Below are 109,669 nucleotides of genomic sequence, written 5' to 3'. Positions count from 1 at the left end.
ATCCTGCTGGCGGAAATCCAGCGCGACAAGCTGCTGCGCAAATACAACGCGATCATCATCGACGAGGCCCACGAACGCAGCCTCAACATCGACTTCATCCTCGGCTACCTGAAGCGGATCCTGCCGCAGCGGCCGGACCTGAAGGTCATCATCACCTCGGCCACCATCGATCCGGAGCGGTTCGCGAAGCACTTCGGCAGCGAGGAGGAGCCCGCCCCGATCATCGAGGTCTCCGGCCGCACCTACCCCGTCGAGATCCGGTACCGGCCGCTGTCGGCTCCCGCCGGCGGCGGCGCCGAAGGCGACGATGCCGACGCGTCCGAAGACGAACTCGAAGAGGACCGGGATCCGCTCGATGCGGTGTGCGACGCCGTCGACGAACTCGCCCTCGAAGCGCCCGGGGACATCCTGGTCTTCTTCTCCGGCGAGCGCGAGATCCGGGATGCCGCCGAAGCCCTCAATGCGCGGATCCAGGCGAACCGGCGGCTGGCCGGCACCGAGGTGCTCCCCCTCTTCGCCCGGCTGAGCCTGCAGGAACAGCACAAGGTCTTCCATCCCGGGAGCAAGCGCCGGATCGTTCTGGCCACCAACGTCGCCGAGACCTCGCTGACGGTTCCCGGCATCAAGTACGTGATCGACACCGGCACCGCCCGCATCTCGCGCTACTCACACCGCACCAAGGTCCAGCGCCTGCCGATCGAGCGGGTCTCCCAGGCCTCGGCCAACCAGCGCTCCGGCCGCTGCGGCCGCGTCTCCGACGGCATTGCCATCCGGCTGTACTCGGCAGAGGACTTCGAGTCGCGCCCGCCGTTCACCGATCCGGAAATCCTGCGCACCAACCTCGCCGCGGTCATCCTCCAGATGACCGCGATGGGCGTCGCGCGGGGGCCGAGGGACGTGGAGAACTTCCCGTTCGTGGAGCCGCCGGACTCGCGCGCCATCAACGACGGCGTCACCCTGCTGCGCGAACTCGGCGCCCTGAGCGCGGCGCGGCAGGAACCGGCCGGCGACGGCGAGCGCGGCGCTGCGTCCGGCGGCCGCCGGGGCGGGCGTCGCCCGGCAGGGGCCGGACGGAACGGCGGCGGGCTCACCGCCGTCGGGCAGCAGCTGGCGCAGCTTCCGGTGGATCCGCGGCTGGGCCGGATGATCGTGGAGTCGGGCAAGCGCGGCTGCGTCCGCGAGGTGATGATTTTGGCCGCGGCGCTGACCATCCAGGATCCGCGCGAGCGTCCGACGGACAAGCAGCAGCTCGCCGCGGAGAAGCACGCCCGGTTCCGGGATGAGAACTCGGACTTCACCGGCTACCTGAACCTGTGGAACTACCTGCAGGAGAAGCAGCAGGAACTCTCCTCGACCGCGTTCCGGCGGCTGTGCCGCAACGAGTTCATCAACTACCTGCGCGTCCGCGAGTGGCAGGATCTGTTCGCGCAGCTGCGGCAGCTGGCCCGCCCGCTCGGAATCAGCCTGGACAACAAACGCCTCACGGATCCGGTGGGCAACCATGATGGCGTCCACATCAGCCTGCTCTCGGGCCTGCTGAGCCACATCGGCATCCTCGACGAACGCAAGCGCGAGTACGCCGGCGCCCGGGGCAGCCGCTTTGCGATTTTCCCCGGCTCCGCGCTGTTCAAGAAGTCCCCCACCTTTGTGATGGCCGCCGAACTGGTCGAAACCAGCCGGCTCTGGGCACGCGTGGCCGCCAAGTTCGATCCGCTCTGGGCCGAACAGGTCGCGCCGGACCTGGTCAAGCGCAGCTACAGCGAACCGCACTGGTCCAAGAAGATGGGCTCGGTGATGGCCCATGAGAAGGTCACGCTCTACGGCGTGCCGATCATCCCCAGCCGGCGGGTCAACTACGGCCGGGTGGACCCGGAGCTGTCCAGGGAGCTCTTCATCCGGCATGCGCTGGTGGAAGGCGACTGGCAGACCCATCACAAGTTCTTCCACCGCAACCGCGCCCTGCTGCAAGAGATCGAAGAGCTTGAGGCCCGCATGCGGCGCCGCGACATCCTGGTGGACGACCAGACACTTTTCGAGTTCTACGACGCCCGGGTGGGGCCGGACGTGGTCTCCGAACGCCACTTCGACAAGTGGTGGAAGGAGGCCCGGCAGCAGGATCCGGCGCTGCTGGACTTCGAGAAGTCGCTGCTGATCAGCGAGGACGCCGAGGCCCTGGACGACTCCGCCTACCCCAAGATGTGGCGGCACAAGGGATTCGACCTGCCTCTGAGCTACGAGTTCCATCCGGTGGCGCCCGGGTCCCCGCCGAACCCCTCCGACGGCGTCACGGCCGAGGTCCCGGTGCTGTTCCTGAACCAGCTCGACGACGCGGCCTTCCGCTGGCTGATCCCGGGCCAGCGGGTCGAACTCGTCACGGCCCTGATCAAGTCCCTGCCCAAGCAGGTACGGAAGAACTTTGTCCCGGCTCCCGACGTCGCACGCCAGGCCGTGGCCGCACTGGAAGCGGACTTCGATCCGGCGACGGACGACCTGGAGCCCTCACTGGAGCTCGTGCTGCGGCGGCTGCGCGGCCAGGTCATCCCGCCCGGGTCCTGGAACTGGGACGCCGTGCCGGCGCACCTGCGGGTAAGCTTCCGCGTGGTCGATCCGCAAGGCAAGGTGCTGGACGAGGGCAAGGACCTGGCGGCGCTGCAGGAGAAACTTGCCCCGGCAACCCGCCGGGCCATCGCTGAGTCGCTCGGTGCCACACCCTCGACGACGGCGCCTAAGGCGAAGGGAACGGCAGCCGGCAAAGCAGCCGGCAAAGCAGCCGGTAAGACCGGCGGCAAGGCGGTCGCCCCGGTCGGCCCGGCCCCCGGCGGGTTCACCGAGCTCTCCGGCCTCAAGGACTGGACCTTCGGCACGGTGCAGCGCCAGGTCCAGGGCGCGGTCGAAGGCCACACCGTCACCGGCTACCCGGCGCTGGTCGATGAGGGCACGTCGGTCGCGCTGCGGCTCTTCCAGACCTCCGCCGAGCAGGAACAGGCCATGCGCGGCGGGGTCATCCGCCTGCTCGCGTTGAAGGTCCCGCCCCCGGACCGGTACGTCCTCGAGCACCTGAACAACACCGAGAAGCTGACGTTCAGCCAGAACCCGCATGGCTCGGTATCGGCCTTGATCGCAGACTGCGCGCTGGCCGCCATGGACAAGCTAACGCCCGCCGGGCTGCCGTGGGACGAGCCTGCCTTCAAGGCGCTGTACGAGCAGGTGCGGGCCGAGCTGATCGACACGGTCTTCACGGTGACCGCCGTCGTCGAGCGCATCCTGGCCAGCACCCGGCGGATCGAGAAGCAGCTCAAGGGCAGCACCAGCCTGGCCCTGATCAGCGCCCTTAATGACGTCAAGAGCCAGCTCGAGCAGCTGGTGTTCCCGGGTTTTGTGGCGCGCACGGGCTACGCCCAGCTGAGCCAGCTGCCGCGCTACCTTGCCGCGATCGAGAAGCGGCTGGAGAAGCTTCCCGGGAACGTCCAGCGGGATGCCCAGCACATGGCGGTCATTCAGGGCCTCGAGGACGACTACGACGACGCCGTTTCCGCCCTGCTTCCCGGCCGGCGTATCGGCCCGGAGTTAACCCAGGTCCGCTGGATGATCGAGGAACTGCGGGTGAGCCTGTTCGCCGTCGAGCTCGGGACCGCGTACTCGGTGTCCGAGAAGCGGATCCGGACCGTGCTTAACAAGGCGCTGGCCCCGGCCTAGGAGGCCGGGGCCAGCGCGCGGGCAGCCTAGGCTTCCGGGACGTGGTTGCCGTGTCCTGCGGCCCGCAGGCCCTCGCGGAGCTTCTCCGCATTGGCGTCCAGCCGGGCCGGGTCCGGGTGCTGGTCCACGGTGCCGAAGTCGAAATCGGCCATCGACGTCGACGGCCAGACGTGCACGTGCAGGTGGTTGATCTCGTAGCCGGCCACGGTCAGGCCGGCCCGGGCGGCGTCGAACACGTCCACCTGCACGGCGCCGATCTTCCGGGCCACCTCCATCACCCGGCCGAGGACCTCCGGGGGCGCGTCGGTCCAGCGGTCCACTTCCTGGGTGGGAACCACCAGGGTGTGCCCATCGGCGAGCGGTCCCACGGTCAGGAATGCGACGACGTCGTCCTCGCGCCAGACGAACCGGCCCGGGATCTCGCCGTTGATGATCTTGGTGAACAGGGTGCTCATGCATCCGCCTTTTCCGCCGGGGACCCCAGGGTGCTGGCGTCCAGAACAAATCGGTACTTCACGTCGCCGGCGACCATCCGGTCGTAGGCCTCGTTGAGCTGGTCGACGCCGACCCCCTCGACGTCGGAGACCACGCCGTGCGCGGCGCAGAAATCCAGCATTTCCTGCGTTTCGGCGATCCCGCCGATCAGCGAGCCGGCATAGGCAATCCGGCGCCGGATCAAGGCCCCGGGGCTGACCGGCGGCATGGCTTCGGAGGGCAGGCCGAGCTGGAAGAGCGCCCCGTCGACGCGGAGGGTCCGGAAGTAGGGGTTGAGGTCGTGGGGCGCGGCCACGGTGTCGATGATGACGTCGAGGCTGCGGTCGGCGGCGTCCATGGCCGACGGGTCGGTGGACAGGACGACATGGTCCGCCCCGAGCTCGCGCGCCGCCGAGAACTTCCGCTCCGACGTCGTGAACACCGTGACCTCCGCACCCATGGCCTTGGCGATTTTGACGGCCATGTGGCCAAGGCCGCCGAGGCCCACGACGCCGACGGCGTCGCCTTCCTCCACCTCGAAGTGGTTCAGCGGTGAGTAGGTCGTGATGCCGGCGCAGAGCAGCGGCGCCGCCGCGGCCGGGTCCATGCCGTCCGGGATCCGCAGGACGTAGTTGCGGTCCACGACGATCGAGGTGGCGTAGCCGCCCTGGGTGGTGGCGCCGCCGTTGCGCTTGTCCTTGGCGCCGTAGGTGCCGGTGTTGCCGTTCTCGCAGTACTGCTCAAGGCCGTCGAGGCAGCTCTCGCACTCGCGGCAGGAGTCGACCATGCAGCCGACGCCGACGCGCTCTCCGACGGCGAAGTCGTCGACCGCGGTGCCGACCCGGGTGACCCGGCCGACGATTTCGTGGCCCGGAACCAGCGGGTAGTCGGGGCTGCCCCACTCCCCGCGGGTTGCATGCACGTCCGAGTGGCAGAGGCCGCAGAACTCGATGGCGATCTCGACGTCGTCGTCCTTGGGCGCGCGCCGGGCCACGGTCAGCGGCACCAGTCCGCTGTCGGGTGAGGTGGCGCCGTACGCGGCGGCGAGGGTGCCGCCTCCGGCGGTGCGGGCGTCGGCGGCGTTGGGGTCTGCGGTGAGGTCGGGCAGCGGCTTGCCGAGGGGCGGCGGTACGGGGCGTCCTGGAGTCATGGTTTGACGCTACCCCCGGGCCCGGTTCCTGTGCCACTTTGGGCCGGCACCGCACCGGCGCACGGGTCGTCCTGTAGCCTCGGGGCAACGAGCATGAGCCTGAGGGGGCAGCGTAATGAATCGTCGGTGGTCAGCCGTGGTTGCAGCGTTGGGTCTTGCCGTTCTGTTGGGAGGCTGCTCCGCTCCCGCCGGACCGGCTGTTTTCCAGCGTGAGGCTTCAGCACAGGACCGGCTGCCGGCCGGCAGCGAACCGCAGGACCCCGCGCTGGAGAACAGCCGGTTCCTGGCAGAGTCCGACGGGGTGCGGTACTTTGCCGCGCAGGCCGAAGGAGGGTCGCTCGCCTGCCTGCTGGTGGTTCCGGCCGGCAGCACGGATTTCGTCGCCGGTTGCGGCAACACGATTACGGCGGGGCCGATCGTGTCCGTTTCCGGGCGGGGCGTCTTTTCGGCGACGCTGGTGGCCGATGGTTTCGACACGACGGAACTCCAGGTCCAGGGCTGGCGGAAACTCCAGGGCAACCTCCTGGTCGGCCCGCGATTGCCCCGGCGTCGTCTCGTCTTATTCTTGGACGGTGACCGTTACCCAGGCTTTGCTGTCTTTTGCCGTCGTTGCCGGATTGTTGACGCTGGTGCCCGGCATCGACACGGCGCTGGTGCTGCGCTCGTCGATCTCCCGGTCCCGCGGCTACGCCTTTGCCACCGCCGTCGGCATCAGCACCGGCGCCATGGTGTGGGGTGTGGCCGCGGCGGTGGGGGTTTCCGCGCTGCTGGCAGCCTCCGAGGTCGCCTACCGGGTCCTCACCCTGGCCGGCGCCGGCTACATGATCTGGCTCGGTTTGTCCCTGATCTGGAAGACGCTGCGCAAGGGCCCTGAAGCGGCCGCGGCGGTTGCGGATCCACCGCCGGCGGTGGATCCGGGGCGGGACCTGGTGCGCGGCTGGCTCACGGGCGCCGGTACCAACCTGCTCAATCCCAAGGTCGGCGTCTTTTACATTGCCACCATCCCGCAGTTCATCCCGGCCGGCACCTCTCCCCTGCTGATGGGCGTGCTGCTGGCCGGAGTCCATTGCCTTTTCAGCATGGCCTGGTTCACGCTGCTGATCTTTGCCACGGGGTACGCATCCCGGTGGCTGAAGAACGCCCGGAGTATCCGGGTGATTGACCGGATCACCGGAACGGTGCTGGTCGGTTTCGGGCTCAAGCTTGCGCTGGAGCCCGGCCACTAGGTGACCGCCCTCCGTATGCCGCGCGAGCTAGGGTGCCGTGTTGCTGACGGACGTTTCAATCGCGGTCCAGGTCGTTGCTGTTCCCGCGGGAAATCCGATTTGGGCTTGGGAGAGGACAGACCGTTCGCCGATCAACAGACCCGTCTTGGGGTCGATGATGAGCTCCTGACGTGTTTGAGCCGGGCCTTCCTCGAGGCGTCCGATGGCCACCCCGGTGCGGCCGTCCAGGTTGGCTTGGCCTTCGGTGACTGTCACCCCGGGGATCATCGCCGCGGCCTTGTAGAGAGCCGCCCGCAGGTCGGCGGGCACCAGCCCGGTCCTGAGGAGGTCCGCTATGAACACGAGCGCTTCACCGTCAACCGACTGGCCTCGCCCCAGGGTTTGTTTGTAGATGCTGTTCAGCAGCCGGTAGGGATCGCGGGGCGGCTTCGATAGGTCCGCAGCCGTCCACGAGCCGGGGCCTCCGTAGAACGCCCCGCTGCGTGCGCGCAGCAGCTCCGGGGAAGGCTTAATGTCCTGCTTCTGGGCGTACGCCTTGGACTTCGCGTCGAAGAAGGTCGTGGGGACTCGCCCTGAGCGCTGCCACACCCACTCCCCGGACCTGTCAGCGGGGATATACATGTCGGATTTTTCGGTATCGAGCCACCGATACTCGGATCCGTCTTGCTCCGAGGTGTACGAAGCCCAAACATTGGTGCTTTTGATCCGCAGGTACTGGCCGGGTAAGACCTTCGGATCAGTCGTTTTGATGGTCATTTGGGCAGCATTGTTGAGAACTTCCGCAGCCTGGGCGGTGGCTCCGCCCCTCCAGCCGGCAAGGCCAATGACATCTCCCGCGATCAACGCAGCGACCACTGCCGCGGCTGCCGCCGACATCAGGATGATCCGTGCACGGCGCGGGCGACGTTCGGAGAGCTTCGTTGGCGCCGGGTACGTGGATGTTTCGCCCGGAACGGCGATACCGTCGGCTTCCGGAAGCACCTCAGTGGCCGGCTGCATTGCCGCCAGGGAGCGATTACGGCTCCGGGCCAATTCGTCGTCGGTGATGTGTGCTGCCGGATCAACAGATGACAGCTGACGCCGGATCCGGTCTGCGGTTGAATTCGTATTCATAGCTCTGCACCCTCTGCCTGTGGCTGTGTCTGAATGAGGTGGCCCAATGCCTTGCGTGCCCTGTGAAGTCGCATCCTGACGGCCGTGGCACTCGTATTGAGCAGGTCGGAGACTTCCCGGGGCGTGAAACCATCCCAGTAGGTCAGGAGCAAAACTTCGCGGTCGTCCGGGCTGAGCCGTTCGAGGGCCTCCTGGACGGCCGAATCCTGGGCGGGCGCTGAGTCCCGGCGTTCGGCCCGGAGAGCACCGAGGAGGTCTGCTGATCGGGACGCGGAGCGGTCGTGGTTCCTGAGGACGTTCTTAGCCACGCCGAAAAGCACCATGACGGACAGTTCGCCGCTACCGGCCAGCTTCTCCCAGGCGATCCTGAAAACCTCGGAACAAAGATCTTCTGCGGTGGCGGCGTCCGCTGTTCTGCGTCGAAAATAGCGGTAGATGCGGTCATGGCTGGCCGTATGCGCCGCCAAAAAACGCTTTTCCCGTTCCAAATTTCCGGGATCTCTCCGGACTGCTTGCAAGCTCATACCCCGTTAATGTCCGGCATCACCGAAAGTGTAACGACAGGGCTCAACAACTTGTTGGCTGGCCGGGCCAATAATGTCGTACCCCGCAGCGACACTTGAACCATGGACGGCAAACAGGGGTCCGAGCTGGATCTCATGGCAGGCGGGACGGTCGCTGGCCTGCGCTTGATCCTGGCCGGGATCCCGGCCCCGGCCAGCGCCGCGGACCTCATCGACGAAACCCGCGCCTTGGAGGACCTCAAAGCCGCCCTGTCCGCACGCCAGGCGCGGAACGCCGTCGCGGTCGACCTGGCGAGGCGCGCGGAGCAGGCTGCCGCCGGGATGCCCGCGGACAAGCTCGGTGCCGGGGTCGGCGCCGAGATCGCCTTGGCCCGGCGGGAATCCCCCGCCAAAGGCTCCCGCCTCCTGGGCCTCGCCAAAGCGCTAGTGACCGAAATGCCGCACACCCTCGCCGCCCTGGAAACCGGGTACCTCAACGAATGGCGCGCCACGCTGCTGGTCCGGGAAACCGCAGGCCTCACCGCCACGGACCGCACCGCCGTGGACGAAGAACTCGCCCCCGACACCGGGACCTTCGACGGCGCCGGTGACCGGACCATCACCGCCGCCGCGAGGGCGGCCGCCTACCGCCGCGACCCCCGCACCGTCACCGAACGCGCCGCCCACGCCGCGACAGAACGGTACGTCAGCGTCCGCCCCGCACCGGACACCATGTGCTACCTCACCGCCCTGCTCCCCGCACCCCAAGCCGTTGCGGTCTACGCCGCCCTCACCAGGCACGCCGACACCGCCCGCTCCGACGGAGACCCACGCTCACGCGGCCAACTGATGGCCGACACCCTCGTCGAACGCACCACCGGAACGCCCGGCGGGATCAGCGGCATCGGCATCCAGCTCGTCTTGACCGACCGCACCCTGTTCCAAGTCGACAGCGAACCCGCCCGCCTCCAGGGCTACGGCGTTGTCCCCGCCGGATGGGCACGGGCCCTCCTCACGAACGAGGGCAACGAAACAGAGATCACAACCTGGATCCGCCGGCTGTACACCGCCCCCGCCCCCGGAGAGCTCACCGCCATGGACTCCCGCGCCCGCATCTTCCCCGCCGGGCTCCGCCGCCTCATCCAGGCCCGGGACGACACGTGTCGCACGCCCTACTGCGACGCCCCCATCCGCCACCTGGACCACATCATCCCCTGGCACACCGGCGGACCCACGAGCCTCGACAACGGCGCCGGGCTCTGCGAGCACTGCAACCACACGAAAGAAGCCCCCGGCTGGAACGCCCAACCCCGACCCGGACCAGGGCGGCACACCCTCCAACTCACCACCCCAACCGGCCACACCTACCACTCCACCGCCCCACCCCTTCCCGGCACCAGCATGGCGGGGCCGGCCGGGCAGCTGCCTTGGGACGCAGGAGTGCCGACACCGCCGCCGGGTCCGCGCCGCAGCCGGAGCCTCAGGCACCGGGCCAGGATCGCGATCAGCGCCCGGGCGGCCGGGCAGCCGGCGGCCTGACCGGCCGCGTGGGGACGGGTGAGCGGGCTCAGCCTGCCAGGGCGCCGTCGCCCTCGGGAGCCGCGCCGGTCACCACGTCGTTGGAAGGATCGGTGGACCACTCCGAAAACGACCCCGGGTACAGCGCCGCGGGGAAGCCGGCGATCTCCAGCGCCGCGATCTCGTGGGCGGCGGTGACCCCGGAGCCGCAATACACGGCCGTGGGCAGGTCCGCCCTGACGCCCAGGGAGGTGAACCGCTCGCGCAGCTCGTCCGCGGGGAGGAAGCGTCCGTCCGGCGCCAGGTTGGCGGTAGTCGGGGCGCTGACGGCACCGGGAATGTGCCCGGCGCGGGGATCGACCGGTTCGATTTCGCCGCGGTACCGTTCGCCGGCGCGCGCGTCGAGCAGGAGGCCCCGCCCGGACCACACGGCCGCCTCGGCCGCCCCGATCGCCGGCATCGCCCCGTCTGAGAGCACCACGTCGCCGGTCTCGACCTCCGGTTCGCCACTTTCGACGTCGAACCCGGCCGCCTGCCAGGCGCCCAGGCCGCCGTCGAGCAGGCACACTTCGGTGAAACCCGCATTCCGCAGCATCCACCAAAGCCGGGCAGCCGCGAGGGTGCCGCTGTCGTCATACGCCACCACCACGTCCCCGTTCCGGATGCCCCAGGAACGCGCCGAGCGCTGGAACTCGTCCACTGCAGGCAGCGGATGGCGGCCGCGGGCGGGATCGGCGGGGCCGGCAAGTTCGGTGGGCAGATCCACGAAGACTGCACCGGGAAGGTGCGCCGCGAGGTAGTGCTCCCGGCCGTGGGGGTCCCCCAGCGCCCAGCGCACATCCAGCAGCACGGTCCGTGCCCCGGCATCCATCCGGTCCTTCAGTTCGGCCACAGTCATCAGGGTCTCCATGCGCCCACTCTAACGGCGGCCCCGCACGCCCGCGGGTAGGCTGGGGCGGTGAGCACAGCGCGCGAGCACGACCGGACCTGGGCCGACGAAGCCATCCGCCGGATCAACGCCGAGAACAACCGATCCGCCGACACCCACCTCTATTCAGTCCCCCTGCCGGAGCACTGGGGTGTCCGGCTGTATCTCAAGGACGAGTCGACCCACCGGACGGGCAGCCTCAAGCACCGGCTGGCCCGCTCGCTGTTTCTCTTCGGCCTGGTCAACGGCTGGATCCGGGAGGGCACCACCATCGTGGAAGCCTCCAGCGGCAGCACCGCCGTCTCCGAGGCCTACTTTGCCCAGCTGCTGGGGCTGCCGTTCATCGCCGTGATGACGCGGACCACCAGCCGCGAGAAGATCGCACTGATCGAGCAGTTCGGCGGCTCCTGCCACCTGGTGGACCACGCCTCCGAGGTCTATGCCGCCGCGGAGGACCTCGCCCGCCGCACCGGCGGCCATTACATGGACCAGTTCACCTACGCGGAACGGGCCACCGACTGGCGCGGGAACAACAACATCGCCGAGTCCATCTTCGGGCAGCTGGCGCTGGAAGAGTTCCCGGTCCCGCGCTGGATCGTCGTCGGCTCAGGCACCGGCGGGACCAGCGCCACGATCGGGCGCTACCTGCGCTACCAGCGGCACGAGACCCGGCTCGCCGTCGTCGACCCGGAGAACTCCGCGTTCTTCCCCGGCTGGCTGGCCAGCCGCGACGGCGGTGCGGCGGCGGAGGCCGCCGGCCTGCCGTCCCGGATCGAGGGCATCGGCCGGCCGCGGCTGGAGCCGAGTTTTGTCCCGGCCGTGATCGACCACATGATCCAGGTGCCCGACGCCGCCTCGGTCGCGGCGATGCGCCACCTGCGCGACCACGCCGGGCTGCACGCCGGCCCGTCCACGGGCACGAATCTGTGGGGTGTCTGGCAGCTCATCGCCGGAATGATCGCCGAGGGCCGCCGCGGCAGCATCGTTTCGCTCATGTGCGACGGCGGGGACCGCTACGCCGGGAACTACTACAGCCCCGAGTGGCTGCGGGCCCAGGGCCTGGACCCGGCACCGCACGAGGCAACGATCCGGAACTTCTTCGCTACCGGCGCCTGGCCCGCCTAGACTGCGGCAACACTAGACGTCGACCGTATCGCCGCTGGAGAGGTGCCGGTACTCGGTGCCGTACTTCGCGCCGATGCGGGTCACGTGCCCTTCCACCAGGCCACGGCCGGCGTCGTTGAGCAGCGCATCATGGATCGGGAACGCCCGCGGGGCACGCACGCCGATGACAAAGTCCACGACTTCGCCGACCTTGTTCCAGGGTGCGTGGATCGGCACCAGCAGGGTCTGCACCCCGATGCCGTCCGGGACCGCGAAGGAATCCCCCGGGTGGTAGACGTTGGAGTCCACCAGGAAGCCGACGTTGGCCACGACCGGAATCTGCGGATGGATCAGTGCGTGCTGGCCGCCAAAGCTGCGGACCGCAAAGCCGGCCGCGTCGAACTGTTCCCCTGCCGCCACGGTGTGAATCCGGTCCGCGGCTCCCGCCGCCTTCTGGCGCAGCTGGGCGGCGACGCCGTCGGGAGCCCAGAGCTGCAACTCCGGCGCCGCGAGCAGGGCGCCGGACACGGCGTCGACGTCGATGTGGTCCGCATGCTCGTGTGTGATCAGGACGGCGTCCGCGCCCGCGAGCGCCTGCTCCGTCTCCGAAAACGTGCCGGGGTCCAGCACCAGTGACCGCCCGTCTTTCTCGAGGCGGACGCAGGCGTGGGTGAATTTGGTCAGCTTCATCGGGCCAGCCTAGGGCGCCCTCCGCCGCAGTGTCCACGATGCCCGGCTGGTAATCTGGAACCCCTCCCACGTCCAGCCAGACCCCAGCGAAGCGAGTTCCCCATGTCCCACGGCGCCACCTCCGACGCCAGCCGGGCGCCGTCCGCCGCCGGCACCAAGGACCAGCCCGCCGGCAAGGAACAGCGCGTTACGAAGCAGCGGCTGGCCGTCAGCGCGGCCCTGGATGAACTGGCCGATTTCGTCAGCACCCAGGAGCTGCACCGGATCCTGCAGGAGCGCGGCACCTCGGTGTCTCTGGCCACGTCCTACCGGATCCTGCAGTCCCTGGCCGACGAGGGCCTGGTCGATGTGCTGCGGAACGCCGACGGCGAGGTCGTCTACCGGCGCTGCGCTGTCACCGGGCACCACCACCATCTGCTCTGCCGCAACTGCGGCAAAGCCGTCGAGGTCGAAGCGCCAGCGGTCGAGGCGTGGGCCGCCAGGATCGCCGCCGAACACGGCTTCACCGCCGTCGAGCACACCGTGGAGATCTTCGGGCTGTGCCCCGAATGCACCGCCCTGCGCGCTGGCAGCTAGCGCACGCCCTTATTAGGGACGCCGCCCCTTAGGATCAGGTCCATGAGCGACCTGGATGGCGAGCGGGCCCGGATCCTGTCGGAGTTGACTGACCGGGTGTGGGCTGAATACCGGCTGCATACGGCGGAAGAGGACCGGCTTGCGGCCGAGCGGTCGGCCGCTTTTACCGAGGAAAGACTCTTGGCCCTCGGAGTGACGGCGGAACGTCGCCGCGAAGCAGCCCGGTTTTCAGCGTGGCTGCGGGAGACGGAGCGCAACCATAGAAGGGCCCAAATAGCGGAGGGGCTAAAGGTTTTCGGCACGTTCTCAACGGAAACCCTGACAGCCTTTGACCGGGACCTGCGGTCCGACGGACCCTTTGCAGCGGCGATGGAAATCAGCCTGCACGACGGCACCCCGCATCCGAGCCGCTGGCATAGGCATGGAAGGACCGGTAGCCTCGTGTGCGGCATTCAGTCCAAGTTCTCGGGCGAGCGCTTCATCCGCGACTTCCTCACGTTTCAGCCCTACAACTACGAAATTATCCTGGACGCGTACCGTGCCCTGGGACTGCCCGGGTCCGTCGGCCTCAAGGAGTTGGCTGCAGAAAAGTACTCGCTGTCCGCGGTCGAGGACCTCCTGCTCATCGGAGAGGCCCTCCGCACGGTCCAGCGCCACCGGCAGCAGGGCCTGGTGATAGACACCGGTTACGGAGCGGGGGACGAGATGCATGAACGATGCAAGCATCTCCAACATCTGACACCCCATTTCGCCCGCTGGATCCTCACCGAGTCGCCCTCGGACGCGGAACTCGTGACGAAGCTCTTCATCGGACGAGGGGGCGTTTTCGGGCTGACCCTCGAAGGGCTGTCCGCCGACGAGTTCCTCCGCGTCCTACAGCACTACCGCGGACTCCGAAGCTGCTAGTTAGTCCTGCCTGAAACGGATCTGGCCGCGCTCGTTGGTGAGCACCAGCCCGGCGGAGTCGAGCCGGTAGACCATCGGCTGTGTGAAGAACGACGTCGCCCAGCGCCGCTGGTCCGACGCCGGGCCGGCGCAGCCGTCGGCCGATTCGACCAGCCGGGACGCGTCGGGAACGACACCGATGTCATCCACGGCGACGGGCACATTCAGCACCCCGCACGGCATCCGGACCACCAGCACCGATGTCCCGTTCCCTTGGTCGAACGCCACATGCAGCGGCGTGGACGTCAGCCAGGACAGGTTCTGGCCGCGCGCGTACCCCGACGTTGAAGTGAAGGAGTGGCAGGCCAGCCCCGCGCCGGAGCATCCGGCGGCCGGCGGCGGGTTCAAGGACGGAGTCATAGACGGCCGGGCCGTGGCGGATGTGCCGGCGGTGGGGTGCGCCCCAGGGCGGAGCGGCTTGGCGGCAGTGCTCGAGCTGCTGCCCGGCCGGTACGTCGATTCCCCCATCACCAGGGTCCAGTGGTCATCGCTCCAGGAGATCAGGTAGCGGACGGCCTCCGCCCCTCCGGCCCGGGTGGCCGTCACGTCGGCGACTTCGGGGAAGTCGTTGCTGATCCCGAGCTGCCAGGAGTCCGGCGCCCAGCCCCGGGCCGTCTCGACCAGCTGCTGGGCCTCGGGCCGCGGGTTGGACATCACCGGGTCCACCAGGGCTTCAACCCGTTCCACGGACCCGGAGGTCGCGGCGGCCATGACGCTGCGGGCGAACTCCTCGCGGGTGGACAGGTCCGGCTGCCGCGGCTCCGCGAGGCAAGCCGAAACGGCCGGTACCAAAAGGATCGCCAGGGCGGCAGCGCCCAGCCACCGTCGCAGCAACGTTCTACAGTCTTCCCCCATGCCAGCACTGTACGGTCCGGCGGTGCCACTGCCTAGGCCGGTGCCTGCTCGGGCTGCATCGTCCGTCCGTTGGAGCCGCGCTTATCCCGGATGCCGCCGATGATCCGGCAGATAACGTAAATCAGGAAGGACAGCGTGGTCACGTAGGGGCTGATCGGCAGCCGGCCGCCGAGCGCCAGCAGGATGCCGCCCACGGTCGCCGTCACCGCGAACACCACGCTCAGGACAACCACCACCCGGGGCGACGAGCTGACCCGCAGGGCGGCGGCAGCCGGCGTGATCAGCAGGGCCAGGACCAGCAGCGCCCCGACAATCTGGATCGACAGGGCCACGCTCACGCCGAGCAGGAGCATGAAGCCCAGGGCCAGGCCCCGGACCGGGACCCCGCGCGCGGCGGCAACCCGGGGGTCGACGCTGGCGAAGGTCAGCGGCCGCCAGATCGCAATCAGGGCAAGCATGACGACGAGGGCGGCGACGGCCAGCACCTGCAGCTGCACGGTGCCGACGGAGACGATCTGGCCGGTCAGCAGGCCGAACTTGTTCGCGGCACGTCCCTCGTAGAGGGAGAGGAAGAGGATGCCAAGGCCGAGTCCGAAGGGCATCAGCACCCCGATGGTGGAGTTCTTGTCCCTGGCCCGGACGCCCATCAGCCCCAACAGCAGGGCGGCCACCACCGAGCCGGCGAGCGAGCCCAGGACGACGTCGGCGCCCACCAGCAGCGCGAAGGCGGCGCCCGCGAAGGACAGCTCGGAGATGCCGTGCACGGCGAAGGCAAGGTCGCGTTTCATCACGAACGTGCCGACCAGGCCGCCGAGCAGTCCCAGTACGGCGCCGGCCCAGATGGAGTTCTGCACCAGGGCGAGCAGCTCGCCGTAGTTTTCGAAGTTGAAGATTGCGTGGAGCAGGCTGTCCAGGTCCATTGTTAGCCCACTTCCCCGGCGACTGCGTGTGCGTCTTCGTGGTGGTGCGTCGTGGCGTCCGGCAGTCCGACGACGATCAGCCGCCCGTTCGCCCGGATGACTTCCACGTGGCTGCCGTAGAGCTCGGACAGCACTTCCGTGGTCATGACTTCCTCGGGCGTGCCCAGCCGGAAGCGGCCGCCGGCGAGGTAGAGCACCCGGTCCACGTAGTCCATGATCGGGTTGATTTCGTGGGTCACGAACACCACGGCGCTGTCCTGTTCGTGGCACTGCTGGTGGATCAGCGCGCTCACCGCCTGCTGGTGGTGCAGGTCAAGGGAGAGCAGAGGCTCATCGCAAAGCAGCACCTTGGGATCGGTGGCGAGGGCCTGGGCGACCCGCAGCCGTTGCTGCTCGCCGCCGGAGAGCTTGCCCACTGGAACCTTGGCGTAATCCTGCGCGCCCACCTCGGCGAGCAGGCCGTCGATCCGGCGGCGCACCGCGCCTCCGCCGAGCCGGATCCCCCAGCGGTGCCCGTCCACGCCCAGGCCCACCAGGTCGCGGGCCCGCAGGGGCGTGTCCGGGTCAAAGGATTCCTGCTGCGGGACGTAGCCGATGCGCCGGCTGCCGCGCGCGATCGGCCGGCCGTCCAGGACGGCGGTCCCGGCGCTCAGTTCCTGCAGGCCGAGCAGGACCTTGAGGAAGGTGGTCTTGCCGCTGCCGTTGGGCCCTAGCACGGCAAGGAACTCCCCCGGATTGATATCCAGGTCCAGGCCCTCCCACAGCGTCCGGTTGCCGAACTTCAGGGCGGCGCCGCGCAGGCTCACTACGGGTGTCAACTGGGTCTTCCTCAATTCCCGGGGGCCGGTGCGGCCACGCCGATGCGATTATCTTAGGCCCGGTCAGCCCAGGGCCTTGGCCAGGTTGTCCACGTTGCCGGTCATCCAGGCCAGGTAGCTCTTGCCCTCGGGCATGGTTTCGCTGAAGTCCACCACGGGGACGCCCGCGGCGACGGCGGCGTCCTTGAGCGCCCGTGTCTGGGGCCCCTCGGTCTGCGGGTTGTAGGCCAGCAACCTGATCTTCCCGGACTTGACGACGTCGACGGCGGAGCGCAGTACCGCCGGCGGCACGTCCGAGCCCGCCTCGATGGCCGAGGTGTATTCGGCCGGGGTCCGGTTCTCCAGTCCGGCCGCCTCGAGCAGGTAGAGCGGCACCGGCTCGGTGACCGCCACGCCGCCGTGGGCGGCCGCCGTTTTCAGCCCGGCGAGCCGGGTTTCCAGGCCGCCGAGCTCCTTCTTCAGGGCGTCGGCATTGGTCCGGAATTGACCGGCCGCGGACGGCTCCAGGGCGCCCAGCCTGGCGGCCAGGACGTCGGCCAGCCGGATCATCGCGGCCGGGCTGTACCAGACATGTTCGTTGAAGCCGGCCGCCACGTGGTCATGGCCGTGGGCGTCCGCGGACGACGGGGCCGCGCCGGAGTCCGCCGGAGCGCTCGCCAGCCCCAACGCGTCGACGGCGTTGACCAGGTTCTTCGCGTCGAGGCCGGTGTCCTCGGCGAGCTTGTGCAGGAAGTCGTCGTAGCCGCCGCCGTTTTCGACCACCAGCTCGGCCTTGGACACGGCCAGCTTGTCCTGGGTGGTGGCCTCGTAGGAGTGCGGGTCCTGGCTGGTGCGGTTGATGATCGAGGTGACCTTGACCTTGTCCCCGCCGATGCTGCTGATGAGGTCGCCGTAGACGCTGGTGGAGGCCACCACCTCAACGGTGCCGTCACCGGCACCGGGGCGTTCGCCGCCGGCCCCTGTGCCGCAGGCGGTCAGGAGCAGGCTGCTGAGCCCGGCCAAAAGGAGGGCGGTGGCGGATCGGCGCACGGGAAACCTCGGATCTGTTATTGAGAAGCGTTAGCAATACAACGAGTCTAACCCTAAATGGGAATCATTCCTATTTAGGGATAGACGCGTCGCGCTTGCTAGTCCTGTCCGAGCCGGCGGTAGCCGGTGGCCTGGGTGGCGTCCCGGATTTCGCCGACCAGTTGCTCGATCACATCCTCCAGGAACAAGACTCCCTGGGTGTGCCCGTCGGGTCCGATCACGCGGGCCAGGTGCGAACCGGTGCGTTGCATGACGGACATGGCCTTCTCGATCTCGTCGTCCATGGCCAGGTTGGCCAGCGAACGGATCCGGCTCTCCGCGATCGGATGCTGGTAGCCGGCGTCGGAGATCGAGAGCACATCCTTGATGTGCAGGTAGCCGGCGAGCATCCCCTCGTCGTCGAGCATCGGGAACCGGGAGAAACCGGTCCGGCTCACCGCCTTCTCGAACTCCTCCGGCGTCGTGGCGGCCTTGAGCATCACGAGCTTGCCCAGTGGAACCATCACCTGCGAGGCGGTGTGTTCGGAGAACTCGAGCGCACCGGTGATGAGTCCGGCGTCGTCGTCCACCAGCCCGTGCCGCGTGGACTCCTGCACGATCGACTGCACTTCCTCAAGCGTGAAGGAGGAGTTGACCTCGTCCTTCGGCTCGATCCGCATCAGTTTCAGGATGTGGTTGGCCGACCAGTTGAGGGCCACAATCGCCGGCCTGACCGCCCGCGCGATCAGCATCAGCGGCGGCGCCAGCAGCAGGGCCGCCTTGTCCGCGACCGACACCGAGATGTTTTTGGGCACCATCTCGCCGAAGGTGACATGCAGGAACGTGACCACCAGCAGCGCGATGGCGAACGCGGCGACGTCGGCCATTTCCACCGGCACGCCGAGCCCCTCCAGCGGCACCGCCAGCAGGTGGTGGATCGCCGGTTCGGCGACCTGGAGGATCAGCAGCGAGCACACCGTGATGCCCAGCTGGGCGCAGGCCAGCATCAGCGAGACGTTCTCCATGGCGCGCAGCGTGGTCTGGGCCCGCTTGGATCCCGCCTCCGCGAGCGGCTCGATCTGGCTGCGGCGGGCGGACATGACGGCGAATTCCGCCGCCACGAAGAAGGCGTTGCCGACCAGCAGGATTGCGAGCCAGAGGATTCCCATCCAGTCGCTCATGCCGCACCGGCCTTTCCGGCGGTGTCGATGCGCCCGTTCGTGCCCGCCGGGGGTTCGTGTTCCGGCGGGGCGGGGTTGAAGCAGATCCGGTCGATCCGGCGCCCGTCCATCCTCGTCACGCTGAGTTGTCCGCCCCCGACGTCGACCGTGTCGCCGACCGCGGCGATGCGCCCGAGCTGACTCATGACGTAGCCGCCGACCGTTTCATAGGCGGCTTCGTCGGGCACGGTCAGCCCCGGGATCTGTTCGGAGAGTTCGTCCGGCCGGAGCAGGCCGGGGAAGTACCAGTCCCCCGAGGCGCTCTGCAGCAGCCCGGGCCGGACCTTGTCGTGTTCGTCCGCGACTTCGCCGACGATTTCCTCCACCAGGTCCTCGAGGGTGGCGATCCCGGCGGTTCCGCCGTACTCATCGAGCACGACGGCGAGCTGCAGGTTTCCCTCGCGCAGTTCGGCCAGCAGCCCGTCCAGGTGGATGGTCTCGGGCACACGGAGCACCTCGGTCATGATCGCCCCGGCTTCCAGGTTGGCGCGGCGGTCGGACGGGACGGCGATGGCTTTCTTGACGTGCACGACGCCGCGGATGTCGTCCGAGGATTCGCCGATCACCGGGAACCGGGAGTATCCGGTGCGCTTGGCGGCTTCGACGATGTCCGAGACCGGCTGGTGGCTGTCGATCGTTTCCACCCGGATCCGGGGCGTCATCACGTCGGCCGCGGTCTGGCCGGAGAACTTCAGGGTCCGGGAGATGAAGTTGGCGGTCCGTTCGTCCAGGGTTCCCATCGCGGCCGAGCGGCGGACCAGCGAGGCGAGCTCGGCCGGGGTGCGGGCCCCGGAGATCTCTTCCTTCGCTTCGAGGCCGAAGACGTTCAGGACCTTGTTGGAAAAGCCGTTGAGCACGATGATCGCCGGCTTGAAGACGGCGGTGAAGACCAGCTGCGGCCTCGCCAGCGCCTTGCCCACCGGGAAGGACAGGGCGATCGCCATGTTCTTCGGGACCAGTTCGCCGATCAGCATCGACAGCAGGGTCGCCAGCGCCATGGCCAGGACCAGCGAGACCGAGGTGGCCGCCGCGTCCGGCAGGCCCAGGGCCGTCAGCGGGCCCTCGAGCAGCCGGCCGACCGAGGGTTCCATGACGTAGCCGGTCAGCAGCGTGGTCAGGGTGATGCCGAGCTGGCAGCTGGAAAGCTGGGTGGAGAGCGACTTGAGGCATTTCAGCAGCGGCGCGGCGGCGGTGTCGCCGTTGTCCACCGCGCGCTGGACGGTGGCCTGGTCAAGGGCGACCAGGGAGAACTCGACGGCGACGAAGAAACCGGTGCCGAGGATAAGGAGCACGCCGGCTCCGAGTAACAGCCATTCCATTTAGCGGCCCGCCTTGCAGTGGCGAAGGGCGCGGCGCTGGAGCGGCTGCCGGGGGAAACGTCCCGGCGGAGGATGGTCAGCAGCGGCCGACCCTGTTTCCTGTCGGGCACTCTGTCCGTGGAACGATGCGTTCCGGGCTACGGAGCGGTGATGGGCGCGTGAACGGGGTTTGCCGGCTCTGCGGGTGGACTGGGCGGGAACTTCCGTTCCGCGCTGACAGCCCCCAGGCCGGCACCTAGATTTACTGTCCATAAGGATTTCAGTCTACAGGCAGAGCCTGCCCGCCACCGCGGCACTCACCAGCTTTGCGGGACCGGCCGGCCCTCCTCATACCCGGCGGCGGACTGGATGCCGGCCACGGCCCGCTCCCGGAACGCGGCCAGGTCCGCGGCCCCGGCGTAGCTCATGGAACTGCGCAGCCCGGCCGTGATCATGTCCAGCAGGTCCTCGACGCCGGGCCGGGCGGCGTCCAGGTACATCCGCGAGGTGGAGATGCCTTCCTCAAAGAGCGCCTTGCGGTCCTTTTCAAACGCCCCCTCGCGCTGGTTGCGGTTCTGCACCGCGCGTGCCGAGGCCATCCCGAAGCTTTCCTTGTACTGCCGTCCGCCGGCGTCCTGCTGCAGGTCGCCGGGGCTCTCGTGCGTCCCGGCGAACCAGGAACCGATCATGACCTGGCTTGCCCCGGCCGCCAGCGCCAGGGCCACGTCGCGCGGGTAGCGGACCCCGCCGTCGGCCCAGACCCGGCCGCCGGCCTCGCGCGCGGCGGCCGAGCATTCCAGCACGGCGGAGAACTGCGGCCGGCCCACCGCGGTCATCATCCGGGTGGTGCACATGGCGCCCGGACCGACGCCGACCTTCACGATGTCCGCCCCGGCCTCGATGAGCTCACGGGTGGCTTCGGCCGTCACCACATTGCCGGCCACCACGGGAACGCCGGGGTCCAGCCTCCGGACCGCTGCCAGGGCATCGAACATCTTCTGCTGGTGGCCGTGCGCGGTGTCCAGCACCAGCACGTTGACGCCGGCGGCCAGGAGTTCCGCGGCCCGGCCGGCGACGTCTCCGTTAATACCGACGGCGGCCGCCACCTTCAGCGCGCCGGCGTCGTCCAGGGAGGGCCGGTACAGGGTGGAGCGCAGGGCCCCCTTGCGGGTCAGGACACCGGCCAGGGCGCCGTCCTGCTGCACCGGGGCGAAATCGGTTCCCGCGGCGTCCATGGCATCGAAGGCCCGGCGCAGGGCGGCTGCCCCGGCCTCCGCGCCGGCGCCGGCGTCGAAGTCGGCGGCGTCCAATACGAGCGGCTGGTGCCGCATCACCGAGGCCAGCGAGGCGAACCGGTCCTGGCCCTCAAAGTCGGCGGCACGGACGACGCCGGCCACGGCGCCGCCGTCGTCGAGCACCACCACAGCGCCGTGCGGCCGCTTGCCCATCAGGTGCAAGGCATCGACCACCGTGTTGGAGGAATGCAGGCTGACCGGCGTCTCGAAAAGCGTGTGGCGGGCCTTGACCCAGGACGTCACCTCGCGCAGGACCTCCAGCGGCACATCCTGCGGCAGGACCGCCAGGCCGCCGCGGCGCGCCATGGTCTCGGCCATCCGCTTTCCGGTCACTGCGGTCATGTTCGCGACCACCAGCGGGATGGTCGAGCCGGTGCCGTCATCCGCCGACAGGTCGACGTCGAGCCGGGAGGTCACCTCGGAGCGGGACGGCACCAGGAAGATGTCCGAATAGGTCAGGTCGGTGGTCGGTTCGCTCAGGAAACGCACGGCTGCTCCTCTTTAAAGGGGTTCTCAAATGCGATTCTAGGGCAGTCCCCGGCCGCGCCGGCGGCGCCTCCCGGAGCCGCGGCAGAGGGCCCGCGCGGCTCCCGGATGATTTGAGTCACGCTTATTGGCGGTTTGGCCGGAATCGTCACTAGACTGGCAAAGGTCTGGGTTCACTGGACGCGGAGAACTGGTTCGATTGACGTGCTGCGGCACCGTGGAAACCAGCGGGATTCAAACTCATGGAAGAGGCGTATTTCAAGTGCCAGAGCAGCCTAGCCACCGTCTACCCGATGAATTTGGCGGAAACGAGTGGCTCGTTGACGAACTGTACGAGCGTTACCAGCAGGACAAGAACACGGTAGACGCCAAGTGGTGGCCGCTCTTCGAATCCTTCGATGCCGGCGACAGTTCTTCCAGCAACGGAGCCTCGGCAACGGCTTCCAACCCGTCCACCCGCGAACTTCCCGTCGTCGCGCCGGCACCCGCCGCCGCTCCGGCAGCTCCCGCAGCCCCGGCACCCGCCGCCGCTGCCCCGGCCGCCGCGCCCGCCCCGGCCGCGCCCGCCGCGCAGCAGAAGGCTCCGGCCACCGTCGCCCGCGACGGTTCCAAGGCCGTCGAGCCCGGCGCCGGCACCCAGCCGATCCCGGCCCAGCTGCCCAAGAACGTCAAGGCCCCCACGGCACCCGAGGAAGACGTCGTCTCCGTACTCCGCGGCCCGGCCAAGGCCATCGCCGCAAACATGGTGACCAGCCTTGAGGTCCCCACCGCGACCAGCGTCCGGGCCATCCCGGCCAAGCTGCTGATCGACAACCGCGTCGTGATCAACTCCAACCTGGCCCGCGCCCGCGGCGGCAAGGTCTCCTTCACCCACCTGATCGGCTACGCCGTCATCCGGGCGCTCGCCCAGTTCCCCTCGATGAACGTCTACTACGACGAGGTCGACGGCAAGCCGGTCGCAGTCCAGCCCGCGCACGTGAACTTCGGCATCGCCATCGACATGCCCAAGCCGGACGGCACCCGCCTGCTCATGGTCCCGAACATCAAGAAGGCGGAGACCCTCAACTTCTCCGAGTTCTGGCACACCTACGAGGACCTGATCAAGCGCGCCCGCAACGGCAAGCTGACCGCGGACGACCACTCGGGCACCACCGTCTCGCTGACCAACCCCGGCGGCATCGGCACCGTCCACTCGGTCCCCCGCCTCTCCAAGGGCCAGGCCGCCATCATCGGCGTCGGCGCGCTGGATTACCCGGCGGAGTTCCAGGGTGCCAGCGAGAAGATCATCGCCCACAACGCCATCAGCAAGGTCCTGACGCTGACCTCCACCTATGACCACCGCGTCATCCAGGGTGCCGGCAGCGGCGAGTTCCTCAAGCTCGTACACCAGCTCCTGCTCGGCGCCCAGAACTTCTACGACGAGATCTTCGAATCCCTGCGCATCCCCTACGAGCCCGTGCGCTGGAGCCCGGACCTGCAGGTGGACCCGGCCGACGAGATCAACAAGGTCGCCCGGATCCAGCAGCTCATCCACTCCTACCGCGTCCGCGGCCACCTCATGGCGGACACCGATCCGCTGGAGTACGTCCAGCGCAAGCACCCGGACCTCGACGTCCTGACCTACGGCCTGACGCTGTGGGACCTGGACCGCGAGTGGCCCACCGGCGGCTTCGGCGGCAAGCCGATGCTGAAGTTCCGCGATATCCTCGGCGTGCTCCGCGACGCGTACTGCCGCACCACCGGCATCGAGTACATGCACATCCAGGATCCGGAGGAGCGCAAGTGGTTCCAGGACCAGCTTGAGCACCCCTACTCCAAGCCCAGCCGCGACGAACAGCTCCGGATCGTCTCCCGGCTCAACGCCGCCGAGGCCTTCGAAACGTTCCTGCAGACCAAGTTCGTCGGCCAGAAGCGCTTCTCGCTCGAGGGCGGCGAATCGCTGATCCCGCTGCTGGACGCCATCATCTCCGACGCCGCCGACGACGGCCTGGACGAGGTCGCGATCGGCATGGCCCACCGCGGCCGCCTGAACGTGCTCACCAACATTGCCGGCAAGACCTACGCCCAGGTCTTCCGCGAATTCGAAGGCACCCAGGACCCCCGCTCCGTGCAGGGCTCCGGCGACGTGAAGTACCACCTCGGCACCGAAGGCACCTTCACCTCGGACAACGGCAAGCAGACCAAGGTCTACCTCGCCGCCAACCCGTCCCACCTGGAAGCCGTGGACTCCGTGCTGGAGGGCATCGTCCGCGCCAAGCAGGACCGCCTGGACCAGGGCGAAACCTTCCCCGTGCTGCCGATCATGGTGCACGGCGACGCGGCCTTCGCCGGCCAGGGCGTGGTGGCGGAGACGCTGAACCTCTCCCAGCTCCGCGGCTACCGCACCGGCGGCACGATCCACGTCGTCGTCAACAACCAGGTCGGTTTCACCACCGCCCCGTCCTCCTCGCGTTCCTCCACGTACTCCACCGACGTCGCCAAGATGATCCAGGCGCCGGTCTTCCACGTGAACGGCGACGACCCGGAGGCCGTGGTCCGGATCGGCCAGCTGGCCTACGAGTTCCGCCAGCGGTTCCACAAGGACGTCGTCATCGACATGGTCTGCTACCGCCGCCGCGGCCACAACGAGGGCGATGACCCCTCGATGACGCAGCCGCTGATGTACAACCTCATCGAGGCCAAGCGCTCGGTCCGCAAGCTCTACACCGAAGCCCTGATCGGCCGCGGCGACATCACCGAGGAAGAAGCCGAGCAGCTGCTCCGCGACTACCAGGAACGCCTCGAACGGGTCTTCGCCGAGACGCACGCCGCCCAGACCTCCCCGATCCCGGTCATCACCGCGGACACCGGCGCGGTCTCCGACCTGGAGCTGCCGTCTGCCCAGCAGTCCGACACCGGCACCGGCGCGCCCGAATCCACCGCGATCTCGGCCGAGACCCTGGCCCGGATCGGCAAGGCGCACGTCGAGTTCCCGGAGGGCTTCACGGTCCACGCCAAGCTCAAGCAGCTGCTGGAGAAGCGTGAAGTGATGTCCCGCGAAGGCGGCATCGACTGGGGCTTCGGCGAACTGGCGGCCTTCGGCTCGCTGACCATGGAGGGCATCCCGGTCCGGCTTGCCGGCCAGGACTCCCGCCGCGGCACCTTCGTGCAGCGCCACGCCGTCTTCCACGACCGCGCCAACGGCGAAGAGTGGATGCCGCTGGCGAACCTCACCGAGGACCAGGCCAAGCTCTGGATCTACGATTCGCTGTTGTCCGAATACGCAGCCATGGGCTTCGAATACGGCTACTCTGTCGAACGCCCGGACGCCCTGGTGCTGTGGGAGGCGCAGTTCGGCGACTTCGTCAACGGCGCGCAGACCATCATCGATGAGTTCATCTCGTCCGCGGAGCAGAAGTGGGGCCAGCGGTCCTCGCTCGTGCTCATGCTGCCGCACGGCTACGAGGGCCAGGGCCCGGACCACTCCTCGGCCCGGATCGAGCGCTTCCTGCAGCTGTGCGCCGAGGAGAACATGATCGTGGCCAACCCCACGACGCCGGCCTCGCACTTCCACCTGCTGCGCCGCCAGGCGTACAGCCGGCCGCGGAAGCCGCTGATCATCTTCACCCCGAAGCAGCTCCTGCGCCTGAAGGCCGCGGCGTCCTCGGTCGAGGACTTCACCACGGGCACCTTCCGGCCGGTCATCCCGGAGCACGAGCAGCTGCAGGCCGACGCCGTCGACCGCGTGCTGCTGCTCTCCGGCCGGCTGTACTACGATCTGCTCTCCACCCGGCAGAAGACCGGCAACACCACGACGGCGATCGTCCGCGTCGAGCAGCTGTACCCGCTGCCCGCCGAGGAAATCGCCGCCGAGCTGGCCAAGTACCCGAACGCCGAGGTCGTCTGGGCGCAGGACGAACCGGCCAACCAGGGACCGTGGCCGTTCATCGGCCTGAACCTGCCGGACGCCCTGGACCGCCGCGTGCGGCTGGTCTCGCGGCCCGCCTCCGCATCCACCGCGGCCGGGTCGATGAAGCGCCACGCCGCCGAGCAGGACGCCCTGCTCAAGCACGCATTCGCACGTAAGTAGGTCAGGCTGCCCGGCCGGAAGTGGAACTCCACGACTCCGGCCGGGCAGCGTTGTTTAAACCGGCCTCCCGCCCCGAAGGCGGAGGCGGACGACCGGTACCGGGAGTGAAGAGGTAGTCGTGGAAGATCGGAAGCTGCGGATCGCGGCCGTTGGGGATGAACTGCTGGCAGGACTGGGAGACCCCCGGGCGCTGGGCTGGCTGGGGCGCGTGCTGGCCCGCACCCCGCAGGACGGCCGGTCCCTGGAGAGCTATCCGCTGCCCTGCCCCGAGGAAGGCACCGAGGGCCTGGCCGAACGCTGGCTGGAAGAAGCCGGCCGGCGCTTCGACCCCCGGCACGACAACCGGCTGGTGATCGGCCTGTCCGGGCGTGACATCGAGTACGGGCTCTCCACCGCCCGCAGCAGGCTCAACCTCGCCAACATCCTGGACTCGGCGTCCCAGCACAAGATCGAGGTGTTCGTCGTCGGGCCGCCGCCAACCCTGGACCCGGCCCAGAACCGGCGGTTGGGCGAGCTGAACACCGCCTTTGCCGACGTCACCACGCGCCGCAAGCACCTCTACGTGGACACCTTTTCGCCGCTGCTGAACCACGAGCAGTGGCGCCAGGACCTCGCCGCCAACGGCGGCACCCCGGGACAGGCCGGCTACGGCCTGATGGCCTGGCTCGTGCTCCACCGGGGCTGGTTCCAGTGGCTTGGCATGGAGGCCCCGGAGTAGTCCACGGGCCGGGCCGGCTAACCGGCCGGCGGGATGGCCCCGTAGGACTTGGGCAGGGCATGCGGGTTCACCGGACGGTCCGCGTCGGAAGCTGCGGGTGCCCGGGTGTCGTAGCTGCGCGGAGTCCGCAGGGGGCGTGACCGCAGGCGGATGCCCACGGCTGCGAGGACCAGCCCGGCAGCCAGCAGGGTCAGACCGAGGCCGAACAGCCCGACGGTGCCCCCGCCTTCCGCGCCGCCGGACACGACGTCGAACAGCGGCGTCGGAAGGACGAAAACTGTAAGCCAGTCGTGAGCCCAGTGACCCCATCCAGGCCGCGGCGGACAGCCCGGCAGCGGCCCAAAATTGACTCGCGATATATCTTGATCTTTGTCCGGCGGCACCTTATCGTGGAACCATAAACGCGATATATCGCAAGCGATGATGCAGCGATTCCGCGTCCCATCCGCAATCCGGAGGAACCATGGAACAGAATGCGTGGACCGTCACCGGTCCCCAGACCATCGACGTCGACGGCGTCCGCTCACTCAAGCTCGGAATCGTCCGCGGCCGCTTCGACATCGTCACCCACGATGAGGCGGTGGCCCGGGTGGAGGTCTCCGAGGTCGACGGCGACCCGCTGGCGGTCAGCCTCACGGACGGCCGGCTGGAGCTGCGGCACCAGCTGCACGGCCCGCAGGGCTGGTTCAAGAACCTGATGGGCACGGTCAACAACAACTCCAGCAACTCCGTGGTGGTCAGCATTGCCCTGCCCGCCGGCGTCGACGTCGAGGCCGGCACGGTCAGCGGCGACGGCATGGTCTCCGGGCTCAGCGGCCACACCAGGCTCAACACCGTCTCGGGCTCCGTCCTGGCCGACGGCACCACCGGCGAACTCGGCGTGGGCACGGTCAGCGGGGACGTCATCGTCCGAAACCACCACGGCGTGCTGACGGCCAAGAGCGTCTCCGGCGAAGTGACCGCCTCGGGCGAGTTCAGCAACATCCGGGCCAACACCGTCAGCGGCGACCTGAACTTCGACCTGCACGGTTTCACCCAGGATTTCGGTGCCAACTCCGTCTCCGGCGACGTCACCATCCGGCTGCCGCACGACGTGGGCGTGGACATCATCGCGAAGTCGGCCAGCGGCGCCGTCGTCATTGACGACCAGCGGTACGCCCAGCCGGCCGGCAACGTCCAGACCATCGCCGGCCCGGATGCCAAGCTGATGCTGGTCAGGACGAATTCGGTCTCGGGCAAGACCTCCATCTTCCACAGCGAGCCGAGCCCGGACGCAGAAGCGGGGCTCTGATGCCCCCGGTCTTCGCCCACGGCGCGCTGCGGCTGTACCTCCTGGCCCTGCTGGAATCCGGCCCCAAACACGGCTACGAACTGATCAAGGCCCTCAGCGACCGCTTCGGCGGCACCTACTCCCCCAGCGCCGGAACCATCTACCCCCGGCTGGCGAAGCTGGAGGAGGAAGGCCTGGTGGCCACCCACACGGAGGGCCGGCGCACGAACTACAGCATCACCCCGGCGGGCCTGGTGGAGCTCGAGGCCCGGCGCGGGGAACTGGCCGATGTGGAGAACGACATCTCCGCGTCGGTCCGGCGGCTCGCGGACAAGCTGCGCCAGGACATCCGGGCCAACATGCAGGGCCTGCGCGCCGACCTGGCCGCCACGGCCGAGGCGGCCCGCGCCACCGCCCGCAGCGCCGCACCGGCGGCCGTGCGCTACTCCAAGGAAGGCGACCGCCGCCTGCGCGAGGCCGAGATGCTGGTGCAGTCCTTCCGGGATGACATCAGGATCGAGCTGCGGCGGCACGCCGGGGCCCGGCCCGTCAGCCCGGTGACCCTGGAAACGGTCCGCACCGTGCTGGACCAGGCCCGGATCTCCATCCGCAACTCGCTGGAGGACTGAGCGGCGGCGGCCGCGTCCCGGTTCGCGGCGGCTCCGACGATGTGGGAGACTTGAGGGCAGCTCTTTTGAGTATCAAGATTAAGGAGGCCAGCTATGAGCAAGCGTGCACGTAAACGTCGTGACCGTAAGCGTGGCGGCGCGAACCACGGTAAGCGCCCCAACACCTAAGCCACGGCTTGGATAGACAGCTTTAAGCGAAAGACCCCGGGAACCGCACGGTTCCCGGGGTCTTTCGTTTGGCCGGCGGCAGCAGCCTGCAGCGCCTAGGCCTCGGCGTCGACCGGGCGGATCGAATGGATCCGGTCGAGGATGGAATTCTTGAGGTTCTCCGGCGCGGCCTCCGTGCAGGAGCGCTTGACCATGACGCGGATGACGCACTCAAGGTCGTACTGCTCGTGGCACTCCGGGCACTCGTCCAGGTGCTGCTTGATCTCGGCGATGTCATCGTGCGTCAGGGCGCCGTCGAGGTATTCGTAGATGCGCTGCATCCGGGTGTCGTCGCAGTCGCCCAGTCCCTGGCAGTCGCTCATTTCCTGTTCTCCTGATTGTTGCCGTCGGCCGCTGCGGCAGTCCCGCCCGCGGCCCTGAATCCCCGCTCGGCCGCGTAGTCGGCCAGCATGTCCCGCAGCATCCTCCGGCCGCGGTGCAGCCGGGACATGACGGTCCCGATGGGGGTGTTCATGATGTCTGAAATTTCCTTGTACGCGAAGCCCTCCACGTCGGCGAAGTAGACCGCCAGGCGGAACTCCTCCGGGATCGACTGCAGGGCCCGCTTCACGTCCGAGTCGGGCAGGTGGTCCAGCGCCTCTGCCTCCGCCGAGCGCAGCCCGGTCGACGTGTGCGACTCGGCCCGCGCCAGCTGCCAGTCCTCAATGGTGTCCGAGTTCGACTGCAGCGGTTCGCGCTGCCGCTTGCGGTACAGGTTGATGTACGTGTTGGTGAGGATCCGGTACAGCCAGGCCTTCAGGTTCGTTCCCGGCTTGTACTGGTGGAACGCGGAGAACGCCTTGGTGTAGGCCTCCTGGACGAGGTCCTCGGCGTCCGCCGGGTTGCGGGCCATCCGCATGGCAGCGGAATACAGCTGGTCCACGTACTGCATCGCGTCGCGTTCGAACCGCAGGCGGCGCTCTTCGGAGCTTTCGGCGGAGGTGTCCAGCGGCTGGCCGGTGCCATCCGCCGCGACGGTTTCTCCGGCGGCCGCCTCCGCGGCGGCGCTGTCGGCGGGCTTGGCGTCGTCGTTTCCGGCTACCTCGTGCGTGGCCGCAACGGCCGGATCCATGGTGCTCATTGCCTTCAAGTCTACTGTCACCTTCCGGCGGGCGTCCGGGACACCCGTGAAGGCATCGGCCCACGGGTTCACGGGGACCGCGTCAAGCAGTCCTGCGTCGTTCACCAGCACCAAAGCTCCGCCTTCCTGTTTGCGTCCAAAGCTGTCATGCACAACCCCCGGGGACGGGCAAATATTCCACAAAAGTGCAAGACTAGAACCGGTTCCCCCGCACAGCGTCCGCGGTTCGTCCATCCAGGAGGAAATTCATGTCGTTTGTCCGCTTTCTTGCCCGCCCCATGCTCGCCTCCAGTTTCGTCCTCGCAGGCATGGACAAGCTCCGGAACGCGGATGACACGGCCACGCAGCTCTCCCCCCTGCTGCGCCGCGCGGCCGAGACGCTGCCGTTCCAGACCAACGAGAAGGTCCTGGCCCGCGTTCTCGGCGGCACCCAGGTCGGCGCCGGCGTCTGCCTGGCGCTCGGCAAGTCCGCCCGCCTCGCCGCCACCGTCCTGGCGGTAATTTCCGCACTCAACGCGTACGTCGAATGGCGCAGCGCCGACATCACGTCCAAGGAAGGCCGTGACGCCCGCCGCAAGCAGCTGCTGAAGAACGTCACGCTCACCGGCGGCGTCCTGCTGGCCTCCGTGGACACCGCCGGAAAGCCCAGCCTGGCCTGGCGCGCCGAACACCTGGCCGCCGATGCCCGCAAGAGCACCGCGCACCTGGCCGCCGACGCGCGCAAGAGCACCGAAAAGAAGCTCAAGAAGGCTGACAAGGCGGTCCGCAAGGCCGTGGACCACGCAGTCGGAGCCTAACCCCGCATGACTGGCAGCACCCCCTCCGCAGCAGCCCCTTCCCTGCCGGCCGCGGGCGGTCCGCACTGGCGCGCGCCGTTTGCGCAGCGCCCGGTCGATGCGACCGTGACCGTTCCCGGATCCAAGTCGCTGACCAACAGGTACCTGGTGCTCGCGGCCCTGGCCGACGGGCCCTCCCGGCTCCGCGCGCCGCTGCACTCCCGCGACTCCGCCCTGATGATCGCTGCGCTGCGTCAGCTCGGCGCGGGCATCACCGAAGTCCCCGGCGACGGCGCCTACGGCCCGGACCTGGAGATCACCCCGATCGCCCCGGACGCCGCCGCGGCGGACGCGGCCATCGACTGCGGCCTGGCCGGAACGGTCATGCGTTTCGTGCCCCCGCTGGCGGCACTGCACCGCGGCACGACGGTGTTCGACGGCGACCCGCATGCCCGCAAACGGCCGATGGGCACCATCATCGAGGCCCTCGCCGGCCTCGGCGTGGCCGTGGGCGCACCCGAGGGTGGGCCCGCCTCGTCGCTGCCGTTCGCGGTGCAGGGAACCGGGGAGGTCCGCGGCGGGCATCTGGTGATCGATGCCGGGGCCTCGTCGCAGTTCGTCTCCGCCCTGCTGCTGGTGGGCGCCCGGTTCCGCGACGGACTCCACCTAGAGCACCGCAGCGCCGAGCACCCCGGCGCCCCGGTCCCCAGCCTGGACCACATCAAAATGACCGTCGCCGTGCTGCGCAGCGTCGGCGTCAACGTTGACGATTCGGTCCCCAACCACTGGAGCGTCGCCCCCGGGCCCATCCGGGCCTTCGACCGGCGGATCGAACAGGACCTCTCCAACGCCGGGCCGTTCCTGGCCGCTGCCCTGGCCACCGGCGGCACCGTCCGCATTCCCAACTGGCCCGTCGGCACCACCCAGGTGGGCGACCTGTGGCGGAGCATCCTGCCGGCCATGGGCGCCACCGTCACGCTGGCCGACGGCACCCTCAAAGTCACCGGCGGCCCCCAGATCACGGGCGGGCGGTTCGCCGACACCAGCGAACTCGCGCCCACCGTCGCGGCCCTGTGCGCCCTGGCCACCGGTCCCTCGACCCTGACCGGCATCGCACACCTGCGCGGCCACGAAACGGACCGGCTCGCCGCCCTCGTCACCGAGATCAACCGGCTTGGCGGCGATGCGGAGGAAACCGCGGACGGGCTCACCATCCGCCCGGCGCCGCTGCACGGCGGCGTCGTGCACAGCTACGCCGACCACCGCATGGCGACCGCCGGCGCCATCTGGGGCCTTGCGGTCCCCGGGGTGGAGGTCGAGGACATCGGCACCACGGCCAAGACCATGCCTGACTTCCCGCAGCTCTGGGAGGCCATGCTCGGCCAGGACAACACCGCAGACAAGGACGCCACCGGTGGCCCGCAGCACTGACTCCTGGGACGAATCCGACGTCCGGATCCGGCCCAACAAGAAGGGCTCCCGCCCGCGCACCAAGGACCGGCCCAGCTACGACGACGCCGTCACCGGCCGGATCATCACCGTGGACCGCGGCCGCTACACCGCCGTCGTCGACGAGGGCACTACCGACGAACGCAAGATCATCGCAGCCCGGGCACGGGAGTTGCGTCGCAATCCGGTGGTTGCCGGGGACTTCGTCGCCCTCGTCGGGGACGTCAGCGGCGAACCCGACACGCTGGCGCGCCTGGTCAAGATCCAGGACCGCCGGACGCTCCTGCGCCGCAGCGCGGATGACACCGACCCGATCGAACGTGCCGTCGTCGCCAACGCCGACCAGCTGGTCGTCGTCGTTGCCGCGGCCAACCCGGAGCCGCGCACCGGTTTCATCGACCGCGCCCTGGTGGCGGCCTACGACGCCGGCATCGAACCTCTGCTGCTGGTCACCAAGGCCGACGTCAAGGATCCCGCCGAACTGCTCGCCAACTACCGGCACCTGGATTTCCCGGTGATCATCTCCAAGACCGCCGACTCGGCCGCCTCGGGCATCGACGCCCGCTCCGACGACGGCCTCTCCGCCCGGCTGGACCGGGACGCCGTCTCCCAGCTCCGGGCGCACCTCGACGGTAAGGTCACCGTCATGCTCGGCCACTCCGGCGTCGGCAAATCCACCATGGTGAACGCGCTCACCGGCGCCGAACGGGCCACCGGCGGCGTCAATGCCGTCACCGGCCGCGGCCGGCACACCTCCTCCTCCGCGCTGGCGCTGAAAGTCAGCGACGCTCCGGCCGGCAGCTGGATCATCGACACCCCCGGCATCCGCTCCTTCGGCCTGGCCCACGTGGACCCGGACCGGATCCTGCACTCCTTCCCGGACCTGGAACCGGGCACCGAGGACTGCGAACGCGGCTGCAAGCACGACGCCACCGCGGTCAACTGCGGCGTGGACGCCTGGGTCCAGGCCGGACACGCCGGCCCGTCCGGCCCGGCCCGGCTGGCCTCCCTGCGCCGCCTGCTCGGGACCGACCCGCGGATGGAAGCCCAGGACACCAAGGAGCTTGGCAGCGTCTCCTGAGCCGGCGCCCGGGCCTTCAAACTGCCCGCCGTCCGGCCCGCGGGGACGTGGCCTCCCGGCCCGCCCGGCACTTAGGCGGTAGTTTGGAGGCATGAGCCAACCAGCTTCGAGCTACAACGATGACCTGCGCCTTGCCCACGTACTGGCCGATTCCGTCGATTCCCAGACGATGAGCCGCTTCAAGGCGCTCGACCTTCGGATCGAGACGAAGCCGGACCTCACCCCCGTCACCGACGCCGACAAGGCCGCCGAGGAAGCCATCCGCGGCCAGCTCTCCCGCTCCCGTCCGCGCGACGCCGTGCTCGGCGAGGAATTCGGCAGCTCCGGCCACGGCGCGCGGCGCTGGATCATCGACCCGATCGACGGGACCAAGAACTTCGTCCGCGGCGTCCCGGTCTGGGCCACCCTGATCGCCCTCGTCGACGAGGGCGAGCCGGTGGTCGGCGTCGTCAGCGCCCCGGCCCTGGGCAAGCGCTGGTGGGCGGCCAAGGGCGCCGGCGCCTACACGGGCCGCTCGCTGGCCGCCGCCACCCGGCTGAAGGTCTCCAACGTTTCGCGGCTCGCGGACGCCTCCCTCTCCTACTCCAGCCTGGGCGGCTGGAAACAGCGCGGCAACCTCGACGAGTTCATCGGCCTCACCGAGGAAGTCTGGCGCACCCGCGCCTACGGCGATTTCTGGTCCTACTGCCTCGTGGCCGAGGGCGCCGTCGACATCGCCTGCGAACCCGAGCTGAACCTCTACGACATGGCCGCGCTGGTCCCGATCGTCACCGAGGCCGGCGGCCGCTTCACCTCGCTCGAGGGCGAGGACGGCCCCTTCGGCGGCAACGCCCTGGCCACCAACTCGATCCTGCATTCCGAAGTCCTCAAGCGCCTGAACCCCAACCTCGACGACCTGCTCTAGCGGTCCGGCGGTCCGGCGGTCCGGCGGTCCGGCGGCGTAACACTACGCTTCACATTGCGGCCCTCCTTTCCGGTGCGCGGGGGCCATGTCCTAGGCTCGAACCAGGTCACGAGTGCCAGCGCTAAACCCCGGTTTGCTGGCCGGCAACCCTCCTTTCGCGGCGGGGTGCCCCGGGTGACGACCTGGCCGGTCCGGAGCGGACCCGGCAAGCGCGGATCCCCTGTGTGCGGGGTCCTTTTCGAGCGAGGTCCCATGTCGACTGCCACCATTCCCACCCCCACCGCCGGGCGCTGCGATGCCCGCCCGGCCACTGCCCTCCGGCCGCTGTCCGCCGTCTCCGGCGCGGAGATCCAGGCACCGCTGATCCAGGGCGGCCAGGTCCGCTACGCGAACCTCGACTACGGCGCCTCCGCCCCGGCGCTGTCGGTGGTCTCCGCCTACCTGAACGAGATCCTGCCGTTTTACGCCAGCGTCCACCGCGGCGCCGGCTATGCGTCCCAGCTCAGCACCTCGGTGTACGAAAACGCCCGGAACATCGTCCGGCGCTTCGTCGGCGGCCGGGACGACGACGCGGTGATTTTCACGCGCAACACCACCGACTCGCTGAACCTGCTGGCCGGCTGCCTGCCTGCGGCGGACGGGTCGCCGGCCGGAGAAGTCCTCTACCTGGACATCGAGCACCACGCCAACCTGCTGCCCTGGCAGAACGTACCGCACCGCAGCGTCGTCGCCGCGCCCACGCTGGCCGGAACCGTGGAACGGCTCCGCGCCGAACTGGCCGGCGGCGGGGTCAGCCTGCTCGCCGTCACCGGCGCCTCGAACGTCACCGGCGAAATCCTGCCCATCCGCGAGCTGGCCGCCCTGGCCCACGAATTCGGCGCGCGGATCGTCGTGGACGCCGCCCAGCTGGCGCCGCACCGGCGGATCGACCTTACCGTTGACGACGTCGACTACCTCGCCTTCTCCGGGCACAAGCTCTACGCCCCCTTCGGGGCCGGGGTGCTGGTGGGACGGCCGGACTGGCTCGACGCCGGCACCCCGCACCTGGCCGGCGGCGGCGCGGTGCGCGACGCGAGGCTGGACAGCGTCAGCTGGACCACCGGGCCGGCACGGCACGAGGGCGGCTCCCCCAACGTCCTGGGCGCGGCCGCGCTGGCCCGTGCCACGCAGGTGCTCGAGGCCCTCGACGAGCAGGAATGGCACGCCCACGAGGACGCCATCCGGTCCTACCTGGTCCAGGGCCTGCAGGAGCTCGACGGCGTAAGCGTGCACCACATCTTCGAGGAGACGGCGCGCGGCGAGGGCCCCGGCACGATCGGCGTCGTGAACTTCTCCGTGGCCGGGTACGACGCCGGCCTGGTGGCCGCGTACCTGTCTGCGGAGCACGGCGTCGGGCTGCGGGACGGCAGGTTCTGCGCCCATCCGCTGCTCAAACGGCTGGGCCTGCCCGCGGGTTCACTGCGCGCCAGCTTCGGCCTGGGCTCCCGGATCGAGGACGCCGAACGGCTGCTCGCCGGGCTGCGGGACCTGCGCCGGCAGGGCCTGGGCTGGGACTACGTCGTGGACGCCGGACGCTGGGTGCCCGCCAACGACACCCGCAGCTACCCGCACTGGGCGCCCAACACCCCGGGAACCGCCGGCGCAGCCCCCTGCACGGTGGAGTAGGCGCGGCGCGGCCGCCGGCCGTGCGGTAAATTCTTCAGGTACCCACCAGAGCTGCCGAAGGAGATCGCACGTGGCACGCGGCGGCCCCAAGCTTCACCATTCACGCCGGCAGGAGCTGGGCCGGAGCTTCCAGGACGGCGGGGAGCACTACGACCGCGTCCGTCCGGGCTACCCGGCGGATTCGGCCGACTGGCTGGTCCCGGCCGGGGCGCGGGATGCCGCGGACCTGGGCGCCGGAACCGGCAAATACACGGCGCTGCTGGTCGAACGCGGCCTGGCAACCGTGGCCGTCGACCCGTCGCTGGACATGCTGGCGCAACTGCGCCGTTCCCTGCCGGGCGTCACCGCCGTCGAGGGCACTGCCGAGCACACCGGCCTGCCGGCGGAAGCCTTCGACCTGGTCACGGTCGCGCAGGCGTGGCACTGGTGCGACCCGCTGGCCGCCAGCGCCGAGGCTGCCCGCATCCTGCGGCCGCGCGGGGTCCTGGGCCTGGTCTGGAACCAGCTCGACACCTCCGTCCCGTGGGTGCACCGGCTGTCCCGGATCATGCACGCCGGCGATGTCCACAAACCGGACTTCAGACCGACGGTCGGCCCGGAGTTCACCGGATTGGAGAGCCACCTCACCCGCTGGGAGGACCCGGTCAGCACCGGGGACCTCGTGGAACTGGCCAAGTCCCGCAGCTACTACCTGCGGGCCGGCGAGGCCACCCGCGCCAAGGTGCTCGGGAACCTCGATTGGTACCTGCACGAGCACCTTGGCCACAGTGACGGCGAACTCCTGGCCCTGCCCTACCTGACACAGAGCTGGCGGGCCACCAGGGCCTGAGGATTGCACGGATCCCGCCGCACCCCTAGAATTTCGGTGTGCCTAACTTTTATATGTAGGCAATCAAGAAATTCAGGGAGACCACAGTGCTGGATGTCGCCGGACCCGAACAGCAGCCCGCGCCGCTGCCGCCCGCCCGCGGGGTGCGCGGCCGCCGTCGTGCGCTGCTGGGGCTGCTCGGCCCTGCCTTCGTGGCCGCCATCGCCTACGTGGACCCCGGCAACGTGGCCGCCAACCTCACCGCCGGCGCGCAGTACGGCTACCTGCTGGTCTGGGTGCTCGTCGCGGCGAACGTCATGGCGGTCCTGGTCCAGTACCAGTCCGCGAAGCTCGGCATCGTCACGGGCAAGAGCCTGCCGGAGATCCTCGGCGAGCGGCTGCGGCCGCTGTGGCGCCGCGCCTTCTGGGTCCAGGCCGAAATCGTCGCCGCCGCGACCGACCTGGCCGAGGTGGTGGGCGGGGCCGTGGCGCTCTACCTCCTCTTCGGCCTGCCGCTCCCCCTCGGGGCGGTGATTGTCGGCGGCATTTCCATGGCCCTGCTCGCCGTGCAGAGCCGCAACCGGCAGCGCCCGTTCGAGTTCGTCATCATCTTCCTGCTGGCCATCATCACGGTGGGCTTCCTGGCCGGGCTGTTCATCAGTCCGCCGGACCCGCGCGGCGTCGCGGCCGGGCTGGTGCCCGGTTTCCAGGGCCCGGACACGGTGCTCCTGGCTGCCAGCATGCTCGGCGCGACGGTGATGCCGCACGCCATCTATGTCCACTCCGCGCTCTCCCGCGACCGGCACCGGCCCAACCCCCACGTGCACGTCCCCGCCCACGCCGTTTCCCGGCTGGTCAGGGCCACCCGCTGGGACGTGGTCGCGGCCCTGGCTGTCGCCGGGATCGTCAACATCGGGATGCTGCTGCTGGCCGCGTCCACCCTCGGCGGAGAGGAGGGCACGGACACCATCGAGGGCGCCCACGGCGCCATCACGGCCAACCTCGGCCCGGTGCTGGGCGCGGTGTTCGCCGTCGGACTGCTCGCCTCCGGCCTGGCCTCCACCTCGGTGGGCTGTTACGCCGGCGGCACCATCATGCAGGGTCTGCTGAAGATCCGCATCCCGCTGATGTTGCGGCGGGTGCTCACCCTGATCCCCGCCGTCGTCCTGTTGGGCGTCGGCTTCGACCCCACCTGGGGACTGGTGCTCAGCCAAGTCGTGCTCAGCTTCGGTATCCCGTTCGTCCTGGTGCCGCTCGTGGTGCTGACCAGCAGCAAGTCCCTGATGGGCGGTTTCGCCGACGGGATGGCGCTGCGGGTCGCCGCCGTCGTCAGCGTGGTCCTGGTGGTGGCCCTGAACCTGGTGCTGCTGTGGCTGACGTTCACCGGCGCCGCCGGACGGTAGGCTTGGGACTGTGAAGACCAGTCCCCCATCCTCCTCGATCGAGGACTACGTCAAGGTCATTTACTCGTTCACCGAGTGGCAGGACAAGCCCATCACTTCCACCCAGCTGGCCCAGCGGCTCGGCGTGGCCAACTCCTCGGTCTCGGAGATGGTCCGCAAGCTCAAGGACCAGGGCCTGGTGGACCACAAGCCCTACAGCGCCGTCACCCTGACCGCCGACGGCCTGCGGCTGGCGCTTTCCATGGTCCGGCGGCACCGGTTGATCGAGACGTTCCTGGTCCAGGAACTCGGCTACCGCTGGGACGAGGTCCACGACGAGGCGGAATTGCTCGAACACGCGGTCTCCGACACCTTCATCGAGCGGATGGCCGCCAAACTCGGCAACCCGGTCCGGGATCCGCACGGCGACCCGATTCCGGCGGCGGACGGCTCCGTGCTGATGCCCCCGGCGCACCGGCTGAGCGAACTCGACGACGGCCACAGCGGCCGGATCACCCGGATCAGCGACGAGAACCCCGAGCTGCTGCGCTACCTCGCCGCCGAGCAGATCGACCTCGACTCCGCCGTCGAGGTCCTGGGCCGCAAACCGTTCGGCGGGCCGCTGGTGGTGCGGATCGGCGCCGGCGGAGCGCCCCGTGAGATCGACCTTGCCGACGAGGTCGCCGCCGCGCTCTGGGTGCACAGCGACGCCGTTCACGCCGGCTGCAGCGTCGCCTCTTAGGCCGCGCGCCCGCCCGGGTCCGTTCCGCCTGGGCTTGTCCCGCCCGGGCCTGTCCCGTCCGGGTCTGGCGCCGGCGGAGGGTTCCGGATGCCGACGGCGGACGCCGCGGCGCCCGCGATGAAGAGGCCCGCGGTGACCGCCGCCGTGCCATGCAGGCCCGCCGTCGTAATAACGGGGCCGGTGATGAGCCCGGCGAAGGCGATGGTCACCAGGCCCGCGATACGGGCGACGGCGTTGTTGACCGCCGACCCGATTCCCGATTCCTCCGGGTCCACGGCCCCGAGGATCGCGGCGGTCAGCGGCGCGACCGTCACGGCCAGGCCGACGCCGAACACCACCAGCCCGGGCAGCACCTGGCCGAAGTAGTCCAGCGGCAGGTCGATGCCCAGCATCATCAAAAAGCCCGCCGCACACAGCAGCGGCCCGGCCGTCATGAACCAGCGCGGCCCGTACCGGCCCGACAACGTTCCAACCCGGGCGGAGAGCAGCAGCAACAGGAGGGTGGAGGGCAGCAGGGCAAGGCCGGCGGCGGTGGCGCCCAGCCCGGCCACCTGCTGCAGGTAGAGCCCGAGGACGAAGAAGCCAAGGTTCAGCGCGCCATAGATCACCAGGGTGGCGGCGTTGCCCCAGCCGAAGTTGCGGATCGCAAAGAGCCGCAGCGGCATCATCGGCGCCGGCGTACGATGCTCGTGCAGCAGGAACGCGCCCAGTGCGGCCAGCCCCAGCACCAGCGGCAGCCAGACCTGCGGGGACCCCCAGCCCCGGGTACCGCGTTCGATGAAGGCGTAGACGACACCGCCGAGGCCAATGACCGCAAGGGCGGTCCCGGCGGCGTCGATCCGGGCGCCGGGGGCCCGGCCCCGGTCCAGGGCGCGCAGCCGTCGGAGGGCCGGCCAGACGGCCGCGGCCGGGATGATGTTGAGGAAGAAGATCACCCGCCAGGTAAAGACGTCCACGGAGATGCCGCCCAGCACCGGCGCGGCCACGATCGCACCGGAGGTCCAGGCGGACCACTTGCCGATCGCCGCGGACTGCGCCGGTCCGCTGAAGACCGTGACGATCAGGGCCAGCGAGCTGGGCACCAACAGGGCACCGGCGATGCCCTGCAGGCCGCGGGCCACAATCAGCGATTCACCGTTCCACGCCAGGCCGCAGAGCACGGACGTGACGGTGAACCCGGCCAGGCCCCACTGCAGGACGCGCACCCGGCCGAACTGGTCCGAGAGCGAACCAGCGACCAGGATCAGCGCGCCGAGTGTAAGCAGGTAGGCGTCAACCACCCATTGCTGGACCACCAGGCCGCCGCCGAGTTCCCGGCTGATGGCGGGCAGGGCGAGGTTGACCACGGAACCGTCGAGGAACGCCATGAAGGACGCGACGATCGCCACGTACAGCACGCGTTTTTCGACGGTCGTCAACGCTGCGGCGGGACTGCCGGACATGGCTGCTGCCTTCCTCCGGCACCGGGATGCCGGGTGTGGCTTGAGCCTAGCACCGGCCGCCGCCGGGCCGCAGGCCTGCCCGGATCCCGTAAAGTTGAAGGATGGTTACCAGACGTGAAGCTGCCCAAATCCTTGATATCCCGCTGGAAATGGCCAACCGTCACGGCATTCCGTCCCGCCTGTCCGACGCCGAACTGGACGAACTACTGGACACTCCGCCCGCCTGGCTGCAGCAGTCCCGGGCCAACCGCACGGGTAAACGGCCGGTCTGGGTGCAACTGACCTGCACGGTCTGCGGCTTCTCCGAAACCGCCCGTCCGAAGAAGTGGTGGCCGGAGTTTACCCATCTCTGCTGCGCCCACCACGTGCCGTACGAACTGCCCGGCCCGGACGCCGGCCTGGTGCGCAGCGAGTACGAAGGCGTCGGGAGCCGGTTCGTCGGCATCGTGGACGTCGCCGTACCCGAGGCGTAGCCTTAAAAGCACGGGCTCATCCCGGGCCCCCACCTTTTAGGGAGCGCGCCATGCCTGACAAGTCGCCGCACCGGCACCTGAGCAAGAAGCCGGTCAAAACCATCAAGGAAAAACGGGCCGAGAAGAAGGCCAAGCACATCGTGGACGAGCATACGGACCCGGTGGCGCACATCAAGAAGCGCTGACCGGCACCCGCCGTAACCACCGCCGTCGGGCGCCCAAGGAGCCGGCGGGCACACCAAAAAGGCCGGAAGCATCAGCTTCCGGCCTTTTGGTTGTGGAGATGGGGGGAATTGAACCGCCCCAGCCGCCACTATTGGCCCCGGAAAATGCCTAGATTCTGCGGATCGTACCCAACGAGACTAACCGATTTGAACCTCATTTAACGCTTCTGTGCACTTAGTGCACACCCTAATTCGAGCATTCAAAGCGCCGCTGCAGCGCCATCCGGGTCTCGGCCGGGAGGGAAGCGATCCAGTCAGACAGGACGCTCTTGGTGACCATGACGTCCTCGGCCAGCTCGTCAATGGAGTTGGCCCAGGGGGCGTGTTCCCACACCGCCTCCCAGGACACGAGCCGGTGCGCTGCCAGTACGCGGACCTTCCGCTCGACCGCCGGCGGCTGGCATTCCCTGTGCCCTGCCTCGATGTGGACGAGCTCATGGGTGATGGCGCAGCGCTTCTCCCTGAGGGTGAGCCGCTCGTCGTAGTAGATGGTCCTGCCGTCAGTTGCGGCGACGAGGAGACCGGGGAGGCGGGTGGCGACGACGCGCACGCCGAGCTCGGCCGCCAGTCTCTCCCCAGAATCCATGCCGCAACCTTAGTAGCAGGCTCCGACAACGACGATTCTGTTACTCGAGCTCTTGAGATTCTTCCCCGGCGCGGGATGCCCTGGCGGCTTCGTGCTTACCTTCGGACTCGGCCTCGGTGTTGCCGGCCATTCGCTCGAAGTCGGGCCGGGACTTCTTGGGCGCGGGGAACTGGACGACGTTGTCGGCTTCCTGGGATGCACCGCCGCGGCGGCCTTCCTGCCAGTTGAGCAGCTCGGCGGCAGTGTTGCGGAGGACGTCCTTGGACTCCTGCGGGAGTCGGCCGGCGCCGTAGAGGACGAGGTCGGATTCCTGATCGTCTCCGACGTCGATACCGAGGGTTCGGGCGGCTGCCAGGACGAGCTCCCGGGGGCTGAGGCGGAGGGCCCGGGAGAGTCCAGCGATCGTCTCCTGCGAGGGCATCCGGGTGAAGCCGTCCTTGACGATGGACTGCAGGGCCCGGGCTTTGGGGACGCCGCCGGCGCGCTTGGAGATGGCCTCGAACGAGTCGTCCTTCTTGTGCTCCATGACGAGCTGCTGGAAGTTGGGGCTTGAATTCGTGTTCATGCTCTGAGCTTTCCTAGGGGTGCTGTGGAGCGCAACGCGCAGAGTGCGCTGCATGCCTACCGGTAGGCGGTACCCCTAATTGTAGGTTTGCGCCTACCAAAAAAGCCCCCCATCTAGCAGCAGAGCACCGCCCGTGCGGAAAGTCCGCACTGTCAGTGCTTGACATGCCGCCTACCGGTAGGCAATACTTCAAGGGCAGCAGACACTAGGCAACCCGCCTACCGACCAAAAAGGAGAGCTCATGTCACCCTGGCGCACTAAGGCCCGATGGCCGAAAGGAACGTACATGCGACTGGTCTCAAAGGAAGCGCTCCGCGCATTCCTCATCACCCAGAAAGACATCGAAGCGCACCGGGCCGGCACGCCCATCCCACACAAGATGACCCAGCGGGGGCTGGCTGACCGTGTGGGCGTGCACCCGAGCTTCATCAACCACCTCACCAGCGGCCGGCGCCGCTGCCTGGAGCCGGAGACGGCGACGCGCATCGCGGAGGTCCTCAACGTCCCCGTCGAGGTTCTTTTCGTGCCTGTTGCACCGTCTGCCAAGCGGCAAACCACGCACCGTAAGACCCTGCAAGCAGCTTAGGAAAGGACACGCCGACATGACGCAGTCAATGGCCCTGGAAGACACCACGTGGACCGAGGAGGCCGTCGCAACGATCGCGGACCTCGCCAAGCGCGGAGGCACTGTCACTGCCGACGACCTCCGCTGGAACCACCGCCCCGCACCGCACCCGAACAAGGTTGGATCCGCGTTCAAGATCGCCCGCTCCCGCGGACTCATCACCCAGGCCGGGGTCTCCACCTCACGGCACCGGTCCCGCCACGGCGGCATCCTCCGCGAATGGGTGGCGGCATGAGCACCTATCTCACCGTCCCGGAGGTCGCACAGATGTTCCAGATCTGCGAACAGACGGTCCGCAACCGGGTGAACGGCGGGAAATGGCCCGCGTGGAGGGACGGCCGGCAGATGCGGTTCGGGCCCGAGGACATCGAAGCGATCCGCCGCAAAGGCACCCAGGGCCCAGCCCCGGACAAAGCGCAGCGCCGGACCCGTAACCGCCAGCTCCGCGAAACCCGGATCTTCGCCCAATAGAAAAGGGCCCCGCAGCCGGCCAAAGCATCGCGGGACCCAAGAACAAGCAAGAAGCTCATCTACCAGAGAGGCTACACGATGGACCAGCTTTTCCAGTTCACCAAGGACCAGGCCGAGAAGGCCGCCCGGGTGACGATCATCAACTACTACGAGCGGTACCCGAACGAGTGGCAGGACGAAGACGTCCTCGCGTACGAGATCAGCGGGATGCTCGGCATCCGCCCCCAGCCGTCCTACGTCGCGAACGCCCTGCAGGCCCTCGATGACCTCCGCAACGTCGAGAACGGCACCCACGACGCGCTGAACCTCAACGAAGCCCGCACGGAGGACAACCGGGCCGAGCTGGTCGAACGGTTCGAAATGGACCTCCTGATGGCCATCCGCGACGTCGTCGCCGAGTTCCGCACCCACGAGGTCTTCGTACCGGCGGCGGTGGCGGCATGACCACCTTCCTCCTGATGCTCGCGACGATCGGAGCGGCCGTGTGGAGCGCATGGGCGATCCGCATGGACCAGGCAGACGCCGCGGCCGAAGCGGAAACCGCAGACACCGAATGGCGGGACGCGGCATGAGCGCCTGCGAGCACCCCGCCGACGTCTACGACAAAGGCGCGAGGACCTGCGCGGTCTGCGGGGAGGACCTCTCATGAGCTGCTACTGCCGCGGCTTCGGCCTCTGCGACACGTGCGAACAGCACGTCTGCACCGGGGACTGCACCTGCGACCCCGACACCACCACGAAGACCCTTGGAGACGAATCATGACCACGAAAACGAAGGCCGCACCCAAAGGCCTCACCTTCACCCACAACGGCCACCGGTACAAGCTCGATGGGCTCCCCGTCACCGGCGTAACCACGATCCTCGGCGGCGGCATCCCGAAGCCCGCCCTCGTCTACTGGGCCGGGAAGGTCGTGGCCGAGTACGTCGAGGCCAACCCGGCCGAGATCGAATCCCTCCGTAGCCGCGACGACGTCGACATGGTCCGTGAACTGGCTGCAGTGCCGGCCAGGGTCCGAGACGACGCCGGCGTCCGTGGCACCGCGGTGCACGACTTCGCCGAAGTCCTGGCCACCACCGGCACCGTCGAGGACGTCCCCGAAGAGCTGGCCGGATACGTCGAGGGCTACGCGGACTTCCTCGACCGGTTCCAGATCACGCCGCTGCTGATGGAGCGGCCGTGCGCCAGCCGCAAGGACTGGTTCGCGGGGAAGTTCGACATGATCGGCACCTCTCCCCTGCTGAACGACGGCCAGCCGGTGATGATCGACCTCAAGACCTCCAAGTTCGTCTACGGCGAGACCGGCCTGCAGTGCGCGGCGTACTCCCTGGCCGAGTTCTACATGGACGAGGACGGGACCGAGCAGCCCATGCCGGAGATCGTCGCGACCTACGTCGCCCACGTGACCCCCATGGACCGGGACGGCGAGAACGCCCGCTACGGTGACGCCCCGCTCGGCACCACCCTCTACCCGCTGGCGAAGAACCGCGACGAGATGCGCGGCCACTACGCGATGTTCCTTGCCGCGGCCTACACCCACAAGACCACCAAACTCCGGGACGCCATCGTCGGCGCCCCGATCACCATCGAACAGAAAGCAGTAGCAGCATGAGCGAAGTAGCTATCCCCCAAGCGGCCCCGGTCGCCGCATTCAACACCAGCGCCCTGCCGGCGACGGCCATGACCGTGTCCCTCATGGAGTGGGCGCAGGAGCTCTCCGCCGCGCACCAGCTCGGCACTGCCCTCTGCAGCACCGAGTTCGTCCCGGCATCGTTCCGGGGCAAGCCCGAAGCCGCGGCCGCCGCCATCCTCGCCGGGAAGTCCCTCGGACTCGACCCGATGAACGCGCTGGCGAACATCTTCGTCGTCTCCGGCCGCCCGTCGATGTACGCCCGCACCATGGCCGCGCTCGTCATGCAGGCCGGCCACACCATCCGCCGCGTAGAAGCAACCGAGCAGCGCGTCGTGTACGAAGGCCGCCGCAAGGGCGAGACCACCTTCACCCGTGTGGAGTGGACCATCGCCCGCGCCCAGAAGGCCGGGTACACCTCGAACAAGAAGTACCAGACCGACCCGATCGGTATGCTCACCGCGAAGTGCCAGGCCGAGATCTGCCGCGTCATCGCCCCCGACGTCCTCACCGGCATCGCCGCGACCTCCGTCGAAGAGGTGGAGCTCGACGACCTCGGCGAGCAGGCCCCCGCGGCACCGGCTGCCGAGGCGAGGCCCAAGCGCACCATCCAGCGCGCTAAGGCCCCGGCCCCTGACCTGCCCGACGTCGTCCACGACGCACCGCAGGACGAGGCAGAGGCGCCGGCCGAGCCGCTGGCCACCAGCGCGCAGCTCACGAAGATCCACGTCATCCTCGGCAAGCTCGGCGCCAGCGACCGCGAAGCCGGTCTCGCCGAGCTGTCCACCTTCACCGGCCGGACCATCGAGTCCTCCAAGGCGCTGACCAAGGCTGAGGCGTCCCGCTTCATCGAGGAGGCCGAGACTCCCCCGGCGGACGCTGACGGGGTCCTCCCCGACGTCGACGGCCAGTGGGGACTCGACCAGGAAGGCGCCAAGTAGATGGCAGGCGAAACCACGATCACTGTGATCGGCAACCTCACCAACGACCCGGAGCTCCGCTTCACCCCGTCCGGAGCTGCGGTTGCGAACTTCACGCTCGCGTCGACCCCGCGGACGTTCGACCGGCAGTCGAACGAGTGGAAGGACGGGGAGACCCTGTTCCTCCGGGCCGCGGTGTGGAAGGACGCGGCGGAGAACGTCGCCGAGTCCCTGACGAAGGGCATGCGCGTCATCGTGTCCGGCCGGCTCAAGTCCCGGTCCTACGACACGAAGGAAGGCGAGAGGCGCACCGTCATCGAGCTGGAGGTCGACGAGATCGGCCCCAGCCTGCGCTACGCGAACGCCAAGGTGAACCGCACCCAGCGGCAGGAAGGTGCCGGTTCCGGCGGGAACCAGTCCGGACAGGGCTCCTGGGGCGGCAACCAGGCCTCGACCGGCAATAACTCGCCGGGAGCCTGGGGCGCCGGCGCCGACAACGAACCCCCGTTCTAAGGAGACCCGCAGTGACCATCACCGACCTCACATCACGCATCGAAGCCCGCGACAGCGTGGCCATCGTCCTCTACAGCAAACCTGCATGTGTGCAGTGCGACGCGACCAAGCGGAAGTTCAAGAAGGAAGGCCTAATCGAAGGCAAGGACTACACCGTCGTCGACGTCAGCCAGGATCCTGGCGCGCTGGAGTTCATCAAGGACCTCGGGCATCTGCAAGCACCGGTTGTCTTCGTGGCCAAGCCTGACGGGTCAGTAGCCCACTGGTCCGGCTTCGACGTCGAAGAGATTGACGAGCACATCCTCGGCAAGGAGGCGGCCGCGTGATGCCCGAGACCATCGCCCTCATCCCGCCGAAGACCGTCATCAACATCCCCCGCCGGCAGTTGGACATCGCCATGTGCACCTCGTGCGACAAGCCGCTGAACCGCACCGGTGAATGCGCCGGGTGCACTGACTGATGGCCCGCACGAAGCCTGCACTGGCAACCCATACGTTCCGCGCCATCTGGCCTGTCCTCACACCGCCGACCACGGCAAAAGACCGGGAAGCACTCATCCACGAAGCTTCCCAGGACCTCCGAGACGTCGCCCTCCGCCACCGCGCCCACATAACCGGGCCCGGCAAGGGCTACATCGTGCCAGGGCATGGGATGCCCGGCGCGAACGGGGCCGCCCAGGTCGTCGTCATCGACGCGCCGGCGGAACCCATCAAGCGGCCGTATCACCGCTAACCACATCAGGGTCCCCGCCTACACCGGGCGGGGACCCTACTCACCCCTTGGAAGGAACCACTCATGTCCGAACTCACCGTCTCCGACTTCTTCTGCGGCGCAGGAGGATCCAGCACCGGCATCATGCAGGTCCCCGGGCTCCACGTAAAGCTGGCGCTCAACCACTGGGAACGCGCCATCGAAACCCACGGCTACAACCACCCGAAGACCGACCACGCCTGCGCCGACATCGCTCACATCCGGCCCGAGTACACCCCGCGAACGAACCTGCTGTGGGCCTCGCCGGAGTGCACCAACTTCACAGTGGCCAAGGGCGTCAAGCGCGAGCAGTGGGACGGCCAGGACGCGCTCTTCACGGAGGGCCTCCCGGACGAGGCGGCGCAGCGGTCCCGGGCGACCATGTACGACGTGCCCCGGTTCGCCGAGGTCCACCAGTACGAGGCGATCATGACCGAGAACGTCGTCGAGGTCACCGCATGGAAGCCATTCCGTGGCTGGCTGCAGTCCATGTCCGACCTGGGGTACGAGCACAAGATCATCAGCCTCAACTCCATGCACGCCCAAGCCTTCGGGCCCGGCGCCCCGCAGTCCCGCGACCGGGTCTACATCGTGTTCTGGCGGAAGGGCAACAAGGCGCCGGACTTCGAACGGCTCCGCCCGATGGCCGAGTGCCCCACGCACGGCACCGTCCGCACCATCCAAGCTTTCAAGGACCCGAAGCGGCTCGTGGGGAAGTACCGGCAGCAGTACGTCTACCGGTGCCCGCAGAGCAGCTGCAGGAACACCGTCCTGGAACCGGCGGTAAAGCCGGCCGCGGAGGCGATCGACTGGACCATCAAGGGCAAACGCATCGGAGACAGGGCCAAGCCCCTCGCGGCCGCCACCATGCGCCAGATCGTGGACGGCCTGAACCGCTACCCGAACGCTTCGAGCATCCTGACGCAGTTCTACGGGTCCCCGTCCCCCAAGCCGACGACGGACCCGTACAGCACGTTCACCACCAGGGACCGGCACGGCCTCGTCGTCACCCTCCGATCCAACGCGGTGGCCACCCCGGCCAACGAGAAGCCGTTCACGACAATAACCGCAGGCGGTAACCACCACGGCCTCATGACCTACACGGAGAAGGACGTCGCCGACGTCGCCTTCCGGATGATCCAGCCACACGAGCAGATGTGGGGCATGGACTTCCCGAAGGAGTACACCATCCTCGGCACGATGAAAGAGCGGACCATGCAGGCCGGGAACGCCGTCACCCCGCCGGCCGCCCGCGACCTCGCGAGCATCGTCGCCGACTCCCTGGTAGCGGCGTGAGCGTCCGGCACAGCAAGCCCTCGGTCTTCACCTGCGGATGCGGGAAGGTCTACTCCCCCACCAGGGACGAAGCCAGACGCCTCCGCAAGGAGATTGCAGGGCCCGGCGCGCAGCTGGAGGTGTGCCGGTTCTACGAATGCGATCACGGTGGTTGGCACTGGACAAGACGAGTACCCCGATGGAGCGAGTGATGGAAGAGAAAGACAAGCGCCCGTACTTCGTGCTCACGAACGAGTACACCAGACACCGAAAAATCCGCGGCCTCACCGACAAAGCGTTCCGCCTCCACGTGACACTTCTGGGCATGTGCAACGAGGACAAGAACAACGGCGTCATCGGCCAGCACGACCTGGACATGAAGGGCAAAGCCGCCGGCAAAGAACTCATCGACAACAACCTCGTGGAGAAGCTCGGGGACGGCCGCTACGTCCTCCACGACTACCTGGAGCACCAGAAGTCGAAGGACGAGATCGAGGCTTTGAAAGCGAAGAAGTCCACGGCGGGGGCGATCGGGGCGCACACCCGGCACCACGAGAAAAAGGGCATCTTCGACATCAGTTGCGAGTACTGCCAGGCAGCCCGAACCGCTTAGCACCTGCTAAAGCACCTGCCATAGCAAACCCGTAGCAGCGGATTAGCACCATTAACCACTAACCATTCCTACTCACCTAAGAGCCTTAGCTCACCACAATCTCTACTCCTGTTTTCAACAAATTGGGGTAAAGAAAATCGTCGATCGTCACTTAGGTGATGCACGGGCCGGGACGCACGACGATCGCATTTTGACCAAGGAGAACCATGTACAAACTCACGGACCAGGAAGGGCAACGGCTGACCGCCATGATGACCGCAGCCCGCCCCGACTGGATCCCGAACAAGCCCGGCGCCGTGCTCAGGGAAGCGAACGACGCTGGCGGCCTCCCGGGGAAGGACTTCGGGCACTGCATCCGGGCCCTCGCCCACTACGCCACCCAGACGGACCCTGCAGGGGGTTGGGCCAAGCGGACCCCGAACTTCTACCCGCAGGACGGGAAGCACTGGTCAGCCACAGCACCGGACGACTGGCAAGCACCCCGCACCTGGACACCCTGCGAAGACCACCCCACCTTCGAAGCCCACACCTGCAGGGCCTGCTGGGGAGACATCAAAGCCGGCCTCCGCCCCGAGGCGAAGCTCGGCAAACACCACACACCAGAAAGCGAAGACCATGACTGACCAGATGACGAAGATCAAGATCCACCTCCCACTGCCCATGGACGTCGCCGGGACCCTCATGAGGATCATCGGCGCCAGCTACCCGGAGGCACTCATGGAGGGCAACAGCGGCACCATGACGTTCCTGATCCCGGAGAAGGCCCGTCCGCGCAAAGTGTCCGCCAAGGCGGCCAAGCCGGACGAAGCCATGGAACTGCAATCGGACCTTCTGGAGATCGGACCGGACGGCATCTCCATCTCCACCCCCGAGCATCTGGCCGCTGCCTGCCTCCAGGTCATAGAGACTTCCTTCCAGCAGTTCCCGGATGCGAAGAACTACCTCGAGCAGCGCTGCTACAACCGAGAGACCAGGGAAGGCTACGTGATGACCTTCCAGCGCATGAAGGGCAAGTCCCCGGCGGAGCTGCGGGAAGCTGCGGAATCCAAGCTCCAGCGCGTTGAAGCGGCCATCAAACTCCTCTACCCGGACGACATGACCCCCATGGCCAAGAGCGTCCTAGAGAAGATCCTCCAGGAAGCAGCATGAGCCAGCTCCGAGGCTGGTGCCGGCGCTGCGGATCCCCCGTCACCCTCCGCAAGACCCGATGGGTCCACAACACCGGTAGCGCCTTCTTCGGCTGCCTCGCCCGCTGGATCGTTAACGACGGCTTCAACTCCCAAAACCAGAACGACTACGCCCTCGCCGGGTCCAGCAAAGGAACACCATGACCCCCGACCAGGTCAAAGCGATCCTCACCGCCGCGAAGCGCCGGGCACTCCTCGACGCAGCCGACCAAATCCCCCACCCAGAAGCCGCCGAATGGCTCCGACAGAAAGCCGACCAAAAATGACCACCACCGGCATGCACACCGAGGCGACCCTCAAAGCCCGCCACCAAGAAGCCCTCGACATCCACGCAGCCTGGCTCGACCGCTACCACCAAACCGGCGGGACGGAAGCAGCTGCAGTCGAGATCCAGATGAACGAAGCATGGGACTGGGTCGAACAAACCGCCAACGACCTCCAGCTCTACCGCGAGGTAACGCGCCACAAGACCAGGAACCACGGCAGGACGGCCGCAAACACCTCCACCCGTCTCCATGCCCACGGAAGGCACTAACAGTGCGGGAGAACGGCACTGAACGCGTTACCGGATCGGCTCAACAACGCGCAGAAGGTGTGAAGCAGTTGGAGATTCTGGCGCCGGCTGGGTGGATCAATTCGAATCAGCGGTTGCATCGGATGCAGGTGGCGAAGTTGACGGCGGCTTGGCGTGAGGCTGCCCGGGTGCGGGTGCCTGGGTCGTGGGCGCCGGCTGTTGGTCCGGTGCGTGTGGTGGCTGAGGTGTGGAAGCCGCGGCGTGGCCGGTATGACCCGGGGAACTTGTACCCAACGGCGAAGGCGGTCCTGGACGGGATCGTGGACGCCGGCCTTTTGTCGGATGATGACTGGCTGCATGTGGTGGGGCCGGACATGCGGCATGGCGGTATCGGTCCGGCGGCGCTGGTGGTGAAGATTTACCCGGCGAACGCACTGTCGGTGCTTGTTTGACGCACCGATAGGCGGTAGAGTTGACCAGAGCAGCAGACAACGGCCAGGGATGGCCCAACCCAACGGAGGAAACGATGGCCCAGAACCACAAGACCAAGCAGGAAGCGCGGAACAACCTGTTCGCCGCCGCGCTTCGTGCACCCCAGCCGAACGGCTACCCGACGCACGCCGAGTACACCGCGGCGTTCGACGCTTACCAGGCGGGCACCATGCAGCCCCTGCGCGACAAGCTGGTCGCAGCATGACCCCGATTCAGCAGGCGGCCCGGGCGCTCTTCACGAACGCCGTGGGCGGTTCCCGCCTCGACCTCGCCGACTACGACCACGACCCCGAACGGCAGGCAGTGTGGGCCGGCATCGCCGAACGTGCCCTCCAGGGGAATGTGGTGACCGCATGAGCGCCGTCACCCAGCCCCGCCGCCGGACACCGTGGCGGTTCACCCGCCGGATCACCGACGCCCTCGGCGCCCAGCTCGTCCCCGGCCGGCACTACCAGTTCCGAGGTGCCAAATGAGCGGGCGGGACGAACCGTCCTACCTCGCCTTCGCTCGCGCCGACGCCCGCAACGGTCACTCAACATCGCCCGGTGCCGTGCGCGAACTCGTGGCCCGGATCGACCGGGACGCGGTGGCCCTCAAAGCCGCCCAGCCGCGCATTGTCAGGACCCTCGACGAACTCGAAGCGCTCAGGCTGCCCGCAATCATCGACAGCCCGAGCGGCGGCCCGATGAAGATCGAGTACTACGGGGGCCCTGGGCGGCGGAAATACATCGAGCCGGTCTTCGGCGCCGGCGATGAATCCGACGAGTGCTATAGCCCGACATTCTTCGCTGAATTCGGGCTCCCTGCTACGGTCCTTCACGAGGCAACCAAGTGACCGCCCGGATCTTTGTGGAGCCGAGCCACGCGGAACCAGGCCGCTGGGTTGTCGGCGAGTTCCTGGCCAACGGCTGGTACAAATCTCACGGCCGCCACGCAACACGGCAGGACGCCGAACGAGCTGGGACTCAATTGGCCGAGACCTTGGGCGTGTGCCCGCCGTCCGTAGACAAGCCCCACTGCCCGGACTGCTCCGGCATCGTGAACTCTGGTGTCGCGTGATCCCGGGCGCGTCGATCACCCCGCCGCTGCAGTCGGCGATCCGTTACCGGGAACTGTTGAAAGCCCGCCGCGACGCCCGGGACGCCACCGAACGCGCCGCACAGGCCTACCAGGAAGCCGAAACCGCCCGGGCCCGACTCGCCACCCTCGAAACCCAACACGCACAGGAGACCCGATGAGCAACAACGAACGCGACGAACTGGCGGCAGCATTCCGGCGCACCGAGGCGCTGGGTAACGAGCCCATCGACCGCAAGGGCTGGACGAAGAAGCAGTGGGCCGATGACGCTGAGCGCATCATGGAACACATCGACGGCTCGGTAACGGCCCTTGTCAACGGACACGCGCTGGGCCTGATCGCCCGCATCCGAGAGCTGACGCCCCGCACCATCACCACCGTTGAAGAGCTCGACAAGCTGCCGGTAGACAGCGTGATACTCGATGCCGACCACGTGGCATGCCAGCGAATGAAACTGAACGAGTTATGGGAGGCCGGCGGGGAAATCGTTCCGACTGAACTAGTTCCTCTCCCCGCGACGGTCCTGTACGCCCCGGAACCGGCCCTGTGACCGCCGCGGACCAGTACCTCGACACCATCCAGGCGAGGCTCGACGCGGCAACACCCGGACCGTGGTGGACGCCCAGCATGGTGACGCCGGCCGAAGTGTACAGCGGCACTGGCTCCGGCGATGATCTGTGCGTCGCCGAGGAAATGAAGAAGCCCGACGCTGACCTGATCGCCAACGCCCCCACGGATCTGGCCAAGCTGCTGAACGCCGTGAAAGCCGTACGGGAGCTGGCTGACAAGCGGGCGAAGAAGCTTGACGAAACGGCTGTACGCCTGAACCAGATGGTTCTTGACCGCGATCCCGACCGCGATCCTGACGCGGCGGTTAGGTATAACGCTTACGCGAACGAAGCAACCGCATTCCGTAAGGCAATCAACGCCACCATCGACGCCGCACTCAACGCGGGTGGCACGGTATGAGCGCCGACATCGCACGGGTACTCGCAGAACACCCCGACTGGCTCTTTAGCATCGAACGGCAAGCAGTTGTCTGCGCTGGGAAGGCATGCGACTGGAGCCAGGAAGTCGGCCCGACGCAGCCCGCCGAGGCTACGTTCCGCTCGCATCAGGCTGCTGTACTTGCGCCCCTGATCTTGCGGGAACGCGCCGAAGCATGGGACGAGGGCGTTCGTAAAGCGTGGCACGAGTCAGGAGAGGGGTGGAATGGCGAATACCCAGAAGGGGCTGTCCCGGATGCATTCGGAGTCAACCCCTACCGTGCCGCCGCTATCGACCCGGAAGGGGCAAAGGAATGAGCGGGCAGGTTACGCAGATCCGGCCACGAGCATCCGAAACGTTCGTCTGCCCTTGCGGCTCGCAATGGTTCAACCGCGCATATCGGATGGACCAGGCGGGGAAGACCATCGAGGCTGCCGAGTACATGGAGTGCGCGGGTGGTTGCGGCCGGAAGCACAAGCTGGCTAAGAAGCCTCGTGCCTGACCGGTGCACGTGCCCCCGGTCCGTGTACGACCCGACCAGGACACGACCCACCAACCCCGGGTGCAGGGTGCACGGGGAACCGGAACCAAGCAGCGACGACGACCGACCCGGGATTCTGTCCTAGTCGTCACTAAGCTTGAACACGACGGCAACCACGCCGACCAACCAGCAGGGGGGAACATCGTGAAGGTAACGGAACTGTCCGCAACGGACGCCGGCAAGAAAATCGCAGTGACGGACCAGCTCGACCGCGAAGCGAGGGGCACCCTCGAAACCGTGTCCTTCACCTGGGAGCCGGACGGCGAGAGCTGGGGCCAGGCACGGTACCGAGTGAAGACCGCCCACCTTGGCATCAGCGGCTGGCAGATCGACGTCGAAGGGCATGCAGAGGTTCAGCTGTCACCCGCTGCAAGTCGCGGGCTGCCGGAAGCCCACGAGGACTTCCACGGATCAGTCGGAGATATGTCCGAGGACGACTGAGCCCCGAACCGGAATTGACTGATAGTCGACTATCAGCTGATTCTGTCTCACCTGCCCCATAGGCTCGCTGGATGCTCACCACCACCGAACAAGCCATCCTCCAGCTCACCGGCCAGCACTTCAAGTACGCGGGCTCCCTCGAGGAACAAGCGAAGGAACGCTTCGGCCTCAGCCCGACCAGGTACTGGCAGGAAGTGAACCGGCTCATCCAAACACCAGCAGCACACCAGCACGACCCGGCACTGGCTAACCGTCTCAACCAGCGCCGCCGACCATCGCAACGCCTCAACACCAGACTCACTTAGGGGGAGCATTTGTCCAGGTTCGCCGTCCACGTCCACCAGCTCACGCAACCGCACCTCGCCGGCGGGCAACCAGCGGACGCGTTGCTGTCCAGGTTGCGTAATGCCAGCACCCCCGGTTCCGACGGCGGTAAAGCTGGTGGCGATGGAGGGAAGCCCGTCCCCGTGAACCTGTCCGCCGTGGACCTCTTCTGCAAGATCGAAGCAGCTGCCCGCACCGAGTGGCAGCTCCTGCGCGGCTTCCCCTACGTCGGCCGGTTGGAGAACCTCCTCCGCGACCTCATCGGCACACCCTTCGTCGAGCTGCCCGAGGACTGGGACGAGTACCTCCACGGCCTGGCCACCGGGTGGATCGCGGACATCACCGCACTCCTCCACCCGGTGAAGCCCCGCCGGCGCCTCCACCGGCCCTGCCCGGCCTGCGGTGCGAAGTACCACGGCGACGATCGCCTCCCAGCCCTGACCCTGAACTGCTGGGACGCCGACGAGGAGATGATGCACCCGTCCAGGTGGGATGCTTCGTGCGAGGCGTGCGGAGCGGAGTGGACAGGTGACGATGTCCAGTGGCTTGCTGCTGCCCTGAGCGCCGCCTAACAGTGCGCGTGTCGCGTTGCGTCAGTGCCTAAAGCCCCGTAGCATGGGTCATGTCTGCGGAGTACTGTCTCCACAGACATTTTGGTTTCTACCCAGATCACGGGTAGGCATAGACGTGGTGGCGGGTGTCTGCTGCACAGACCTCCAGCAGGTAGCTCGGCCCATCCAGCCTTGAGTGACGACCCTGCACGGGCCCGCCACCACCAACACTTCCCGCTCCCCTGCCCTGAGACCTCAGCGGAGCGGGACCAACCGTCCCGACCAGCCAGAGCCTCCCGCCCCGCACCACCTCGTCCAGGGCGGCCGAGGGCGCACGTCGGACGCAACCCGGGGAAGCCCACACCAGCGGCTGATACTGGCGGGGCAACACTTCAACAGGGGGCGCCGTGATCGAACGCTTCCGAATCGCCACCAGGGCAAGCGGTGTCCGCCGGCAGGTCTTCGTCCACATCTACGACGACCGCGAAGAACTCGCCCGCCAACACACCGAAGCCCGCAACATGGTCTACGACCCAGCCGCAGACATCGCCGGCGGCGTCGTCACCCAACAAGGCTTCCACTGGCCACGCCCCGACTACACGCCCATCATCGTCATGCGGCTATGGACGGGGCAGCTCACCACAAAGACCGTCGCCCACGAAGCAGTCCACGCGGCTGCACCGCTCTACTTCATGGACGGCATCCCCGGATGGAACAGCCGAGCCCGCGCCCACCTCATAGGTGACCACGAGATGCTCGCCTACCTCGTCGGCGACATCGCATCCGAGGTCATCCGCAACCTGTACAAGCTCCGACTCCTCTAGGCGGTGACTAATCTCTTGTGCCCAACCCGAAACGAACACAAGCGGACCGTGACATCGTCCTCGCCCTCCACGCCCAAGACAAGGGCCGCAACGACATAGTCCGCGAAACCGGCTACTCCACCGCCTGGGTCTCCAAGGTCGTGAAGGAAGCCGGCATGTCCTTCGCACGCTCCGAACGCGTCAAAGCCGCCACCGAAGCGAAAACCCAGGACAACAAGACCCGCCGCGCTAACATCATCGGCCGCCTCTACAAGCAGGCCGAAGACATCCTCACCCGCCTCGAAGCCGACACGTTCAGCACACTGGTCCCAACCGGGCCCGGGATCCAGTCCGCCCGGGACCTCGACTTCATCCCGCCCGGTGACCACCGCAACCTCGCTACGTCCATCGCGATCTTCATGGACAAAGCGCTGCTGCTGGAGAAGACCGACACGGACACGAGTGGAACCGCGGCTGTCGACAAATGGCTTGAGTACATGACCAGCGCGCCACTACCAACCCCGGGAGGTGCTGAGCCATCGACGCCAAGCCCCTCTCCGGAAAGTCCCTCCTAGCCCTCGCCAACCCCTCCCCCTCCATCGAGGCATACGAGGGCGCGGTCCGGTCCGGGAAGACCATCACCAGCCTCATCGACTGGCTCCGATACATCCGCACCGGCCCCGAAGGTGCCCTGGCGATGTGCGGCCGGACCGAGCGGACCATCATCAACAACCTGCTCCTTCCGCTGCAGGAGATGCTCGGCAAGGAACGCGTCCGGGTCAACTACGGCACCGGCACTGCCATCATCCTCGGCCGCGAGGTCCACATCTACGGGGCGAACAACGAGCAGGCCCGCACGAAAATCCAGGGCCTCACCCTCGCCGGCGCATACCTCGACGAAGCCGAGACCATCCCGGAATCGTTCTTCACCATGCTCTACACCCGCCTCTCCGTCCCGGGCGCGAAGTTCTGGTTCACGTCCAACCCCGGCGGCCCGAACCACTGGCTCAAAGTCGATTGGCTCGACAAAGCCCGCTTCTGGATCGACGGACAAGGACGCTTCCACCGGAACACCGGCCCGGACGCCAAGGACCTCCACCGGTACACGTTCCTCATGGACGATAACAAGACCCTCGACCCGGCCTACGTTGAGCGGCAGAAGAAGTCCTACAGCGGACTCTTCTACCGCCGCTACATCCTCGCCGAATGGGTGGCCGCCGACGGTGCAGTGTTCGACTCGTGGAACCCCGAAACCCACGTCGTGAAGCACAAGGACCTTCCGCCCATGCGGCGCATCCTCGGCGCCGGCGTCGACTACGGCACCACGAACGCGACGTCCATGATCGTCCTCGGCCTCGGTATCGACGGTGTCCTCTACGCGGTCGATGAGTGGCGGTACGACTCCCGGCAAGCGCAGATCCGCCTCACCGACGGGCAGCTGTCCGCGTCGATCAAGTCCTGGATTCAAGGCACCCTCCAGCGCGAGGGCATCGTCCCCGAGTGGGTGATCGTCGACCCGGCCGCCGCGTCCTTCAAAGTCCAGCTGGCCGCTGACGGCGTCAACAACGTCATGAACGGCGACAACAACGTCCTCTACGGCATCCGAACCGTCGCCTCCCTACTCACCGCGGGCAAGCTGAAAGTATCCGACCGCTGCCAGGGTCTCATCAACGAGATGCCCGGCTACTCATGGGACAAGAAAGCCACCGAGAAGGGCGAAGATCAGCCCATCAAGGTAGCTGACCACTCCATCGACGCTTTCCGGTACGCCGTGACCACGACCGAAACGAACTGGCGGGGTCTCGTAGACCTAGCTGCTTAGAAACTGACACCGGCGGCGCTGCACGCATCCCGGACCGAGTTTAGCCGGCCCTTCAAGTCCGGAGAGCCGCCGGAGTTGAACTGGGACAAGGACACAACGAAGACATTCATGGCTTTCTGCGGTTCACCCGTCGCCTTGCTGGAGAACCCGGCCAGGGTGTCGGGCAGGTCCTTCATCACGGCTTGGGCTGACGTCGCATCGCCAGACTGAAGAAGTTCCTTCGTAAAGCCCAGAGAAGTGTCGGCTTGCTGGACGAACTTCTTGCACGCCTCCGAGTTGGCCGGCGCTGAGGAGCAACCGGCGATGGTCATCAGAATCACGGCGGCCCCCAAGAGTTTTCTCATGCCCGGATCATACCCGGACCACTCTCACAACCACAGGAGAACACCATGGCAGCCATCCAGAGCATCCTCGCGAAGGTCCTCATCCAAGTCGGAGCCGACGAGCCAACGGAGATCGGGACCATCGAGATCCCGATCGACGTCTCCGTGCCGAGCAAGCCGAGCGGCATCAGCTACCCGCCCGGCGTGCGTAATGGTCTGCACGTCGAATAACTAACCGATCATCAACAGCTCACAAGGAGGCCACGTTGGCATTGCCCGCACCCGGCACCGCATGGCCGCCCAAAGACCACGCCGACATCGCCGCCGCCTACGACACGTGGTCCGCCTGGTACTCGAACGAGGTCGCGCAGCTCTCCGCCGTGTACGGGCGCACCACGACCCGGCCGGGGCTGCTGAACCGGGTCGCGTCATGGTTCTGGACCCCGAAGGACACGGTCGACACGGTCGACGACCAGGGCCTCGTGAAGCTCCACGTCCCGGTCGCGTCCGACCTGTGCCAGGTGTCCGCCGACCTGTTGTTTTCAGAGCCCCCGGCGGTGACAGTCGAGGACCCGAAGGCCAACACGAAGGCGCAGGAGCGGCTGGACCTGATCGCCGGCGCCGGGTTCGACCAGACCATGACTTCATTCGCGGAGGTCTCCGCCGCTTTGGGTGGCGGGTACCTGCGCATCACGTGGGACGGCACCCTCCGGGACCATGTGTTCCTGACGAAGGTCGACGCCGACGGGGCGATCCCGGAGTTCCGCTACGGGCACCTGACCGGGGTGACGTTCTGGCGGGTCGTCGGGACCGACGCGTCCCGGGTCTTCCGGCATGTTGAGCGCCACGAGCTCGACAGCTTCGGCGTGGGTGTGATCATCCACGGCCTGTACGAGGGGACCACGGATAACCTCGGCTCACCGCGGGCCCTCGCAGACCACCCGGCCACGGAGCACCTAGCCGCCGTCGTCGACGCCGACTCGACGGTGTCCACCGAGACCCCCGGCCTCGCCGTCGGGTACGCGCCGAACATCGGCCCGAACCGGCGCTGGCGGCTCAACCCCGCCGGTGCGAACCTCGGCCGCTCCGACCTGGACGGCATCGAACCGCTCATGGACGCCCTCGACCGGGTCTACTCCTCCCTGATGCGGGACATCGAGCTCGGCAAAGGACGCGCCCTGGTCTCGTCGACAGCGCTGGACGACAACGGCCCCGGCAGGGGCGCGACGTTCAACGTCGACAAGGCCGTATTCACCGGGCTGAAGATCCCGCCGGACGCCATGAAGGACGCGAAGTTCCCCGTCGAGGTCATCCAGTTCAAGATCCGCGTCGACGAACACCTGACCGCCGCCGCGGCCCTGTACGGGCAGATCATCCGGACCGCCGGGTACTCCGCCCAGACGTTCGGGGAGAAGGACGAGTCCGGCGGGAACACCACAGCGACAGAGGTCACGGCGAAGGAACGCCGCACCTACCTGACCCGGGACCGGAAGATCCGGAACCTGAAGCCCGTCCTCGAAACGCTCCTGTCCAAGGCGCTGGAGGTCGACGCGAAGGTCTTCAACACCGGGGTGCAGCCCGTCCCGGTGACGGTGACGTTCGCAGACGCCGTCCAGGAGTCCATGGAGTCCCTCGCCCGCACAGCGCAGCTGCTCCGCGCCGCCGAGGCGGCGGCCACGAAGACCCTCGTCGCCATGGTCCACCCGGACTGGGACGAAGAGGACATCAAGGCCGAGGCCGAAGCGATCCGGGCGGAGCGGTCCATGTTCCCCGACCCGGGCCTGACCGGGACCGTTCCGGCTGATGAAGTGACTGATGGCACCGCCTAGCCCCCACGGACGATGCGCCCCACGCCGCTTGATGCTCCTCTGGGTGGCTGCTGGCTTCCTGGTCGGCAGTATCTACGGGTCCGTCGTGACGACCATCCTGTCAGCCAGTTGATCTGTTAGGAGGACCATGGCCCCGGAACCACTGGACCTGCCTTCGGCGGTTGAGTCCTCGACTGCCCGGCTGGTGTCGTCCTACGCGGAGGCTGAGCAGCGGCTGATCGCCGGGTCCGCTGTGCTGATCGCCGAGTACCTGAACGGCGGGTCCGTCCAGGACGGCATGGTGCTGCAGCAGGCGCTCCGGCTCGTGGCGCGCCGCATCGCCTCCGGCCTCACCGGACAGGCCGGGGGCCTCGCCCGTGACGTCGCCCTCGAGGCGGCCCGGGTGGGGAACCTTGCCGCGATCCGGGAAGTCACGGACGCGCTCCGCGACTACCCACGGGTCCGGGAGGTTTACACCCGCAACGCCGGCGCCACGACACCGCACGGGCTGCGGGCGGCCGCGCACATCGCCGCTGACCTCACGGACCGGCTGAACGCCACGCACTACCGGATCACCCGGTTCGCGGACGACGCCTACCGGGCGGCGACGGCGACGGCCGGTATCGGGCAGGTGACCGGCGGGACACCGCAGCTGGCGCAGCGGGAGGCGTGGCGGAAGCTCACCGAGAACGGGGTGACCGGGTTCCGGGACGCCGCCGGCCGCGAGTGGGAACTCTCCGCCTATGTGGAGATGGCCGCGAGGACGACGGCGATCCGGGCGTTCAATGCCTCCCACCAGGACCGCATGACCGCCCTCGGCATCCGGTACTGGACGGTCGGCCCGACGGGGTTCCCGTGCACGTTCTGCCTCCCGTGGGAGGGCGCGATCCTCGGCACCGCCACCGGGACGTTCACCGAACCGCACGCGGTGGAGGACGGCACCGTGGCGGTGAAGGTCGACGGGACGCTCGAGCAGGCCCGCGCCGAGGGCTTCCAGCACCCGAACTGCAAGCACACCCTGATCGCCTACTTCCCCGGCGTCACCACGCTCAAGACCCGCACCCCGGAAGAGGTCGCCGAAGCCACCGAGCGGTTCAAGGAAACCCAGCGGCTCCGCGGCATGGAACGCGCCGCCCGCCGGGCCAAGCTCGCCGAACAAGCCGCCCTCACAGACACCGACAAAGCCCTCGCACGGCGCCGGGCCCGCGAGCTGCAGGCCCGCATCCGTGACTACACCGCGGAGACCGGGCTGAACCGCCGGCCACGCCGCGAACAGCTCAACCTCGCCAACAAGTAGGAGGCAACCGTGAAGCGCACATTCTCACCGGGTGGACTCATTGAGCCCGGGGCTGAAGGCGTCATGGAGGCGCCGGACGTTTTGCGCGCCAGCGGCCCGACGGGGTACTTCACCGCAGCGCAGGTTCGCGAGTACGCCCGGAAGAACCTCGATCAGCTCAATAAATCACTCTCACCCAGTCCAGGAGGACACCATGACTCGTAAGACCATCCACGGCATCGACCCCTACGCTCCCGGCGGCATTGAGGCGCTCCTCGCCCACCACCGGCTGACCTTCGGCGATGCCGTCATGGAAGCCGGCGCCGGTGACGGCGGGGATGGCGGCCAGCAAGGCGAGCTGCAGGCCGCGGGCACCGACGGCCAGCAGGGCGAGCAGAAGCCCGGAGGCGGCCAACAGGAAGCCAAGCCCTCCGAGTGGGACGGCAAGGTCGAATCCCTCCCCGCGGGGGCGCAGAAGATCATCAACGACCTCCGCAAGGCCGAGGGCGACGAGCGCGTAGCGAAGAAGACCCTCGACGCGATCCAGAAGGCCCTCAACCCGGACGCCGAAGGTGATAAGCCCGACGCCGACGCCCTGGCCCGCGCCGTCACCGAACGCGAAGCCGAAGCGAAGCAGGCCAAGACCGAGCTCGCCGTCTACAAGCTCTCAGGGAAAGCCGGCGCCGACGCCGACGCCCTCCTCGACTCCCGCGGCTTCCTGGCGAAGATCGCGGACCTCGACCCGACCGACACCGCCAAGATCACCAAGGCGATCGAGGACGCGGTCAAGGACAACCCCAAACTCAAGCAGGCCCGGGCGGCCGGCGTGAGCGGCGCGGACTTCTCCGGCGGGACCGGCGAGCAGCGCCAAACCGACGCGTCAAAGGCGAAACCGGGCCCAGCCCGCATCGCCGCGGCGTTCAACTCCAACTAACCCTGTAAAGGAACCTCACCATGGCTGTAACCCTTGCCGAGGCCGCCCCGCTCATCCCGGACAACCTCCAGCGCGGCGTCGTAGAAACCTTCGTCCAGAACTCCCCCGTCCTGGACCGCCTGCCCATCAAGGGCATCGGCGGCAACTCCTACTCGTACAACACCGAAGGCACCCTCCCGGGTATCGCCTTCCGTGGCGTGAACGAGGCGTACACCGAGTCCACCGGCACCTTCAACCAGCGCTCTGAGTCGCTGGTCATCATGGGTGGCGACGCCGACGTCGACAAGTTCATTGTCGCGACCGGCTCCCAGCTGAACGACCAGAAGGCGCTCCAGACCGCCGCGAAGGTCAAGGCCGCCTCGTACAAGTTCCAGGAGACCTTCATCAACGGTGACATCACCGTCGACCCGAAGGCCTTCGACGGGTTGAAGAAGCGCCTCACCGGCTCGCAGGTCCTCGACGCCGACGTGAACGGCATGGGCCCGGTCACCGCCGGCAACGACTTCTTCGACGCCCTCGACGCGCTCATCGCCCAGGTCCCCGGCCTGGACGGCAACAACGGCGCCCTGTACGCGAACTCGAAGATCATCGCGAAGATCAAGTCCGCCGGCCGCCGCCTCGGCGGTGTGGAGATGGTCCGCGAGGACATCACCGGTAAGCGCGTCGTCCAGTACAACGGCATCGCGCTGCTCGACATCGGGCAGACCGCCGCCGGCGCGGACATCATCGGCCAGAACGAGACGCAGGGTACCGCCGCCGGTACCGCGTCCTCGATCTACGCGGTGAAGTTCGGCAGCGACGAATCCGACCAGGCCGTGACCGGCCTCGCGTCGAACGCGCTGCTGTACCCGGCCGCGTACGACCTGGGCGAGCTGCAGTCCAAGCCGGCCTACCGGGTCCGCATCGACTGGTACTGCGGTCTGGCCGTGTTCGGCGGTAAGGGTGCTGCGCGTCTGCGCGGTGTCCTGAACTCCTAGTGCGACAGGCGGCGCCTCAGCCTTGGGGCGCCGCCTCCCCACCACCCCTTCCTGAGTTAGGAGCCTGACATGGCAACCAGCAAGAAAAGTGTCGAGACCACGACCCTCGACAGCGACGTGACCAAGCCGTCCGTGACCGCCCCCGGCGACGGCCCGGCGGACACGACCGACCCGACGGAGCGCGCCACCTCGGTGACTCCGCAGCCGGGCGACGAAGCGTTCAAGGTTGGCACTGTGAACGCCGTAGTGCCCCTCCCGAAGGTGGAGGAGGAAGCGCCGGCGGCCAAGCCGCGCACGGAGCGCTTCGAAGCGGTCAAGCCGGACGGTTCGAAGGTCACCGTCGAACGCAACCTGGAAACCGGCGAGTCCAAACTCGTCTAACCCCTTAGGAGGCCCGCATGCGTGTCTACGCCACCCCCGCCGATCTGCAGGACTGGATCGGCCAAGACAAGCCGCTCCCGGCGAACGCTGCGGGCCTCCTCCGGTCCGCGTCCCTCCTCGTGGAGGCCGCGACCATCACCGCCGTCTACGACACCGACGCGGATGGCAAACCCACCGCGAGCGCTGTGGCCGACGCCTTCCGTGACGCCACCACCGCCCAGGCGGCCATGTGGTCAGCGGCGGGCATCGATCCGGCAGGCGGGGGCGTGGCGTCGTCCGCCCCCGTCAGCTCCAAGAAGCTCGGCTCCGGTGCGATCTCCTACGACACGTCCGTGAACGCCTCCGTTACCGCGTTCGAAGCGCGGCGGGCCGCGACCACGACGCTATGCATGGAGGCTTGGCTGATCCTGCAGCAGGTGGGGCTCGTATGAGTGAGCTCGACGACTTCTACGTCCACACCGTGTCCGTGGAGACCAAGACCGGGACCGGCGCATACGGGGACGTGTACGCCGCCCCTGTGGACGTGCAGTGCTGGCTGGAGCCGAATCGCCGGCTCGTCCGCAACAAGGACGGCCAAGAGGTCCTGTCCTCCTCGTTCCTATCCTGCGATGTCGCCGAGAAGGCCAAGTTCACCCCCGACTCCAAGGTCACCCACGACGGGAAAACCGCCTACGTCATCGGCGTGAACACCCTCACCTCCGGCACCCTCGACCTGCCCGACCACCTGGAGATCGACCTCACCTAGGAGGGCCCGTGTCCATTGAGTGGTCCATCGACCTCGACATTGAGAAGGTCATCGGCGCCGCAGCCACCGGAGCTCCCCGCGGCGCCGGCCTGGCCATGGAACACATCCGGGGCGTGGCCGCCGCGCTCACCCCGGAAGACACCGGCCACCTCGTCGGGACAGCGGACGTGAAAGTCGAAGGCGACGAAGCGTCCATCACCTACGACGGGCCCTACGCCCGCCGCCAGCACGAAGAGCTGACCTGGCGGCACGAGAAGGGGCAAGCGAAATACCTTGAACAGCCCATGCACACCGAACGCGACACCGCGCTCGGGATCGTGGCCAAGACCATCCGGGAGGCCATGTGAGCGCCACGACTGACCTCCTCGAGGGGATCGCCCGGCAACTGCACACCGCCGGGATCGGCGTGTACAACCCGGACGGGGTCTACACGCCGGAGCAGGTCGGGATCGTGCTGAAGGTTGTCCCCGCGTCCCCTGACAGGGTGATCGTCCTGAACGTCTACACCCCCGGGGCCGCGGACAACCCCGACCAGCCATTGTCCACGACCGCGGTGCAGGTCCGGACCCGCGGCAGGGCGAACAAACCCTTCGACACCGACGAAACCCTCGACGCCGTCAACACCCTCCTGCAGGGGCAGGAACAGTACCGCTACGGCACCGTCCAGGCTCTCGCCGTAACCCGGACCAGCAGCGTCCCCCTCGGACAGGACGGAAACAAACGCTTCGAACACGCCGACAACTACTACGTCGACGTCGAACTCCCGCCCACACTGCACCGCCAGTAACAGCCACCCCGCAGACCTCCTGCGGGGCTCTTTGGTAAACCCACCCAACCGCCCCACAGGAGGCAACCAGAATGACAACCGAACTCGCCCGGCGCTTCCGCGTCGACGTGTCCACCAACGGCACCAGCTACGTCCAGATCAAGGGCGTGAACGACTTCAACCCGCAGGTCAACAACACCGAAGCGGACGCGTCCGCGTACGACACCGACGGGTGGGGGTCGACCGAGATCACCCTCAAGAACTGGTCCGCGTCCGTCAAGACCTTCGTCCGCACCGAAGCCGGTGTCTTGGACCCGGGCATCAAGCTCTGCCGCGACACGCAGCTGCAGTTCGGCGACGCCGCCCGCCTGTGGGTCCGCACCTACGACCGGAACACCGGCAAGGAAGCCCGCGAGGGCCGCGCCATCGTCTCCTACAACCGGTCCAAGTCCGGGGTGACGGACCTCGATGAGGTGCAGATCGAGTTCAAGGGCGACGGCCCGCTGCTGGACATCGCCGACGTCCCGGTGACGGTCCCGAAGCCTGTCGTCCTCTCGGCCAGCCCGGACGGTGCTACCGCGGGCGAGCAGGTCACCATCACCGGCGCGAACTTCGTCGGCGTTACCGGCGTGAAGTTCGGCGCGACGAACGCCGCCTCCTACACGGTCGTGTCGGCGAACACCATCGTCGCCGTCGTCCCGGCCGGCACCGCAGGTTCCGCGGTCATCACCGTCACCAACGCCACCGGCACCTCCGACTCGATCCCGTACACCCGGGGCGCCTAACAACCCGGGGGCGGGTGCCGTGAGAGTCGCCCGCCCCCGCACCACCCCAACTCTCACACCCAACTCTCACAAAGGACACCACCGTGGCTTTCCGCGACCTCACCGACATCCTCGGCCCCATCCAGCTCCCCATCCGGGGGAAGGTCTACACCCTCCCGACCCTCACCGTCGCCCAGGGGCTGCAGCTCCGCGCCGTCCTCGACCCGGAGGACGACGCGACCCTCGACGACGAGGGGTTCTACGCCCTGCTCCTCGGGAACCAGCACGAGGCAATGAAGGCCGACGGCGTGCAGCCGGACGCGATCGCCCGGGCCGCGTTCGTCGCCCTCGCCGACTGGCAGTCCGGCCGGCCCGCCGCCGAAACGCTGTGGGAGACCGGCCTCGACCCAAAAGTCCTGACGACGTACCTGGCGCAGCTGGATTCCGTCTCCACGACTACGGCCGTGGAGACTACGACCCCGAGACCGACACGTGGGAGTGGTACGAGCTCCCCGAAGAAGGCCAGGGCCTCCCGTGGGGTGAAGTCCTCGCCCGGTGGGACCTCCTCGACTACTGCTTCGCCCGCTACCTGAACATCGACCTCACCGACGCCCTCCATGTGAGGCCGTGGTCGTGGTTCGTGCGGAAAGTTTCCGGGCTCCTCGCTGACGACACCCTGATCGGCCAGCACTTCCACAAACCACCACCCGCGACGGAGGGCACACAGGCATGGCTGACGGGAACGCAACGAACGTAGGGTCCATTGTCGGCAAGTTGAAGATCGACTCGTCCGACTGGAACCGGGAACTCGCGGCGGCGGAGACGAAGGCCCGGCAGCTTGGCCGGGCGAACCCCACGGTGAAGGTCACCACCACGGGCGGCCCGAAGGCGGTCGCCGAACTCACCGCTGTGGAAGCGGCGGAGAAGAAGGTCTCCGCGTCCTCCGCAGCGCTCTCCCGGATGCGGGCCCAGGGCCGGGCGGCGACCATCGCCCAGGCGCTCACGGAGAAGGAATCCGTGAAGCCCGTCATGGACTTCACGGCCTGGACCCGCCGCTCCACCGAGGCGACCCGGGATGACACGGTCGCGAAGGACGCCAACTCGGAGTCCAACAAGCGCGTCGACAACACGTCCCGGCAGGCCGGCCGGTCCATCCACATGCTGTACGCCGGGATCGCGATGCTCGCCCCCGCCGTTGTCCCCCTTGCAGGGTTCGCCGTGGCCGGCGCCGGGGCCCTCGGCATCATGGGCGTCACCGGCGTCCTCGCCATCAAGGGCATCTCCGATGAGCTGAAGGCCGGCGGGCCACTGGCCAACCAGTACGCCGAAGGTATCGGCGCCGCTAAGGACCAGCTGGCCACCCTCGGCCGGTCCTCCGCCGTGGGGATGCTGGACGGCTTCAACCGGTCCATCGCCACCATCAACGCGTATATGCCGGGCCTCACGACCCAGACCGACCAGTACTCCCGTGCCCTGGGTAACCTCGGGGCGAACAGCCTCGCCGGGGTCCTGAGTTCCTTCCGCACCCTTGACCCGGTGTTCAAGGCCTTCACCGGCTACCTCGGCGTCCTGACCGGGAAACTCTCCACCTTAGGGTCCTCGGACGGGTTGCAGCGCTTCGGCGACTACGCCCTGGCCACCATGCCGCTGGTCGAGTCAACCCTCGAATCCCTCGTCACCGGCGTCGGGAACCTCCTGGTGGCCCTCTCCCCTCTCGGCCACGTGGCCCTGACGTCCCTGAAGGTTGTCGGTGACATCCTCACCGCGATCCCGGCGGAAGTACTGACCCTGATCACGGGAGGGGCGCTCGGCGCCTACGCGGCGTTCTCCACCTGGTCGTCGCTGATCCCGCTGATCCAGTCCTTCGGGATCATGCTGAACATGTCCCTCGGGCCGATCGGGCTCGTGGTTGCCGGCGTGGGCGCCCTCGCGGGCGTGATGATCGGCGCCGCGGCGTCCACGAAGGACAACACGGCCGCGACCCTCGGCTACACCGCCGCGCTGGAGCGTGACAACGGCATCATCGCTGAGAATGTCCGCGCCCACACGGCGCAGGAGATCGCGAAGTCCAAGGCCGGCGAAGCAGCTCAGAAGCTCGGCGTGTCCCTGGAACTTATGACCAAGGCCGCCACCGGGGATGTCGTCGCGCAGGAACGGCTCGGCAACGAACTGGAGCGCCTCGACCGAATCAGTAAGGACCACACAGGAACCACCCTCGAAATGGGTGGCGTGAACGTAGACCTGATCAAGAGCCACGGCCAGATGCAGTCGTCTATAAAGACCGTCCGGGACGAGCTCGGCAACCAGTCGGGCGCTCTGAAGTCCGCCATCGACTACCAGAAGCGCTTCGATGAGGCGATGGGCTCCACGAACGCCTCCGCCGGGGCCCAAGGCTCCCAGCTCTCCTCCCTGGCGGGGATGTTCGGCGTGTCCGTGGGGAGCCTGCAGGGCGCCATCGACGGTGAGAAGGCCGCGGCGGAGCAGCTGGAGAAGACCACGGTCAAAATGCAGCTGCAGAACGACGCGGCCGGCATCCTGAAGGGCTCCCTCGACCTGCTGAACGGCAAGGCCCTGTCCGCAGCTCAGGCGCAGAACGCCTTCGACTCCTCCCTGGCGAACATGGGCGACCATGTCGACAAAACCGGCAAAAAAATCACCTTCACCACTACGTCCATCACGGACATGTCAGCGGCGTCGGTGGCCCTCCGCGGGCAGCTCAACGGGCAGATCGCGAACCTGCAGCAGGTCGTGGAAGCCAACGGCGGCCTGTCGAACTCGACCGGCAAAGCCAAGGCCGAGATGGAAAAGATGCGTACGCAGATCATCGACAACGCTGTGGCGCACGGGGTCGACAAGGACGCCGTGACCGCATACGTCGACAAGCTCCTGAAGATCCCGAAGAGCGTGCCCCCGACGAAGCTCGACGTGGACAAAGCCACGGCCGAGCAGAAGATCCGGGACGTGCAATGGCGGCTCGATCAGTTGCAGACGTACAAGCGGATCTTCATCGACGTCCAGCAGTCCACGTCGAACGTGGACAACACCGGCGCCGTGAAGGGGTCCAGCAAAGTCAAGATGTACGCCGGCGGCGGCATGGTGTCCTACCTGGCCAGCGGCGGGTTCCCGGACTTCCGGCCCCGCGGCACGGACACCGTCCCGGCGATGCTCACGCCCGGGGAGATCGTCATGAAGAAGTCCTCGGTCGACTCCATCGGCGCCGGCAGGCTGCTGGCCGCGAACGAGACGGGGAGGCTCCCCGATGCGGGGGTGACCGTCCAGATCGTGGCACCTGACCGGGCGACCGCCCGGGAGTTCTTCGATGTGGCCCAGTTTGAGATGCGACAGACCCAACGCGGAGGTGCCTGGAAGTGATCTTCAGACTTGGTGCTGTCACCTTCAACGACGGAGGTGTCCTGCGCGTGCGCGGGTTCAACCCCGGCGCGGCGGACCTGGTGGTGACGGACGCGCAGCGGTCGGGACGGGACGGGGTGATCGTCGGCGAGGACTTCCTCGGCGCCGCGGTGTGGGCGTTCGACATCACGACCAGGGCCGGGGACGAGACCGGGGCCCTCGCCGCTGACGCTTCCCTGCACGCTGAGTGGAACAACCCAGCCGTCCGTTCATCGCCGAACACCACCGTCCCGCTGTCGTACCTGGCGTCGGGGCGGTGGCGGCGGGTCTACGGACGCCCCGGGAAGTACGCCGGGATCAACGGCGACACCCTGAGCCGCCTCGGCATGGGCCGGATCACGTGCGACTTCCGGGTCACGGACCCGCTGCACTACGACGAGGACGAGTCCACGGTGCGGCTGACGATTGTGCCGGCCACCACGGGCGGCCTGCAGACCCCCTTCGTGTTCCCCCTGTCGACGGTGCGGTCCTCCGCTCCCAGGGCGGGGACTGTCACGAACGGCGGCGACGCGGCCACCCCGTTGAAGGTCGTTTTCCGGGGCCCGATCACGGACCCGTGGGTCAGGGCTACAGGGCTCGAAGTTGGGCTTGTCGGGACGCTCGCCTACGACCAGACGGTCACGGTCGACCCGCTCGCCGGGACGATCACCGGTCTGCCTGCAGGGGTGAACGTCACCCGCAAAACCCGGCTCACCGGGACGCTCCTGCCCCCCGGCGTCACCGAGCTGACATTCGGCGGCACCGACCCAACCGGCACAGCCACCGCGACCCTCGCCTGGCGCAACGCCTACACATCAATTTAGGAGGCCCCCGTGGCACTGGATAACACCCCCTGGGCAGTCGGCGGCGGCGCGGCTCTCGGCGTTGAGGTCGCCCGGACCCTCGCCTATGCCAGCACCCGCGGCGCGGAAGGCGTCGTCGGGCTCGGCGACTTGAAGGTCACCGCGCAGCCGGTACCGAACAACACGGTCGCCGTCGTACCCGGCGCGGCCCTCATCCTGAACCGCTACCCCGGCGGCGGGCAGCAGACCTACGGGCTGCGCAACGCCACACAGACCGACGTCCCGATCACGGCCACGGGGTCCGCCGGCGGCCGCACGGACCTCGTCGTTGCGCGCATCCTGGACCCGCAGTACGAGGGACCGGAACCCGCTGACCCGGTGACGTTCCAGTACTCGCGTCTCGAGGTGATCCAGGGCGTCCCGGCCGGAACGAAACGCGCCAAGGAGCTGAACCTCGGCTACCCGGCGGTCGAGTTGGCCAAGGTCACGCTGCCGGCCAACACCGCCACGGTCACGTCCGGGATGATCACCGACCTGCGGCGGGTCGCGCAGCCCCGCCGTGACCGGGCAATGGTGACCCTGTTCCCCACGGCGACGCAGACCATCCCGACGACGGGTTACGCTTCCTGGCCCATCCAGCCGGGGCAGAAGCCGCTGGTGGCCGTGCCGGAGTGGGCGACCCGGGTCGATATTGTCGCGCACCTGTCGGGCGTGAAGTTCGCCCAGTCGGGCGGGGCGATGACCACGGCCGGGATCCGGACCGGGTTCGGGTCTTCCCTCCCTGCGGAGAACGGCATCATCGTCCAGGACGCTGCTGACGCCTCCGGACGCTACCACTACACCCTGATCGGCACTCACGTCGTTGATGAGTCGATGCGCGGCACCGACCAGTACATCAACCTCCAGGCGTACCGCAGCGCCGGTTCCGGGCTGTGGACGGCCGACTACCAGACCAGCATCGTTATCGACTGGGAGTTCTCCGAAGGGGCGCAGTAATGACGTGGCGTTTCCACCTGCAGTCCCTCCCTGACGGGGCGTGGATCGACCGGGACGTCCCGTTGCAGTCCGGGCAGGTGTCCGTGGCCATCTCCGCGCCGGCGTCGATCAGCGGCTACCTCCCGGCCGGGTACGCGCACCGGGACGCGGTGAAGGAGTGGGGCGCGCTGCTGGTCGCCGAGCAGGCCGGTGCAGCGCCCGTCGCGGCGATCGTCGACATGGTGAAGACCGAGGGCCAGCTGCTCCGCGTCGAGGCCGGAGGGTTCTCCATGTACCCGACCGGCATGCCGTGGGAGGACGCCGACTACGCGGGCATTCAGGTGGACCCGCTGGACGTTGTGCGGATGATCTGGGCGTCGCTGCAGTCCAAGCCGGGCGGGCACCTGGGCGTCGTCGTGGACGGCACGAAGAGCACGGTGCGGTTGGGCAAGCCGGAGGACCCGAAGCTCACCGCGGCGAAGGCCGGGGTGGCGGCGGCCACGACCGCCGAGGCGGCGGCGAAGGCGACCTACAACACGGCGGCCGCGAACCAGAACACCGCGAAAGTCACGCTCCTCGCCACCGCCGGGCGGCCGGCGAACGGGCTCGTGCTGTGGCAGGACTCGGCCCCGTCCGGCGATAAGCGGTCCATGAAGAATCTGTGGGTCGACAAGAACGACGGGAACAAACCCTACGTGTGGGACGGCAAGAAATGGGTGCTGTCCGGCGCCGACCAGGCCACGATCAACACCCGCCTCGCGGACTACAACAACGCGGGCACGGCGGGCGCGAAGGCCGCCTGGGACGCCCGGAAGAAGGAACTGTCCGCGGCGAAGTCGAAGAAGTCCGCGATCAGCGGCGGCGAAGCGGAGCCGTTCACCCTGACGTGGTGGGAAACCCACGACCTCGGCGCCGTCATCGACACCCTGGCCACGAACACCCCCTTCGAGTACCGGGAGTCCTCGGCATGGTCCGGGGAGGACATCACCCACCGGATCGAGCTCGCGACCGGGCTCGGCACACGCCGCCACGACCTGCGGTTCGAGGTGGGCGTGAACGTCAGGGTGCCGCCGCCGCTGCAGGAGCGCGACTACGCCTCCGACGTGACCATCCTCGGCGCCGGCGAGGGCCGGGCGATGGTCCGCGCCACCGTGTCCGGGAACCCGGGCCGGGTCCGCCGCGCCGTCGTTGTGCAGCGCAAAGAGATCCGCTCCACAGCGGCCGCGGCGGTTGCTGCCCGTTCCGAGGTCGCGGCGCGGACGGCGGAGTGGGTCTTCGACTCGCTGCAGGTCACCGACCACAAGTTCGCCCCGTACGGCTCGTTCCGGCCCGGCGACGTCGTGTACGTCACCGGCGACGCCGGGTGGAAAGACCTGGACACGTGGGTGCGCATCCTGGAGGTCAAGTCCGACTGCGTAACTGGCTCCATCGATCTGAAAGTTGAGGCAACATGAGCGAGGTCCGCGACTCTGCGCGCTGGCTGGCGGGCCAGCTGACGGCGAACCGCAACGCGGTGAAAGCACTGTCCGCACCGCAGCTGGGCACGTCGTCCATTGAGACCGGAGCGATCGAGGAGTACGACGTCGACGGCACGCTCGCGTCCGTGACCGGCGAGCAGTTCGACGGCACCCACGCCGCCGTGACCCTCGCCGGGCCCGTGCCGCCGGAACCTGTCGCGCCCACTGTGACGGCCGGGATCAACTCGGCCGAGGTCCGTTGGAATGGGAAGTTCGCGGACGATGCCCTGTCACCGATGGACTTCTCCCACGTGGCGGTGCATGCTTCGCCGTTGGAGTCGTTCGACCCGGACAACACCACGCAGCGGGCCACGATCACGGGCGAGTCCGGCGACACTGCCACGGTCGCGTTGGAGTCCGGCGAGTGGTACTTCCTCCTCGTCGCGGTCTCGAAGGCGGGTAAGTGGTCCACCCCTTCCGATGTAACGATGGGCGAAGTGCAGGAGTTCACCCCCGACTCGGTGACGGACCAGATCATCGACCTGGACACGCGCCTGGACGAAGTGCAGACCGGCGCCGGCGGCAACACCATCACCAACGCCACGGTAGACGCAGACATTGCTACCCCGGGCGCGAAGGACGGCGACCGCTGGCAAAAGTGGGACACCCTCGACGCCGGCGGCAAGCTCCTGGCGACCTGGCGGTGGGACGGCGCCGCGTGGATCGCTGAGGCGATGGACCCCGCCTACCTGCCCCTGATCGACATCGGGCAGGGCACCTTCGGCAGCCTCAACGGCAGCCGACTGGTGGCTGAGTCCGTGAAAGCCGGTTCGCTGGAAACCGAACTCGTCCTCTCCACGGACATCGTTGCGGGCAACCCTGCCGGGGACCACGCCAGGATGAACCCGACCGGGTTCCACGTAATGGCGGTCCCGGCTGACGGCGGCGCACCGACCGAGGTAGTCAGCCTAGGAACCTCATCCAGCGACTACCTCAACATCACAGACTCAACGGGCAAAACGGTGGCGTCGATCGGCTCCACGGGCGGCATGACGTCCACTGGGATGGACGTAGACGCGTACAACCCCGCCACCGGAGTCGGCGGCCTCACCATCGGCGGCACCCAAGTATCGGACAGCCTGGCGGCACTCCCCAAGGGGCTGGTCGCATGGGCGTCACGGGCCACGAACTCGCTGTATTGGGCGGGCACCGCGGCGCAACCGTACCTTCACTTGCAGTTCGATGCTGAGGCCGGGCGCGCCTACAACGTCGAAACGTCGCCGATCACCACGGACTCAGACACTGCCAACGTCGAAGCGATTATCTACCTCCAATACGACGATACCGGTGCGGCGGCGACCACCTCGTCCCCCGTGATCGCCTCGGGCCTTTCGGGGCAGATATCCGTCCAAACCAGGCGCACCCCCGTCACGATCAACCGAATGATAACCCCCTCCGCGGGCCCGGTTTCGCTGCTCATCTCATACGGGACAGTATCGACCGGGCGGGCAAAAATTGTTCCTTCCGTCAACGGCCGAACCGTGTTCCTGACCGTCACCGACATCGGCCCGTTTGTGCCCATGACGGGTGAAAATCGGGACGGCACTGCCGACGCGACCACGACAGGCGCCGGCGGCAGCACGCAGGCCCCGGCACCCGCCGTCAAGAAGAACTACGACAAAACCTGGTCCGCGACCGGCATCCGGTCCTTCATGGGGAACGGAAGCCAGTACGGCTACAACACCGGCTACATGTACTCGGGGCTGCAGTACGGCACCAGCAACGGCGATATGTCCTCGATGGCGGTCTTCCCCAGCTTCACCGCCACTGACGTGACCGCGGGAAGCACCATCACCGGAGTCTGGGTCTATGTGTACTACGACTTCTGGTACTACGGCAGCGGCGGTGACGCGTATATCGGTCTTCACGGGCAGACGGGCTTGACCGGCACGGCTCCGACGAAAACCTACAGTCACGCGCTGTCGGCTGGCTGGCCGCGTGCGGCAGGGCGCTGGATCAAACTCAACCCCGCCACTTACGACGGGTTCCGCACCGGGCAGCACCGCGGATTCACCCTCGGCGGATCCGGCGGCGGATACGAACGATACGGCTACGCCCACAACCCGAAGATCCGGATCACCTGGACGAAGTAACGAACCGCGGCGGGGCCTTAGTTGGCCCCGCCGCAACCGAGAGGACGAATCACACATGGCAGATAGCGAACTGCTCAAATACTCGCGGATCCGCGACGACTACAACCTCCAACGGCGCGTCAATGCGGCCATGCTCGTTCAGGCCCTCTACTGGGTCGAGAACCCGCCCGACATGACGCTCGAGCAGCGCCTCATGCGGGACTGGGTAATCGATCACCCCCTGCAACCCATCGACCTCATGACCGCCTATGTTGCGACCATGCCCGAGGTTGCCGCCGCGTCAGTGCTCCTCGAGGGCGGCGGCGTGGACACGTCCGAGGTCAAGGACTCCGACATCAAATACACGGTAGGCGTCAAATGGAACACCGTCGCCGCCAACCAGTTCAAAGCCACAGCATGAGTAAACCTAGACCGGAGCGGCGCGTCATGATCGGCCGCAACATCATCCTCACAATGGCCACCGTGTACGCGCTCCGGCAATCCATCTACTACGCCACCATCGGGCCGGACAGCCTCTCCCCAGCGCAGTCGATCCTCGCCGCGGAAGGCCACTTACTCGGCGCATGGTCCGGGCTCTGGGGCGTCGTGGCAGTCCTATGCGTCGTGGACATGGTCAACAGGCACACCCGGCAAGGGCTATCGCTGCTGGCCGGTGTCGCGCTCGGCTGGGGCGTCGGCTACCTGCTCATCTGGGCATTCGCAGGGTTCCAAGACTTCACCCTCGTGAACGCCGCTATCGGGTGGCTCGCCCCAGCCGTGCTCATCTTCGGATTCGTCGCGAAAGTCTCCGCGCTGCAGGACATCATCACGGCGCTCCGGGACCAGATCAGGGCAGGTGGTGGCTGATGGACTGGGCGCAGATCGGCCCCGGAATCATCGTCGCCACCATCGGATTCGGCGGCGCATGGATGACCTCCAAAATCCAGAACAAGGGCCGCCCCGAAAACGCGCTCATTGATCAGCTCCAGGAGGAGCTCACCCGGCAGGGCGGGCGGATTGACGGCCTCGAAGTGGAGCAGCGAAAAGCCAAGCGCCGCGAAATGATCCGCGACAACTACATCAACAAACTCCGCGAACACATCAACGCCGGCAACCCGCCCCCGCCGCCCGAATGGCCCGAAGGCCTCTACGACTAGGAGCATCATGAGACCAGTATCCGCAGAGTTCCCGGTCAATCAGCCGTTCGGGTCCATGAAGACCGCCGGCGTTGCGCCTAGCTGGACGCCTGACACGGTCGGCTGGTACGTCCGGCTGTACGGCAACTACCAGCCCTACGGTCACGCCGGCTGCGACATCAAATGTCCCGAGGGTACGCCCGTTTACGCGATGGCCGCCGGCACAGTCCTGTGGGCGGACTGGGGCACGAAACTCCCCGGCGACGAAACGAATGCCGGATACCGGCAGCGCTGGTATCTCTACAAGGGATTCCCCGGCATCGTGACCGTCATCCAGCATGACGGCTGGATCGGCGTCTATGCGCACCTGTCGCGGGCGAGCATGAACACGGGCGACAAGGTCCGTGAGGGCCAGCAGATCGGCCTCTCAGGCGGCACGGGCGGCGTCGCACCGCACCTGCATGTAGAGGCGCTGGTCGATCTAAGTTTCAAAACAGGCGGCGGGCTCATCTACGGCCGCACTAACCCCGAACAATACTTCGGATCCGCGGCCATCGCTCCGCAAGCGGAGGCAATCAAACCTATCCCGAAGGAGTGGGACGACATGGCAACACCGCAGGAACTCTTCAACGCAATCTGGGGCGGGCCCGGCATGCCCATGCTCTACAACAACGAGCTCGGCCGCAAGGAATACCCCGGCACGATGCTGGGCGCCATGACCGACCGGGTCGTCCGGCAGCAGATCACACCGCTCCGGCGCGAGATCGCCGCGCAGAACGCCCAGGTGGTGAACCTCATCACCGCGCTGGCGAAGGTCGCCGGCGGGGAACCGTTCGACCAGGACAAACTCCTCGCCGGGGTCAAAGCCGCGGCAGAGGCTGGCATCAAAGCCGGAATCCAGGACGGAACAGTAACCGTCGACATCAACGTCGCAGGAGGAAAATAAGATGCTCACCGCACTCCTCCGCACCATCGTCCCCGCCCTCTGGGGCTCCCTCATCTCCTGGATGATCGGTGCGCTGCCCATCCTGGCGCCGCTGGAGACCGACCTCCGCGGGCTGGCCAACGTCATCCTGCCCGTCGTCACGGCCGTCATCATCGGCGCCTGGTACGCGTTCTGGCGGTGGCTCCAGCCTCGGCTCCCTGACTGGCTGGTCCGGGCCGTCCTCGGGTCCGCGAAGACGCCCGTCTACCCCGGCAAGCACGTCGCGCAGGGCCCCGTTGACGGCTCCCCGGTCCACTTCACCTTGACGCACGACACCCGCGAACGCTCCCGCGAATAACCAGCCCTGCTGGGGGCTACTCGTGAGTAGGGCCTCCGGTTACCCCCATTTCCGGAGTGCCGCCTCCGAAACGCCCCCGCACCAATGGTCGCCCCCGACCGATGCGGGGGCGTTTCTTTGTGCCCGGATACGATTGCCCCATGCCGTTGTTCAGCCCTGACAGGACGAACTACGGGACATGCCGATGCCGAATCGTCACATGTAGATCACAGCCAACCTCCAGATGGTTCCTGTAGAGTCACCATGATCAGTAACCAAGCGAAACGGCGGGGCGATGCAGGACGAGGAACTCCCTCAGCAACTCCAAATAGAGCTTCCGGACGATTTGGCCGGTGGTAATTACGCGGACTTCGCCAGCATTTGGCACACGCCGAACGTCTTTGTTCTAGACTTCATAGCAGTGAAGCAACCGCCGGTACCGGACACTGGGGAGCACGGGGAAGCCGTACTGACCGTTCCGGGACGTGTCGTAAGCCGGATTCGGATTCCCCCGGAACAAGTGTTCGAGGTAGCCAAGGCTCTCGCAACGCAACTGGAGTCGTGGGAGCAAGAGACCGGACGCCGGGAGCCCGCACAGCCACTATTCGGTTTTGGCGGTTCCGGTCGTAATATGGCCAGCACGGAAGGAGATCAAGATGTCGCTGATGATTAGCGCCCCAAAATATACCAAAGCGCCTCGGACATCCCTGGCCTTTGACAGGTCGGCTGTGACGTACAAGGTGGTGCCGTCGCACACGACCTCCCGTCGAGTTGTGGACGCGAACCAGGCAGCAACCGACGAAGCCGCAGAGCACATGCTGAGCTACGTGAGTGGACTTTGGGCTCAGGACTGGGATAACCCGGAAGATAGCGTCTACGACGAATGGTGAAGTCGGGGAGCATCGCTCTCCTGTGGTTTCCCTTCGGGCCCAATGAGTCAGCTCCGTTCAAGAAGCGGCCCGTATTGGTCGTCCATAAGTCCGGAACGGGGGCTGAACAATGCGTTGTGTGCGTGATGATAACCGGCTCCGAACAACGCCTTCGGAACCTCCAGGCGACTGACCTGCTGGTCCCCGACTGGAGTCAGGCTGGACTCGCCAAGGAAAGCGCGGTGAGAACCAACCGCTTTTGGGGTGCCGAAGCTTCACACGTGGAACGGGTTTTGGGTCAGGCTCCGCCCGAGTTCACCGCTCAGGTGCGGACCATGGTTGGGAAAGCGATAGGTGTCCACGCGGCACCAAAAAGTTAGAGAAAGGGCCACGCACCCGAGGGTGCCGGTGCACATGCCATCGTTCATACTCGACGGGACCACCTACGACTACGACCGGGGCGAGCCAGGCGAGATTGGGACGGCGAAGTCCTGGGAGTACAGCAAGTACCCGAAGATCATGGCCACCCTCACGCTGGCCGGCGGCGGCACCCTCGACGTCCACGCCCAGGCGCAACGCTGGACCCACACACACGTCCTCGCCTCATGGGAAGACGACGACCGCCGCCCACACTGGGCCTGGCTCCCCGCCGACCACGTCCGCCGAGTCACAGACTCCGAATGGGACATACGGGAATTCCACCGGTGCCCAGAGAACCTCCGCAGCGTTCGCTGGGCCGACCGTCTGCCGGGGTTCCTGCCGGCGTAGCTACCTGGCCAGCGCTGCGGCGGCTATCGCTGCCCCAGACTGCCGGGACGACGGCATCAGGTGCGCGTACCTGCCGTCGGTGGTGAGCGTCGACTGGTGCCCCAGGCGGTACGAGAGCTGGAAAAGGTCCATCCCACCCTCGATCATCCACGACGCATGTGTGTGGCGGAGGTCGTGGATACGTGCCCGGCGGATGGGAGTAAACGGTTCCCCCGTTCTCTTCGCCTCATCGGCTGCCTCCTCGAGCTTCTTCCATGCTGGCTCCCATGCCCGGTTGTAGGTCGCCCCGGAGCGCATTGGGCCGCCACGCTTGAGCGTGAACACCAGTCCATGCCCCGCGGCCTCCACAAGGGGTCTCACAGCCTCTGCTGTGGACGGGGCGAGGGGCACCGACCGCCACGAGCGTTTGGTTTTGGGAGTCCCGACGTAGTAGGCGCCCGACTCGTCTTCCTTCCACGCTTTGTTGACGCGGACAACCGGGACGGGGGCGTCTATCTCGAAGTCCTCAGCGAGCAGGGCGGTCGCCTCGCCGAAGCGGAGGCCGGTATCGACAAGGAAGTTGAAGAACGGACGGAAGTGCGGATCCAAGGCCTCGTCCAGGGCCCGGAACTCCTCCTTCGTCATGAAGCGCATCTGGTCCCCGCCGGAGACCTCCTTCGGCAACTTGATGCCCTTGCACGGGTTCCCCTTGCGGTACCCGAGGAGCTCCGCGGTCGTGAACGCTGCCGACAGGAAGCCGTGGTGGTTTGCCAGGGTCTTCGCCCGCATAGTCGTGCCGTTCACCCGTCCCGGTTTCGCCTGCATGCCCTTGACCCAGAGGATGACGTCCTCATGGGCGACCGCGGCGACGGGCATCCGGCCCAGTGGTGTGCCGACGAAGTGGTGGTTGATGGCCCGTTTGTACCGGCCAAGCTGGTCCCCACCGACACCGGTGAGGAGGTCGACGTGCTTGTGCAGGAGCTGCACCACGGTCGGTCCGGAGATGTTCGCGTTGTCCACCGCCCGCTGGGCGGCAGCCATGGACTGGCCGTTGGCATCGAGGAGGGCCTTCCAGACCTCTGCGGTCTCCCGGGTCGGGAACGTCGCGTTCTCCTGGACCCCGTTCTCACGCCACCTCAGCATGTATGTTGTCGCCTTCTTGCCGCGCTTCTCCACGATGCTCGCCATCGTCCACATCCCCTCTTCCAGTGCACACTCACCGTACTTTGGTGCACAGACAATAAAAAAGCCCCGGAAAACCGGGGCTTTTTTGGTGGAGATGGGGGGAATTGAACCCCCGTCCGATGTCGTGTTGTCAGGGCTTCTCCGGGCGCAGTTTGCGTCGGATTTTCTCGGCCCCAGCCATCCTGCAAACAGGTGGCTGATCCGGGCCCAGTCATCAAAGAGTCCCATTCACCCCGATGACGGGGGTAAACAGCAGTGGCTATCTAAATGACGCCAGGATCCGGGGCGATAGCAACCCCGGGCTGACGGACTGTCTTACTGCTTAGGCAGCGAGAGCGAAGTCAGTGCGTTTTGATTCGGCACTTATTGGTTTGCAGACAGCGTTTACGAGATAATTCTGCATCCTCGGCCCGCTTCACCTGTCGCGACTAACATCGTCGAAACCGATCATCCCCGTATTTTGTTATCAAGGTTCAATAACTCCCGGTTGGAATCTTCACGATCCTTCCCGGACTACCCATCATAACGCACCCTGCGCCGGAATCATTCCCGGCCCCGTCGCTGGAGCCGGACGGCCGCGTCGGGCCCAGTGCGTCAGGCGCGGTTGCGTTCGCGCATGACGCGCAGAGCCTCGCGCTTGTCCTGCTGCTCGCGCAGCGTCTGGCGCTTGTCGTATTCCTTCTTGCCGCGGGCGACGCCGATTTCCACCTTCGCCCGGCCATCCACGAAGTACAGCTGCAGCGGCACGATCGTGAACCCCGACTCGCGGATCTTGTGCGAGATCTTGGTCAGTTCCTCGCGGTGCAGCAGCAGCTTGCGACGCCGGCGGGCGGCGTGGTTGGTCCAGCTGCCCTGGTGGTACTCGGGAATGTGGATTCCCTCCATCCACAACTCGTCGTTGTAGAAGGTGCAGAAGCCGTCGACCATGGACGCGTGGCCCTCGCGCAGGGACTTCACCTCGGTGCCCATCAGCGCGATGCCTGCCTCGTAGGTATCCAGGATGTGGTAGTCGTGCCGGGCCTTGCGGTTGGTGGCCACTACCTTCCGGCCACTTTCTTTGGGCACGGTAAAACTCCTCAGTCGTTGGATCCGGTCAGTTCCAGTTTAGAGCAGGCCCATCGGGTCCACCGCCTGGCCGTTGACCCAGGTCTCGAAGTGCGAGTGGCAGCCGGTGGAATTTCCGGTCGTGCCGGAGTAGGCGATCAGCTGCCCCTGGCTGACCTGCTGGCCGGGAGAGACCACCACGGAGGTGTTGTGGTAGAAGATCGTGGTCAGCGAGTTGCCCTGCACGACGCCGTGGGAAATCTTGACGTTGTTGCCGCCGCCGTCGTTCGCCCAGCCCGCCGAGAACACCGTGCCGGCCGCCGGTGCGTACACCGGCGTGCCGCAGGCGGCACCGAAGTCGATGCCGGTGTGCATGTAGCCGCCCTGGCCGTAGAAGTCGATGGTGCCCGGCGGCGTCGCACGCCAGCCGAACCCGGAGGTGATGGGCACGCCGTTGAACGGGCTGCGCAGGCCGAAGGCCGAGATCGGTCCCGGCGCAGGCGGAACGTAGGGTGCGGGCCGGGGCGGCGCCTGGCCCTGGGCGCGGGCCGCCGCGGCGGCGGCGGCTGCGGCGGCCGCGGCGATGCGCCGCTGCTCGGCCAGCCACGCCTCGCGCAGCTTGCGGTCGCGTTCGACGATCTCCGCGGCGACGGCGTCCTGCCGGGCCTTGACCTGAGCAAGCTGGTTCTGGATGCCTGGCTTGGCGGCCTTGAGCTGCTTGTTCAGGCGCGTGGTGTCCGCGATCAGCTTGTCGACCTTGGCCTTCTTGGACTCGGCCTCGTCGCGGGCCGCCTTTTCCCGGGCCAGAGCCGCGTCGGCCTTGGCCTTGAGGTCCTGGATTTCGGCTTCCACGGCCTGCAGCCGGGCCTGGGAGTTGACGTTGGTGGCGTTCTGCTGGTTCAGCTTGTCCATCGCGGAGTTCTGGCTGCGCAGGGCCTGGTCGGCTAGGTCGATGGTGTCGGTGAGGCTGCCGCCGTTGTTGGAGCCGAAGAACAGCGAAAGGTTCGAGGGCACGCCGCCGGATTTGTACGCCTGGGTGGCAATCTGGCCGATCAGCTTCTTGGTGTCCGCGATCTTCTTCTTGTCGGTGTCCAGCTGCTGGGTGATCTTGGCCTTGTTCTGCTGCGCCAGGTCCACGCGGGCCGCGAGGGACTCCACCTCCCGCACCGCGGTGGCCACCCGGCCCTGCGCGTCCAGGAGCGCCTGCTGGGCTCCCGGCAGCTGGCCCTGGTAGACCACCAGGTCGCCGGCGGCCTTGGCGATCTTGGCGTCGACGAACTCCAGTGACTGCTGGACCCGCGCTGCCTCGGCCCGGAGGTCCGCCTGCTGGTCCTCGAGGGTGTCGGCGAAGGCGACCGGCGTCGACGCGCCCAGGTTGGCGGCCAGCAGCAGAACCACTGCCGCGCTGACGGCGCGTGCACGGAACGGTTTCATGGGCAGTCCTCTTCGTTGCGCAAGATCAGACCCTCAGGTAGCGGCGGAGGGTCAGGAGGGACGATGTTCCGGCCAGCAGGACCCCGAGCCCCACGAGCGCCGGGGCCAGCAACAGCGTCTGGGCCGGGGAGATGAAGGCAGTGTCGGGGTACTGCTTGGCCAGGACCTCGCCCAGGAAGAAGTGCGCCACGGCCCAGAGCGTACCGGAGGCCAGGGCGGCGCCGATCACGGCTGCGATCACGCCTTCGAGGATGAACGGCAGCTGGATCACGGTCTTCGAGGCGCCCACCAGGCGCATGATGCCGGTTTCGCGGCGGCGGCTGAACGCGGAGAGGCGGATGGTCGTGGCGATCAGCAGGATGGCGCAGACGATCATGACGCCGGCGACGCTGACCGCCACCAGGGACGCGGCGTTCATCGCGGAGAACAGCCGTTCCAGCAGCTGGCGCTGGTCGATGACGGATTCCACCCCGGCCTGCGAGGAGAAGTTTTCGCTGATGACCTCGTACTTTTCCGGGTCCTTGAGGTTGATCCGGAAAGAGGCCGGCAGCTGGTCTGGCGTCACCGAGTCCACGATCGGCGCGTTGGAGAACTGGTCCTTGAAGTGCTTGTAGGCATCCTGCTTGGACTCGAACTGGAAGTCGTTGACGTACTGGGCCACGGCCGGGGACTGCAGCAGCTTGCGCAGGTTCTCCTGCTGCTCCGGCGTGGCCGGTCCGGCGGCGCAGCCCGGCGCCGTCGATCCGTCGCTGCAGAGGAAGACGGCGACCTGGACCTTGTCGTACCAGTAGCCCTTCATCTGGTTGATCTGCAGCTGCAGCATGCCGGCGGCGCCGACGAAGGTCAGGGACACGAAGGTGACCAGGATGACGGAGACGACCATGGACAGGTTGCGGCGCAGGCCGCTGCCTATCTCCCCGAGGATGAATGCGAGCCTCATCGCTGCCCCTCCCCTGCGTGCAGGGCCGAACCCGTGCCTTCGGGCTGGGCGGGGCGCGGGCTCTCGGGCTGGGCGGGGCGCGGGTTGTCGCCGGCGTCACGGGCGCGGCGGGCCTGGCCCACGGCGGGGATCATCGAGGTGTACAGGGCCTTGGCCTCGTCGCGGATCACGACGCCGTTGCGCAGTTCCACCACGCGCCGGCGCATCTCGTTGACGATGTCATCGTCGTGCGTGGCCATCACCACGGTGGTGCCGTTCTGGTTGATCTTGTCCAGCACGGCCATGATGCCCATGGAGGTGGTGGGGTCCAGGTTGCCGGTGGGTTCGTCCGCGAGCAGGATGCCGGGACGGTTGACGACGGCGCGGGCGATCGCCACACGCTGCTGCTCGCCGCCGGAGAGCTCGTGCGGCAGGCGGTTTTCCTTGCCCTCGAGCCCGACGGTCTTGAGCACCTCGGGGACGGTCTCGCGGATCACGCTGCGGCTGCGGCCGATGACCTGCATCGCGAAGGCGACGTTGGCGAAGACGGTTTTCTGCGGCAGCAGACGGAAGTCCTGGAAGACGACACCGATCCCCCGGCGCAGCCGCGGGACCCGCCAGCTGGAAATCTTGGCCACGTTCTGGCCGGCGACGTAGACAGCGCCGGAGGAGGCGCGGTCCTCTTTCAGGACCAGGCGCAGGAAGGTCGATTTGCCGGAGCCGGAGGCGCCGACGAGGAACGCGAACTCGCCGCGGTCGATCTCAAGGTTGACCGAGTCCAACGCCGGCCGCGCCTTCTGGTCGTAGACCTTGGTGACATTTTCGAAACGGATCATGACCCTATACACCCTGCAGGATCCGGGCATCTTTCAGACCAGTTCTGCTGCCGGGGCGCGGGCTTTCTTTTGGGGGAAGTTAGGGCACCGGCCCTCCGACTATACGCAGGGGTAACAGCCCCCGGGCCGGAGCCCGGGGGCGTGTCGCCAGATTCGGCCGGGCGCGGACCCCGGTCCGGCTACTTCTCTGCGTTGCGGTTGTCGGCCCGCCAGCGGATGCCGGCGTCGATGAAGTCGTCGATCTCGCCGTCGAGCACCGCGGAGGTGTTGCCCACCTCGTGTTCGGTGCGCAGGTCCTTGACCATTTGGTACGGGTTGAGCACGTAGGAACGCATCTGGTCGCCCCAGGAGGCCTTGACGTCACCGGCGAACGCCTTCTTCTCGGCGTCCTCCTGCTCCTTCTTCAGCAGCAGCAGGCGGGACTGGAGCACGCGCATGGCGGCGGCGCGGTTCTGCAGCTGGGACTTTTCGTTCTGCATGGACACCACGGTGCCGGTGGGCAGGTGGGTCAGCCGGACGGCGGAGTCCGTGGTGTTGACCGACTGGCCGCCCGGACCGGAGGACCGGAAGACGTCGACGCGGATCTCGTTGTCCGGGATGTCGATGGAGTCGGTCTGCTCGATCAGCGGGATGACCTCGACGGCGGCGAAGGAGGTCTGGCGGCGGCCCTGGTTGTCGAACGGGCTGATCCGCACCAGCCGGTGCGTGCCGGCCTCGACGCTGAGCGTGCCGAAGGCGTACGGCGCCTTGACTTCGAAGGTGGCGGATTTCAGCCCGGCCTCTTCGGCGTAGGAGGTGTCCATGACGGTGGTCGGGTAGCCGTGGCGTTCGGCCCAGCGCAGGTACATCCGCAGCAGCATCTCCGCGAAGTCCGCGGCGTCGACGCCGCCGGCTCCGGCGCGGATGGTGACCACGGCTTCGCGCTCGTCGTACTCGCCGGAGAGCAGGGTGACCACTTCGAGGTCCTTGAGCGACTTGCGGATCGATTCCAGCTCCGCCGCGGCCTCGCCCATCGAGTCGGCGTCGCCCTCGTCCTGGCCCAGCTCCACCAGGACCTCCAGGTCATCGATCCGGGCGGCGAGCTTGTTCAGCCGCTCCAGCTCGGACTGCTTGTGCGAGAGCTTGGAGGTGATGACCTGCGCCGCGGCGGGGTCGTCCCAGAGGTTGGGCTCGCCGGCACGCTCGCTGAGTTCGGCGATGTCTTCCTTCAGCGCCTCGACGTTCGAAACGTTCTCGATCGAGTCGTAGGTGGCGCGCAGCGCGCGGATTTCTGCGGGAAAATCAATGTTTGCCATGGTTTTTCAAGCCTACGCTATCCGCCGCGGCCGCCCCCGCCCGCGCCGGACCGGCGGCCGGGCATCAGCGGGTCAGGCGGGCCCGCGCCGTCGACTCCGCCTCGATCCGGATGCCGTCCGGGACCAGGAAGTTGACCACCGGCGGGTGCACGGCGGCGCTGAGCACGACAACGGCGGTGGTCCCGTCCGGGCTGCCGGTGGCCGGGCCGACGGCGAGTCCGCTGAACCGGGCGAATGCCCCGTTGCGGTTCAGGTAGTCGGCTGCGGTGCTGCGCACGCGGGCCGACCTCAGGACGGCGGCCGGACGGCCGGAGCTGGTGTCCAGTTGTCCCAGCGTGAAGCTGTCGGCGGCAGCTAGGGACGCTCCGTCGGCCAGGGACAGCAGCTTCTTGTGCTCGAGGTAGACGCTGGATGCCGCGGCGACGACGGTCGCCACCAGCAGCGCGAGCAGGACAAAGCCGATGATCAGGACCATCAGCTGGCCGCGTTCGCCGTCGCCGTGGTCGTTTGTCCGGGGGCCTGGGCCCGGCCACCGGACGGTCACCGGAACCTCCCGACCACCTGGGTGGCCGTGGCAGTGAGGTGGCCGGCGTCGAGCCGCAGCGTGTCATTGAACGGGATGAACGGCAGCGGCACCGTGAGGCGGACGGTGGCGGTGACGGCGGATCCGGGGGCGGTGCAGTCGGCGGGCACGCAACTGGTTTCGAGGCTGGCATTTTCCGCCGGCTGGCCGTAGTCGGCGAGCGCGAGCCGGACGGCCTGTTCGGCGGCGGCGCGGCCGGCAGCCGCGTCGGGCTGGGCGACATAGACCTTGGCGGCCTGGTCGGCGGCCCCGACCGCGGCGAAGGATCCGGCCTGGAGCTGGCCCACGGTAATGATGAAGTACACGACTGGGACCATCAGCAGCAGCGACAGGAAGGTGAATTCGACGACGGCGCTTCCCCGTTCGGCGTCGTCGGCGTCATCGACTACGCTGCCTGCGCCCGGGCTACGGCTGGATGACAGCATGGCCGCTGACCTCCAGCAGCTCACGAGGTCCGATCAGGCCGATCACCGGCAACGGCGCCCTCACCGTCACCTCCAGGGTGCGGATGCCGGCATAGCTGGTCTCCCTGGCGATGACGTCCTGGGCGAACTCGGGTGTGAGCGCCACCCCGATCAACTCGGTGGTGCGCTCCGTGGCGTCCGCGGCGCTTCGGTCGGCCAGCGTGCCGTACCGGGCCCCGGACGCCGCGGCGTCGATCAGGGTGTTCCGTACGTGCAGCACGAGCGCCAACTGCACGATTGCCAGAAAGAACAGCGTGAGCAGCCCGCCGACCAGGACAAAATCGACCACCGCGGATCCGCGCTCCCGGTCCGTCGCGCCGCGCTCCTTGCTGCCGGCCGCAGCCACCGCCTACTGCCCGACTTTTTGCATCGCCTGGTTGAAGAGCCCTTCCAGCGCCGGTCCCGCGAGCGCCAACAGGGCTGCGACCAGCACGGCGGACATCAAGGTGATCATCACCCAGCCGGGAACATCACCGCGCTCGCGGTTGTCCGGGCCCTGTGGCGGCCGCAGCCGTGGCGGGCCCTCCTTGCGGACCAGCAGGCCTGTTGCCGGGATCAGCAGTGCCGCCCGGATGAGTAACCAGGCGGAGATGCTTAGACTCTTCACGATTTCCCCTTTGTCGTTGTGCGGTTTTACTCCTGTGTGGTGCCGGTTTTGCTGTTTGCGCGCTGCGTCGGGACTGCGGGTCAGAGACCGAGGCTGATGGCCGCCAGCCCCGGGAAGACGGCGAACACCACTGTCAGAGGCAGCACACCGAACACGAGCGGCACCATCATCCCGATCTCCTTCCTGCCCGCCGACTCCATCAGGTCCCGTTTGGCGGTGTCCCGGACATCCTGGGCCTGCGCCCGCAGGACGTCGGCCAGCGGGGTCCCGCGCTCCACGGCCACCAGGATGCCGTCCACGAAGCGGACCAGCGGTCCCAGCTCGGTCCGCGCGGAGAAATCCTGCAGGGCCTCGGCCAACGGTTTGCCGGCCCGGGTGTCCGCCAGGACACGGGAGAACTCCTGTGCGAGTTCACCCTGCGCCCGACGGCCCACCCTGTCCAAAGCGCCGGCCGCGCTCTCCCCCGCGCTGACCGCCAGAGCCATCAGCTCGGCCACGCTGGGAAACTCAGCCATCATCCGGGCCTCGCGTTTTTTGACCTGCGCGCCCAGGGCGTAGTCCCGGAAAAGGAAGCCGGCCAGACCGGCACCCAGCACGATCAGAGCGGCGAAGAGCGGATTGACGCGGCCCGCCGCCCCGAACAACAGCACGACTCCGGTGGCCGCGGCGAAGCCGCCGGCGGCCCACAACACCTGCTCAGCGCGGAACTCGACCGGAGTCTTGCTGCTCCCGGCGCGCGCCAGCCTGCGGTTAAGCGCGGTCGACCCCGGGTTGAGCCTGCCGAGGGCGTGCACGCCGTCACGGATCACCGGGCGCAGAATCCGCCCCAGCGGGCCAAAGGGTGCGACGGTTCCTCGGACCGGCCGCAGGAGGCGGGATTCGACGCTGTGGGACCTTAGTTGCGGGCCGATGCGCTCGGTGAAGCTGATCGGCCGCAGAAACGGCAGCCTGGTGATGGCCAGCCAGAGTCCCCCGCCCAGGACGAGCCCGAGCACCACGGCGCCGGCCGTCAGCTGGTTCACCGGAGCACCCGCTGGTCCCGGGGCAGGGCACCGATGCGCAGCATGACGGCGTAGGAGAACAGCGAGACCAGCAGCCCGCCAACCAGCACGGCGGTCCCGACCGGGGAGTTGTAGGCCGCCACCGCCTCGGGCCGGCCCGCCATCAACACCAGCACGATCCACGGCGCGGCCACAGCGAGCCGGGCGGCGTTGACGGTCCACGACTGCCGCGCCTCCAGTTCGCTCCTGGTCCTGGCGTTGTCCCGGAGGAATTCGGCGAGGGTGCCCAGCAGCCTGCCCAGGTCCGAGCCGCCCACTTCGCGGGTCAGCCGGAGCGCCTCCACGATCCGGTCCGCCACAGGATCGGCCAGGCGGTCCTTGAGCCGGCCTAGGGCCGTGTCGAACTGGCCGCCGGACCTGTAATCCGCCCCGAAGTCGATAAACGCCGCACGGAGCTCGGCCGGCCCCTTCTCCCCCAGCTGGATCAGCGCCTCGGGCAGCGACAGCCCGGCGCGGATCGCCGAGCGCAGGTGGTCCACGACGTCGGGCCACAGCTCACGGAGCACGGCGGTCCGTTTCCTGGCCCGCCAGCTGACCAGTCCCAGAGGCAGCCAGCCGCCGAACAGTCCGAAGCAGCCGGAAATGGGCCAGGAGCGGGTGCCCGCGTAAAAGGCAAGTGTCACGAGGGCTCCGACGCCAAGGCACGTAGCCAGCAGCCCGAGGCGGCTGACCCTGTCAATGCCGGCAGTGCGCAACAGATCCTCGAGCCTGCTGGTCCGGCGCCGCGGTACGGCCGCCGGGGTTTGCTCCCACATCGACCACCAGACCAGCAACAGTCCGGTTCCGCCGAGAACCCCCAACAGCGGCGCCATCAGCGCGCCCCCAGCAGCGCCGCGACGTCGAACTCTGCCCGGGCGAATTTTTCTGCCGCCGGCATGGAGTTGGCCTGCGCTTCGAGAGTTCCGCCGCGGTGCTCGAAGACGGTGGACGACTCGATGATGCCGTTCTCCACCCTGCGGCCGAGGGAAAGGATCTCGGTAACCTGCCGGCGGCCGCCGGTCAGCCGGCTGCAGTGGACCACCAGATCGATGCAGGAGGCGACAGTGGGGACGACAAAGGCGCTAGCGCATAACTTCAAACCACTACCAATGACGGCCAAGACAGTTTTGTCCGGTCGTCAGGGTAGGATCGCTGCGTCCGCTGGGGATGCGGAATACATACACAGGGGGAAGGTCTCACCATGACTGCCACAATCGAAACACCTGCAACTGTCCGCGAACTCGGGGACATGGCGGAACGCCGGGGCATCCAAGCATCAGAGCTGCTACAGGAACTCATCGATGCCGGCGCGTTCGCAAGTCTCGGCGTGGCTCAGCAAAGCGCCTAGTTTGCTCTGACGACGCCTAGAAATTGCCCCGGCTCCGGTTATTGGTCCGGGGCTTTTCTGTGCCCTCTGAGGACGTAGCAACTCTGGGCGTGCCACTCTGCCCGAATGAGGCGCATGCTGATAGATTGCGCTCACACAAACTATCTGGGGGTAGCAATGTCCGAAAAGCCAATCCACTCATTCACGTCCCACATCGCTGGCAAGAACGCGAACGTCTCTATTTATCCGGATCGAGTTGAGTGGACCAGGGCTGGTATGTCTGGCGGCAAGCTCCTCGCTGGCGCTGCCACTCTGGGGCTGTCAGTTCTTGCCACAGGCGTCCGCAACAAGGACACCGAGATGATCCCCGTTCGTTCCATCACAAGCATCACCTCGAAGAAGGGCATGACCAACACGACTGTTAGCGTCATCGTTCCGGGAAACACCGTTGACTTTCGGGTGTCGCACGGCGAAGCGAAGACAATCAAGGAAACGCTTCAGCGGCTAATGCTGGCCTAGGCTGGCAGGAATCCTGGGAGCCGGTCACCCCACCTAATGCCGCGGAACTTCTCTGGGCAACGGCGGTATTCCTCGATGTCCCACTCTGAGTCTGTCACGCGCTCTACATTGGCTGCGGGTATCCAAGCCCAATGCGAATGCCGCCCGTCGTCTGCCCAACGAACAAGGACGTGGGAGGGGTTCCAGCGTTCCGCTGCCGCGTAGACAGTTACCGTCCCGCCGTCCGCGAGGGGCAAGGCTGCCCGGATTTTCGGATAGGCCCCGTAAGTCCATGAGTGGGCATCTTCCGGGGTGTGCCCAGGGTCCGGTTGCAGGTACTCGAATGTTTGCCCATCGAGCGTGAAGCTAGGCATACTGCCATCGTATCGGCGGCCCCGCCTGTTGCGCCCTCTTGCTAGCAGCCGCGCCACTGCGTCGACATTCAACTTCACCACGGCACGGAAGGTATCGTGCCGGTAGGACATTCTTCTTTGTCCCGAAAAATAGGGGGAGTAACTTGGCAAGAATCATTATTGGCGGCTACCGGCAGGACGTCGTCCTGAATCTGTTTGATAGCGTCGTACGCGCCATGCAGGACCCGATTCTCACCCACCTTGCGGGTGGAAAGGGACTCTTCCTTAGGTACGGGGGTCAGACTGAGGAAAAAGACGTCCAGCTTGCGTTCTGGATTGGGCCGTCGAGTGCTATTCGCTTTGAGTATGACGCGGAGATATTCCCCGAACTCGACGAGGAGCAAGCGGCGGTTTTCGCCGAGCATCTGAAGGTGTTCGGAGGCATCATCCTTGGAACGAAAGCAGAAGGTGATCGGATGGAAGCGGAAATGCAGGCGACGGAGTAACCGCTACTACGCTTCTAGTGTGTGGCACAACCTGCCCCGGACCTCGCGCTGAGGTCCGGGGCATCTGCCGGCGGTCACCAGAACTTGCTGGCGCTCAGATCCCTGGGGTCTACCGACCCGGACACGGCAGCGGGCGCCGCGCCCTGGGGCCGTTCGTACTCCCCATTACGGATGCAGTTGATGTCCTGCTGCATCACCTCGATAGTGGCGTGCATACGCTTCAACTCCAAGACAAGCTCCCGCAGCAACTTCTCTTCCATACTGTCCCCTTTTCTCGTAAGGCCACGGAACGGGCCGGTTCCGCTCAAGCTAACGGAGACCCCCGACAAAATAACCCAGCCGAGGATGTTCACCATCTGTGGAAAAACGGCCATGAGTGGAAATCGGACTAGGGCGGAGGGGAAGGCGGGGTGGGGGCCGGGGGTATGGGTACCCGGCCCCGGAGGCCCCCTGGTACCCCCGACGGTCGCACCTCCGCCAGAGCGAAAAATATCCCCCCGAGTCTTTGTCGTGCCAGATTTTGGGCTGTTGGGCCTGCTTTAGCGCGTGTTTCTGGGGTTGTGGTGCGCCCACTGGAGTCCTTGGTGGGCGCACCACGTTCCGCGGCTAGTGGGCGTGTACTGGACGGTTTGTGGCGTCCACGTAGTCGATCTGGGGGATGCCTGCCTCTACTGCTGTCTTCTGGAGCTGGTGTTTCTCTGCACGGTGTGCGTCGTCTTCGGGGTCGTACGGGAACTGCCGGACACCGAAGTTTGCGCGCTCTGCCCTGGTCTCCATCGGCTTCGGTTCCCTGTATGCCCTGCCCTGGCCGAGTTCCGGGGCTTCGATGGTGGCTCCGAGCTTCCAGAGTGCACGCCATTTCCCGCCGCGTCCCTCGGTGGTGTTCCAGGCTTCCCAGACGCGGCGGCGGTGGAGGCCGGTGGCGTCGATGCTGAGGCCGATGAGGCACTGGTCGTGCTTCCCGGTCGGTTCGGTTTTCCCGGCAAGGAGCGCGGCCGCGTGGAGGGTGTCGAGCAGGGCGCTCAGCTCGTGGGCGTAGGCGGGTCCGTCTGACCATGCCGACCTGACTTTGGCGGTCGCTTTCACCATGTCTTCCGCAGGCGCCTCGGCGTCCGCGATGTTGAGCGCGGTGACCAGTTCCTTGGCTTTGGCGTTGAACTGGGCGCGGATCGTTTCGTAGTTCGCCGCCGCAACCGTGTTGTATTCGGTTCGCAGGGCGGCGAGTACGTGGGCTGCGGCTTCGTTGCGGACGCTGGCCTGTTCCATGACCCCGATTCCTGCTTCTGCTGCTGCGATGGTTCGGAGCCTGGCGAGTTCTTCGGCGCTCACGGAGGGGTCAAGGATCGCGGCGTTGAGGTCGGCTTGTGCTGCCGATTCTGCTGCGGCGAACGTTTCCCACCGGGTGGCGATGGTCTGGAACCTCTGGGTGATGGTTCCGCCGGCTGCGGTGATGCCCTGAACCTGGGCGATGTAGGTGCTGGGGAGGGTGATGGTCTGCATGTTTAGTTTCCGTCCTGTCCTGCGGCGATTGCTTGCGCGATGATTTGTTTCAGTTCCGGGCCGTTGAGCGCGGGCACTGGCGGGGCGTCGTCTACCTGTGCGTTGAGGTCGAACGTGGTGGGGCTTTTGATCGAGTCGCCCCAGTGGTCGGCGAGGATTTCCCTGATTGGCCGGTGGTCGGTCATGCGCTTACTTTCTGCTGGTGCGTGGCGAGTGCGTCTGCAATTTCGTGGGCCAGGCGCAGCGCTTCGCTGACGGGGAGCACCACTTTGATGTAGTTGGAGCTGCGGATCATGACGGCGGGCTCGTTCTGCCCGTGGTGGTTGGTGAGCCTGGCGGGTTTGGCGTTGTAGTGCGCCGCCTCTTCGGTGTTCCGCTGGTAGTGCTCTGCGTGGCTGGTGAACATTGCTGTTCCTTTCGTTAGATGCTGCCGCGGCGCATGGTGAGGGTTTGTTTGATGGCGGTGATATCGCGTTGCATTTGTTCGATGGTTGCCCTGAGTGCGGCGAGTTCTTCGGCCGGGTCGGGGGTCTTGGGCTGGGTCATTCGTGGTTCTCCTGGATGGTGTAGGGCAGCGGTTCGGGCTCGACGTCAGGGGCGCCCGCTGCCTGGATGTTGGGCGTGGTCTGCCGGGGCGGGAGTGGTTCGCGGCCTTCGAGTGCCCTGATGCGGTCTTCCTGGTCCTTGACGACGTCGAGGAGGGCGACTGCGAGGAGGTCGTAGCGGAGTCCGTCGATTTTGCCGTCGAACCAGATCACGAGTTCGGGGAAGTGCTCGGCTACCTGTTCGGCGATGAGCCCGTATTCGTTGGTTCCGCCCTCTTTGCGGTCGTATATGACCGGCTGGAGTGCGAGGACGTTTGCGGGGTTGGTGTTGTGTGCGCGGACGTTTTCCTTGTACTGGATTGAGCTGGTGTTGCGGCCGAAGTGGTAGCCGCCGTCGTTGCCTACCCAGACTTGGTAGAACGATGTGCCGGCTACGTTGTTGGTCCAGCCGTATTGTGAGCCGTCTGCCTGCGGGACGGTCCCTGAGGTGATGTCTGAGCCGACGTGGGTGTGGGCGCTGGGCGGGTATGTGGCGGGCTTCCCTGCGATGCCGGCCCATGTGCTGGCCTGGTTGCCGAGCTGCACCCATGTGGTCCCGACTTTCACTTCTACGCCGTATTCGCCTGGGGCGCTGTTGTCGAGAGGGCCGAACCGGGCCACTGGGGTTGTGCCGGCTGCGTCGTAAACAACGAAGACTCCATCGTCGTCCATACTGACGCCGACGGTTCCGTCTTCGCGGAGTGAGTTCACGAATCCTTGTACGTCGATGCCGCCCTTGCGGGGTGTGATGCCCATCGGGGCGAACGGGTTGGCGGCTTTCCATTCCCTGACTTCGCGTTCTAGGTCCTGGAGGCGGCGGACGAGCCAGTCTTCGCCGGGAGGGTTGAATCTTCCTGGTTGGGGCATGGTGTTACTCCATTTCGGGGGTGGTTGTGGGCAGCGGGTCTTCTGTATTGCCGGCTGCGTCGGTGAGTGGCGGGGTCGTGCGGCGGGTAGGTAGGTCGGCCGGCTCGTAAATCGCGAGGCGGGCCTCAGCTTCCAGAGCTCTGTTCATCCAGCGGCGGGCTCCCTGGTGCGCCTGCTGGGCTTTGCTCATGTACTGCTCTACAAGCCACTGCAGTTCGTGTTTGGCGAACTGTTTGGTAAAGACGGTGGGCTGGTAGTCCTCGGGCGGTGTGGTCATTTCCTCGCCCCCCGCTCGGCTTCGAGGCGCAAGTAGAACTTGCAGTCGTCGTCGTGGGCCACGTCTACGTGCATGATGAGGTGGTGGTCCGGGTCCGGGCGGAATGTCACGTCTGCGTTGCAGTGATCGCAACCGACAAGTGCTGTTGTCATCGGGGTCACTCCTGAGTCAGTGTTTAAGTGCTGGGCAGTCGTCATGCTGCGCATTCCTGGTGCGAGTTGTGCTCTCCGGTGTGCAGCGGATCGCCGCACACGAGGCACAGAGCCGGGGCCGCTGCGGTGCCAGATTCTGCAGTAGGTGCCCCCAGCGATTTCCTGCTCTTTAGTAGGGGTTGGGTGGGTACTGCAATTTCTGGCACCGTGTTTTCGTACTTGAGCGCGTCCGGGTCTATGTGATCGGCAAGCGTGTAGTGCCATACCGTCGTTTCTCTGAGGTTCACCGGGTTTATGCTGTCGCGCTCGTCCACTGTGAGGACGCCGAGCATGTTGAGTGCCTGCAGTTCACGGTCAACAGTTGCCCTTGGAAGGCCGAGACGCTTTCGCACGTCCTTGGTAGGCGAGTCAGGGTTAGCGGCTACGTCATCGATGATCTGGAGACGGATCGGCGGCATTGAGTCGCGGGCGCATCGGATAGCAAGCCGTAGAGCGTGCTCCCGGGTGATGCCGAGTGCCATTGAGCCGCGTACGATCTGCGTGAGCTGCTTGGCGAATCGGGTTGGCATTTCCGGCGCGTGGGCGTCTACTACGTCCCCGCGGTAGTCGCGTTCCACCGCGGTGCGGGCAAGTGTCACCACGTCGGCCGCTGCAAGTAGCGAGTCCGTTTCGGCATCGGTTACCTGTACCCTGTCGAGGTTGAGATCTGCGAGGATGCGGCTTGCGGCGCCGGCGAGCTGTGATCGCATTAGAACTTCGTTCCCCGTGTTGCCGATTGCTTGGCGTCCTGCTGCTTGCCTGCCCTTGGTTGAGTCCATGCGAACGAGGACAAACCTGTCCCCCATGGCCGAGATGACGGAGTGGGCTTTGTCCCACGCGGTCGTTACTGCCCCTACGACGACTAGGCGCCCGTCCCATTCGAGGGTCTGGCCGCCGTCTGTTCCGACGTTTCGGGCCCATGATCCGTCGTAGACTTCGCGGAGTGCTCCGAGTACGCTGGCGCGCTGGTCCCCGGACATTGAGAGGATGGAGGTTACGTCCTTGATTACCAATATCCCGCGGTTCCCGATTTTTCTTAGGAGTCCCCCGGTAGCGTCTTCTGCCTGCTCCCGTTTGGAGGTTGCAGAGAGTAGGGCGCCTTCGGATGCGATGGTGGAGACCATGTGTGCGCCGATGCCGGCAAGGGGGACTACGGTTTCGGTTTTCGCGTTGCCTGATCCTGAGATGACCAGGAGCCATACCGGGTCGCCGTCTAGTCGTTCGACTGCTGCGGCGGCTAGTACGGCGTCGAGGGCGTCTGTGTCGTAGTCCGCGCCGAGCCATTTGCGAAAGACTGCGTGGCAGTCCGTGAGGGTGAATGGTCCCGGCGGGATTCCGGCTTGTTCCGCTTCGTGCTTGGCGATTTCGAGTCGCTCCCATTCTTCGGCTGTTGGGGTCATTCGGCAGCCTCCAGTTCCCGGAGGTAGGCGGGGTCGTGAGCAGCCAGGAATGCGCGGATCTCGCACCGCTGGTATGCCGTCACGGTGATCGCTGGCAGCGCCGGGCCGGTATAGTGGTTGCTATCTCCCCAAGAGATTTGAGCCGCCCGGTTACGCGCCGGGCGGTTTTTCTTTTCGTGCATGGTTCTAGTCCCGTCCGTGCATGAGGGTCGTTACTCGGTCGATTTGTTCGCGGGACAGCTGCGGCCACGAGTTCGCGACTTGCTGAATGTGGGCCTTCATTTCAGAGTTCATCGCCGGCCGATGCGGTGAACACGCGGTCAGCTTCCCGGAGGTCGATGCGCAGGAGCTTCGGGCCGACGCGGTAGGCAGTCAGTTCGCCCCGTTCGATCATTCGCCTGATGGTGCGCGGGCTGCATTTGTAGCGGACGCCTGCGGCGTTCATTGATGCGAGGTCGGGGGTTTCTGCAGTCATGGCTTTCTCCTTAAATGCGAAAGGCCCCGGAGTGATCCAGGGCCTGATGGGGTTACGGCGGTTAAACAGAAAAACCGACCACGGGTGTGATCGGTTTCGGGTACTTCAAGAGGTCAAGACACGGGCGCAACAACTCGCCCTGTCTCTTCGTCCGAGGCGAACCTTGGAGCGGGGTGGTGCAACTGCGCTACGGCCGTTTCGGGCCTGCCGTCAGACAACGGACTTTGCAAACACTTGTCCCCCGGGTCTCCACGCCTGTGAGCGGATCTCAGGTCGGGCCGCTAGTGGCGAACCTCTAGTCGGGGGCCGGCTGATCGTAGACCAGTCCGGTTACTTCTTCTCCGAGGGACGGACCCAAGGGTGGTACTGCTTCTCCCGAAAGACTGCGACGGGGTATCTCCCGGCGAACTACACCGGGGTGCGTCCCGGAACTCTTCTGCGGCCCTTGGGCCTGCGGCGTCATTTGCTTCATGGCGTGCTGTGAGGCCTTCCGCGCTCCCTGGGCGGCTCAGGATGCTTATAACAAGCCCTGCAATGTATTCCTCCACGGGCGCAGCGGTTTGGAAGGCGTGGCCCCCTCCCTGGGTTTTGCACTTGTAGTAGTGAACGCTCCCCTGGTTGCTGCTCCGGCTTGAAGTCTGCATCGCGCTCCCGCACTTGCCGCAGAGCATGAGCCCTGCCAGTAGGTGTCGCACCTTGTTACCGTTCTGTGTTAGACGAGATGGGTTTCTCAGGGTACTGGACACTGCCCGCCATTCGTCTTCGGAGATTATGGCGGGAAATACAGACGGGCCAACTATGTCACCGCGATAGGCAGAGAGCCCTGCATTTGTCGGTCGCTTAAGCATGTTTCTAACGGCAGTGCCGGTCCACTTCTGCCCTCGACTGGTTGAGATTCCCCGACTGTTAAGTTCCCTCACGATGAAGCCGATGCTTCGACCGGCCAGGAAGCCGCTAACGGCTTTTTGGATTTCCGCGGCCTCAGGCTCTTGGATCACGGGCTCACCGGCAATCATTCGCCAGCCGAATGGGACCGGGCCTCCACTGAATGCGCCGTCCTGCGCAAGCTGCAGTTTCTTGCGGGTGATGCGGTCGCTCTTGTGTTCGGATTCGTACCGGGCCCAAGCTCCAAGGGTGCGGGCTACGGCGCGGCCGGAGGGTGTGGACAGGTCTATCTCCCCGGCTTTAACCGTTTGCGTAACGATGCCGTGTTTCTCGGATGCATCGATGTAGCTTTCCAGTTCTCGCGGGGACCTGTGCAGCCTGTCAGTGTGCCAGGTAAGTACACCGCGGATTCGCCCGGTTCGCATTTGCTCCAAGAGGCTTTCGTACTGGGGCCGCCGCTTGCCGGAATACGCTGAGATGTCGTTATCCGTAAAGACCTGTGTAACCGTCCAACCGAGAGACGCGGCCAGTTCCCGGCAGTCCTGTTCTTGGCGCTGCACGCCGAGGCCGGCGCCTTCTCGGTCCTTTGAGATGCGGCAGTAGATCGCCGCAGATGCGTTACTTGTGGTCCCCATGCTCTGAGTCTACTTTCTCGTAGTGACTTGACATAGAGAACACTGGAGATGTTGTCGCCAGCGAGCAGGGGAAGCGTGCAGAGCTTGGTCACGGCGTCGTGCGCCGAGTTTGCGTGAATGGTGCACATGCCGGGAAGCCCGGAAATCATTCAGACACAGCCCAACTCAGGTGTATCGGAGCTTGCCGGTTTAGGTCTGTGAAAGGCTTCGGATCATGGACATACTCACCCTCGAAGCCGAAGCGACTTCGGCGTCTAGTCTCGCGAGCCACGGAATCAGCGCCTTGGAGCGCTTGAGTAGCGCCGCGACCGAGGCGGACCCCGTCCTGGCCTGCTTGGCCCTGGCATCCGAAAAGATGCTCAAGATGACAATAGGAATGACCTCGATGGCCACCGGGGAACCATGGCCAGACCGTAGGCGGATGCAGGGCTACAGCCACGGAATCACCAAAATGAATCGAGAAGCCATGGGCCTGCTCATGCAGCGCCTAGATAAGGCGACGCACCCGCCCGTTGTACTCAACGCGGCGCTCACTTCGGTAGATGTCACTTGGACAAGTCCGCTCCTCGCGGCCCTGTCGGACTACGGCTCCGGCGGACGCTTCTACAATCTAGACACCCTCGCGGGAGAAGAACATAAGTTCCCCTCCCCCGCGCAGATGTGGAGGGACATGGAGGATGCCGTAATAGCCGCCCATCCGGAGGTCCTTGAGTTTCTCGCCGCCAGCGGGGGCAGCAACGCTGAGGCCCGAGGGCCTCTGAACGCCAAGCTGGCGACCGCTTTCAGGAACTGGTGGGCCGTCTATGCCACCGCTTGGAAGCATGGGTTGGCGGGCGACGAAGCCCGCCCCCTAGGCTGGGTGATCGCACTGGACCGATAGCCGTGGCCATTCCGCTGGGGCTCCATGGCCAACCCCACCGAGGACCCGCATTGCCCTAACTCCCCCGCCCCGCAAGCCCCTCATCCGAGGCAGGGATCCCTTACAGCACAGGCACCTGGCGCAGACTGTATGATGGTTGGTCGGAGTTATATAGGACATGTGAGGCAGGACGATGGCAAGGCCCAAAGCAAAGTATGGGCGTAGCTGCCTCGTATGCCTCAGCACCCTTCCCCGGCATATCACGCCGCCACCCCACTATGCCAACGGGCTGTGCGAAAAACACTACCGGGCCCAACAGCGCAAGAAGCCGCAGTGCAAAGCCGGGGGCTGTACGGTCCGGCTGAACCGTGGGCATTCCCGGCAGGGGTACTGCCGCTGGCACGAACCGTTGCTGCTGAAGGAGCCCCTGCGTTCGCCTGAGGCGATCACCAAAACCTTGGAGAAGTTCCGCTCCCAGATCACCCCCAACGCGGAAGGCCCCGACAACCTGTTTGGGTGCTGGCCATGGACGGGACGCAGGAACAAGGTTGAGCCCGGCTCGGGCGGTGAAGCCCGGCCGGGCTACGGCTTGATAACCATAGGCAACAACGAGTGGCTTGCGCACCGTTTCTCTTTCGGCTATTTCGTAGGAGGCCACCGTCCCGGCCATACGCTCGACCACGTCTGCCGGAACTCCCTGTGCGTTCGGCCCGACCACCTGATGCCGATGACCCAAAGCCGAAACAGTCAGCTTGAACACCGACGCAATGCGGACGATCTGGACGCCGTTCTTTTTGACCTACTCAAAATCCCGAACATGCAGCCGGGCATTATGTTGTGGGGGATGCTCAAGGGTCTACCTGTGGGTAGAGCCATCCCTGGTGGCGAGCCCTTTCCCTACGGTCTGGACGGTCAAGTATTCAGCTACGACCTAGGGCCGGCCCGCTATCCGGATGTCCCGACACTCATGCAACGTTGAGATTGCAGCCACTCTGGCAGGGGGCACCTCCGGGAAAGTAGCTGGGGATGAAGTGCGGCCGTATCAGTCCTCCTCGTGGCACAGGGGAAACACCAGGGTGAGTTAGCGAGGCGAGACCCAGGGGCATAGCTAGTATTGGACCTTGAGCAATAAGTGGTTGCGGGCAGGCCCAAGGCCTTCCTTTTCACCCATTTAGTTACGCAGACCTATCCTGAAATGGAGCCCCCCGTGGCCCGGCTTTTTCCCGTAAACCGACTTAAAGAGACTGCTGCCCAGATCAGCACATCATCTGTGCAGGCCAAGATCGATGTAGTCAAAGAGTGGCACTCGGATTACCACCACGGTTCGCTCCGTAAGGATAAAGAGACAAGCCGCGAACAGCAGTACAACCAAGACTTTTTCATCAAGGTTCTCGGCTATAGGGAAAAACCGGCATCCCCGTACACTCTCGAGCCGAAGGCGTCGAGCGTCGCAGGGCAACTCCCAGACCTCATTCTGGGCAGCCTTTCCACGGATACTGCTTCGAGGTACGTGAATGCAGTGGTGGAACTTAAGGGTGCATCGATAGACCTAGATCGCCCGCAGGGACGAGCGGGCAAGTTGAGCCCGGTGCAGCAGGCCTTCAAGTACCGTCCCCTTTATCGCGACTGCGCCTTCGTGATCGTGTCCAATTTCTACGAGTTCAGGTTGTACAACGACAACCAGCTTGATTTCGAGTCATGGACTCTGGACGACCTGGTCAACCCTGCGAACGACTACCAAGCGTTCAAAACGTGGTATGTCCTGCTCAATGCAGATCATCTGACCGCCGCCGGCGGACCTTCATGGACTGAAAATCTTCTGAGTAAAATCCGTATTCAGCAGATGGATATTGGCAAGATTTTCTACTCCGAATACCGACAGGCACGAATAGACCTAATCGTCGATATTCTTGAGAACAACCCCGCCGCCCTTGCGACTCCGGAGCTTGCGGTTGAAAAGGCCCAAAAGCTTATCGACCGTGTTGTGTTCGCTTGCTTTGCTGAGGATAAAGGACTTCTGCCGGACGACGCCATCCACGATTTTGTACGGTCGGCCGATAATTCATACAGCAGCTTTTGGGACAACCTAAAAGGCTTTTTCACAGCAATCGATAAGGGCAGTGCGAAGCTCGGTATCCCAACCGGGTACAACGGAGGACTCTTCGCGCCCGATGATACCCTCGATGGTCTCACCATCAGCGAGTCGATCCTTAGACGCCTGACCAGCATGGCTCAGTACAACTTCACTGAAGACCTCGGCGTCAATATTCTCGGCCATATTTTTGAACAGTCGATCACCGACTTGGAAGAAATTCGGAGCGAGGTCCAGGGCGTGGCTGGGCCCATTGCTTCTCTGAAGAATTCCAAAAGGAAATCAGACGGCGTTTTCTACACGCCCGACTTCGTCGTGCGTTACATCGTCGATCAAACTCTGGGCGAGTTTCTCCGCAAGGCCGAAGAACGGTGTCTGGCCGAAGCCCGGGTGAAGGCGGACCTGCAACAGCAAACTTACGCCAAGCGCGAGGCCGAAGCCTACCGCGCCTACCAGCATGCTCTCCAGCATGTCAGGATCGTTGATCCCGCCTGTGGCTCCGGCGCGTTTCTTGTGCACGTATTCGATTTCCTTATGGCGGAAAACAAGCGCGTGGGTTCCGTGCTTGGAGACCTCTTCTCCACTAGTGACTACGTACGGCACGTACTTCGAACGAATATTCACGGTGTGGACAAGAACGAAGAGTCGGTTGAAATTACTAAGCTGAGCTTGTGGCTCAAGTCCGCTACAAAGAATGAGAAACTCACATCTCTAGACGACAACATTAAGCACGGCAACAGCCTCATTGAGGATCCACTTATAGATCCGGACCAAGCGTTCTCCTGGAACTCTACGTTCTCGGAGGTACTTGCTGCGGGCGGGTTTGACGTGGTGGTGGGAAACCCCCCCTACGTGGACTCAGAGACCATGACCATCCACGCTCCCGAGGAGCGTGTGCACATTGCGAAGAACTATAGAACCGCTAAGGGTAACTGGGATTTGTACATCCCGTTCACCGAGAAGGCCTTGTCATTGGTACGACAGGGCGGGTACTTCGGTTTCATTATGCCTAACAAGGTGCTTAGCGTTCCGTACGGATTGACGCTTCGCAAATGGATTGATGATAATTACCACCTGAGGGAGATCGTGGATATCTCCCAACAAAAGGTGTTTGAGCAGGCGGACGTGTATCCGGTTATCCTCCTTGCCGCGAAAGAATCAAGCCTGCCCACAATTACCATCACTACCTCGCTGCTCCCCCTGGAGTCGCGGTCAGTGGCTCGTGATGTGACGAGCTTCGAGAACTGGTCCTCGTACCTCAGCGTGAATGCCGATAATATTGGGCGGCTTAAGCTCTACGATGCGATGGCTTCTCACGTCGATTTCCATAGTGCGGCAACTGTGTCAGAAGCTTACGATCTCATTCCGCATATTGTTTCTAATCCCGCACCGGAAGATAACTACCTGAAGATAGTCAACACCGGAACTATCGACCCCTTTAGTAGCGCTTGGGCTTTTGAGCCAATGCAATACATCAAGGAGAAGTACACCAAACCCTGCGTCCTCAAAGCTAAGGCACCGAAGAAACCGTGGCTTGGTAAGCCACGCATCATTATCGCGGGTATGGCACTAGCAATCGAGGCCCTGCCGGATCCTGATGAAGAGTACCTGGCAGCAAAGTCCACCGTTGTGGCTACGTTCTCTAGCGAGGACGAGCTATTTTACGCCCAGGGATTGTTGTCGTCTGGCGTTCTCTCCGAGTTTTTCAAGGAAGAGTTCTCAGCTGAGGCGATGGCGGGCGGCTATCTAAACTTCACCGCCGCGAAGCTCGGTAAACTGCCGTATATCGAGTACGACCCTTTGGAGGTTGCTCACAAAGATATCAGCAACCTGAGTCGTAGGCTCACGAAGGATGTCGCCCTAAGAGACGAATATGTGGCATCTGCAAAAAGGTTTCTGGAGAAGTCCTATGGATTCAAGTCACCCCGCGGCCACGCCAAGGACTTCCTTCACCTGCCCTTCGATGTCATTCTTTCCCGGTTGAAGGGCTCCCTTAGCATCAAAGACAAGGTTGAGCTGGAGAAGTACATCCATGATTCCTCCGCTAAATTGACCTTCCTGGATTCAGCGGTAGATACGGGATTTGCTCAACTAAACCTTTTGGTTTCGGCATTGTTTTCTCTTTAGAGAATGCAGAAATGTTTAGTGAAGACTTTTTATCCCGTACGCAATGAGAGGCGCTATGACCACCGGGGAGGCGTAGCCCTCCCTTTGGGGGGCTACCCCCACCCCTAGGCATCGGCCATGCCCGCCAGAGTCAGCGATAGACGGCCAGAATGTCGAGCATCAGCGCCGGCCCGTGCAGATATTGGTCTTCCTTGCCCGGCTCCGGGGCCTGCCGCTCCAACTTCCGACGCTGCTCGCGAGAACCAGCCCCCATTCCAGGGAAGCTCAGAAACGGCTTCCAATGCCCCAGAGGCATCACCTTAGTCACCTTCCCCACTAGACGGACTGGACCTTCCAGTTCGCCAAGCAGGTACTCAGCATTGATCTGGCCCGCGACCTTCCAGTCGGACGAATCGTCTTCGCCGACCACCAGCACTTTGACGTTCACGTTTTTCAGGAAGGCGGAAGTGGCGTCCAACGTATCGGCGTCTGGGAGCGGCTGCTCAGTCTTTAGGCCAAGGCTCTTGGCGGCTGGCAGCAGGGTACGCATCATGTCTATGGCTCCGACCATCTCACCGGAGGCCGCCATCATACGGACGAACTCCGGAACATAGATCTCGCATTCCCATGAGACCATCGCCCCCACCCCGATGTCCTTGAATTCAAGGTCGGGCTGGGTGACCTCTACCCAGCCAAGCTCGTCCGCGTTCTCTTCGGCAGCACGTAGGAGGCGGTCGAACTGTGCTTCCTGAGTATCAGCGTACGTGCGCGTTTCCTCGTTCTCATGGCCGCGCTCCATGGACGCGTCGGCAATCTTAACGTTTACGCCACCTTTACCACTTCCCCGCCGAACGGAGCGCGTTGTGGCCTCCTTCGTGAGGCCGCCTTCCAACGCGGCAATGTACTGACTGAGGGCCTGGCGATTGAGGTAGACGAAGTTGCGCAACATGGAACCACCCTACATCCCAGTCTCACAACCCGTGAGATATAAGACACTTTGGTTATGAGACACATTAGGCATAGGAATGGTGGGTAAAAGTGTCTCGTTGGATTGTCTCGCAAGTTCGTGCTAGGTTCCGTGTAGTCAGACACTGTTGTAAGACACATCTAGCGAGTAGGGGACATGGGAAAACTGATCGGCTATGCGAGGGTATCGACCAAGGCGCAGGACACCGACAGGCAGGAACAAGACCTGCTGGCCGCTGGTGTGCGACGGGATGATCTTTATGTGGATCACGGCGTGAGCGGTGCCAATGCATCGCGTGTGGAGCTGGACAAAGCCTTGGGGGCTTTGCACGACGGCGACACACTGGTGGTCACCACGCTGGACCGGTTAGGACGGTCCACCGTAAACATGCTGGGGCTGGCTGATCAGATCAAGGCGAAGGGTGCAGGGCTCCGCGTGCTCAATTTGGGCGGTGGGGACGTAGACACCAGCACGCCTATGGGCGGCATGGTATTTACCGTCATGGCCGCACTGGGACAGATGGAGCTGGAGATCAAGCGGGAGCGGATCACCGACAGCGTGAGCAAGCGACGGGCCGCGGGTAAGGACTTGGGCGGACGTAAAGCCCAGTTCACCGACAGCCAGATCAAGAACGCGGCCCGCCTGATTGAGTCAGGGGAACCGGCGGCACAGGTAGCGCGTGATCTGGGAATGTCCAGGGCAACGCTCTACCGGCGTATGGACGCCCTCCAAGCGAAGGGCTGACGGCAGGCCAGCCGAGGGCACAACAAAGACGCAGGGACGGGCTGAGAAGCCCGTCCCTGTCGTGTGCGCTTCCCCAGGGAAGGTGTCTAAACGCCCGGCCCTGAGCCTCTTCCAGGGGCTATCAGGGCCGGGGTGTCACTGAAGCTCACGGAAGGGCTTTAAGGCCCTCCTAGGCGCTACCAACGGGAGTTATCGACACCCCGGCCCGCCTGCTTTCGAGGTGCTGCGCGATCTGGGCTAGCGCCGGATCTTCTTCCGCGAGTTCAGCAAACCGCTCCCTCTGTGCGCGGGAGCGGTCATAGGTGGAGCCGAACCGGTTGCTCTGAAAACGCTGGAGCCATAGCGCCGAGTCCGGCCCTAGCGTCACGCGCTCCAGCTGTGAAATCTCGCCGCCGTCCAACACCCGGCGAGACTCCCCCGGCCTCTTTATGTGGACACTGACGGTGTCCGGGTCAAAGTTTCGAGCAGAACCTACCTTGTGCGGGTGTAGAACTATGTGAAATTTCGAGCGGACGAAATCCCTGCGGTCGTCAATCGGCAGTGCCAGCCACGCGTTGAAACGCTGTTCAGTGGTGTACCACTCCCGGTCGATTTTCTCTGTGGCGTCCAGACCCTCGGCTTGGTGGAACCCAAGCTCCGTCAGCCGGCGTTCAAGGTCCACGCGGTTGCGGCTGATTGTCGCGTTGAACTCCTTCATCTGGCCCATGGTCAGGCCGCCCTGGGCCAACAGGCTCCCGGCTTCACGCTCCCTCACGTGCAAAGCTTCAAGCTCAAGCGTTATAGATTCCCTCTCCGCCCGATCCTGCGGGCTTTCGGGTTGAGCCCGGTATGACTGGGCCAGGAACCTGAACACCCAGAGTTCCACCGCCGCGTCCACGAATTCCTCCCGCTTGGCTACGTGCCCTTCCCCCTTGGCTGGGCACCGGTAGACGGTATGTTTCTTCTTCTCCCCCGTCGAAGGGTCCTTCCGCCCGTAGACCGTGGCTGATCGCACGGCCTCACCGCAGTGGCACTGCGCTATACCGGACAGCAGATGAACAGCCTTGTTGGTTTGGGAGCGCCGCCGATCCGGGGCCTCCAAGGTTTTCACAACAGCACGCCAGACAGCCTCGCTGACGATTGGCGGGATTTGGTCCCTGCTGAGGATCTCTCCTCTGTACTCGTACAGCCCTGCATTGCGAGGGCGCAGGAGCGCCTGCCGGAGCTGAGCGTAGCCCCAAGGTTTAGAAGCGGTTGTCACGAGTGGCTTCCCCTCCCAGCCCTCATCGTTCCACTGTGTGATGATCGAGCCGAGGGACCTCCCGCCCAGCACGTCCGAGTGCGCTGTCGAGAGTGCCGCCGCTTCCCTCGGGTTGAGGACTAGACGCCCGTCGGCAACGTCCCAGCCGAAAGGCCGTCTGCCCCCAGTCCAGCGTCCATCTGCGGCGAGTTGCGCCGACTTGGCCCTCGCCCGGTCCTGCTTGGTTGCGGACTCGAACCTTGCCACCTGCCCCATGATGCCCGCTCGAAGTAGACCGTCGGCTGTGGAGAGGTTGATCTCTCCACCTCCCGTGACCGAATACGTGAGGATTGGGGAGTCCTTTCGGCCTCCCTGACATACTTCGGCGTAATCCTCGAGTTCGACAGGACGTCTGTGGAGACGGTCCATGCGCCAGCAGATGACGGCGTCGGCTTCTCTCGCCCGTAAGCGGTCGAGCATCGCTGTGTAGGCAGGGCGGACACGGCCACTGAAGGCCGACGTGGAGTTGTCACTGAAAACCTCGATGACTTCCATGCCATGCTGCGCGGCATAAAGGCGGCAGGCGTCTTCCTGGCGTTGCACCCCAAGACCCTCAGAGCCACGATCCTGAGATATGCGGGTGTAGATGAATGCTCGCCTGTTCATCCCGTCAGTGTAGTGCACTGTGCATCAAGTGACTTCGGGAAGACCGGAATTCAGGGCGATCAGCATGTCGAGACTTTCGGCTTCCCGGACCTCCCCCACGACCAGCCGGTCCGGCCGCATCCGGAGTGCTTCCTTGACCAGGCGCCGCATCGGGATCTCGCCCTCACCTTCCAGGTTCGGCTGCCGGCACTGCAGGCCGACGACGTCGCGGAGGGGAAACTGGAGTTCGAAGATTTCCTCGACCGTCACCACCCGCTCGCGCGTGCCGATGCTGGCAGCCAAGCAGTTCAGCATGGTGGTCTTGCCTGCCTGGGTCGCACCGGAGACGAGGATGTTGAGCCCGCTGGCTACGGCGGCACCCAGGAACCGGGCCGCCTGCGGGGTCAGGGTTCCCAGTTCCACCAGGTGTTCGAGCCGGCTCGCTTTGACCACGAACTTGCGGATGTTGACCGCCCAGTGCCGCCGCGTCACATCGGGGATCACCACGTGCAGCCGCGACCCGTCGGGAAGGGCCGCATCCACGAACGGCGAGGAAATATCCAGCCGCCGCCCGGAACTCTTGAGCATCCGTTCGACCAGGTTTCGCACCTGCTGGTCCGTCAGGGCGATGGAGGTCAGCTCCGATTCGCCGTTGCGGGCCACGAAGATTTCGTCGGGGGCGTTGAGCCAGATCTCTTCGATGGCCGGGTCATCCAGGAACGGTTGCAGGGCACCGAAGCCGGCCACGGCGTCGAAGACGAATCTCCGCGCCTGGTCCAGGGGTCCGATCGGTGGGAGCGGCGCCAGCAGCGCCCGTTCGTCGTAGTCGCTGATGGCCTCGTCCACGAGGCGGCGGACTTCGCTGCCCTGCCGCAACGGGTCCAGCCCACGGCGACGGATCAGCTCACGGACCTCATCCTCGACGATGCGCACGGCTTCCACGGTGCCCCCAACATGGCCGCTGCCCCTTCCCCCTGGGGCAGTACAACTGGGGTTAAAGCTAAGCGAGAGGGGTCTTTCAGACAAGGGCTCGGTTGGCCCGGTGTGGATAACCGGGCCGCCCCTGCGAACAGCTGTTATTCGGCGACGGCCCCGGCGGCTTCGGTGACGGCTGCGTAGCCCTGCGGATTCCGGCTTTGCCAACGCCAGTGGTCCTCGCACATCTGGGCCAGGTTCCGGTGCGCGGACCAGCCCAGGTCGGCGAGCGCGGCGGAGGGGTCGGCGTAGCTCACGGCGGCATCCCCCGGACGGCGGGGCGCAAACTCATACGGCACCGGGTGGCCGGCGGCCTTGCCGAACGCTTCGATGACCTCCAGCACGGAGGAGCCGCGGCCCGTGCCCAGGTTCCACCGGTACACCCCGGGGCGCCCCACAATGTAGCCCAGGGCCGCCAGGTGGCCGGCGGCGAGGTCCATCACGTGGATGTAGTCGCGCACCCCGGTGCCATCCGGCGTCGGGTAGTCGTTGCCGAAGACGCGCACCATGTCGCGGCGGCCCACAGCCACCTGGGCGACGAACGGCAGCAGGTTGTTGGGGGTTCCGCTGGGGTCCTCCCCGATCAGGCCGGACTCGTGTGCGCCAACCGGGTTGAAGTAGCGCAGCAGGGCGATGCTCCAGCGAGAATCGGCCTCGCCGAGGTCGGCGAGGATGTCTTCAATTTGTTCCTTGGTGCGGCCGTAGGGGTTCGTGGCGTCCAGCGGCGCCTTCTCGACCAACGGCACTTCCTCCGAGGCGCCGTAGACCGTGGCGGAGGAACTGAAGACGAGGCGGCGCACCCCGGCCGCCTCCATGCTGTGCAGCAGGTTCAGGGTGCCGGCAACGTTGTTCGTGTAGTACATGAGCGGCTTTGCCACGGACTCCCCGACGGCTTTAAGCCCGGCGAAGTGGATCACGGCTTCGAAGCCACCCTCGGCGAAGACGGCGTCCACCGCGGACGCGTCCAGGAGGTCCACCTTGCGGAAGTCCACGCTCCTGCCGGTGAGCTGCTCCACCCGGCGCAGCGACTCCGCGCTCGAATTCATCAGGTTGTCGAGCACGACCACCTCATGTCCTCCCTCGAGGAGGGAGAGCGTCGTGTGGGATCCGATGTAGCCGGCGCCGCCGGTGACCAATACCTTCATGCGTTCCAGTCTAGGTTGCCCCGCGCCGGCAACAACGCGGCAGCCGGGGCAACAGTATGGTCACAAGTCACAAGAATCACATTGGCAACTCTGGTTTCACGCCGGAGCCGGTGCTAACGTGGCCGCGTCAACACTCAACCGAATTGACTTATCGGTGCCCGAATACGCGGACGACCCGTCATCGCGAACCAGATGGCGTGCTGTGCACGGCACCCCATCACTCCGGAGAGACGCCCCATGAACCCGAACCCGGCCAGACGACGCACTCCGTTTGTCAAACACCTTGCTGCCGGCTTTGCCGCCGCTGCCCTAGCGCTGGCCGCGCTCCCGGCGCCGGCGAACGCCGCCACCCTGGCGCCCACCCCGCCGCCGGCCGCTGAGGACACCGGGACAGTGTCCAGCCTCGCAACGGCAACTCCGACGGCGGACCCCGCCGCCACGGCGTCCCCGACGCCGACGGCCGTACCAACCGCGACGGCGACCGCGACCCCAGTGGCCACCGAGCCGTCGAGCCCGACCACTCTCCGCGAGGCCATGACGGCGGCGGCCGGCCCGGGAGGTGCCGAGATGGGCCAAAGCATCAAGGGATCGAAGGCGGCCCGGACGGAATCCTCCCCGACCACCGAGGGCACGTGGACGCCGTCGTTCGGGATCAAGGGCCTGGATGTCAGTTACTTTCAGTCGGGCATCAACTGGCAAACCCAATGGAATCTGGGTGCGCGTTTCGCTTACGTAAAAGCCACCGAAGGCAATTACTACACCAGCCCCTCCTTCGCCGCGCAATACCGGGGCTCCCGGCAGGTAGGAATGATCCGGGGCGCCTATCATTTCGCCAATCCACTGGCTTCCTCCGGCGCGGACCAGGCCAGGATCTTCGTGCAAAGCGGCGGAGGCTGGAGCGCGGACGGCTACACGCTTCCTCCCGTCCTGGACATCGAGGAGAACCCCTACGCCTACGACACGTACGACGGCTTCTACCAGGGCAACGAATGCTATGACCAGTCCCCGAGCCAGCTGGCCAGCTGGGTGCGGGATTTCGGCAATACCATGAAGTCGCTGACCGGCCGGCTCCCGGTAATCTACACCAACACCTCCTGGTGGAAGCACTGCACCGCTGACGCGGCAGGCTTCGGCGAATACCCGCTGTGGATTGCGAACTGGCCCCCGGCCTTCACCAACAACGCCGGGCCGCTGCCCGCCAGCTGGGGCACCTTCTCTATCTGGCAGTTCAGCGATTCCGGTCCCTTCGCCGGTGACTCCAACGTCTGGAACGGCGACTATGCGGGACTGCGGCGCTTCGCGTCCTCCTTCTCTGTCTCCGGGGGTATCGCGACCGCGTGGGCGGCCGTGGGCGGCAGCGGCGGCAAGCTGGGCTACCCCACTTCCAGGGAGAACTGCGGTCTGATCAGCGGCGGCTGTTACCAGTCGTTCCAAGGCGGAAGCATCCACTGGTCGCCCGCTACGGGTGCCTTCGCTACCTGGGGCGGCATCCGCGCAACATGGGCCAGCTTGGGCTACGAAAACGGCAAACTCGGCTACCCAACCGGCAACGAGATCTGCGGCCTCAAAAACGGCGNACCTGGGGCGGCATCCGCGCAACATGGGCCAGCTTGGGCTACGAAAACGGCAAACTCGGCTACCCAACCGGCAACGAGATCTGCGGCCTCAAAAACGGCGGCTGCTATCAGACCTTCCGGGGCGGGACAATCCACTACGCMCCCGGCATCGGCGCCTACGCCACCTGGGGCGGCATCCGCGCAACATGGGCCAGCTTGGGCTACGAAAACGGCAAACTCGGCTACCCMACCGGCAACGAGATCTGCGGCCTCAAAAACGGCG

At 66.5% G+C, this 109,669-nt stretch carries 132 protein-coding genes, 1 other RNA gene, 4 pseudogenes and 1 riboswitch (1 of these 138 running past the window's edge); of the genes and pseudogenes, 87 read left to right on the top strand and 50 right to left on the bottom strand.

All coding sequences use genetic code 11. From position 1 onward, the window contains the following. Window positions 1-3,696, top strand: partial view of an ATP-dependent RNA helicase HrpA gene (gene hrpA, locus ASG71_RS08260; protein ID WP_056738159.1) — the 3' portion only. It extends 330 nt beyond the left edge of the window; only the last 3,696 of its 4,026 coding nucleotides appear in the window; its start codon lies off the left edge, out of view; it ends in the stop codon at window positions 3,694-3,696. A gap of 26 nt (window positions 3,697-3,722) precedes the next feature. Here hrpA and ASG71_RS08255 read toward each other — a convergent pair whose 3' ends face one another. Both ASG71_RS08255 and ASG71_RS08250 read right to left on the bottom strand, forming a co-directional pair. Further along, on the bottom strand, window positions 3,723-4,151 hold the full coding sequence (locus ASG71_RS08255) for an HIT family protein (RefSeq protein WP_056738158.1): 429 nt from the start codon (window positions 4,149-4,151) through the stop codon (window positions 3,723-3,725). Then, entirely contained in the window at window positions 4,148-5,320 is a 1,173-nt protein-coding gene (locus ASG71_RS08250; RefSeq protein ID WP_056738157.1) for an NAD(P)-dependent alcohol dehydrogenase, read from the bottom strand. The genes ASG71_RS08255 and ASG71_RS08250 overlap by 4 nt, the downstream gene beginning before the upstream one ends. Before the next feature lie 572 nt (window positions 5,321-5,892). Between ASG71_RS08250 and ASG71_RS08245 the strand changes: the two genes are divergently transcribed. Then, entirely contained in the window at window positions 5,893-6,546 is a 654-nt protein-coding gene (locus ASG71_RS08245) for a LysE family translocator (RefSeq protein ID WP_056738156.1), read from the top strand. Between the two features lie 27 nt (window positions 6,547-6,573). Here the strand turns inward: ASG71_RS08245 and ASG71_RS08240 are convergent, their stop codons facing one another. Both ASG71_RS08240 and ASG71_RS08235 read right to left on the bottom strand, forming a co-directional pair. After that, a complete protein-coding gene (locus ASG71_RS08240; RefSeq protein WP_157366303.1) occupies window positions 6,574-7,659 on the bottom strand; it encodes a CU044_5270 family protein in 1,086 nt (361 codons plus the stop codon). Beyond that, window positions 7,656-8,183: an RNA polymerase sigma factor gene (locus tag ASG71_RS08235; protein ID WP_082574964.1), complete on the bottom strand. Its 528-nt coding sequence runs from the start codon at window positions 8,181-8,183 to the stop codon at window positions 7,656-7,658. The genes ASG71_RS08240 and ASG71_RS08235 overlap by 4 nt, the downstream gene beginning before the upstream one ends. 102 nt (window positions 8,184-8,285) lie before the next feature. On the opposite strand from ASG71_RS08235, the gene ASG71_RS08230 reads away from it, so the two are divergent. Then, window positions 8,286-9,701, top strand: a complete 1,416-nt coding sequence (locus ASG71_RS08230) for an HNH endonuclease signature motif containing protein (RefSeq protein WP_082574962.1) — start codon at window positions 8,286-8,288, stop codon at window positions 9,699-9,701. Window positions 9,702-9,729: 28 nt separating this feature from the next. On the opposite strand, the gene ASG71_RS08225 is transcribed toward ASG71_RS08230, so the two are convergent. Continuing rightward, window positions 9,730-10,590: a sulfurtransferase gene (locus ASG71_RS08225; protein WP_056738153.1), complete on the bottom strand. Its 861-nt coding sequence runs from the start codon at window positions 10,588-10,590 to the stop codon at window positions 9,730-9,732. A 48-nt stretch (window positions 10,591-10,638) separates the two neighbouring features. On the opposite strand from ASG71_RS08225, the gene ASG71_RS08220 reads away from it, so the two are divergent. Beyond that, window positions 10,639-11,733, top strand: a complete 1,095-nt coding sequence (locus ASG71_RS08220) for a PLP-dependent cysteine synthase family protein (protein WP_056738152.1) — start codon at window positions 10,639-10,641, stop codon at window positions 11,731-11,733. Between the two features lie 12 nt (window positions 11,734-11,745). Here the strand turns inward: ASG71_RS08220 and ASG71_RS08215 are convergent, their stop codons facing one another. Beyond that, a complete protein-coding gene (locus ASG71_RS08215; protein ID WP_056738151.1) occupies window positions 11,746-12,402 on the bottom strand; it encodes an MBL fold metallo-hydrolase in 657 nt (218 codons plus the stop codon). A 102-nt stretch (window positions 12,403-12,504) separates the two neighbouring features. Between ASG71_RS08215 and ASG71_RS08210 the strand changes: the two genes are divergently transcribed. Continuing rightward, window positions 12,505-12,978, top strand: coding sequence for a Fur family transcriptional regulator (locus ASG71_RS08210; protein ID WP_056738150.1), 474 nt, complete (start codon window positions 12,505-12,507; stop codon window positions 12,976-12,978). A gap of 42 nt (window positions 12,979-13,020) precedes the next feature. After that, window positions 13,021-13,884 carry a hypothetical protein gene (locus ASG71_RS08205; protein WP_056738149.1) on the top strand — a complete coding sequence of 288 codons (864 nt, stop codon included), beginning with the start codon at window positions 13,021-13,023 and terminating at the stop codon, window positions 13,882-13,884. Here the strand turns inward: ASG71_RS08205 and ASG71_RS08200 are convergent, their stop codons facing one another. The 7 genes from ASG71_RS08200 to ASG71_RS08170 form a co-directional block, all read right to left on the bottom strand. Next, window positions 13,885-14,778 (bottom strand): hypothetical protein, encoded by an 894-nt coding sequence (locus ASG71_RS08200; RefSeq protein ID WP_157366301.1) that lies wholly within the window; start codon window positions 14,776-14,778, stop codon window positions 13,885-13,887. 32 nt (window positions 14,779-14,810) lie between these two features. Next, a complete protein-coding gene (locus ASG71_RS08195; RefSeq protein WP_056738147.1) occupies window positions 14,811-15,698 on the bottom strand; it encodes a metal ABC transporter permease in 888 nt (295 codons plus the stop codon). A gap of 2 nt (window positions 15,699-15,700) precedes the next feature. Next, window positions 15,701-16,516 carry a metal ABC transporter ATP-binding protein gene (locus ASG71_RS08190; RefSeq protein ID WP_200947952.1) on the bottom strand — a complete coding sequence of 272 codons (816 nt, stop codon included), beginning with the start codon at window positions 16,514-16,516 and terminating at the stop codon, window positions 15,701-15,703. A gap of 63 nt (window positions 16,517-16,579) precedes the next feature. Beyond that, a complete protein-coding gene (locus tag ASG71_RS08185; protein WP_056738145.1) occupies window positions 16,580-17,545 on the bottom strand; it encodes a metal ABC transporter solute-binding protein, Zn/Mn family in 966 nt (321 codons plus the stop codon). Between the two features lie 98 nt (window positions 17,546-17,643). Then, window positions 17,644-18,705 (bottom strand): hemolysin family protein, encoded by a 1,062-nt coding sequence (locus ASG71_RS08180; RefSeq protein WP_056738144.1) that lies wholly within the window; start codon window positions 18,703-18,705, stop codon window positions 17,644-17,646. Then, window positions 18,702-20,063 carry a hemolysin family protein gene (locus ASG71_RS08175; RefSeq protein ID WP_056738143.1) on the bottom strand — a complete coding sequence of 454 codons (1,362 nt, stop codon included), beginning with the start codon at window positions 20,061-20,063 and terminating at the stop codon, window positions 18,702-18,704. The genes ASG71_RS08180 and ASG71_RS08175 overlap by 4 nt, the downstream gene beginning before the upstream one ends. A gap of 296 nt (window positions 20,064-20,359) precedes the next feature. Continuing rightward, on the bottom strand, window positions 20,360-21,826 hold the full coding sequence (locus ASG71_RS08170) for a GuaB1 family IMP dehydrogenase-related protein (protein ID WP_056738142.1): 1,467 nt from the start codon (window positions 21,824-21,826) through the stop codon (window positions 20,360-20,362). Between the two features lie 259 nt (window positions 21,827-22,085). Here ASG71_RS08170 and ASG71_RS08165 point away from each other — a divergent pair, with 259 nt between their 5' ends. Both ASG71_RS08165 and ASG71_RS08160 read left to right on the top strand, forming a co-directional pair. Next, window positions 22,086-25,892 (top strand): multifunctional oxoglutarate decarboxylase/oxoglutarate dehydrogenase thiamine pyrophosphate-binding subunit/dihydrolipoyllysine-residue succinyltransferase subunit, encoded by a 3,807-nt coding sequence (locus ASG71_RS08165; protein WP_056738141.1) that lies wholly within the window; start codon window positions 22,086-22,088, stop codon window positions 25,890-25,892. A gap of 118 nt (window positions 25,893-26,010) precedes the next feature. Further along, window positions 26,011-26,610 (top strand): GDSL-type esterase/lipase family protein, encoded by a 600-nt coding sequence (locus tag ASG71_RS08160; RefSeq protein ID WP_056738140.1) that lies wholly within the window; start codon window positions 26,011-26,013, stop codon window positions 26,608-26,610. Window positions 26,611-26,627: 17 nt separating this feature from the next. Here ASG71_RS08160 and ASG71_RS08155 read toward each other — a convergent pair whose 3' ends face one another. Next, entirely contained in the window at window positions 26,628-26,855 is a 228-nt protein-coding gene (locus tag ASG71_RS08155; protein ID WP_056738139.1) for a hypothetical protein, read from the bottom strand. 218 nt (window positions 26,856-27,073) lie between these two features. Between ASG71_RS08155 and ASG71_RS08150 the strand changes: the two genes are divergently transcribed. From ASG71_RS08150 to ASG71_RS17205, 3 genes are all read left to right on the top strand, one after another. Further along, the gene (locus tag ASG71_RS08150) at window positions 27,074-27,901 is read left to right on the top strand and encodes a DUF4097 family beta strand repeat-containing protein (protein ID WP_056738138.1); all 828 of its coding nucleotides are present in this window, start codon (window positions 27,074-27,076) and stop codon (window positions 27,899-27,901) included. Next, window positions 27,901-28,509: a PadR family transcriptional regulator gene (locus tag ASG71_RS08145; RefSeq protein ID WP_056738137.1), complete on the top strand. Its 609-nt coding sequence runs from the start codon at window positions 27,901-27,903 to the stop codon at window positions 28,507-28,509. Before ASG71_RS08150 ends, ASG71_RS08145 begins: the two co-directional genes overlap by 1 nt. A gap of 93 nt (window positions 28,510-28,602) precedes the next feature. Further along, window positions 28,603-28,677 carry a 50S ribosomal protein bL37 gene (locus tag ASG71_RS17205; protein WP_369299106.1) on the top strand — a complete coding sequence of 25 codons (75 nt, stop codon included), beginning with the start codon at window positions 28,603-28,605 and terminating at the stop codon, window positions 28,675-28,677. Between the two features lie 95 nt (window positions 28,678-28,772). Here the strand turns inward: ASG71_RS17205 and rsrA are convergent, their stop codons facing one another. Then, window positions 28,773-29,039, bottom strand: a complete 267-nt coding sequence (rsrA, locus tag ASG71_RS08140; protein WP_056738136.1) for a mycothiol system anti-sigma-R factor — start codon at window positions 29,037-29,039, stop codon at window positions 28,773-28,775. Beyond that, window positions 29,036-29,797, bottom strand: a complete 762-nt coding sequence (locus ASG71_RS08135; RefSeq protein WP_082575020.1) for a sigma-70 family RNA polymerase sigma factor — start codon at window positions 29,795-29,797, stop codon at window positions 29,036-29,038. The genes rsrA and ASG71_RS08135 overlap by 4 nt, the downstream gene beginning before the upstream one ends. A 248-nt stretch (window positions 29,798-30,045) precedes the next feature. Here ASG71_RS08135 and ASG71_RS08130 point away from each other — a divergent pair, with 248 nt between their 5' ends. The 8 genes from ASG71_RS08130 to ASG71_RS08095 all read left to right on the top strand — a co-directional run bounded on the left by ASG71_RS08130 (window position 30,046) and on the right by ASG71_RS08095 (window position 38,604). Beyond that, window positions 30,046-30,594 carry a DoxX family protein gene (locus ASG71_RS08130; RefSeq protein ID WP_056738135.1) on the top strand — a complete coding sequence of 183 codons (549 nt, stop codon included), beginning with the start codon at window positions 30,046-30,048 and terminating at the stop codon, window positions 30,592-30,594. Window positions 30,595-30,600: 6 nt separating this feature from the next. Beyond that, on the top strand, window positions 30,601-32,004 hold the full coding sequence (aroA, locus tag ASG71_RS08125) for a 3-phosphoshikimate 1-carboxyvinyltransferase (protein ID WP_056738134.1): 1,404 nt from the start codon (window positions 30,601-30,603) through the stop codon (window positions 32,002-32,004). After that, complete coding sequence (locus ASG71_RS08120; RefSeq protein ID WP_056738133.1) at window positions 31,988-33,103, top strand: ribosome small subunit-dependent GTPase A; 1,116 nt, start codon at window positions 31,988-31,990, stop codon at window positions 33,101-33,103. Before aroA ends, ASG71_RS08120 begins: the two co-directional genes overlap by 17 nt. 91 nt (window positions 33,104-33,194) lie before the next feature. Further along, on the top strand, window positions 33,195-34,007 hold the full coding sequence (gene hisN, locus ASG71_RS08115; protein ID WP_056738132.1) for a histidinol-phosphatase: 813 nt from the start codon (window positions 33,195-33,197) through the stop codon (window positions 34,005-34,007). Between the two features lie 104 nt (window positions 34,008-34,111). Continuing rightward, window positions 34,112-34,225, top strand: a riboswitch (SAM riboswitch). A 34-nt stretch (window positions 34,226-34,259) separates the two neighbouring features. Further along, on the top strand, window positions 34,260-35,672 hold the full coding sequence (locus ASG71_RS08110) for an aminotransferase class V-fold PLP-dependent enzyme (protein WP_056738131.1): 1,413 nt from the start codon (window positions 34,260-34,262) through the stop codon (window positions 35,670-35,672). 70 nt (window positions 35,673-35,742) lie between these two features. Continuing rightward, window positions 35,743-36,501, top strand: coding sequence for a class I SAM-dependent methyltransferase (locus tag ASG71_RS08105; protein ID WP_056738130.1), 759 nt, complete (start codon window positions 35,743-35,745; stop codon window positions 36,499-36,501). Between the two features lie 86 nt (window positions 36,502-36,587). Then, entirely contained in the window at window positions 36,588-37,883 is a 1,296-nt protein-coding gene (locus ASG71_RS08100) for an Nramp family divalent metal transporter (protein ID WP_414826654.1), read from the top strand. Between the two features lie 10 nt (window positions 37,884-37,893). Then, a complete protein-coding gene (locus ASG71_RS08095) occupies window positions 37,894-38,604 on the top strand; it encodes a metal-dependent transcriptional regulator (RefSeq protein WP_056738129.1) in 711 nt (236 codons plus the stop codon). On the opposite strand, the gene ASG71_RS08090 is transcribed toward ASG71_RS08095, so the two are convergent. Beyond that, window positions 38,601-40,046, bottom strand: coding sequence for an MFS transporter (locus ASG71_RS08090; RefSeq protein WP_082574960.1), 1,446 nt, complete (start codon window positions 40,044-40,046; stop codon window positions 38,601-38,603). The two genes, ASG71_RS08095 and ASG71_RS08090, sit on opposite strands and share 4 nt — an antisense overlap. Window positions 40,047-40,147: 101 nt before the next feature. Here ASG71_RS08090 and ASG71_RS08085 point away from each other — a divergent pair, with 101 nt between their 5' ends. Beyond that, window positions 40,148-40,519 carry a hypothetical protein gene (locus ASG71_RS08085; RefSeq protein ID WP_056738128.1) on the top strand — a complete coding sequence of 124 codons (372 nt, stop codon included), beginning with the start codon at window positions 40,148-40,150 and terminating at the stop codon, window positions 40,517-40,519. A 50-nt stretch (window positions 40,520-40,569) separates the two neighbouring features. After that, window positions 40,570-40,704: a hypothetical protein gene (locus tag ASG71_RS17105; protein WP_268760372.1), complete on the top strand. Its 135-nt coding sequence runs from the start codon at window positions 40,570-40,572 to the stop codon at window positions 40,702-40,704. A 226-nt stretch (window positions 40,705-40,930) separates the two neighbouring features. On the opposite strand, the gene ASG71_RS08080 is transcribed toward ASG71_RS17105, so the two are convergent. Together ASG71_RS08080 and ASG71_RS08075 are read right to left on the bottom strand one after the other, a co-directional pair. Continuing rightward, a complete protein-coding gene (locus ASG71_RS08080; protein WP_056738127.1) occupies window positions 40,931-41,329 on the bottom strand; it encodes an ImmA/IrrE family metallo-endopeptidase in 399 nt (132 codons plus the stop codon). A gap of 40 nt (window positions 41,330-41,369) precedes the next feature. Beyond that, entirely contained in the window at window positions 41,370-41,894 is a 525-nt protein-coding gene (locus ASG71_RS08075; RefSeq protein WP_056738126.1) for a hypothetical protein, read from the bottom strand. A gap of 286 nt (window positions 41,895-42,180) precedes the next feature. Between ASG71_RS08075 and ASG71_RS08070 the strand changes: the two genes are divergently transcribed. From ASG71_RS08070 to ASG71_RS07945, 31 genes are all read left to right on the top strand, one after another. Then, on the top strand, window positions 42,181-42,480 hold the full coding sequence (locus tag ASG71_RS08070; RefSeq protein WP_056738125.1) for a helix-turn-helix transcriptional regulator: 300 nt from the start codon (window positions 42,181-42,183) through the stop codon (window positions 42,478-42,480). A gap of 16 nt (window positions 42,481-42,496) precedes the next feature. Beyond that, a complete protein-coding gene (locus ASG71_RS08065) occupies window positions 42,497-42,754 on the top strand; it encodes a hypothetical protein (RefSeq protein ID WP_157366299.1) in 258 nt (85 codons plus the stop codon). Next, a complete protein-coding gene (locus ASG71_RS08060) occupies window positions 42,751-42,990 on the top strand; it encodes a helix-turn-helix domain-containing protein (RefSeq protein WP_056738123.1) in 240 nt (79 codons plus the stop codon). The genes ASG71_RS08065 and ASG71_RS08060 overlap by 4 nt, the downstream gene beginning before the upstream one ends. Window positions 42,991-43,068: 78 nt before the next feature. Then, window positions 43,069-43,434 (top strand): hypothetical protein, encoded by a 366-nt coding sequence (locus tag ASG71_RS08055; protein WP_056738122.1) that lies wholly within the window; start codon window positions 43,069-43,071, stop codon window positions 43,432-43,434. Beyond that, entirely contained in the window at window positions 43,431-43,562 is a 132-nt protein-coding gene (locus ASG71_RS17100; RefSeq protein ID WP_268760370.1) for a hypothetical protein, read from the top strand. Before ASG71_RS08055 ends, ASG71_RS17100 begins: the two co-directional genes overlap by 4 nt. A 186-nt stretch (window positions 43,563-43,748) precedes the next feature. Further along, the gene (locus ASG71_RS08050; protein ID WP_056738121.1) at window positions 43,749-44,600 is read left to right on the top strand and encodes a hypothetical protein; all 852 of its coding nucleotides are present in this window, start codon (window positions 43,749-43,751) and stop codon (window positions 44,598-44,600) included. Beyond that, a complete protein-coding gene (locus ASG71_RS08045; protein WP_056738120.1) occupies window positions 44,597-45,559 on the top strand; it encodes a hypothetical protein in 963 nt (320 codons plus the stop codon). The genes ASG71_RS08050 and ASG71_RS08045 overlap by 4 nt, the downstream gene beginning before the upstream one ends. After that, window positions 45,560-46,051 (top strand): single-stranded DNA-binding protein, encoded by a 492-nt coding sequence (locus tag ASG71_RS08040; RefSeq protein WP_056738119.1) that lies wholly within the window; start codon window positions 45,560-45,562, stop codon window positions 46,049-46,051. Window positions 46,052-46,107: 56 nt separating this feature from the next. Further along, window positions 46,108-46,377 (top strand): glutaredoxin family protein, encoded by a 270-nt coding sequence (locus tag ASG71_RS08035; RefSeq protein ID WP_056738636.1) that lies wholly within the window; start codon window positions 46,108-46,110, stop codon window positions 46,375-46,377. Continuing rightward, window positions 46,377-46,511: a hypothetical protein gene (locus ASG71_RS17095; protein ID WP_268760369.1), complete on the top strand. Its 135-nt coding sequence runs from the start codon at window positions 46,377-46,379 to the stop codon at window positions 46,509-46,511. The genes ASG71_RS08035 and ASG71_RS17095 overlap by 1 nt, the downstream gene beginning before the upstream one ends. A gap of 335 nt (window positions 46,512-46,846) precedes the next feature. Then, entirely contained in the window at window positions 46,847-48,097 is a 1,251-nt protein-coding gene (locus ASG71_RS08025; protein WP_056738117.1) for a DNA cytosine methyltransferase, read from the top strand. Window positions 48,098-48,287: 190 nt separating this feature from the next. Further along, window positions 48,288-48,689, top strand: a complete 402-nt coding sequence (locus tag ASG71_RS08020; RefSeq protein WP_056738116.1) for a hypothetical protein — start codon at window positions 48,288-48,290, stop codon at window positions 48,687-48,689. Window positions 48,690-48,895: 206 nt separating this feature from the next. Beyond that, window positions 48,896-49,312, top strand: a complete 417-nt coding sequence (locus ASG71_RS08015) for a hypothetical protein (protein ID WP_056738115.1) — start codon at window positions 48,896-48,898, stop codon at window positions 49,310-49,312. Beyond that, window positions 49,305-49,838, top strand: coding sequence for a hypothetical protein (locus ASG71_RS08010; RefSeq protein WP_056738114.1), 534 nt, complete (start codon window positions 49,305-49,307; stop codon window positions 49,836-49,838). Before ASG71_RS08015 ends, ASG71_RS08010 begins: the two co-directional genes overlap by 8 nt. Then, on the top strand, window positions 49,835-50,020 hold the full coding sequence (locus tag ASG71_RS08005) for a hypothetical protein (protein WP_056738113.1): 186 nt from the start codon (window positions 49,835-49,837) through the stop codon (window positions 50,018-50,020). Before ASG71_RS08010 ends, ASG71_RS08005 begins: the two co-directional genes overlap by 4 nt. Next, window positions 50,017-50,142 carry a hypothetical protein gene (locus ASG71_RS17090; RefSeq protein WP_268760368.1) on the top strand — a complete coding sequence of 42 codons (126 nt, stop codon included), beginning with the start codon at window positions 50,017-50,019 and terminating at the stop codon, window positions 50,140-50,142. The genes ASG71_RS08005 and ASG71_RS17090 overlap by 4 nt, the downstream gene beginning before the upstream one ends. Continuing rightward, a complete protein-coding gene (locus ASG71_RS08000; RefSeq protein WP_056738112.1) occupies window positions 50,139-50,411 on the top strand; it encodes a hypothetical protein in 273 nt (90 codons plus the stop codon). Before ASG71_RS17090 ends, ASG71_RS08000 begins: the two co-directional genes overlap by 4 nt. Window positions 50,412-50,413: 2 nt before the next feature. Beyond that, complete coding sequence (locus tag ASG71_RS07995) at window positions 50,414-50,842, top strand: hypothetical protein (protein ID WP_157366295.1); 429 nt, start codon at window positions 50,414-50,416, stop codon at window positions 50,840-50,842. A gap of 20 nt (window positions 50,843-50,862) precedes the next feature. After that, a complete protein-coding gene (locus ASG71_RS16650; RefSeq protein ID WP_235563953.1) occupies window positions 50,863-51,087 on the top strand; it encodes a hypothetical protein in 225 nt (74 codons plus the stop codon). Then, window positions 51,084-51,239 carry a hypothetical protein gene (locus ASG71_RS16645; RefSeq protein WP_157366291.1) on the top strand — a complete coding sequence of 52 codons (156 nt, stop codon included), beginning with the start codon at window positions 51,084-51,086 and terminating at the stop codon, window positions 51,237-51,239. Before ASG71_RS16650 ends, ASG71_RS16645 begins: the two co-directional genes overlap by 4 nt. 112 nt (window positions 51,240-51,351) lie before the next feature. Next, window positions 51,352-51,717, top strand: coding sequence for a hypothetical protein (locus ASG71_RS07990; RefSeq protein ID WP_056738110.1), 366 nt, complete (start codon window positions 51,352-51,354; stop codon window positions 51,715-51,717). 220 nt (window positions 51,718-51,937) lie between these two features. Then, entirely contained in the window at window positions 51,938-52,120 is a 183-nt protein-coding gene (locus ASG71_RS07985) for a hypothetical protein (RefSeq protein ID WP_056738109.1), read from the top strand. Then, a complete protein-coding gene (locus ASG71_RS07980) occupies window positions 52,117-52,509 on the top strand; it encodes a hypothetical protein (protein ID WP_056738108.1) in 393 nt (130 codons plus the stop codon). Before ASG71_RS07985 ends, ASG71_RS07980 begins: the two co-directional genes overlap by 4 nt. Continuing rightward, entirely contained in the window at window positions 52,506-52,928 is a 423-nt protein-coding gene (locus tag ASG71_RS07975) for a hypothetical protein (protein WP_056738107.1), read from the top strand. Before ASG71_RS07980 ends, ASG71_RS07975 begins: the two co-directional genes overlap by 4 nt. After that, window positions 52,925-53,263, top strand: a complete 339-nt coding sequence (locus tag ASG71_RS16640; RefSeq protein ID WP_157366289.1) for a hypothetical protein — start codon at window positions 52,925-52,927, stop codon at window positions 53,261-53,263. Before ASG71_RS07975 ends, ASG71_RS16640 begins: the two co-directional genes overlap by 4 nt. 368 nt (window positions 53,264-53,631) lie before the next feature. Further along, window positions 53,632-53,928 carry a hypothetical protein gene (locus ASG71_RS07970; RefSeq protein WP_157366287.1) on the top strand — a complete coding sequence of 99 codons (297 nt, stop codon included), beginning with the start codon at window positions 53,632-53,634 and terminating at the stop codon, window positions 53,926-53,928. A gap of 71 nt (window positions 53,929-53,999) precedes the next feature. Then, window positions 54,000-54,233: a DUF3263 domain-containing protein gene (locus tag ASG71_RS07965; RefSeq protein WP_056738105.1), complete on the top strand. Its 234-nt coding sequence runs from the start codon at window positions 54,000-54,002 to the stop codon at window positions 54,231-54,233. Between the two features lie 162 nt (window positions 54,234-54,395). Next, window positions 54,396-54,824 carry a hypothetical protein gene (locus ASG71_RS07960; protein ID WP_056738104.1) on the top strand — a complete coding sequence of 143 codons (429 nt, stop codon included), beginning with the start codon at window positions 54,396-54,398 and terminating at the stop codon, window positions 54,822-54,824. A 386-nt stretch (window positions 54,825-55,210) separates the two neighbouring features. Beyond that, a complete protein-coding gene (locus ASG71_RS07955) occupies window positions 55,211-55,627 on the top strand; it encodes a hypothetical protein (RefSeq protein ID WP_056738103.1) in 417 nt (138 codons plus the stop codon). Window positions 55,628-55,644: 17 nt separating this feature from the next. Further along, a complete protein-coding gene (locus ASG71_RS07950; protein WP_056738102.1) occupies window positions 55,645-56,181 on the top strand; it encodes a hypothetical protein in 537 nt (178 codons plus the stop codon). Continuing rightward, window positions 56,145-57,428, top strand: coding sequence for a PBSX family phage terminase large subunit (locus ASG71_RS07945; protein ID WP_414826663.1), 1,284 nt, complete (start codon window positions 56,145-56,147; stop codon window positions 57,426-57,428). The genes ASG71_RS07950 and ASG71_RS07945 overlap by 37 nt, the downstream gene beginning before the upstream one ends. On the opposite strand, the gene ASG71_RS07940 is transcribed toward ASG71_RS07945, so the two are convergent. Beyond that, a complete protein-coding gene (locus tag ASG71_RS07940) occupies window positions 57,425-57,772 on the bottom strand; it encodes a hypothetical protein (protein WP_056738100.1) in 348 nt (115 codons plus the stop codon). The genes ASG71_RS07945 and ASG71_RS07940 overlap by 4 nt on opposite strands. 45 nt (window positions 57,773-57,817) lie before the next feature. Between ASG71_RS07940 and ASG71_RS16635 the strand changes: the two genes are divergently transcribed. From ASG71_RS16635 to ASG71_RS07825, 26 genes are all read left to right on the top strand, one after another. Then, window positions 57,818-57,982, top strand: coding sequence for a hypothetical protein (locus tag ASG71_RS16635; RefSeq protein WP_157366286.1), 165 nt, complete (start codon window positions 57,818-57,820; stop codon window positions 57,980-57,982). Window positions 57,983-58,017: 35 nt separating this feature from the next. Next, window positions 58,018-59,580: a phage portal protein gene (locus tag ASG71_RS07935; protein WP_157366284.1), complete on the top strand. Its 1,563-nt coding sequence runs from the start codon at window positions 58,018-58,020 to the stop codon at window positions 59,578-59,580. A 127-nt stretch (window positions 59,581-59,707) separates the two neighbouring features. Continuing rightward, window positions 59,708-60,856: a phage minor capsid protein gene (locus tag ASG71_RS07930; RefSeq protein ID WP_056738098.1), complete on the top strand. Its 1,149-nt coding sequence runs from the start codon at window positions 59,708-59,710 to the stop codon at window positions 60,854-60,856. Window positions 60,857-61,049: 193 nt separating this feature from the next. Continuing rightward, window positions 61,050-61,769 carry a hypothetical protein gene (locus ASG71_RS07925; protein ID WP_056738097.1) on the top strand — a complete coding sequence of 240 codons (720 nt, stop codon included), beginning with the start codon at window positions 61,050-61,052 and terminating at the stop codon, window positions 61,767-61,769. A 20-nt stretch (window positions 61,770-61,789) separates the two neighbouring features. After that, window positions 61,790-62,746 carry a major capsid protein gene (locus tag ASG71_RS07920; RefSeq protein ID WP_056738096.1) on the top strand — a complete coding sequence of 319 codons (957 nt, stop codon included), beginning with the start codon at window positions 61,790-61,792 and terminating at the stop codon, window positions 62,744-62,746. Window positions 62,747-62,815: 69 nt separating this feature from the next. Then, window positions 62,816-63,127, top strand: a complete 312-nt coding sequence (locus ASG71_RS07915; RefSeq protein ID WP_056738095.1) for a hypothetical protein — start codon at window positions 62,816-62,818, stop codon at window positions 63,125-63,127. A gap of 17 nt (window positions 63,128-63,144) precedes the next feature. After that, window positions 63,145-63,558, top strand: coding sequence for a hypothetical protein (locus tag ASG71_RS07910; protein WP_056738094.1), 414 nt, complete (start codon window positions 63,145-63,147; stop codon window positions 63,556-63,558). After that, the gene (locus ASG71_RS07905; protein ID WP_056738093.1) at window positions 63,555-63,872 is read left to right on the top strand and encodes a hypothetical protein; all 318 of its coding nucleotides are present in this window, start codon (window positions 63,555-63,557) and stop codon (window positions 63,870-63,872) included. The genes ASG71_RS07910 and ASG71_RS07905 overlap by 4 nt, the downstream gene beginning before the upstream one ends. 8 nt (window positions 63,873-63,880) lie before the next feature. Further along, window positions 63,881-64,219, top strand: a complete 339-nt coding sequence (locus tag ASG71_RS07900; RefSeq protein WP_056738092.1) for a hypothetical protein — start codon at window positions 63,881-63,883, stop codon at window positions 64,217-64,219. Then, window positions 64,216-64,659 carry a minor capsid protein gene (locus ASG71_RS07895; protein WP_056738091.1) on the top strand — a complete coding sequence of 148 codons (444 nt, stop codon included), beginning with the start codon at window positions 64,216-64,218 and terminating at the stop codon, window positions 64,657-64,659. Before ASG71_RS07900 ends, ASG71_RS07895 begins: the two co-directional genes overlap by 4 nt. Before the next feature lie 71 nt (window positions 64,660-64,730). Further along, a complete protein-coding gene (locus ASG71_RS07890; protein ID WP_056738090.1) occupies window positions 64,731-65,423 on the top strand; it encodes a phage tail tube protein in 693 nt (230 codons plus the stop codon). An 83-nt stretch (window positions 65,424-65,506) separates the two neighbouring features. Beyond that, entirely contained in the window at window positions 65,507-65,995 is a 489-nt protein-coding gene (locus tag ASG71_RS07885) for a hypothetical protein (RefSeq protein ID WP_056738089.1), read from the top strand. 136 nt (window positions 65,996-66,131) lie between these two features. After that, a complete protein-coding gene (locus ASG71_RS07880; protein ID WP_056738088.1) occupies window positions 66,132-68,774 on the top strand; it encodes a hypothetical protein in 2,643 nt (880 codons plus the stop codon). After that, entirely contained in the window at window positions 68,771-69,616 is an 846-nt protein-coding gene (locus ASG71_RS07875; RefSeq protein WP_056738087.1) for a hypothetical protein, read from the top strand. Before ASG71_RS07880 ends, ASG71_RS07875 begins: the two co-directional genes overlap by 4 nt. Before the next feature lie 9 nt (window positions 69,617-69,625). After that, complete coding sequence (locus tag ASG71_RS07870) at window positions 69,626-70,591, top strand: hypothetical protein (protein WP_056738086.1); 966 nt, start codon at window positions 69,626-69,628, stop codon at window positions 70,589-70,591. Continuing rightward, window positions 70,591-72,024 (top strand): hypothetical protein, encoded by a 1,434-nt coding sequence (locus ASG71_RS07865; protein ID WP_056738085.1) that lies wholly within the window; start codon window positions 70,591-70,593, stop codon window positions 72,022-72,024. The genes ASG71_RS07870 and ASG71_RS07865 overlap by 1 nt, the downstream gene beginning before the upstream one ends. Beyond that, window positions 72,021-74,180 (top strand): hypothetical protein, encoded by a 2,160-nt coding sequence (locus tag ASG71_RS07860; RefSeq protein WP_056738084.1) that lies wholly within the window; start codon window positions 72,021-72,023, stop codon window positions 74,178-74,180. The genes ASG71_RS07865 and ASG71_RS07860 overlap by 4 nt, the downstream gene beginning before the upstream one ends. Before the next feature lie 55 nt (window positions 74,181-74,235). Continuing rightward, window positions 74,236-74,580: a hypothetical protein gene (locus ASG71_RS07855; RefSeq protein ID WP_056738083.1), complete on the top strand. Its 345-nt coding sequence runs from the start codon at window positions 74,236-74,238 to the stop codon at window positions 74,578-74,580. Further along, the gene (locus tag ASG71_RS07850) at window positions 74,577-75,026 is read left to right on the top strand and encodes a hypothetical protein (protein WP_157366282.1); all 450 of its coding nucleotides are present in this window, start codon (window positions 74,577-74,579) and stop codon (window positions 75,024-75,026) included. Before ASG71_RS07855 ends, ASG71_RS07850 begins: the two co-directional genes overlap by 4 nt. Next, complete coding sequence (locus ASG71_RS07845; protein WP_056738081.1) at window positions 75,026-75,316, top strand: hypothetical protein; 291 nt, start codon at window positions 75,026-75,028, stop codon at window positions 75,314-75,316. Before ASG71_RS07850 ends, ASG71_RS07845 begins: the two co-directional genes overlap by 1 nt. 7 nt (window positions 75,317-75,323) lie before the next feature. Then, the gene (locus tag ASG71_RS07840; RefSeq protein ID WP_056738080.1) at window positions 75,324-76,241 is read left to right on the top strand and encodes a M23 family metallopeptidase; all 918 of its coding nucleotides are present in this window, start codon (window positions 75,324-75,326) and stop codon (window positions 76,239-76,241) included. 1 nt (window position 76,242) lies between these two features. Then, complete coding sequence (locus ASG71_RS07835; RefSeq protein WP_056738079.1) at window positions 76,243-76,578, top strand: hypothetical protein; 336 nt, start codon at window positions 76,243-76,245, stop codon at window positions 76,576-76,578. A gap of 274 nt (window positions 76,579-76,852) precedes the next feature. Continuing rightward, window positions 76,853-77,230 carry a DUF3467 domain-containing protein gene (locus ASG71_RS16365; RefSeq protein ID WP_082574944.1) on the top strand — a complete coding sequence of 126 codons (378 nt, stop codon included), beginning with the start codon at window positions 76,853-76,855 and terminating at the stop codon, window positions 77,228-77,230. After that, the gene (locus ASG71_RS16630; RefSeq protein ID WP_056738078.1) at window positions 77,214-77,447 is read left to right on the top strand and encodes a hypothetical protein; all 234 of its coding nucleotides are present in this window, start codon (window positions 77,214-77,216) and stop codon (window positions 77,445-77,447) included. The genes ASG71_RS16365 and ASG71_RS16630 overlap by 17 nt, the downstream gene beginning before the upstream one ends. After that, window positions 77,441-77,806, top strand: a complete 366-nt coding sequence (locus ASG71_RS17200; protein ID WP_157366280.1) for a type II toxin-antitoxin system PemK/MazF family toxin — start codon at window positions 77,441-77,443, stop codon at window positions 77,804-77,806. The genes ASG71_RS16630 and ASG71_RS17200 overlap by 7 nt, the downstream gene beginning before the upstream one ends. A gap of 34 nt (window positions 77,807-77,840) precedes the next feature. Then, window positions 77,841-78,194, top strand: coding sequence for a hypothetical protein (locus tag ASG71_RS07825; protein WP_056738077.1), 354 nt, complete (start codon window positions 77,841-77,843; stop codon window positions 78,192-78,194). Here ASG71_RS07825 and ASG71_RS07820 read toward each other — a convergent pair whose 3' ends face one another. The 14 genes and pseudogenes from ASG71_RS07820 to ASG71_RS07760 all read right to left on the bottom strand — a co-directional run. Beyond that, the gene (locus ASG71_RS07820) at window positions 78,195-79,316 is read right to left on the bottom strand and encodes a tyrosine-type recombinase/integrase (RefSeq protein ID WP_162254048.1); all 1,122 of its coding nucleotides are present in this window, start codon (window positions 79,314-79,316) and stop codon (window positions 78,195-78,197) included. Window positions 79,317-79,444: 128 nt separating this feature from the next. Further along, window positions 79,445-79,813: a transfer-messenger RNA gene (gene ssrA, locus ASG71_RS16360) on the bottom strand. Between the two features lie 139 nt (window positions 79,814-79,952). After that, complete coding sequence (smpB, locus tag ASG71_RS07815; RefSeq protein ID WP_056738075.1) at window positions 79,953-80,423, bottom strand: SsrA-binding protein SmpB; 471 nt, start codon at window positions 80,421-80,423, stop codon at window positions 79,953-79,955. A 39-nt stretch (window positions 80,424-80,462) separates the two neighbouring features. Beyond that, window positions 80,463-81,836: a M23 family metallopeptidase gene (locus ASG71_RS07810; protein WP_056738074.1), complete on the bottom strand. Its 1,374-nt coding sequence runs from the start codon at window positions 81,834-81,836 to the stop codon at window positions 80,463-80,465. A gap of 25 nt (window positions 81,837-81,861) precedes the next feature. After that, window positions 81,862-82,776 (bottom strand): permease-like cell division protein FtsX, encoded by a 915-nt coding sequence (ftsX, locus tag ASG71_RS07805; protein WP_056738073.1) that lies wholly within the window; start codon window positions 82,774-82,776, stop codon window positions 81,862-81,864. Next, a complete protein-coding gene (gene ftsE / locus ASG71_RS07800) occupies window positions 82,773-83,591 on the bottom strand; it encodes a cell division ATP-binding protein FtsE (RefSeq protein ID WP_235563952.1) in 819 nt (272 codons plus the stop codon). The genes ftsX and ftsE overlap by 4 nt, the downstream gene beginning before the upstream one ends. 179 nt (window positions 83,592-83,770) lie before the next feature. Next, complete coding sequence (gene prfB / locus ASG71_RS07795; RefSeq protein ID WP_056738072.1) at window positions 83,771-84,886, bottom strand: peptide chain release factor 2; 1,116 nt, start codon at window positions 84,884-84,886, stop codon at window positions 83,771-83,773. A gap of 64 nt (window positions 84,887-84,950) precedes the next feature. Then, on the bottom strand, window positions 84,951-85,361 hold the full coding sequence (locus tag ASG71_RS07790; RefSeq protein ID WP_056738634.1) for a pilus assembly protein TadG-related protein: 411 nt from the start codon (window positions 85,359-85,361) through the stop codon (window positions 84,951-84,953). 65 nt (window positions 85,362-85,426) lie between these two features. Next, a complete protein-coding gene (locus tag ASG71_RS07785; RefSeq protein WP_056738071.1) occupies window positions 85,427-85,894 on the bottom strand; it encodes a hypothetical protein in 468 nt (155 codons plus the stop codon). Continuing rightward, on the bottom strand, window positions 85,875-86,279 hold the full coding sequence (locus ASG71_RS07780; protein ID WP_056738070.1) for a TadE family protein: 405 nt from the start codon (window positions 86,277-86,279) through the stop codon (window positions 85,875-85,877). The genes ASG71_RS07785 and ASG71_RS07780 overlap by 20 nt, the downstream gene beginning before the upstream one ends. A 3-nt stretch (window positions 86,280-86,282) precedes the next feature. Further along, the gene (locus ASG71_RS07775; protein WP_056738632.1) at window positions 86,283-86,474 is read right to left on the bottom strand and encodes a hypothetical protein; all 192 of its coding nucleotides are present in this window, start codon (window positions 86,472-86,474) and stop codon (window positions 86,283-86,285) included. 146 nt (window positions 86,475-86,620) lie between these two features. Beyond that, window positions 86,621-87,562 carry a type II secretion system F family protein gene (locus tag ASG71_RS07770; RefSeq protein ID WP_056738069.1) on the bottom strand — a complete coding sequence of 314 codons (942 nt, stop codon included), beginning with the start codon at window positions 87,560-87,562 and terminating at the stop codon, window positions 86,621-86,623. Next, a complete protein-coding gene (locus tag ASG71_RS07765; RefSeq protein WP_056738068.1) occupies window positions 87,559-88,413 on the bottom strand; it encodes a type II secretion system F family protein in 855 nt (284 codons plus the stop codon). The genes ASG71_RS07770 and ASG71_RS07765 overlap by 4 nt, the downstream gene beginning before the upstream one ends. After that, window positions 88,413-88,667, bottom strand: a pseudogene (locus tag ASG71_RS07760) (CpaF family protein); the annotation flags it as partial. The pseudogene ASG71_RS07760 and the gene ASG71_RS07765, both read right to left, overlap by 1 nt. A 114-nt stretch (window positions 88,668-88,781) precedes the next feature. Here ASG71_RS07760 and ASG71_RS16620 point away from each other — a divergent pair. The 3 genes from ASG71_RS16620 (at window position 88,782) to ASG71_RS07750 (ending at window position 90,264) form a co-directional block, all read left to right on the top strand. After that, a complete protein-coding gene (locus ASG71_RS16620) occupies window positions 88,782-88,928 on the top strand; it encodes a hypothetical protein (RefSeq protein WP_157366278.1) in 147 nt (48 codons plus the stop codon). A 105-nt stretch (window positions 88,929-89,033) separates the two neighbouring features. After that, on the top strand, window positions 89,034-89,426 hold the full coding sequence (locus tag ASG71_RS07755; protein WP_162254047.1) for a hypothetical protein: 393 nt from the start codon (window positions 89,034-89,036) through the stop codon (window positions 89,424-89,426). A gap of 496 nt (window positions 89,427-89,922) precedes the next feature. After that, window positions 89,923-90,264: a hypothetical protein gene (locus ASG71_RS07750; protein ID WP_056738065.1), complete on the top strand. Its 342-nt coding sequence runs from the start codon at window positions 89,923-89,925 to the stop codon at window positions 90,262-90,264. A gap of 74 nt (window positions 90,265-90,338) precedes the next feature. Here the strand turns inward: ASG71_RS07750 and ASG71_RS16615 are convergent, their stop codons facing one another. The 12 genes and pseudogenes from ASG71_RS16615 to ASG71_RS16905 all read right to left on the bottom strand — a co-directional run. Beyond that, on the bottom strand, window positions 90,339-90,524 hold the full coding sequence (locus tag ASG71_RS16615; RefSeq protein ID WP_157366274.1) for a hypothetical protein: 186 nt from the start codon (window positions 90,522-90,524) through the stop codon (window positions 90,339-90,341). 346 nt (window positions 90,525-90,870) lie between these two features. Next, window positions 90,871-91,764 carry a hypothetical protein gene (locus ASG71_RS07740; RefSeq protein WP_056738063.1) on the bottom strand — a complete coding sequence of 298 codons (894 nt, stop codon included), beginning with the start codon at window positions 91,762-91,764 and terminating at the stop codon, window positions 90,871-90,873. A gap of 2 nt (window positions 91,765-91,766) precedes the next feature. After that, the gene (locus ASG71_RS07735) at window positions 91,767-91,949 is read right to left on the bottom strand and encodes a hypothetical protein (RefSeq protein ID WP_056738062.1); all 183 of its coding nucleotides are present in this window, start codon (window positions 91,947-91,949) and stop codon (window positions 91,767-91,769) included. Continuing rightward, window positions 91,946-92,170 carry a hypothetical protein gene (locus ASG71_RS07730; protein WP_056738061.1) on the bottom strand — a complete coding sequence of 75 codons (225 nt, stop codon included), beginning with the start codon at window positions 92,168-92,170 and terminating at the stop codon, window positions 91,946-91,948. The genes ASG71_RS07735 and ASG71_RS07730 overlap by 4 nt, the downstream gene beginning before the upstream one ends. Window positions 92,171-92,184: 14 nt before the next feature. Next, window positions 92,185-92,310, bottom strand: coding sequence for a hypothetical protein (locus tag ASG71_RS17085; protein WP_268760367.1), 126 nt, complete (start codon window positions 92,308-92,310; stop codon window positions 92,185-92,187). Then, window positions 92,307-93,215, bottom strand: a complete 909-nt coding sequence (locus ASG71_RS07725; RefSeq protein WP_082574943.1) for a tail fiber domain-containing protein — start codon at window positions 93,213-93,215, stop codon at window positions 92,307-92,309. The genes ASG71_RS17085 and ASG71_RS07725 overlap by 4 nt, the downstream gene beginning before the upstream one ends. Before the next feature lie 4 nt (window positions 93,216-93,219). Then, the gene (locus ASG71_RS07720; protein WP_056738059.1) at window positions 93,220-93,492 is read right to left on the bottom strand and encodes a hypothetical protein; all 273 of its coding nucleotides are present in this window, start codon (window positions 93,490-93,492) and stop codon (window positions 93,220-93,222) included. Then, window positions 93,489-93,644, bottom strand: coding sequence for a hypothetical protein (locus ASG71_RS16610; protein ID WP_157366272.1), 156 nt, complete (start codon window positions 93,642-93,644; stop codon window positions 93,489-93,491). The genes ASG71_RS07720 and ASG71_RS16610 overlap by 4 nt, the downstream gene beginning before the upstream one ends. 41 nt (window positions 93,645-93,685) lie before the next feature. Next, window positions 93,686-95,083, bottom strand: a complete 1,398-nt coding sequence (locus ASG71_RS16355) for a hypothetical protein (protein ID WP_200947951.1) — start codon at window positions 95,081-95,083, stop codon at window positions 93,686-93,688. A 283-nt stretch (window positions 95,084-95,366) separates the two neighbouring features. Next, entirely contained in the window at window positions 95,367-95,558 is a 192-nt protein-coding gene (locus tag ASG71_RS07715) for a DNA-binding protein (RefSeq protein ID WP_056738058.1), read from the bottom strand. A gap of 281 nt (window positions 95,559-95,839) precedes the next feature. Next, complete coding sequence (locus ASG71_RS17195; protein ID WP_082574942.1) at window positions 95,840-97,078, bottom strand: recombinase family protein; 1,239 nt, start codon at window positions 97,076-97,078, stop codon at window positions 95,840-95,842. Window positions 97,079-97,098: 20 nt separating this feature from the next. Next, a pseudogene (locus ASG71_RS16905) lies at window positions 97,099-97,221 on the bottom strand (CpaF family protein); the annotation flags it as partial. 71 nt (window positions 97,222-97,292) lie between these two features. On the opposite strand from ASG71_RS16905, the gene ASG71_RS07710 reads away from it, so the two are divergent. The 3 genes from ASG71_RS07710 (at window position 97,293) to ASG71_RS07705 (ending at window position 102,156) form a co-directional block, all read left to right on the top strand. Further along, window positions 97,293-97,958: a hypothetical protein gene (locus tag ASG71_RS07710; protein ID WP_056738057.1), complete on the top strand. Its 666-nt coding sequence runs from the start codon at window positions 97,293-97,295 to the stop codon at window positions 97,956-97,958. A gap of 388 nt (window positions 97,959-98,346) precedes the next feature. Beyond that, entirely contained in the window at window positions 98,347-98,916 is a 570-nt protein-coding gene (locus ASG71_RS16605) for an HNH endonuclease (protein WP_200947950.1), read from the top strand. Between the two features lie 228 nt (window positions 98,917-99,144). Then, window positions 99,145-102,156 (top strand): Eco57I restriction-modification methylase domain-containing protein, encoded by a 3,012-nt coding sequence (locus ASG71_RS07705; protein ID WP_162254046.1) that lies wholly within the window; start codon window positions 99,145-99,147, stop codon window positions 102,154-102,156. A gap of 130 nt (window positions 102,157-102,286) precedes the next feature. Here ASG71_RS07705 and ASG71_RS07700 read toward each other — a convergent pair whose 3' ends face one another. Continuing rightward, complete coding sequence (locus ASG71_RS07700; RefSeq protein WP_056738055.1) at window positions 102,287-103,084, bottom strand: hypothetical protein; 798 nt, start codon at window positions 103,082-103,084, stop codon at window positions 102,287-102,289. A gap of 174 nt (window positions 103,085-103,258) precedes the next feature. On the opposite strand from ASG71_RS07700, the gene ASG71_RS07695 reads away from it, so the two are divergent. Continuing rightward, complete coding sequence (locus ASG71_RS07695) at window positions 103,259-103,846, top strand: recombinase family protein (protein WP_056738054.1); 588 nt, start codon at window positions 103,259-103,261, stop codon at window positions 103,844-103,846. A gap of 169 nt (window positions 103,847-104,015) precedes the next feature. Here ASG71_RS07695 and ASG71_RS07690 read toward each other — a convergent pair whose 3' ends face one another. The 3 genes and pseudogenes from ASG71_RS07690 to galE all read right to left on the bottom strand — a co-directional run bounded on the left by ASG71_RS07690 (window position 104,016) and on the right by galE (window position 107,830). After that, window positions 104,016-105,731: a recombinase family protein gene (locus tag ASG71_RS07690; RefSeq protein WP_157366267.1), complete on the bottom strand. Its 1,716-nt coding sequence runs from the start codon at window positions 105,729-105,731 to the stop codon at window positions 104,016-104,018. 36 nt (window positions 105,732-105,767) lie between these two features. Continuing rightward, window positions 105,768-106,652, bottom strand: a pseudogene (locus ASG71_RS07685) (CpaF family protein); the annotation flags it as partial. 134 nt (window positions 106,653-106,786) lie between these two features. Next, window positions 106,787-107,830 (bottom strand): UDP-glucose 4-epimerase GalE, encoded by a 1,044-nt coding sequence (gene galE, locus ASG71_RS07680; RefSeq protein ID WP_056738052.1) that lies wholly within the window; start codon window positions 107,828-107,830, stop codon window positions 106,787-106,789. Between the two features lie 192 nt (window positions 107,831-108,022). On the opposite strand from galE, the pseudogene ASG71_RS16600 reads away from it, so the two are divergent. Both ASG71_RS16600 and ASG71_RS07670 read left to right on the top strand, forming a co-directional pair. Further along, a pseudogene (locus tag ASG71_RS16600) lies at window positions 108,023-109,406 on the top strand (GH25 family lysozyme); the annotation flags it as partial. A gap of 34 nt (window positions 109,407-109,440) precedes the next feature. After that, window positions 109,441-109,669, top strand: a 229-nt coding sequence (locus tag ASG71_RS07670; RefSeq protein WP_414826653.1) for an LGFP repeat-containing protein, incomplete at its 3' end; no start/stop codon positions are given.

Source organism: Arthrobacter sp. Soil763 (assembly GCF_001428365.1).
In the GTDB taxonomy this organism is placed as follows: domain Bacteria; phylum Actinomycetota; class Actinomycetes; order Actinomycetales; family Micrococcaceae; genus Arthrobacter.
This window is presented reverse-complemented; position numbering and strand designations above follow the sequence as displayed.

Coding starts and splice junctions, on each gene's coding strand:
- ASG71_RS08200 (WP_157366301.1), bottom strand. CDS start 14,778: ATGGGGGAAGACTGTAGAACGTTGCTGCGACGGTGGCTGGGCGCTGCC.
- ASG71_RS16630 (WP_056738078.1), top strand. CDS start 77,214: ATGTCGCTGATGATTAGCGCCCCAAAATATACCAAAGCGCCTCGGACA.
- ASG71_RS08070 (WP_056738125.1), top strand. CDS start 42,181: ATGCGACTGGTCTCAAAGGAAGCGCTCCGCGCATTCCTCATCACCCAG.
- ASG71_RS08005 (WP_056738113.1), top strand. CDS start 49,835: ATGAGCCAGCTCCGAGGCTGGTGCCGGCGCTGCGGATCCCCCGTCACC.
- ASG71_RS07715 (WP_056738058.1), bottom strand. CDS start 95,558: ATGACTGCAGAAACCCCCGACCTCGCATCAATGAACGCCGCAGGCGTC.
- ASG71_RS08205 (WP_056738149.1), top strand. CDS start 13,021: ATGAGCGACCTGGATGGCGAGCGGGCCCGGATCCTGTCGGAGTTGACT.
- ASG71_RS07720 (WP_056738059.1), bottom strand. CDS start 93,492: ATGACCACACCGCCCGAGGACTACCAGCCCACCGTCTTTACCAAACAG.
- ASG71_RS07990 (WP_056738110.1), top strand. CDS start 51,352: ATGAGCGGGCGGGACGAACCGTCCTACCTCGCCTTCGCTCGCGCCGAC.
- ASG71_RS16620 (WP_157366278.1), top strand. CDS start 88,782: ATGACTGCCACAATCGAAACACCTGCAACTGTCCGCGAACTCGGGGAC.
- ASG71_RS08175 (WP_056738143.1), bottom strand. CDS start 20,063: ATGGAATGGCTGTTACTCGGAGCCGGCGTGCTCCTTATCCTCGGCACC.
- ASG71_RS07820 (WP_162254048.1), bottom strand. CDS start 79,316: ATGCTGAGGTGGCGTGAGAACGGGGTCCAGGAGAACGCGACGTTCCCG.
- ASG71_RS07835 (WP_056738079.1), top strand. CDS start 76,243: ATGCTCACCGCACTCCTCCGCACCATCGTCCCCGCCCTCTGGGGCTCC.
- ASG71_RS16365 (WP_082574944.1), top strand. CDS start 76,853: ATGCAGGACGAGGAACTCCCTCAGCAACTCCAAATAGAGCTTCCGGAC.
- aroA (WP_056738134.1), top strand. CDS start 30,601: ATGACTGGCAGCACCCCCTCCGCAGCAGCCCCTTCCCTGCCGGCCGCG.
- ASG71_RS07785 (WP_056738071.1), bottom strand. CDS start 85,894: ATGCTGTCATCCAGCCGTAGCCCGGGCGCAGGCAGCGTAGTCGATGAC.
- ASG71_RS08055 (WP_056738122.1), top strand. CDS start 43,069: ATGGACCAGCTTTTCCAGTTCACCAAGGACCAGGCCGAGAAGGCCGCC.
- ASG71_RS08150 (WP_056738138.1), top strand. CDS start 27,074: ATGGAACAGAATGCGTGGACCGTCACCGGTCCCCAGACCATCGACGTC.
- ASG71_RS16635 (WP_157366286.1), top strand. CDS start 57,818: ATGGCAGCCATCCAGAGCATCCTCGCGAAGGTCCTCATCCAAGTCGGA.
- galE (WP_056738052.1), bottom strand. CDS start 107,830: ATGAAGGTATTGGTCACCGGCGGCGCCGGCTACATCGGATCCCACACG.
- ASG71_RS07930 (WP_056738098.1), top strand. CDS start 59,708: ATGGCCCCGGAACCACTGGACCTGCCTTCGGCGGTTGAGTCCTCGACT.
- ASG71_RS08225 (WP_056738153.1), bottom strand. CDS start 10,590: ATGGAGACCCTGATGACTGTGGCCGAACTGAAGGACCGGATGGATGCC.
- ASG71_RS07910 (WP_056738094.1), top strand. CDS start 63,145: ATGCGTGTCTACGCCACCCCCGCCGATCTGCAGGACTGGATCGGCCAA.
- ASG71_RS17085 (WP_268760367.1), bottom strand. CDS start 92,310: ATGACCCAGCCCAAGACCCCCGACCCGGCCGAAGAACTCGCCGCACTC.
- ASG71_RS07865 (WP_056738085.1), top strand. CDS start 70,591: ATGACGTGGCGTTTCCACCTGCAGTCCCTCCCTGACGGGGCGTGGATC.
- ASG71_RS16355 (WP_200947951.1), bottom strand. CDS start 95,083: ATGACCCCAACAGCCGAAGAATGGGAGCGACTCGAAATCGCCAAGCAC.
- ftsE (WP_235563952.1), bottom strand. CDS start 83,591: ATGATCCGTTTCGAAAATGTCACCAAGGTCTACGACCAGAAGGCGCGG.
- ASG71_RS08060 (WP_056738123.1), top strand. CDS start 42,751: ATGAGCACCTATCTCACCGTCCCGGAGGTCGCACAGATGTTCCAGATC.
- ASG71_RS07850 (WP_157366282.1), top strand. CDS start 74,577: ATGAGTAAACCTAGACCGGAGCGGCGCGTCATGATCGGCCGCAACATC.
- ASG71_RS08145 (WP_056738137.1), top strand. CDS start 27,901: ATGCCCCCGGTCTTCGCCCACGGCGCGCTGCGGCTGTACCTCCTGGCC.
- ASG71_RS08135 (WP_082575020.1), bottom strand. CDS start 29,797: ATGAGCACCATGGATCCGGCCGTTGCGGCCACGCACGAGGTAGCCGGA.
- ASG71_RS07940 (WP_056738100.1), bottom strand. CDS start 57,772: ATGAGAAAACTCTTGGGGGCCGCCGTGATTCTGATGACCATCGCCGGT.
- ASG71_RS07755 (WP_162254047.1), top strand. CDS start 89,034: ATGAGGCGCATGCTGATAGATTGCGCTCACACAAACTATCTGGGGGTA.
- ASG71_RS08180 (WP_056738144.1), bottom strand. CDS start 18,705: ATGAGCGACTGGATGGGAATCCTCTGGCTCGCAATCCTGCTGGTCGGC.
- ASG71_RS07700 (WP_056738055.1), bottom strand. CDS start 103,084: ATGTTGCGCAACTTCGTCTACCTCAATCGCCAGGCCCTCAGTCAGTAC.
- ASG71_RS07810 (WP_056738074.1), bottom strand. CDS start 81,836: ATGAAACCGTTCCGTGCACGCGCCGTCAGCGCGGCAGTGGTTCTGCTG.
- ASG71_RS07860 (WP_056738084.1), top strand. CDS start 72,021: ATGAGCGAGGTCCGCGACTCTGCGCGCTGGCTGGCGGGCCAGCTGACG.
- ASG71_RS16610 (WP_157366272.1), bottom strand. CDS start 93,644: ATGACAACAGCACTTGTCGGTTGCGATCACTGCAACGCAGACGTGACA.
- ASG71_RS07790 (WP_056738634.1), bottom strand. CDS start 85,361: ATGGTCCTGATCATCGGCTTTGTCCTGCTCGCGCTGCTGGTGGCGACC.
- ASG71_RS08250 (WP_056738157.1), bottom strand. CDS start 5,320: ATGACTCCAGGACGCCCCGTACCGCCGCCCCTCGGCAAGCCGCTGCCC.
- hisN (WP_056738132.1), top strand. CDS start 33,195: ATGAGCCAACCAGCTTCGAGCTACAACGATGACCTGCGCCTTGCCCAC.
- ASG71_RS17095 (WP_268760369.1), top strand. CDS start 46,377: ATGCCCGAGACCATCGCCCTCATCCCGCCGAAGACCGTCATCAACATC.
- ASG71_RS07840 (WP_056738080.1), top strand. CDS start 75,324: ATGAGACCAGTATCCGCAGAGTTCCCGGTCAATCAGCCGTTCGGGTCC.
- ASG71_RS08085 (WP_056738128.1), top strand. CDS start 40,148: ATGGTTACCAGACGTGAAGCTGCCCAAATCCTTGATATCCCGCTGGAA.
- ftsX (WP_056738073.1), bottom strand. CDS start 82,776: ATGAGGCTCGCATTCATCCTCGGGGAGATAGGCAGCGGCCTGCGCCGC.
- ASG71_RS07905 (WP_056738093.1), top strand. CDS start 63,555: ATGAGTGAGCTCGACGACTTCTACGTCCACACCGTGTCCGTGGAGACC.
- ASG71_RS08240 (WP_157366303.1), bottom strand. CDS start 7,659: ATGAATACGAATTCAACCGCAGACCGGATCCGGCGTCAGCTGTCATCT.
- prfB (WP_056738072.1), bottom strand. CDS start 84,886: ATGGCAAACATTGATTTTCCCGCAGAAATCCGCGCGCTGCGCGCCACC.
- ASG71_RS16615 (WP_157366274.1), bottom strand. CDS start 90,524: ATGGAAGAGAAGTTGCTGCGGGAGCTTGTCTTGGAGTTGAAGCGTATG.
- ASG71_RS08020 (WP_056738116.1), top strand. CDS start 48,288: ATGGAAGAGAAAGACAAGCGCCCGTACTTCGTGCTCACGAACGAGTAC.
- ASG71_RS08065 (WP_157366299.1), top strand. CDS start 42,497: ATGACGCAGTCAATGGCCCTGGAAGACACCACGTGGACCGAGGAGGCC.
- ASG71_RS08090 (WP_082574960.1), bottom strand. CDS start 40,046: ATGTCCGGCAGTCCCGCCGCAGCGTTGACGACCGTCGAAAAACGCGTG.
- ASG71_RS08110 (WP_056738131.1), top strand. CDS start 34,260: ATGTCGACTGCCACCATTCCCACCCCCACCGCCGGGCGCTGCGATGCC.
- ASG71_RS07965 (WP_056738105.1), top strand. CDS start 54,000: ATGCTCACCACCACCGAACAAGCCATCCTCCAGCTCACCGGCCAGCAC.
- ASG71_RS07740 (WP_056738063.1), bottom strand. CDS start 91,764: ATGCAGACCATCACCCTCCCCAGCACCTACATCGCCCAGGTTCAGGGC.
- ASG71_RS08210 (WP_056738150.1), top strand. CDS start 12,505: ATGTCCCACGGCGCCACCTCCGACGCCAGCCGGGCGCCGTCCGCCGCC.
- ASG71_RS07845 (WP_056738081.1), top strand. CDS start 75,026: ATGGACTGGGCGCAGATCGGCCCCGGAATCATCGTCGCCACCATCGGA.
- ASG71_RS08010 (WP_056738114.1), top strand. CDS start 49,305: ATGACTGACCAGATGACGAAGATCAAGATCCACCTCCCACTGCCCATG.
- ASG71_RS17200 (WP_157366280.1), top strand. CDS start 77,441: ATGGTGAAGTCGGGGAGCATCGCTCTCCTGTGGTTTCCCTTCGGGCCC.
- ASG71_RS07690 (WP_157366267.1), bottom strand. CDS start 105,731: ATGAACAGGCGAGCATTCATCTACACCCGCATATCTCAGGATCGTGGC.
- ASG71_RS07925 (WP_056738097.1), top strand. CDS start 61,050: ATGACTCGTAAGACCATCCACGGCATCGACCCCTACGCTCCCGGCGGC.
- ASG71_RS07710 (WP_056738057.1), top strand. CDS start 97,293: ATGGACATACTCACCCTCGAAGCCGAAGCGACTTCGGCGTCTAGTCTC.
- ASG71_RS08130 (WP_056738135.1), top strand. CDS start 30,046: ATGTCGTTTGTCCGCTTTCTTGCCCGCCCCATGCTCGCCTCCAGTTTC.
- ASG71_RS08000 (WP_056738112.1), top strand. CDS start 50,139: ATGACCACCACCGGCATGCACACCGAGGCGACCCTCAAAGCCCGCCAC.
- ASG71_RS07980 (WP_056738108.1), top strand. CDS start 52,117: ATGAGCAACAACGAACGCGACGAACTGGCGGCAGCATTCCGGCGCACC.
- ASG71_RS08235 (WP_082574964.1), bottom strand. CDS start 8,183: ATGAGCTTGCAAGCAGTCCGGAGAGATCCCGGAAATTTGGAACGGGAA.
- ASG71_RS07915 (WP_056738095.1), top strand. CDS start 62,816: ATGGCAACCAGCAAGAAAAGTGTCGAGACCACGACCCTCGACAGCGAC.
- ASG71_RS08025 (WP_056738117.1), top strand. CDS start 46,847: ATGTCCGAACTCACCGTCTCCGACTTCTTCTGCGGCGCAGGAGGATCC.
- ASG71_RS07920 (WP_056738096.1), top strand. CDS start 61,790: ATGGCTGTAACCCTTGCCGAGGCCGCCCCGCTCATCCCGGACAACCTC.
- ASG71_RS16640 (WP_157366289.1), top strand. CDS start 52,925: ATGAGCGCCGACATCGCACGGGTACTCGCAGAACACCCCGACTGGCTC.
- ASG71_RS07735 (WP_056738062.1), bottom strand. CDS start 91,949: ATGACCGACCACCGGCCAATCAGGGAAATCCTCGCCGACCACTGGGGC.
- rsrA (WP_056738136.1), bottom strand. CDS start 29,039: ATGAGCGACTGCCAGGGACTGGGCGACTGCGACGACACCCGGATGCAG.
- ASG71_RS07695 (WP_056738054.1), top strand. CDS start 103,259: ATGGGAAAACTGATCGGCTATGCGAGGGTATCGACCAAGGCGCAGGAC.
- ASG71_RS08215 (WP_056738151.1), bottom strand. CDS start 12,402: ATGAAGCTGACCAAATTCACCCACGCCTGCGTCCGCCTCGAGAAAGAC.
- ASG71_RS07880 (WP_056738088.1), top strand. CDS start 66,132: ATGGCTGACGGGAACGCAACGAACGTAGGGTCCATTGTCGGCAAGTTG.
- ASG71_RS08050 (WP_056738121.1), top strand. CDS start 43,749: ATGACCACGAAAACGAAGGCCGCACCCAAAGGCCTCACCTTCACCCAC.
- ASG71_RS08015 (WP_056738115.1), top strand. CDS start 48,896: ATGTACAAACTCACGGACCAGGAAGGGCAACGGCTGACCGCCATGATG.
- ASG71_RS07890 (WP_056738090.1), top strand. CDS start 64,731: ATGACAACCGAACTCGCCCGGCGCTTCCGCGTCGACGTGTCCACCAAC.
- ASG71_RS17195 (WP_082574942.1), bottom strand. CDS start 97,078: ATGGGGACCACAAGTAACGCATCTGCGGCGATCTACTGCCGCATCTCA.
- ASG71_RS07825 (WP_056738077.1), top strand. CDS start 77,841: ATGCCATCGTTCATACTCGACGGGACCACCTACGACTACGACCGGGGC.
- ASG71_RS08255 (WP_056738158.1), bottom strand. CDS start 4,151: ATGAGCACCCTGTTCACCAAGATCATCAACGGCGAGATCCCGGGCCGG.
- ASG71_RS08195 (WP_056738147.1), bottom strand. CDS start 15,698: ATGGACCTGGACAGCCTGCTCCACGCAATCTTCAACTTCGAAAACTAC.
- ASG71_RS08230 (WP_082574962.1), top strand. CDS start 8,286: ATGGACGGCAAACAGGGGTCCGAGCTGGATCTCATGGCAGGCGGGACG.
- ASG71_RS17100 (WP_268760370.1), top strand. CDS start 43,431: ATGACCACCTTCCTCCTGATGCTCGCGACGATCGGAGCGGCCGTGTGG.
- ASG71_RS07855 (WP_056738083.1), top strand. CDS start 74,236: ATGGCAGATAGCGAACTGCTCAAATACTCGCGGATCCGCGACGACTAC.
- ASG71_RS08045 (WP_056738120.1), top strand. CDS start 44,597: ATGAGCGAAGTAGCTATCCCCCAAGCGGCCCCGGTCGCCGCATTCAAC.
- ASG71_RS08040 (WP_056738119.1), top strand. CDS start 45,560: ATGGCAGGCGAAACCACGATCACTGTGATCGGCAACCTCACCAACGAC.
- ASG71_RS07725 (WP_082574943.1), bottom strand. CDS start 93,215: ATGCCCCAACCAGGAAGATTCAACCCTCCCGGCGAAGACTGGCTCGTC.
- ASG71_RS17090 (WP_268760368.1), top strand. CDS start 50,017: ATGACCCCCGACCAGGTCAAAGCGATCCTCACCGCCGCGAAGCGCCGG.
- ASG71_RS08075 (WP_056738126.1), bottom strand. CDS start 41,894: ATGAACACGAATTCAAGCCCCAACTTCCAGCAGCTCGTCATGGAGCAC.
- ASG71_RS07730 (WP_056738061.1), bottom strand. CDS start 92,170: ATGTTCACCAGCCACGCAGAGCACTACCAGCGGAACACCGAAGAGGCG.
- ASG71_RS07765 (WP_056738068.1), bottom strand. CDS start 88,413: ATGGCGCCGCTGTTGGGGGTTCTCGGCGGAACCGGACTGTTGCTGGTC.
- ASG71_RS08080 (WP_056738127.1), bottom strand. CDS start 41,329: ATGGATTCTGGGGAGAGACTGGCGGCCGAGCTCGGCGTGCGCGTCGTC.
- ASG71_RS17105 (WP_268760372.1), top strand. CDS start 40,570: ATGCCTGACAAGTCGCCGCACCGGCACCTGAGCAAGAAGCCGGTCAAA.
- ASG71_RS16645 (WP_157366291.1), top strand. CDS start 51,084: ATGACCCCGATTCAGCAGGCGGCCCGGGCGCTCTTCACGAACGCCGTG.